An 82,849-nucleotide genomic window follows, 5' to 3' on the forward strand; every position below is an offset into this window, starting at 1 on the left:
CGATACAACAGCGTAAGGCGCCACAGCTACAACGGTTATCACTCACCGATAGCGGCGGAAAAGCTAGCAGCGTGAGAACCGAAAAGAATGTCCGAAATTACTGGACCAGTTCAAGCCAGCTCCCACACTGACCGTGTTCTGACAGTGAAGATTTGTCCTCAATAAACATAAGAAGAGGCACCCCCTCATGCATCCTGAATCCTTCACCGGCCAGGCTTCTTTAGTTACGCCTACCCGAAAGCGCTACTTCATCATGGTGTTGCTGTTTATCACCGTGGTCATCAACTACCTCGACCGCAGCAACCTGTCGATTGCCGCCCCGGCACTGACCAGTGAGCTGGGCATTGACCCGGTGCACGTCGGGCTGATTTTCTCCGCATTCGGCTGGACCTACGCCGCGATGCAGATCCCCGGTGGCTGGCTGGTGGACCGCGTGCCGCCGCGCATTCTCTATACCGCCGCCCTGCTGCTGTGGTCCATCGCCACCGTGATGCTCGGATTTGCCGCCAGCTTTATCGCGCTGTTTGTGTTGCGTATGGCCGTGGGCGCGCTGGAAGCCCCCGCGTATCCGATCAATAGCCGCGTGGTCACCACTTGGTTCCCTGAGCGTGAACGTGCCACGGCGATTGGTTTCTACACCTCCGGGCAATTTGTCGGGCTGGCGTTTCTGACGCCGGTACTGGCCTGGTTGCAGCATGCGTTCGGCTGGCACATGGTGTTTGTCGTCACCGGTGGCGTGGGCATTCTGTGGGCGGCGATCTGGTACGCGGTGTACCGCGAGCCGAAGGATTTCAAAGGCGCCAACGCAGCAGAAATCGAACTGATCCGCGAAGGCGGCGGCCTGGTGGACATGCAGGAAAAAGCCAAGAAGGCGCCGTTCAGCTGGGTGGACCTGGGCATTGTGTTGAGCAAGCGCAAGCTCTGGGGCATCTACCTGGGGCAGTTCTGCCTGAACTCCACGCTGTGGTTTTTCCTGACATGGTTCCCCACCTACCTGGTGAAATATCGCGGCATGGACTTCATCAAGTCCGGCCTGCTGGCGTCACTGCCGTTTCTCGCCGCGTTTGTCGGCGTGCTGTGTTCCGGGATCTTTTCCGACTGGCTGATTCGCCGGGGCGCCTCGGTGGGCTTTGCGCGCAAGTTGCCGATCATTGGCGGGTTGCTGATTTCCACGGCAATCATCGGCGCCAACTATGTGGACTCGACGGCGTGGGTAATCGCGTTCCTGGCGCTGGCGTTCTTTGGTAACGGGTTGGCGTCGATTACCTGGTCCTTGGTGTCGACCCTGGCACCGGCGCGCCTGTTGGGGCTGACCGGTGGGGTGTTCAACTTCATCGGTAACCTGTCGGCGATTGCCACGCCGATCGTGATTGGCTTCTTGGCCAGTGGTGATTCGTTTGCACCGGCGATTACCTATATCGCGGTGCTGGCGTTGCTTGGGGCGCTGTCCTACATACTGCTGGTGGGTAAGGTCGAGCGCATAGAGTTGAATGAAAAGCCTTAGTTGAGCACGCCGTCGAGAATCTCGTAGACGATGCCGGTTCCTACGGCAATCAACACCACATCCGGCCCCGAACGGCGCCACTCATAACCTTGGTACACCGGCAGGCGTGCCAGGGCGCGGCTGTCCAGGCGTTCGCCGTAGTAACCATGGGGCAGTGGCTGGCCTCGCACCAGGCGCACATTCGGCGGTGGCGGTGCGCCACGGGAGAACTGGCCGTGGTTGTCGCGGATCACCTGGCGTACCGGGCCGAAGTCCTGGGGTGGGCCGCCGCGACGGTTGTCCTGCGGGCCGCGATGGTCGTTGCCACGCTGCTGTTCGTGCTGGCCTTGCGGGCCGCCACGGTCAGGACCGCCCTGATCATTCGGCGCGGCCTGCACCAGGGCGCTGGCGCCGAGGACCAGCACGCCAAGACTGGCAATCACGGTTTTAGGCATTTTCATTGGGGGCTTCCTCAGCTGCACAAACAACAAAAAGGGATTTCGAACGAGGTTCGAAATCCCTTGGTCTTGTCAGTTTAGGTAGCGGATCGACAGGATGATTCCTCTGTATCAGGAACTTTACCTACCGCTTACGAGCCGCTTACTTACGGGCGCTGCGGACACCTTCCGACAGCGCTGCACACAGTCCCAGCACGCCATCGATGGCCTGCTGATCATTTTTCGCAGTGGCGATGTGATCGATCAATGCCGAACCGACCACTACGCCGTCGGCCAAACGGGCGATGGCCGCCGCTTGCTCCGGAGTGCGGATACCAAAACCGATGCTGATCGGCAGGTCGGTATGGCGACGCAGGCGGGTCACGGCTTCTTCGACGTGTTCCAGGGTGGCGGCACCGGCACCGGTCACACCGGCCACCGACACGTAGTACACAAAGCCGGAGCTGCCGTTGAGCACGGTAGGCAGGCGCACGTCGTCGGTGGTCGGCGTGGTCAGGCGGATAAAGTCGATACCTGCGGCCTGGGCCGGGTCGCACAGCTCGCCGTTATGCTCGGGTGGCATGTCGACCACGATCAGGCCGTCGACGCCGGCTTCCTTGGCGTCGGCGATGAACTTCGGCACGCCATATTTGTGGATCGGGTTGAAGTAACCCATCAGCACCAGCGGGGTTTCGCTGTTGTCCTTGCGGAACTCGCGGACCATTTGCAGGGTTTTCAGCAGGTTCTGCTTGGCTTCCAGCGCGCGGATGTTGGCCAGTTGGATCGCCGGGCCATCGGCCATTGGGTCGGTGAAGGGCATGCCCAACTCGATCACGTCGGCGCCAGCGGCGGGCAGGCCTTTAAGGATGGCCAGCGAGGTGTCATAACCCGGGTCGCCAGCGGTGACGAAGGTCACCAGGGCGGCGCGGTTTTGTTCTTTAAGCTGGGCGAAGCGGGTTTGCAGGCGGCTCATTTAGTGTTTCTCCTGCTGCGATTGTTCCATGTGGTGCATCACGGTCTGCATGTCTTTGTCGCCGCGGCCGGAAAGGTTAACCACCATCAGGTGATCCTTCGGCAACGTCGGTGCGCGTTTGAACACTTCGGCCAGGGCGTGGGCGCTTTCCAGTGCAGGAATAATCCCTTCCAGGCGGCAGCATTTGTGGAAGGCGTCGAGGGCTTCGTCGTCGGTCACCGAGGTGTACTGGACGCGGCCGATGTCATGCAACCACGCGTGTTCCGGGCCGATGCCCGGGTAATCGAGGCCGGCAGAGATCGAGTGGGCGTCGATGATCTGGCCGTCGTCGTCCTGCAACAGGAAGGTGCGGTTGCCGTGCAATACACCGGGTACGCCGCCGTTGAGGCTGGCGGCGTGCTTGCCGGTTTCGATGCCGTGGCCAGCGGCTTCAACGCCGATGATTTCCACGCTGGTGTCGTCGAGGAACGGGTGGAACAAGCCCATGGCGTTGGAGCCGCCGCCGATGCACGCCACCAGGCTGTCCGGCAGGCGGCCTTCCTGGGCTTGCAGTTGGGTGCGGGTTTCCTTGCCGATCACCGCCTGGAAGTCGCGGACCATTGCCGGGTAAGGGTGTGGGCCAGCCACGGTACCGATCAGATAGAAGGTGCTATCAACGTTGGTTACCCAGTCGCGCAGGGCTTCGTTCATCGCGTCCTTGAGCGTGCCAGTGCCGGCGACCACTGGGATCACTTCCGCGCCCAGCAGCTTCATGCGGAACACGTTGGCCTGCTGGCGCTCGATGTCGGTGGTGCCCATGTAGATCACACATTGCAGGCCGAAACGTGCAGCGACGGTGGCGGTGGCCACGCCGTGCATGCCGGCGCCGGTCTCGGCGATGATGCGTTTCTTGCCCATACGCCGTGCCAACAGGATCTGGCCGATGCAGTTGTTGATCTTGTGCGCGCCGGTGTGGTTCAGCTCTTCGCGCTTGAGGTAGATCTTGGCGCCGCCGCAGAATTCGGTGAGGCGTTCGGCGAAATACAGTGGGCTTGGGCGGCCGACGTAGTCCCGTTGGAAGTAGGCCAATTCCTCGTTGAACGCCGGATCGATCTTGGCCGCTTCGTATTCGCGGGCCAGGTCGAGGATCAACGGCATCAGGGTTTCAGCGACGTAGCGGCCGCCGAACGCGCCAAACAGGCCGTTGGCGTCTGGGCCGTTGCGTAGGTCGGTCTGGGACTGAGTCATGGGACGCTCCAGGAAAGAAGGGGTGTAGGAAACAATGACGGCCACTCTACCCCTCACGCTGTGGCCTGAAAACCGATAAGATCGCCGCAACCTGTCAGGAAAACTCACAGATGAGCCGAGACCTTCCGCCCCTCAATGCCCTGCGGGCATTTGAAGCTACAGCGCGACTGAACAGCGTCAGTCAGGCAGCCGAGCAATTGCACGTGACCCACGGTGCGGTCAGCCGGCAGTTAAAGGTGCTGGAAGAACATTTGGGCGTGGGCCTGTTCGTCAAGGACGGGCGCGGCCTTAAACTCACAGATGCGGGTATCCGTCTGCGGGACGCCAGCGCGGAGGCGTTCGAGCGGTTAAGGGATGTGTGCGCCGAACTGACCCAGGCCAGTGCCGAGGCGCCCTTCGTTCTGGGTTGCTCGGGGAGTTTGCTGGCGCGCTGGCTGATCCCGCGCCTGGGCCGCTTGAACGCTGACCTGCCGGACCTGCGCTTGCACCTGTCGGCGGGTGATGGTGACCTTGACCCCCGTCGCCCAGGCCTGGACGCCCTGCTGGTATTCGCCGAGCCGCCTTGGCCTGCGGATATGCAGGTGTACGCGTTGGCCAGCGAACGCATCGGGCCAGTGATGAGCCCGCGTTTCGCCGGTTATGAGCGTTTGCGCCACGCGCCGGCTTCGGCCCTGTGCGCTGAGGCGCTGCTGCACACCACATCCCGCCCGCAAGCCTGGCCCAGTTGGGCGCAGCAGCACGGCATCACGCCCGGCGCGTTGAAACACGGCCAGGGCTTTGAGCATTTGTATTATTTGCTGGAAGCCGCGGTAGCCGGGCTTGGCGTGGCTATTGCGCCCGAACCGCTGGTGGCCGAGGACTTGCGTGCGGGCCGGTTGGTGGCACCGTGGGGTTTCAGCGAAACCCCGGCGCACCTGGCGTTGTGGCTGCCCAAGCGCGCCGCAGACGGGCGCGCCGGGCAACTGGCGCAGTGGCTCAAGGCTGAGCTGTTGCGCCAGCCGGATTAGTCACTGCGTTTGCACAGCAAGTACGCGGCCAGCAGGCCCAGCGCACCTACAGCAACGCCGGCTGTAGTCCATGGGTGTTCCTGTGCGTAGTCCCGGGTAGCAACACCGGTTTCGCGGATTTTCACTTTGCTTTCTTCGTAGGCATCGCTGATCAGGTGGCGGGAGTGCTTGAGGGCATTCTCGGCATTGCTTTTCAGGGCCTTCAAGGTCTTGCGCGACTCGTCAGACGCATCGTCCTTGAGGCTTTCCAGAGACTTGAGCAGGCTCGAAATCTCGGCTTCCATGCTTTCCAGCGACGCTTTGCGTAAAGAAGTGTTGGCCATGTGGACTCTCCTGAAGTGATTGAGTGGCGTGTGTAGATACCGACTCCCGTGGTTTCAGAAAGTGCAGTAAATCTGAACTTTCGCGTAGGAACGGTCGCCAGAAGCAGTATGAACATTGACTGCTAGGCTTTATTGACGACCCTCAGGAGAAACCTCATGTCTGATCATCACACCTACAAGAAAGTCGAATTGGTGGGCTCGTCCACCTCCAGCATCGAAGATGCCATCAACAACGCCCTGGCCGAGGCCAACAAAAGCATCAAGCACCTGGAATGGTTTGAGGTGGTTGATACCCGTGGTCACATCAAGGATGGCAAGGCCGCGCACTTCCAGGTCACGCTCAAGGTGGGATTCCGAATTGCCAGTAGTTGAACTTTGCTAACTGGCTGATTGCCATAACCTGCGCTACAACCAATGGGTGCCGATGCCACGAGCGTCGGCACGCTCTTTTCGAATAGCGCAAGGAAAGTAACGGATGAAGAAGTTTCTGTTGGCAGTAGGTTTGTTGAGCATTGCGGGCACAGCCCTGGCGGCCGGCAAGCCTTGTGACGAGCTGAAAAGCGAGATTGCAGCGAAAATCGACGCCAAGGGCGCTTCGGGTTATTCGCTGGAGGTGGTGGAGAAAGGTGCTTCTACCGACGCTAAAGTGGTCGGTAGCTGTGAAGGCGGCACCAAGGAAATCGTCTACAAGCGCGGTTGATCCCGTGTCGCAGACATAAAAAACCGACGCGAGTGCGTCGGTTTTTTTTCGCCTGAAGGGATTAACCCTTCATCAACTGCGCCAGCAATTCGTAGGAACGAATCCGGTCGGCGTGTTCGTACAGGTCGCAGGTAAAGATCAGCTCGTCGGCGCCAGTTTGTTCCACCAGCACTTCCAGTTTGGCGCGGATTTTTGCCGGGCTGCCGACCATCGCCAAGCCAAGGAAACTGCCCACCGCATCTTTTTCATGGGGCAGCCACAGGCCTTCCATGCTCTTCACCGGTGGGCGTTGCACCAGGCTTTGCCCGCGCATCAGCGCGAGGATGCGTTGGTACACCGACGTGGCCAGGTAGTCAGCCTGCTCATCGGTGTCGGCGGCGACCAGGGGAATGCCGAGCATCACGTAGGGCTTATCCAGAACCGCTGAAGGCTTGAAGTGATTGCGGTAGACGCGAATCGCCTCGTGCATCAAGCGCGGTGCGAAGTGGGAGGCGAAGGCGTAGGGCAAACCGCGCTCACCGGCCAATTGCGCGCTGAACAGGCTGGAACCCAGCAGCCACACCGGGACGTTGGTGCCGGTGCCGGGTACGGCGATGATGCGTTGGTCTGGGGTGCGCGGGCCGAGGTAGGCCATCAGCTCGGCGACGTCTTCGGGGAAGTCGTCGGCGCTGCCGGAGCGCTCACGGCGCAGGGCGCGGGCGGTCATCTGGTCGGAGCCGGGCGCGCGGCCCAGGCCCAGGTCGATACGCCCGGGATAGAGGCTTTCCAGGGTGCCGAACTGCTCGGCGATTACCAATGGCGCATGGTTGGGCAGCATCACGCCGCCGGAACCGACGCGAATCGTCGAGGTGCCACCGGCCAGGTAGCCGAGCAACACCGAGGTGGCCGAACTGGCGATGCCGTCCATGTTGTGGTGTTCAGCCACCCAGAAACGGTTGTAGCCGAACTTTTCCACATGCTGGGCCAGGTCCAGGGAATTGCGCAACGACTGCGCCGGGCTGCCGTTGGCGCGCACGGGCACGAGGTCGAGGGTCGAGAACTTCACGTCGGACAGCGATTTCATAAGCCTGCTTCTCCAAGGGGGCGCGCAGGCTGTCTAGACGAATCAAAACCTGCCGCTTCATGTGCATGGTCTATGCAATGAGGGCATATACCCGAGATTCAATAGCGGATACCGAAATTTCCTACTTGATTGCTAGGTTTCTCCGACAGGATGAACTTTGCCGGTCCGACTATCCTCAGAACCCTTACTTACGCAAAACCACCGTTCGAGGAGACCGCTATGAGTATCGTGAAAAAAGCATCCGCGCATTGGGAAGGTGATTTGAAGACGGGCCTGGGTTCCATCTCCACGGAAACCGGGGTGTTGCGCGAAGCGCCCTACGGCTTTAAGGCACGTTTCGAAGGGGGCAAGGGCACCAACCCTGAGGAATTGATCGGGGCGGCGCATGCCGGTTGTTTCTCCATGGCCTTTTCCATGATTCTCGGCGATGCCGGGCTCAAGGCTGACAGCATCGATACCCAGGCTGAAGTGACGCTGGACCAGGTCGATGGCGGCTTTGCGATCACGGCGGTGCACCTGATCCTCAAGGCCAAGATTCCCGGCGCGAGCCAGGCACAGTTCGAAGAACTGAGCACAAAGGCCAAGGAAGGGTGCCCGGTATCCAAGGTGTTGAATGCGAAAATAACCCTGGATGCCACGCTGGTTAGCTAACACCGCAGATCTAAAAATGTGGGAGCGGGCTTGCTCGCGAAAGCGGAGTGTCAGGCACTGAATGTGTTTCTGATACACCGCATTCGCGAGCAAGCCCGCTCCCACATTTGGTTTTGCGTTAAATCAGAACCTGCGTGTGCAAACTATGGTCGAATAGCCATTGCAGCCTAGGCGCACACCCGTGCGCATGCATTCAGGGAGCTACACACATGAAACGTTTTGCCTTGGCGATCATCTGCGGCGTATTGGCCACCTCGGCCGTGGCCGCGCCCAAAGATTGTGAAGAGCTGCGTAAGGAGATCGAGGTCAAGATCCAGGCGAACGCGGTTCCGTCCTACACCCTGGAAATCGTCAGCAAGGAAGAAGCCGACAAGCACGACGTGGCCATGGTCGTCGGCAGCTGTGAGAACGGCACCAAGGCCATCATCTACCAGAGGAACAACGACTGATCAGATGCAGTTGACGCTGCGCTCCTCTGCCAGCAACTGACGCGCCGCGTTGTAGAGCCGGATATTCGGCGTGAAGGCCAGCGAACGGCCTTCCAGTACATAACGTTGGCCCGCCTGGAAGTGGTCGTACTGCAGGGTCATGAAGCAGGTGCGTTCGGTAGTCTGCCCCAGCCCGCCGAAGCCGCTGCCCGTTGGCACTTCGAAATCAAAGCGCACCATCAACTCGTGGCTGCCGGGCGGCATCTGGAAGAAACGACCGTCATCGAGGTTCTTGCCGTCCAGGCGCTGGGCCATCACCAGTTTGGCGTTGGGTGTCGGGGTGGCGAAATCGACCCAGGCTTGCTGCGGATCGACCGCTGGCAACGGCGTCAAAGCGCATGCGCTGAGAAACAGGACGGTGATGGCAAGCAACAGCTGGCGCATGGCGTGTACTCAATGGAAGAAAAGAAATGGGCCTGATGCAGCAGGCGCCCCTTGAGTATAAACACCCCATGGCGTGGAAAAGTCCCAGGAGCATTCGGTACATGGTCAGGCGTTTTTTCCCAGGGTTGATGGTTGTGCTGCTCAGCGGCTGCTCAAGCATCAGTTATTACGGGCAGTTGGCCAGCGGCCAGTGGCAATTGTTGCGGGCCCGCGAGCCGGTTGCCCAAGTCATCGCCGACCCCGCGCGGCCGCCGCTGCTGCGTGAGCATCTGGCGCAATCACAGAAGGCGCGCACGTTTGCCAGTGAGCACCTGCACTTGCCTGACAACCAGAGTTACCGGCTGTACGCCGACATCGGCCGGCCCTATGTCGTCTGGAATGTGTTTGCCACCACAGAATTTTCGCTCTCGCCTGAAACCCACTGCTTCCCGATCGCCGGTTGCGTGGCCTATCGCGGCTACTACAACCAGGGCGCGGCGCGGGGTGAGGCGGCATTGTTGCGCCTGCGGGGCATGGACGTGTCGATTGGCGGCGTCGAGGCCTATTCCACCCTGGGTTGGTTCAACGATCCGATCCTCAACTCGATGATGAACTGGGGTGATGAGCGCTTGGCCACGCTGATTTTTCATGAGCTGGCGCACCAGCGGTTTTATGTGAAGGACGACACCGAGTTCAACGAGTCATTTGCCAATTTCGTCGAGCAGGAAGGCACGCGGCAGTGGCGTGCGGCGCGTGGGCTGGCGCCGAGCAACAACGCGGCGTTGCAGCAACGCGACCAGTTTATCCAGCTGATCCTCGATACCCGTCAGCGGTTGGAAAAGGTCTACGCCCAACCTTTGGCGGCCGATGCGATGCGCGCGGCCAAAGCGGCGGAATTCGAGCGCCTGCGCAGCGATTATCGGCAGATGCGTGACAGCCAGTGGGCGGGCGACAAGCGTTATGACGCCTGGATCAACTTGCCGATGAACAATGCGCGGTTGTTGCCGTTTGGGTTGTATGACCAGTGGGTGCCGGCGTTTGCGGCGTTGTTTCGGCAGGAAGGTGGGGATTGGCTGAGGTTTTATGCGGCGGTGGAGAGGATGGGTGGGTTGCCGGTGGGGCAGCGTAAGGTGGCGTTGAAGCAGTTGGAGATGGGTGGGATTTAGGGCCTCATCGCAGGCAAGCCAGCTCCCACATTATTGATTTGTGAATACCCTCAAATGTGGGAGCTGGCTTGCCTGCGATAGCGGTCTCAAGGCTGCCGCAAAAACGCCTGGTGCATCTCGGCCAACGTCTCAAAGTGCCAAGTCGGCGCCTCGGCATTCAGCTCTTCAAAACTGCCAAACCCATACCCCACTGCCGCGGAATCCAGGCCATTGCTGCGGGCGCCGATCAGGTCGTGTTTGCGGTCACCAATCATCAAGGTGGTTGCCGGGTCCAGGCCTTCTTCGCGCATCAGATGGGCAATCAACTCCACCTTGTTGGTGCGCGTACCGTCCAGCTCGCTGCCGTAGATCACCTTGAAGTGCTTGGCAAAGTCGAAATGCCTGGCGATCTCGCGGGCAAATTCCCACGGCTTGGAGGTGGCGACATACAGTTGGCGGCCCTGGCTGTTCAGCTCTTCCAGCAGCGGCAGCACGCCGTCGAATACGCGGTTCTCATACAGCCCGGTGACCTTGAAGCGCTCGCGGTAGAAGTTCACCGCTTCCCACGCTTTGGCTTCGTCGAAGCCGTAGAACTGCATGAACGCTTGCAGCAACGGTGGGCCGATAAAGTGTTCGAGCTTGGTCAGGTCCGGCTCGTCGATGCCGAGTTTGGCGAGGGCGTACTGGATCGAGCGGGTGATGCCTTCACGCGGATCGGTCAGGGTGCCATCCAGGTCGAAGAGGACAGTGGGGTAATGCAGGGTCATTGATCGAATCCTTCAGCCAGGTGCAGGTCTTTGAGTTTCACGTAGTTCGCCGCGCTGTAGGTGAAAAACGCGCGTTCCTTGTCAGTCAGAGGGCGGATCTGTTTAACCGGGCTGCCCACGTACAAGTAGCCGCTGTCGAGCTTCTTACCCGGCGGCACCAGGCTGCCGGCGCCGATGATCACGTCATCTTCCACCACGGCGCCATCCATGACGATGCTGCCCATGCCGATCAGGATGCGGCTGCCCACCGTGCAACCATGCAGCATGACCTTGTGGGCGATGGTCACGTCGTCGCCGATCAGCAGCGGGAAACCGTCCGGGTTGAACGGCCCGGCATGGGTGATGTGCAGCACGCAGCCATCCTGCACGCTGGTGCGTGCGCCAATACGGATGCGGTGCATGTCGCCGCGAATCACGGTCAGCGGCCAGACGGAGCTGTCGGAGCCGATTTCGACATCGCCGATCACCACCGCCGAAATATCGACAAAAGCCCCGGCGCCCAGGGTTGGCGTGTGGTTCTGATAGGTGCGAAGGGTCACGATAGCCTCTCTCTCTTTTGCTGATAGCTGCGGTGGGCGTTGATTGTAATTAAGATGGCCCCATCTTTGTTCTTACATGTCTTCAGCCAAGGTACCCACCGTGAGCGCGAACAACCCGCTTTTGCAGTCCTACGACCTGCCGCCGTTCTCGGCGATCCGTGCCGAGCACGTACAGCCGGCCATCGAACAGATCCTCGCTGACAACCGCGTTGCCATCGAAGGCATCCTGCAAAGCCAGGGGAAAAATCCGACGTGGGCCGGCCTGGTGCTGGCCATGGACGAACTGAACGACCGCCTGGGCGCCGCCTGGAGCCCGGTCAGCCACCTCAACGCCGTGTGCAACAGCGCCGAACTGCGTGAGGCCTATGAAAGCTGCCTGCCGGCGTTGAGCGCCTACTCCACTGAGATGGGCCAGAACCGCGAGCTGTTCCAGGCCTTCGAAGCCCTGGCCAGCAGCCCGGAAGCCGCCGGTTTTGACGTGGCGCAAAAAACCATTCTGGAACACTCCCTGCGCGACTTCCGCCTGTCGGGTATCGACTTGCCGCCGGAGCAGCAAAAACGCTACGCCGAAGTGCAGAGCAAACTGTCCGAGCTGGGCAGCAAGTTCTCCAACCAGTTGCTGGACGCGACCCAGGCCTGGACCAAACACGTGACCGAGGAAGCCACCCTCGCCGGCCTGACCGACTCGGCCAAGGCCCAAATGGCCGCCGCTGCCCAATCCAAAGACCTGGATGGCTGGCTGATCACCCTGGAATTTCCGAGCTACTACGCGGTAATGACCTACGCCCACGACCGCGCCCTGCGCGAAGAAGTCTACGCGGCCTACTGCACCCGTGCGTCGGACCAAGGCCCGAATGCCGGTCAGAACGATAACGGCCCGGTGATGGAACAGATCCTCGACTTGCGTCAGGAACTGGCCAAGCTGTTGGGCTATGCGTCCTTCTCCGAACTGAGCCTGGCCACCAAGATGGCCGAGTCCAGCGACCAGGTGCTGAGCTTCCTGCGCGACCTGGCCAAGCGCAGCAAGCCGTTTGCCGCCCAGGACCTGCAACAGCTCAAGGCTTACGCGGCCGAACAAGGCTGCGCCGACCTGCAAAGCTGGGACAGCGGTTTCTACGGCGAAAAACTCCGTGAGCAGCGCTACAGCGTGTCCCAGGAAGCGCTGCGCGCCTACTTCCCCATCGACAAAGTGCTCGGCGGCCTGTTTGCCATCGTGCAACGCCTGTACGGCATCGAGATTGCCGAGCAGAAGGGCTTCGACACCTGGCACCCGGATGTACGCCTGTTTGAAATCAAGGAAAACGGCCAGCACGTCGGTCGCTTCTTCTTCGACCTGTACGCCCGCGCCAACAAACGTGGCGGCGCCTGGATGGACGGCGCGCGCGACCGTCGCCGCACCATTGACGGCGTACTGCAAAGCCCGGTGGCCAACCTGGTGTGCAACTTCACCCCGGCCGACAGCGGCAAGCCTGCCCTGCTGACCCACGACGAAGTGACGACGCTGTTCCACGAATTCGGCCACGGCCTGCACCACCTGCTGACTCGCGTTGAACATGCGGGTGTGTCCGGTATCAATGGCGTTGCGTGGGATGCGGTGGAGTTGCCGAGCCAGTTCATGGAGAACTGGTGCTGGGAGCCGGAAGGCCTGGCGCTGATCTCGGGCCACTATGAAAGCGCTGAGCCGCTGCCCCAGGACCTGCTGGAAAAAATGCTCGCGGCGAAAAACTTCCAGTCCGGCCTGATGATGGTGCGCCAGTTGGAATTCTCGCTGTTCGACTTTGAACTGCACGCCACCCACGGCGACGGTCGCAGCGTGGCCCAGGTGCTGGAAGGCGTGCGCGATGAGGTCTCGGTGATGCGTCCGCCGGCCTACAACCGTTTCCCCAATAGCTTTGCGCACATTTTCGCTGGCGGTTATGCGGCGGGGTACTACAGCTACAAGTGGGCCGAAGTGCTGTCGGCCGATGCCTTCTCCAAGTTTGAAGAAGAAGGTGTATTGAATGCCGAGACCGGCCGCGCCTTCCGCGAGGCGATCCTGGCCCGTGGCGGTTCCCAGGAACCGATGGTGTTGTTCGTCGATTTCCGCGGACGGGCGCCGTCGATTGACGCACTCTTGCGCCACAGCGGCCTGAGTGAGGACGCGGCAGCATGAGTGAAGGGCCTGTGATCACCAAAAAGCAATTTATCGCCGGGGCGGTCTGCCCGGCGTGCAGCGAGCCGGACAAGTTGAAGATGTGGACCGAAGACAGCGTGCCGCATCGTGAATGTGTGGCCTGCGGTTATACCGACACACTGAATGACCAGGGTTTGTCGGTGCCCAAGGAATTGGGCACGCGGGTCAACACCTCGGCGTTGAAAGCGCCGGCTGACCCGAAGGTTCAGGCGGTGCAGTTCTTCCCCAATCCCAAGCTGAAAAAAGACTGACGCCCGTTTAGGGTTTTACCGTCAGTCCTGCGTCGCTCTTTGGCTCGACACGGCCCGTTCCCGCCGTGTTGAGCCAACTGTTCATCGAGCACAGTGCAAATGCACTGGTGCTGCAATCGCCATTCGCCAGGGCTGTACGCAACTTGTCGGTATCGGCCTTCATCATGTAGCGAACGCCGTCCTTGAAGCCGTTACTGGTGCCAAAGCCGCCTAGGGTCATCTCGTTCAGCGCATCTTCCTTGCTCCATCCCTGCACCACCACTCGATACATCGCCGCCATCAGGCCGGTGCGGTCGGAGCCGTGTTTGCAGTGCATCAGCACCGGGCCGTTGGCTTCGGCTTCCTTGATCGCCCTGAGTGCCGCCAGCACGTCGGAATCATCTACATGGTTAGTGCGATAACTCAGCTGAACTTGACGGATGCCGGGGGCTTTCAGCCAGTTGGCGTCGGACTCCGGCAGGAAGTTGATCACGGTGCCGATCTTCAGTTGTTGCAGCAGCGGCACCGCGCTGCTGTCGGGTAAAGCGCTGCGATACAGGGTGGGCGTCATCTGGTGCAGGTTGTATTGGCTGCCCACGGGCTGGGCCCATTCGGGCGAGCGAATGGACGTGGACTCGTCGGCCTGGGCAGGCACGAGGGTAAACAAGGCCACGAGTGCGAGGCCAAGAGCCGACAGCCATTGATGCTTGAACATGGGTGACGTTAACCGGACAGAGGGTTGGGGAATGGTCCGCAGATTGGTTTACGGGGGGTCAACGGGGTGTGAGGCGGTCGTCAAAGATTCGTGAATCCTCAGTCTTTAGTCGCTGAAACGATTCCTCTCGATCCTTAGGCTGCTATCATTTGTAACCATTGATTGCCAAAAATACCCAAGCCGCTCCCCAGAAGCGGCTGCTAAACCCGTGACCACATGATGAGGTGCACCCATGTCTGATCAAGATCAAGACAACCCCCGGCGTGACTTTTTACGCAAATCCTTGACCTTGATCCCGGTGGTCACGGTTGCCAGCACTGGCCTTGGCGGCTCGATGCTGATGGCAACGTCCGAGCCGGCCCAGGCCGCTCCCGCCAAGCCTGCGGCTAGTGAAAAGGCCTACGAGCCAAGCTACTTCACGGCCGTAGAGTGGGCGTTTATCAACGCCGCCGTGGCGCAGTTGATCCCCGCTGATGCCCAAGGCCCAGGCGCGCTGGAAGCCGGTGCACCGGAATATATCGACCGCCAGATGAACACCCCGTACGCCAGCGGCGCCCTGTGGTTTATGCAAGGTCCGTTCAACGCCGATGCGCCGCCTGAAATGGGCTGGCAGAGCAAACTGGTGCCCAAGGACATCTATCGCCTGGGTATCGCCGCGACGGATGCGTGGTCGAAAGCGTTCAACGGTAAAGCTTTTGCTGCGCAAGACAGCGCTACCCGAGACGATATGTTGCGTCGCCTGGAGGCTGGCGGCAGTGAAGTGGCCGCGCATTTCCAGGCGGTGCCGCCGGAGATTTTCTTCAACTTGCTGCTGCAAAACACCAAGGAAGGGTTCTTCTGCGACCCGATCCATGGCGGCAACAAAGGCATGGTCGGCTGGACCATGATCGGCTTCCCCGGCGCCCGCGCCGATTTCATGGACTGGGTTGAACGCAACGAGCAATACCCCTTCCCGGCAGTTTCCATCCGCGGCGAGAGGGCATAAACGTGGCGACCATCATGAAGAAAGTGGATGCGGTGATCGTAGGCTTCGGCTGGACCGGCGCGATCATGGCCAAGGAGCTGACGGAAGCCGGCCTCAACGTGGTAGCGCTGGAGCGCGGCCCGATGCAGGACACTTACCCGGACGGCAACTATCCCCAGGTCATCGACGAACTGACCTACAGCGTGCGTAAAAAACTCTTCCAGGACATCTCCAAGGAAACGGTGACCATTCGCCATAGCGTGAATGACGTCGCCCTGCCCAACCGTCAGCTGGGCGCGTTCCTGCCGGGCAATGGCGTCGGTGGCGCGGGCCTGCATTGGTCGGGCGTGCACTTTCGTGTTGATCCGATCGAGCTGCGCATGCGCAGCCATTACGAAGAGCGCTACGGCAAAAACTTCATTCCCAAGGACATGACCATCCAGGACTTCGGCGTCAGCTATGAAGAGCTGGAACCATTTTTCGACTACGCGGAAAAAGTCTTCGGCACCTCCGGCCAGGCCTGGACCGTCAAAGGCCAGTTGGTCGGTGAAGGCCGTGGCGGCAACCCATATGCGCCGGATCGTTCCAACCCGTTCCCCTTGGAGTCGCAGAAAAACACCGTCTCCGCACAGCTGTTTCAGAAGGCGGCCGCGAGCGTTGGGTATAAACCCTACAACCTGCCATCAGCCAATACTTCGGGGCCCTACACCAACCCCTATGGCGCGCAGATGGGCCCGTGCAACTTCTGCGGTTTTTGCAGTGGTTACGTGTGCTACATGTATTCCAAGGCGTCGCCGAACGTGAACATCCTGCCGGCGCTGCGCCAGGTGCCGAATTTTGAACTGCGGCCTAATTCCCACGTGCTCAAGGTCAATCTCGACAGCACCAAGCGCAAGGCTACGGGCGTGACGTACATCGACGCCCAAGGCCGCGAATGCGAGCAGCCGGCGGACCTGGTGATCCTTGGCGCGTTCCAGTTTCACAACGTGCGCCTGATGCTGCTGTCGGGTATCGGCAAGCCTTACGACCCGATCACCAATGAAGGCGTGGTCGGTCGCAACTTCGCCTACCAGAACATGGCCACCATCAAGGCGTTCTTCGACAAGGACACCCACACCAACAACTTCATCGGAGCCGGCGGCAATGGCGTGGCCATCGATGACTTCAACGCGGACAACTTCGACCACGGGCCCCATGGCTTTGTGGGCGGTTCGCCGATGTGGGTCAACCAGGCCGGCAGCCGGCCGATTGCTGGCACGTCCAACCCACCGGGCACACCGGCCTGGGGCAGTGCGTGGAAGCGCGCGACCGCCGATTACTACACCCACCAGGTATCGATGGATGCCCACGGTGCGCATCAATCCTACCGGGGCAACTACCTGGATCTGGACCCGGTGTACCGCGATGCCTACGGCCAGCCGTTGTTGCGGATGACGTTCGACTGGCAGGAAAACGACATCAAGATGAACCGCTTCATGGTCGAGAAAATGGGCAAGGTCGCCGAGGCGATGAACCCCAAGGCGATTGCCGTGCTCGGCAAAAAAGTCGGGGAGCACTTCAACACCGCGTCGTACCAGACCACCCACCTCAACGGTGGCGCGATCATGGGCACCGATCCCAAGACCAGTGCGTTGAACCGTTACCTGCAATGCTGGGATGTACACAACGTGTTTGTCCCTGGCGCGTCCGCTTTCCCACAGGGCTTGGGCTACAACCCTACCGGCCTGGTGGCGGCGCTGACCTATTGGTCGGCCCGCGCGATCCGCGAGCAGTACCTGAAAAACCCCGGCCCACTGGTTCAGGCATAAGGAGCGATGACCATGAAAGCATTTGTTATCGCCTCTCTGGCGCTGTTCAGCAGTTGCTCGGTAAGCGCTGCCGAGACCGACCTGATCAAGCAGGGCGAATACCTGGCCCGCGCCGGTGACTGCGTGGCCTGCCATACCGCCAAGGGTGGCAAGCCGTTCGCTGGCGGCCTGCCGATGGAAACGCCGATTGGCGTGATCTATTCCACCAACATCACCCCGGACAAGAGCGGCCTGGGCGACTACAGCTTCGAGGACTTCGACAAGGCCGTGCGCCATGGCGTCGCCAAGAGCGGTAGTACGCTTTACCCGGCAATGCCCTATCCGTCTTACGCACGCGTCAGCGATAGCGATATGCAGGCGTTGTACGCGTACTTCATGAAGGGTGTGGAGCCGGTGGCCCAGGACAACCAGGCCAGTGATATTCCATGGCCGTTGAGCATGCGCTGGCCGTTGGCTGCGTGGCGCTGGATGTTTGCGCCTGAGGTTGCCGAAGCGCAGCCAGCCGCGCAGGCCGACCCGGTGATCAGCCGTGGCGCCTATCTGGTGGAAGGGTTCGGCCACTGCGGCGCCTGCCACACGCCGCGGGCCCTGACCATGCAGGAAAAAGCCCTGAGTGCCAGCGAGGGCAGCGCGTTCCTGTCCGGCAGTGCGCCGCTGGAGGGCTGGATCGCCAAAAGCCTGCGCGGCGACCACAAGGATGGCCTCGGCAGCTGGAGCGAGGCGCAACTCGTGCAATTCCTCAAGACCGGCCGCAGCGACCGTAGCGCGGTGTTTGGCGGGATGAGCGATGTGGTCGTCCACAGCATGCAGTACATGTCGGAAAATGACCTGACGGCTATCGCCCGTTACCTCAAGAGCCTGCCCGCGGTAGACCCCAAGGATCAGCCGCACCAGTACGACAAGCAGGTTGCCGAGGCCCTGTGGAAAGGCGACGACAGCCAGCGCGGCGCCTCTGTGTACATCGACAACTGCGCCGCTTGCCACCGCACCGATGGCCATGGCTATACGCGGGTGTTCCCGGCCCTGGCCGGCAACCCGGTGTTGCAGACGGTGGATGCCACCTCGTTGATCAACATCGTGTTGAACGGCGGCACCTTGCCGGCTACCCACGCGGCGCCGTCCACCTTTACCATGCCGGCGTTCGCCTGGCGCCTGTCGGACCAGGAGGTGGCGGATGTCGTCAGCTTTATCCGTGGCAGCTGGGGCAACCAAGGCGCGCCGGTGAAAGCCGGCGACGTGGCGGACTTGCGCGAGAAGCACTGATCGTTCCCTGACCGCCAAACGGCACTGGTCAGAAACCTCGCGCCTCGATACTGTATATAAAAACAGTATCGAGGCGTTTTTATGTCTACTGCGCTGCCGCCCCGTGGCCGGGGCACGGCCACCAACCTGCATAACCGCTTTGCGCCCACCGTCAGCGTGGCCGAGGACGACGGCTGGTATCAGGAAGTGCCGCCGACCCAAGGCACCGAAGTGCGTATCGAAACGGCCAAGACCATCATCACCCGTAACAACTCGCCGGACTTGCCGTTTGATCGCTCGATCAACCCTTATCGCGGCTGCGAGCACGGCTGCATCTACTGTTATGCGCGGCCTAGCCATGCCTATTGGGACATGTCGCCGGGGCTGGATTTCGAGACCAAGCTGATCGCCAAGAGCAACGCCGCCGATGTGCTGGAGCAGCAACTGTCGAAGCCGGGGTACGTGTGTGCGCCGATCAACCTGGGGTCCAACACCGACCCTTATCAGCCCATCGAGCGCGAGTACCGCATCACCCGGCAAACCCTGGAGGTGCTGCTGCGCTACCGGCACCCGGTGACTATCATCACCAAGGGCTCGCTGATCCTGCGCGATCTCGACCTGCTCACCGAGTTGGCCAAGCAACGGCTGGTGGCCGTGATGATCAGCCTCACCAGCCTGGATGACGAACTCAAGCGCATCCTGGAACCGCGCACGGCGGCGCCCAAGGCACGGTTGCGGGCGATTCGGGTGATGCGCGAGGCGGGCATCCCGGTGGGCGTGTTGTGTTCGCCGATGATCCCGATGATCAACGACAGCGAGCTGGAAAGCCTGCTCACCGAAGCACACGCTGCCGGCGCGCAAAGTGCGGCGTACATGATGCTGCGCCTGCCGCTGGAGGTGGCGCCGTTGTTCGAGGAGTGGCTGGCGGCGCATTACCCGCAGCGCGCGGCCCATGTGATGAGCCTGGTGCGCCAGGTACGCGGTGGTGAGGTGTATGACAGCCGCTTCGGCGTACGCATGCGCGGCGAGGGGCCTTTTGCCGATCTGCTGGCCCAGCGTTTCAGCAAGGCGATCAAACGCCTGGGGCTTAACCGTCGGGAAGGATTCAATCTGGATTGCACGGCGTTCTGTCCGCCAGGCAGGCAGATGGCGTTGTTGTAGACTGTTGAGGAAAGGTGCACTTTATTTGTAGGAATGGTCTCACTTTGACATCACTGAAACCCGCGTTCTAGAGCGGTTCATTCAGTTTGAGTTAAGTTTCGGCGGCTACCTTGTCCAGCGAGTGACTGATGAGTCGGCGGCCTGGTTTGTGGCGTTTGCAACGATTGCACTGGCCTGGCGTCGAACGCACTTGAATACTCCCCTGCATTAACCAAGAGGATGAATCATGAGTGATAAGGATAAACAGCCGTTGGCTGCGTCGGCTTCAGCCCCAGAGGTGGCGGAAACCGCCGATGCAGCGCTAAAGCATATCGTTGACGGCTTTTTGCATTTCCATCACGACGTCTTCCCCCAGCAGGAAGAACTCTTCAAGAAACTCGCCACGGCCCAGAGCCCACGGGCGATGTTCATTACCTGCGCCGACTCGCGCATCGTCCCCGAACTGATTACCCAGAGTTCGCCGGGCGACCTGTTCGTGACCCGTAACGTCGGCAACGTGGTGCCGCCCTACGGCCAGATGAATGGTGGTGTTTCCACGGCCATCGAGTACGCGGTACTCGCCCTGGGCGTGCAGCACATCATTGTCTGTGGGCACTCCGATTGCGGTGCGATGCGCGCGGTGCTCAACCCCGACAGCCTGGAAAAAATGCCAACGGTAAAGGCCTGGCTGCGGCATGCCGAGGTCGCCAAGACCATGGTCCATGACAACTGCGACTGCGCCAACGAAAGCGAAAGCATGAAGGTGCTGACCGAAGAAAACGTCATCGCCCAGTTGCAACACTTGCGCACCCACCCTTCCGTGGCTTCGCGCATGGCCAATGGTCATTTGTTTATCCATGGCTGGATCTACAACATCGAGACCAGCGAAATCCGCGCCTACGATGCCGATCAGTCCACGTTCAGACCCCTGAACGGCGAAGGGCCAATCCCTTGCGCGACGCCTAAAGCGCGCTTCTAAAACACTTCCCTGCCGGGTAATGCGGTGGCTGCCATGGATGCAGCCAGGTATTACCGCGCCCGGCGAATGCCTCGGGAGAGTCATCATGCGTGCTGCTCAATTGAAAGCTGTATTACCACGGGAGCTGCTCGCCTCGGTGGTTGTGTTCCTGGTCGCCCTGCCCTTGTGCATGGGTATTGCGATTGCGTCCGGCATGCCGCCGGCCAAGGGGTTGATCACCGGGATCATCGGTGGCCTGGTCGTCGGGTGGCTGGCGGGCTCGCCGCTGCAAGTCAGCGGCCCGGCGGCAGGCCTGGCGGTGTTGGTGTTTGAGCTGGTGCGCCAACACGGAATGATGATGCTGGGGCCGATCCTCCTGCTGGCGGGCTTCCTGCAACTGGTGGCTGGGCGTTTGCGCCTGGGCTGCTGGTTCCGCGTAACGGCGCCGGCGGTGGTGTATGGCATGTTGGCAGGCATTGGCGTGCTGATTGTGCTGTCGCAGATCCATGTGATGCTCGACGGTGTGCCCAAGCCTTCGGGGTTGGATAACCTGGCGGGCTTCCCGGCGGCAGTGGCGCAGGCCATTCCCGGCCTGGGTTGGCAGGCGGGTTTGCTCGGGTTATCGACGATGCTGGTGATGTACCTGTGGGACAAACTTCGTCCGAAAACCCTGCGCTTTGTGCCTGGTGCGTTGCTGGGAGTGGGCCTGACCACGCTGGTCAGCCTGATGCTGGCGTTGCAAGTCAAGCGTGTGGAAGTCCCGGAAAACCTCGCGGACGCCATCGACTGGCTGCGCCCCAGCGACCTCTTGAACCTGGCCGATCCTCAGCTGTTGATCGCGGCATTCGCCGTGGCCTTTATCGCCAGCGCCGAGACCTTGCTCTCCGCCGCCGCGGTGGACCGTATGCACAACGGCCAGCGTTCGGATTTCGACAAGGAATTGTCCGCTCAAGGTGTCGGCAACATGTTGTGCGGCCTGGTCGGCGCCCTGCCGATGACCGGCGTGATCGTGCGCAGCTCCGCCAATGTTCAGGCCGGTGCCACCACGCGTTTATCGGCGATGTTCCACGGGCTGTGGCTGTTGGCATTCGTGCTGTTGCTGTCGAGTGTGCTGCAAAGCATTCCGGTGGCGAGCCTGGCGGGTGTGCTGGTGTACACCGGGATCAAGCTGGTGGACATCAAGGCATTCAAAGCGTTGGGACGTTATGGGCGCATGCCGATGTTCACCTATGCGGCGACGGCGCTGGCGATCATCTTTACCGACCTGCTGACCGGTGTGCTGGTGGGCTTCGGACTCACGCTGGTGAAGCTGGCATTCAAGGCGTCGCGCTTGAAGGTGAGCCTGATCGACCTGCCCCAGGACGGTGAGATGGAACTGCGCTTGAGTGGTGCGGCGACGTTCCTGAAAGTACCGGCGTTGACCCAGGTGTTGTCGACGGTGCCGGCGGGGACGACCGTGCATGTGCCGCTGAACAACCTGAGTTACATCGACCATTCCTGCCTGGAGTTGCTGGAGGAATGGGGGCGGGCCAATGCGGCGAAGGGCTCGAAACTGGTGATCGAGGCGCGTGGGTTGAAGCGCCGGTTGGAAGGCCGGGTGCGGATGACGACGGGGATAGGCTCAGCAGCACCGACTGGCTGACGAAACCGGATCAAAAATGTGGGAGCTGGCTTTTGTGGGAGCCGGGCTTGCCCGCGATGCAGGCACCTCGGTGTTTCAGTTGCACTGAGGTGATGCTATCGCAGGCAAGCCAGCTCCCACAAAAGCCTGCTCCCACACACACATTGGTCCGTTATCGGCTGCGAGATTTAAGCTGGTTGATCCAGCGCCAACTCCACACCCAGTTGGCGCGACAGGCACGGCCAGCGCTTCCACGCCGCTTCCGTGTCCGGGCTCTTGAGCGTTTCGCGATAAGCCTCCACCGACTCCAGCGCAAAGCTGTCTTCGTTGAGCATCTCATCCACAGCCAGATGCACGGCCTCATCCAGGCTGTTGGCAAATGCTTCGCCGATCAGTTGGTGCGCAATCAGGTTGGCGACGGTGGTGTCCGCCGGGATCAACGGCTGGCCGAAATGCTTGATATACAAATCGTTTACTTCTTCCACCAGGCGATGGGCCAGGTAGGCCTCGTCCAGCAGGCCGTCGAGCCCTTCGTGCCCGGCGAGGATCGCGGGCGGCTGCAGGAAAAATTGCTCGGCGATTTTCAGCACCGGCTTGATCTGGCTTTCGATACCGGCCTCGCGGGCCACGTCGTTGGCGGCGTCGAGCAAATCCGGGACGAGGTCGATATAGGCGGTCACGAAGCGCGTCATGACAATGTTGCGATCACCGTCAGCCAAAGAAATGGCCGAATGCAGGTGCGGCAATTGGGTTTCCAGTTGCTGGGCCAGCTGGCCCGTGCTGGCTTCGTGTTGATGGGCACGGGAAATCTGCTCGCGCAATGCGGCGGTGTTCATGAGGGCTCCAGTGATGCAGGCGTAGGAAAAGGGAGAGGATAAGGTAGCTCGTTTATACGAGCGCCTCAGACGCATTTGTCATAATTATTTCATGGTTATGCGCCTGCGTTATATCGAAATGCCATCGTTCGTCGGATAAACGATTCCGCCCCCGGTTTTATTGGCTCCGCCCGTCTGTTTTCGCTGATTTGTCCCCACACATTGCGGGGTTGCAGGTGCTGTCTATACTCGGTTTTGTAAGCAATTAGCTGATGACGCCAGACTGCATAAGCAGGTGAGGCTAAGCGGTTGTAAGCAGTATGGAAGCCGCTCCCTTCGACGCAGGTGCAAACCGGCGGGATAACAAGAACGATAAGGGGAACCCGCAATGACGCGACATCCACACGTTTGGATGGGCCTTCTGTTGTGGTCGGTATTCGGCCAGGCGCACGCCGCCTGGACCACGAATATGGCGCCAGGGGCGACTGAAGTCAGCCACGCTGTGTTTGACCTGCACATGACCATTTTCTGGATCTGTGTGGTGATCGGCATCATCGTGTTTGGCGCGATGTTCTGGTCGATGATCCTGCACCGCCGGTCCACGGGCCAGGTGGCGGCCAAGTTCCACGAGAGCACCACCGTGGAGATCCTCTGGACCGTGGTGCCCTTGCTGATCCTCGTCGCAATGGCCATTCCGGCGACCAAGACCCTGATCAATATCTACGACAGCAGTGAGTCGGATATCGATATCCAGGTCACCGGCTACCAGTGGAAGTGGCACTACAAATACTTGGGCCAGGATGTGGAGTTCTTCAGCAACCTGGCCACCCCCGCCGAGCAGATCCATAACCAGGCGACCAAGGGCGAGCACTACCTGCTGGAGGTCGATCAGCCGCTGGTATTGCCGGTGGGCGCCAAGGTGCGCTTCCTGGTGACCGCCGCCGACGTGATCCACTCCTGGTGGGTGCCGGCCTTTGCGGTCAAGCGCGACGCCATCCCCGGCTTCGTCAACGAGGCCTGGACCCGCGTCGAGAAGCCCGGCATCTACCGCGGCCAATGCGCCGAGCTGTGTGGCAAGGATCACGGTTTCATGCCGATCGTGGTCGAGGTCAAGTCCAAGGCCGACTACGACACTTGGTTGGCCGAGCGCAAAGACGAAGCCGCCAAGCTCAAGGAACTGACCTCCAAAGAGTGGACGCTGGAAGAGCTGGTGGCGCGTGGCGACAAGGTCTACCACACCACCTGCGTGGCCTGTCACCAGGCGGAAGGCCAGGGCCTGCCGCCGATGTTCCCGGCGCTCAAGGGCTCGAAGATCGCCACCGGCCCTGCGGCTGACCACCTGAGCATCGTTTACCACGGCAAGCCCGGTACCGCGATGGCCGCCTTCGGCAAGCAGCTCTCGGAAGTGGATATCGCCGCCGTTGTCACCTACGAGCGCAACGCCTGGGGCAACAACAAAGGCGACATGGTCACGCCCAAAGACGTGCTGGCCATCAAGCAGGCGGAAAGCAAATGACTGACTTCAGAGCGTCCAACTCGACCGGCCCCGCCCACTTGCCCGCAGGAGAACGGCCATGAGCACTGTGATCGATGACCATGGTCACGCCGACCACGCCCACGGCCCCGCCAAAGGCCTGATGCGTTGGGTGCTGACCACCAACCACAAAGACATCGGCACGATGTACCTGTGGTTCGCCTTCGCCATGTTTCTGCTTGGTGGTTCGTTCGCCATGGTGATCCGTGCCGAACTGTTCCAGCCCGGCCTGCAGATCGTCGAACCGGCGTTCTTCAACCAGATGACCACCATGCACGGCCTGATCATGGTGTTTGGCGCGGTGATGCCGGCGTTTGTCGGCCTGGCCAACTGGATGATCCCGCTGATGATCGGCGCGCCGGACATGGCCCTGCCGCGCATGAACAACTTCAGCTTCTGGCTGCTGCCGGCGGCGTTCCTGCTGCTGGTCTCGACCCTGTTCACCCCCGGTGGCGGGCCCAATTTCGGCTGGACCTTCTACGCCCCGCTCTCCACCACCTATGCGCCGGAAAGCGTGACGTTCTTCATCTTCGCCATTCACCTGATGGGCATCAGTTCGATCATGGGCGCGATCAACGTGGTCGCCACCATTCTCAACCTGCGCGCGCCGGGCATGACCTTGATGAAAATGCCGCTGTTCGTGTGGACCTGGCTGATCACTGCGTTCCTGTTGATTGCGGTGATGCCGGTGCTGGCGGGTTGCGTGACCATGATGTTGATGGACATCCACTTCGGCACCAGCTTCTTCAGCGCGGCCGGTGGCGGTGACCCGGTGTTGTTCCAGCATGTGTTCTGGTTCTTCGGCCACCCCGAGGTGTACATCATGATCCTGCCGGCCTTTGGTGCCGTCAGCTCGATCATCCCGACCTTCTCGCGCAAGCCGTTGTTCGGCTACACCTCGATGGTGTACGCCACGGCGAGCATCGCGTTCCTGTCGTTCATCGTGTGGGCGCACCACATGTTCGTGGTGGGCATTCCGCTGGTGGGCGAGTTGTTCTTCATGTACGCGACCTTGCTGATCGCCGTGCCGACGGGGGTCAAGGTGTTCAACTGGGTCAGCACCATGTGGCAAGGCTCGCTGACCTTCGAGACGCCGATGCTGTTTGCCGTGGCCTTTGTGATCCTGTTCACCATCGGCGGCTTCTCCGGGTTGATGCTGGCGATTGCCCCGGCAGACTTCCAGTACCACGACACCTACTTTGTGGTGGCGCACTTCCATTACGTACTGGTGCCCGGCGCGATCTTCGGCATCTTCGCCTCGGCCTACTACTGGCTGCCGAAATGGACCGGCCACATGTACGACGAAACCCTGGGCAAGCTGCACTTCTGGCTGTCTTTCGTGGGCATGAACATGGCGTTCTTCCCGATGCACTTTGTAGGGTTGGCAGGTATGCCGCGGCGGGTGCCGGACTACAACCTGCAGTTCGCCGACTTCAACATGGTGTCGTCGATTGGCGCGTTCATGTTCGGCGCCACGCAGATCTTCTTCCTGTTTATCGTGATCAAGTGCATCCGTGGCGGCCCGCCGGCACCGGCCAAGCCGTGGGATGGGGCTGAAGGGCTGGAGTGGAGCGTGCCTTCGCCGGCGCCGTACCACACCTTTACTACGCCGCCGGAGGTCAAATGAACAGGCCGCCACAGATCCCCTGTGGGAGCGGGCTTGCCCGCGATGGCGGTGTGTCAGGCGCTGCAAATGTCGGCTGTGAGGCCCTCATCGCGGGCAAGCCCGCTCCCACAGAAAATCAAAAGCTGGGGGTGTGTGATGGCTGAGTCTGTGCCAATCAGGCGCTTGGTCACCCGCCTGCTGATCCTGGTGGTCGCCATGTTCGCCTTCGGCTTCGCCCTGGTGCCGATCTACGACGTGATGTGCAAGGCATTCGGCATCAACGGCAAGACCGCCGGGCAGTACGAAGGCTCGCAGGTGGTGGATCCCTCACGGCAGGTGCGCGTGCAGTTCCTCTCCACCAACGCCATCGACATGGTCTGGGAGTTCCATGCCAAGGCCGATGAGGTGGTGGTCAATCCCGGTGCGGTCACCGAGATGCTGTTCGTGGCCTACAACCCCACGGACAAGGCCATGACCGCCCAGGCGGTGCCGAGCATCTCCCCGGCGGAAGCGGCGATGTACTTCCACAAGACCGAATGTTTTTGCTTTACCCAGCAAGTGTTGCAGCCGGGCCAGCGCATCGAGATGCCGGTGCGTTTTATCGTCGATCGCGACATGCCCAAGGATGTGAAGCATTTGACCCTGGCGTACACGCTGTTTGATATCACTGCGCGCCAACCGCCGGTGGCCGTCCACAGCGGCGGCTAGCTACTGTTTGCCCCCTCAATCAGGAGAGCGAATACATGTCGTCTCATGATACGTACTACGTACCAGCGCAAAGCAAATGGCCAATAATTGCCACGGTTGGCATGCTGGTCACGGTGTACGGCCTGGCCGTGTGGTTCAACGATCTCAAGGCCGCGCGCCCGGAATCCCACGGCCCGTGGATCTTTTTCGTCGGCGGGCTGTTGCTGGCCTACATGTTGTTTGGCTGGTTCGGCGCGGTGATCAAGGAAAGCCGCGCCGGTTTGTACAGTCCGCAGATGGACCGCTCGTTCCGATGGGGCATGACCTGGTTCATCTTTTCCGAGGTGATGTTCTTTATCGCATTCTTCGGTGCACTGTTTTATGTACGGCACATGTCGGCGCCGTGGCTGGCGGGCGAGGGCTCAAAAGGCATCGCGCACATGCTGTGGCCGAACTTCGAGTTTGCCTGGCCGTTGCTCAACAACCCTGACCCAAAACTGTACCCCGCGCCCGAAGGCACGATCAGCCCGTGGGGCCTGCCGCTGGTCAACACCATCTTGCTGGTGAGTTCCAGCGTGACCATCACCATTGCTCACCACGCGTTGCGCAAAGGTCATCGCGGGGCGCTGAAGATCTGGCTGGCGATCACCGTGCTGCTGGGGTTGGCGTTTCTCGGGTTCCAGGCCGAGGAATACATCCACGCCTATAAAGAGCTGGGCCTGACCTTGGGCTCGGGCGTGTACGGCGCGACGTTCTTCATGCTCACCGGTTTCCACGGCGCCCACGTGACCATCGGCACGATCATTCTGTTTGTGATGCTGATGCGCATCCTCAAGGGGCACTTCAATGCCGAGCATCAGTTCGGCTTCGAAGCGGCGAGCTGGTATTGGCACTTTGTGGATGTGGTGTGGATCGGCCTGTTTTTCTTCGTCTATGTGCTGTGAGGCGATTTACCACGGCGCGTGAGAAACCAGCTGGCCGCTGAAAAAGCCCCAGGTAATCAATGCCAGGGTGATCACGGCGAACACGACACGCACGGTCAAGGCAGTGACGAGGCGATTGGAGTTGCCCTCGTCCTTGACCAGGAAGAACAAGCCACTGAACAGGCTCACAACGGTCGCGATCAGCATCAGGGCAATAGCGGCTTTGAGCATGGTCGGGCTCCAATGGGATGGGCGGGCAATGAAAACAAGTATAGCCAGCGCCATAAAATGCTTTAGTCCCGGGATCGCGCCGACACTGGTGGTGTTGGTGCTGCTGCCCTTGATGGTAGGCCTGGGGTTTTGGCAACTGTCTCGCGGCCATGAAAAGCAGCTGCTGGTGGACAGTTACGCCGAGCGGCGCGCGGCGGAGCCGATCAGCAGCGCGCAACTCAACGACATGCCTGACCCGGCCTTTCGCCGCGTGCGCTTGCGCGGCCAATTTGACGCCGAACACAGCGTGTTGCTCGACAACCGCATGCGCGACGGCAAGGCCGGCGTAGAGCTGCTGCAACCCTTCCACGACCAGGCCAGCGGCCTCTGGCTGTTGCTCAATCGCGGCTGGCTGCCCTGGCCAGACCGACGCACCCCGCCCGCCTTCACCACACCGGCTACGCCGGTGAATCTCGACGCCTGGGTGTATGTCGCCCCCGGCGAAACCTTCCAGCTGCATGCCGACCCGACGACCGCGCAATGGCCGCGCCTGTTGACCGCCTTGCACCCTGGCGAGCTGTGGGCGGAACTGGGTCGCAGCGGCTTTGCCTACGAGCTGCGCGCCGAAGCCGGCCCCGGTACGTACGACACCACTTGGGCCGTGGTCGCCATGGGCCCGGAAAAACACCTCGCCTACGCCGTGCAATGGTTCGCCATGGCCCTGGCGTTGCTCGCGCTGTACCTCTACCTCGGCTGGCACAACACAAAGGAGAAGTCCCATGGGAGCGGCCATGAATCCACTCAACATGTCTGAGACGCCGGACCGGCGCAAAGGCCGCTGGCAGTTGATCCTGATCCTGATGATGGTGATCGGCCCGATGGTGCTTGCCACGTTCATGTACAAATTGCAGTTCTGGGTGCCGGACAGCCGCAGCTACCACGGCGAGATGATCGGCAACGGCCAGACCCGCGCCGACATCGGCGTGCAGGCCGATGAAGAGCGCTGGCAGCTATTGGTCACCGCACCCGCCGCCTGCGCTTCCGACTGCCAGCAACTGGTGTACCTGGCGCGCCAACTGCAAATCGGCCTGGGGCGTGATGCATCGCGCGCCAGCCATGCCTTGGCCAGTGCGCAGCCGGTGGGCGCCGAGTACGAGGCCAAGCTGAAGGCCGAATATCCGCAACTGCAACGTTACCCGCTGGACCTGCCGACGTTCCGCAAGGACGCCGCCGCGCCAGGCGATGCGCAGCTATGGATCGTCGATCCCCACGGCAACCTGGTGTTGCGCTACGACGCCACGGTCAAGGGCAAGGACTTGCTCAACGACCTGCGCCACCTGCTGAAACTGTCGAATATCGGATAAGGGCATCGTCATGGCCAAACCTGGATTTCGCCTCGCGTTGTTTGCCACCTTGCTGGCGTTGATCGTCGTATTGCTCGGCGCCTATACCCGCCTGACCCACGCCGGCCTCGGTTGCCCGGACTGGCCGGGTTGCTACGGCTTTATCAGCGTGCCGCAAAGCGAAACCCAGCTGGCCCATGCCGAATTGCACTTCCCCGATACACCGGTGGAGGCGGACAAGGGCTGGAGCGAGATGATTCATCGCTACTTCGCCGGCTCCTTGGGGTTGTTGATCGCGTTGCTGGCCGCGCGCTCGTGGAGCCATCGCCGTGACCCAGGCCAACCGGTGAAACTGCCGCTGTTCCTGTTGGCGGTGGTGATTGCCCAGGCCGCATTTGGCATGTGGACGGTGACGTTGAAGCTGTGGCCGCAGGTGGTGACCGGGCATCTGCTGGGCGGCTTTGCCACCTTGAGCCTGCTGTTTCTGCTGACGCTGCGCCTGTCAGGCGTGCTGCCCGCGCTGATCGTGCCCAAGCGTCTGCAGTACTGGGCGACGGCCGGGCTGGTGCTGGTAATCGGGCAGATTGCGCTGGGCGGCTGGGTCAGCTCCAACTATGCGGCGGTGGCCTGTATCGACCTGCCGACGTGTCATGGCGAGTGGTGGCCGGCGGCGGACTTTGCCAATGGCTTTCACCTGACCCAGCACATCGGGCCCAACTATTTGGGTGGGCAACTGGACAGCGAGGCGCGTACGGCGATTCACCTGACCCATCGCCTGGGCGCGGTGGTGCTTTCGCTGGTGTTGCTGGGCCTGGCCTGGCAACTGCGCGCCGTGGGCATGACCCGTTTGGCCGGCCTGCTGCTGATCGCCCTGGGCGCGCAAATCTGCCTGGGCTTGAGCAATGTGTATTTCCACCTGCCGCTGCCGGTGGCAGTCGGGCATAACGCCGGCGGCGCGGCGTTGCTGCTGACGCTGGTGCTGGTCAACTACCACGCCCGTACCAGCCTGGTGCGGGTGCGCAATCAGTTGCCGTTCGGCTGGCGTTTTATCCCGCGCAAACACGTCTCGGGCCTCATCACCCTTAAAGGAGAGATGCCATGGCGACCTTGACTGGTGCGCGGCAAAACCAGGCGATATGGCGTGACTATTTGGAGCTGACCAAGCCGAAAGTGGTGGTGCTGATGCTCGTCACCTCGCTGGTGGGCATGTTCCTCGCCACCCGCGCCGGCGTGCCGTGGGCGGTGTTGGTGTTTGGCAACCTGGGGATTGCCCTGTGTGCCGGCGGTGCGGCGGCGGTCAATCATGTGGTGGATCGGCGGATCGATGCGGTGATGGCGCGCACCCACAAGCGGCCGTTGGCCGAAGGACGTGTGTCGCCCGTGGCGGCGCTGGTCTTTGCATTGTTACTGGCGGTTGCAGGGCTGGCCCTGTTGCTGGCGTTCACCAACCCGTTGGCGGCGTGGCTGACGTTGGCTTCGCTGTTGGGTTATGCGGTGATCTACACCGGCTTTCTCAAGCGGGCGACGCCACAGAATATCGTGATCGGCGGCTTGGCCGGTGCGGCGCCTCCGCTGCTGGGTTGGGTCGCCGTCACCGGCCATATCAGCGCCGAACCTTTGCTGCTGGTGCTGATCATCTTCGCCTGGACCCCGCCGCACTTCTGGGCCCTGGCCATCCATCGCAAGGAGGAATACGCCAAGGCCGACATCCCGATGCTGCCGGTCACCCACGGCGAGCACTACACCAAGGTGCATATCCTGCTCTACACCTTCGCCCTGCTGGCGGTGAGCCTGATGCCCTTTGTCATTCATATGAGCGGCGTGCTCTATCTGGGGTGTGCCCTCTTATTGGGCGCGCGCTTTCTGCAATGGGCCTTGGTGTTGTACCGTGGCGCTCAGCCGCACGCGGCGATCAACACCTTCAAGTACTCTATCTGGTACTTGCTGCTGCTGTTTATCGCCCTGCTCGTCGACCACTACCTACTGTTGAGCCTATGACTCGTACTCAAAAAACCGTCTTTATCCTGGTGGCCATTGTCGCGTTGATCATGGGCCTGACCGTCAACAAAGTGCTCAGTGGCAAAGGTCAGGGCGACCCCACCGCGCTGATCGATGCCGGCATCATCTTGCTACCGCAAAGCCGCCAACTGCCGCCAGTGACCATGACAGACCAGGAAGGCCAGCCGGTGCTGGTCAATGAGTTGAAGGGCAAGTGGAGCCTGCTGTTCTTCGGCTACACCTTCTGCCCGGACATCTGCCCGACCACCCTCGCCCAGCTGCGCCAGATCAAGAGCGAGCTGCCCAAGGAGGCGGTGGACAAGTTGCAGGTGATCCTGGTCAGCGTTGACCCCAACCGCGACACGCCGACCCAGCTCAAGCAATACCTGGGCTACTTCGACCCGCAGTTTGTTGGCCTGACCGGCGCGAATGTGGAGGAGGTGCAGAAGGTCTCGAATGCGGTGAGCATCCCGTTCATTCCGGCGGATACCAGCAAGCCGAACTACACGGTGGACCACAGCGGCAACCTGGCGCTGATCGGGCCGGACGGGACGCAGCGTGGGTTTATTCGGGCGCCGTTGAATAACCAGAAGTTGGTGGTGCAGTTGCCGGTGTTGCTGCAGCGCCAATAACAAACAACACAAAACAAAAGTGGGAGCCGGGCTTGTGTGGGAGCTGGCTTGCCTGCGATTGCATCACCTTGGTGTGACTGACACACCTCGGTGCCTGCATCGCAGGCAAGCCAGCTCCCACACAAGCCAGCTCCCACATTTTTTTGATCTCCGGTGTAGGGGAGATCGAGTCAGATCAGAACGCCGGCTTGATCGCGCCTTTGTACTTCTCTTCGATGAATTTCTTCACTTCCGGTGTGTGCAGGGCTGCAACCAGCTTCTTCACCGCGTCCGAATCCTTGTTGTCTTCGCGGGTCACCAGGATGTTCACGTAAGGCGAGTCGCTGCCTTCGATGACCAGTGCGTCCTTGGAAGGGTCCAGCTTGGCTTCCAGGGCGTAGTTGGTGTTGATCAGCGCCAGATCAACCTGGGTCAGTACGCGCGGCAGGGTGGCGGCTTCCAGCTCGCGGAACTTCAGTTTCTTGCTGTTACCGGTGATGTCCTTGATGGTCGACAGGATGTTGGTCGGGTCCTTCAGGGTGATCAGGTTGTGCTTGGCCAGCAGCAGCAGCGCGCGGCCGCCGTTGGTGGCGTCGTTCGGGATCACCACGTTGGCGCCGTCCGGCAGCTCGGCGAGGGTCTTGTACTTGCTGGAGTAAGCGCCCAGGGGCTCCAGGTGCACGGCGCCAACGCTCACCAGGTGCGTGCCCTTGGCCTTGTTGAACTCATCCAGGTACGGCTGGTGCTGGAAGAAGTTGGCGTCCAGGCGCTTTTCCGCGACCTGTACGTTGGGCTGCACGTAGTCGGTGAAGACCTTGACCTGCAAGTCCACGCCTTCTTTGGCCAGGGCCGGTTTCACGAATTCGAGGATTTCCGCGTGCGGCACCGGCGAGGCCGCGACCGTGATGGTCTCGGCGTGGGCGGAAAACGCGGCAACGGCGGCGAAAGCAACCAGTAGTATTTTCATCCAGCAAGCTCCTTGTTCGGGCATTTGCCGACAAATCGTCGGCAATGGCCGTTATTTTCGAGAAAAGTGCACCACCAGCTTGTCGCCGACGGTTTGCAGAATTTGCACCAGGATCAACAGCATCACCACGGTGACCACCATCACATCGGTCTGGAAACGCTGGTAACCGAAACGGATCGCCAGGTCGCCCAGGCCACCGGCGCCGACCACACCGGCCATCGCCGTGTAGGAAACCAGTGTAATTGCCGTCACCGTAATCGCCGCAAAAATGCCGGGGCGTGCTTCGGGCAGCAAGGCGTTGGTAATAATCTGACGCGTAGTGGCGCCCATCGACTGGGTGGCTTCGATGATGCCGCGGTCCACTTCACGCAGGGCGGTTTCCACCAGGCGCGCGAAGAACGGCGTGGCACCGACCACCAGTGGCGGAATCGCACCGGCCACGCCCAGCGACGTGCCGGTGATCAGCACGGTGAACGGGATCATCACGATCAGCAGGATGATGAACGGCAGCGAACGCAGGATGTTCACGATCAGCGACAGCAGTGCGTACAGGCCTTTCTGTTCGAACAGTTGGCGCGGGCTGCACAGGAACAGCAGCACGCCCAGGGGCAGGCCGAGCAGCACGGTAAAGAACAGCGAACCGAACAGCATGATCATGGTGTCGCCGGTGGCGAGCCAGATTTCCGACCAGTCGATATTGGCGAAGAAGCTCAACAGGATTTCCATTAGCGCAGGACCTCCATGTGGACGTCTGCGGCGGTGAAGCGCGCAAACGCGGCGTCCATGTCGCCGCCGGTGACGGCGAGGGTCAATTGCCCGTAGGGGATGTCTTTGATGCGGTCGATACGACCGGCGAGGATGCTGTAGTCCACACCCGTTTCACGGGCGACGGTGCCCAGCAGCGGCGCGTAGGTCGCGTCGCCCTGGAACGTCAGGCGCACGATGCGGCCGGGGACGTGGGCGAAGTCGTCGCGCTGCTCGTTTTCATCGACCTGTTCGGACTCTTGCACGAAACGCTTGGTGGTCGGGTGTTTTGGGTGCAGGAACACGTCGGCCACCGAGCCTTGCTCGACGATGACGCCGGCGTCCATCACGGCCACCTGGTCGCAGACGCGGCGGATCACGTCCATTTCATGGGTGATCAGCACGATGGTCAGTTTCAGCTCGCGGTTGATCTCGGCCAACAGTTGCAGGACCGACGCGGTGGTTTGCGGGTCGAGGGCGCTGGTGGCTTCGTCGCACAGCAGAATCTTCGGCTTGGTCGCCAGGGCGCGGGCGATGCCGACGCGCTGTTTCTGGCCGCCGGACAATTGCGCCGGGTACTTCTTGGCGTGATCCGACAGACCAACGCGGGCCAGCAGCTCGGCGACGCGCAGGTCGATTTGCTTGCGCGACAATTCGCCGGCCAGGGTCAGTGGCAGCGCCACGTTGTCGGCGACGGTCTTGGACGCGAGCAGGTTGAAGTGCTGGAAGATCATCCCGACCTGCTGGCGGAAACGGCGCAGGCCGTTGGCGTCCAGAGCGGTGACTTCTTCACCATCGACAGTGATCTGACCGCCGCTGGGTTGTTCCAGGCGGTTGATCAGACGCAAAAGGGTACTTTTTCCCGCACCGGAGTGGCCGATCAAGCCAAACACCTGGCCGTTCTCGACGCGCAGGCTGGTGGGGTGCAGCGCGGGGATTTCCTTACCGGCGACGCGGTAGGTTTTATGGACGTTATGAAACTCGATCACGTAGCGAACCTTGTGGGGCGCATGGAAAAGGGATCAGCGGTTAGCCGGGCGCGCATTTTAGCCTGTCCGTATAGTCTTTCTTAGCATTTCTTTTGCATTCATCCAGCGATTTGGCAATAACGCGATCAAAGGTCATAAAAAAGGAACGGCCCAAAACCCCATCAGTCACTACTTAAGCAACGTGCTTCCCGGGTGCCGTGCCTGGGTCTGAATAAGGAGTTTTGACTGATGAGTACGAAAAAGCCAAAGAGCGAACTCGCCGGAACCGACACCCTGGACCGTAAGAACACCAATGCCAAGCTAGAGGCCTTGGAAGCATTCCGCTCTGACGCTACCGGCCAGGCCCTGCGTACTAACCAGGGCGTAAAGATTTCCGACAACCAGAACAGCTTGAAGGTCGGTGCCCGCGGGCCTTCGCTGCTCGAAGATTTCATCATGCGTGAAAAGATCACGCATTTTGACCATGAGCGCATCCCGGAGCGCATCGTGCATGCGCGGGGCACCGGTGCCCATGGGTACTTCCAGGCCTATGAGAACCACGCGGCGCTGACCAAGGCCGGGTTTCTGCGTGATCCGGGGCATAAAACCCCGGTATTCCTGCGTTTTTCCACGGTGCAGGGCCCCCGTGGCTCCGGTGATACGGTGCGCGACGTACGGGGTTTTGCCGTGAAGTTCTTCACAGACGAAGGTAACTTCGACCTGGTCGGCAACAACATGCCGGTGTTTTTCATTCAGGACGCGATCAAGTTCCCTGATTTTGTCCACGCGGTAAAGCCTGAACCCCACAACGAGATTCCTACAGGCGGTTCGGCCCACGACACCTTCTGGGACTTCGTGTCGCTGCAGCCCGAATCGGCGCACATGGTGATTTGGGCAATGTCCGATCGGGCGATTCCTAAAAGCCTACGGGCCATGCAGGGTTTTGGGGTGCACACCTTTCGCTTCATTAACGCCGAAGGGACGTCCAACTTCGTTAAATTCCACTGGCGTCCTACGGCCGGCACCTGCTCGCTGGTGTGGGACGAAGCGCAAAAGCTCGCGGGTAAAGATACCGACTACCATCGCCGCGATCTCTGGGAAGCGATTGAGATGGGCGACTACCCCGAGTGGGAATTGGGCGTGCAGGTCATTCCCGAGGACAAGGAACATGCGTTCGACTTCGATATTCTCGACCCGACCAAGCTGATCCCAGAAGAACTGGTGCCGATCACGCCGCTGGGCAAGATGGTGCTGAATCGCAACCCGGACAACTTTTTCGCTGAAGTCGAGCAGGTCGCCTTCTGCCCAGGCCATATCGTGCCGGGTATCGACTTCTCCAATGACCCGTTGTTGCAGGGCCGTCTGTTTTCCTACACCGATACGCAGATCAGCCGACTCGGTGGCCCGAACTTTCATGAGTTGCCGATCAACCGTCCGGTGGCGCCGTTCCACAACGGCCAGCGCGATGCCATGCATCGCACCACTATCGACAAAGGGCGCGCGGCGTACGAACCCAACTCCATCGATGGCGGCTGGCCGAAGGAAACCCCGTCCGCTGCGCAGGACGGTGGCTTTGAGTCCTACCATGAGCGCATCGATGCCCATAAGGTGCGCGAGCGCAGTGAGTCATTTGGCGATCACTTCTCCCAGGCGCGCCTGTTTTTCCGCAGCATGAGCAAGCATGAGCAGGAGCACATCATTGCCGCCTACAGCTTTGAGCTGGGCAAGGTGGAGCGTGAGCACATCCGTGTGCGCCAGGTGAATGAGATCCTCGCCAACATCGACCTGGAGTTGGCCAAGCGTGTGGCGCAGAACCTGGGCTTGCCAGTGCCGAAAAAAGGCACGGTGCCGGAGCGCAAAGTATCGTTGTCGCGCTCACCGGCCCTGAGCCAGGCGAACTTGCTGTCGGGTGATATCAAGACGCGCAAGGTGGCGATCCTGGCCGCGAATGGCGTGGACGGTGCTGCAATCGACGCCTTGAAGAAAGTGCTGAAGGCCGAAGGCGCCCACGCCAAAGTGCTCGGGCCGACCTCGGCACCGGTCACTACGGCGGATGGCAAGAGTTTACCGGTGGATGCGTCCATGGAAGGCTTGCCGTCCGTGGCATTCGACGCGGTGTTTGTGCCCGGCGGCGCCAAGTCGGTGATGGCGTTGAGCGAAGATGGCGTGGCGCTGCATTACCTGCTGGAGGCTTACAAGCATTTGAAAGCGATTGCGGTGGTAGGCGAGGCCAAGCAGTTGCTGGAGCTGTTGAAGCTGGAGGCTGATGCGGGGTTGATCGTCGGCGGGGACGCTAAGGCATTGAAGGCGTTTGTGGCGGCGATTGCCCAGCATCGGGTCTGGGATCGGGAGCCGAAGGCTAAGGCGATTCCGGCTTAAGTCATTGGTTGTTTTTTAAATCGCTATCGCAGGCAAGCCAGCTCCCACAGTTTGATTTGTGAACACAGTCAAAATGTGGGAGCTGGCTTGCCTGCGATGGCTTTATTGCGCCTTGCGCGGAATCAACACAACCTGCGCCGGGATCTTCTTCAGGATCTGCCGGTGCAGCTTCAGGTCATACGCCGAATCAATGCGCTTGACCCGCTTGGTCAGCAGCGTGGCCAACCATGGATAGTCTTCGGTGCGCGGCACCTGGATGCTCACATCACACTGGTAATTCACCACATCGGTGGCGATCGCATCCAGTTGATGGCGAAGTTCTTCAATATCGCGCAGGTTCAACGCCACGGTGGTGCTTTCGGCCGTCGGGTCGATGACCTTGGCCACCGGCTTGGCTTCAGCGGCTTTCAGGGCGGCTTCGGCCTGGTCCAGTTCGGCCTTGCGGGCGTGGCTGATGGCGCTGTTCACGCCGCCGGTCAGCGCCGGGGCCTTGGGCATCAGGGCGCGGGCGCGGCTGAGGGCGGTGGCGGCGGCGTTGACGTCGCCTTTTTGCAGGACGATCTGGCTGCGCTGCAGGTAGGCTTCGGCCAATTGGCGCTGGTAAGGCTCCAGCGCCGGATCGTTGGGCGACTGGGCTTGCAGCGCGGCCAACTGGTCTTCGGCGGTGGCCAGCTCACTGCTGGCGAGGTTTTGCTCCAGCTGTGCGATGGCCGTAGCGCGTGCGTCCGGGGCCTGGACGGCGGCGGGCGGTGTGCTTTGACAGGCGCCCAGCAGCAGGGAAAATGCGGCAAGGAGCAGATAACGGGAGGTGAACGGCTTCATTCCTGCGACTCTCTATTTGCGCAAAAAGCGAGCAAGTCTACACCCCTCGACGGGGCAGGACAAAACTCAGCAGAAACAGCGCGGCGGCCGTGACCACAATCGACGGCCCGGCCGGCGTGTCCTTGAACCAGGACAGCGCCAGGCCCCCGCACACGGCGAGCATCCCCAGCAGGCTGGCGCCAATCGCCATCTGCTCCGGTGAGCGGGCATGGCGCTGGGCGGCGGCTGCGGGAATGATCAGCAGCGACGTGATCAACAATACGCCGACAATCTTCATCGCGACAGCAATCACCACGGCGATCAACAACATCAGGGCCATGCGCAGGGTCGGCACGGGCAGGCCTTCGACGGTGGCGAGTTCTTCATGCACGGTGATGGCCAGCAGTGGGCGCCACAGGGCTATCAGCAGCACCAGCACCACAGCGCTGCCGCCGAGGATCCAGCCGAGGTCGGTGCTGCTGATCGCCAGCAGGTCGCCAAACAGGTAGGCCATCAGGTCGATGCGCACTTCATGCATGAAACTCAGCACCACCAGGCCCAGGGACAAGGTGCTCGGCGCGAGGATGCCGAGCAGGGTGTCGGAGGCCAGCGGCTGGCGCTGTTGCAGGGTCACCAGCAGCACCGCCAGCAACAGGCAGCCGACGGTGACGGCGATGGTCGGGCTGACATCCAGCAAGAAGCCCATGGCCACGCCCAGGAGCGCAGCGTGGGACAAGGTGTCGCCAAAATAGGCCATGCGCCGCCAGACGACGAACGAGCCCAGAGGGCCCGCCACCAACGCCAAAGCCAAGCCTGCCAGCAGGGCGTAGAGCAGAAAATCAGCCATGCTTGCAGCTATCTCCGTGAACGTGGGTATGGGGTGCGGCGGGATCGTCGACCACTTCGCCGTGCAAATCATGGGCGTGGTCGTGGTGGTGATGGTAGATCGCCAGGCTCTGTGCGTTCTTGCCGAACAGCTCGACGAACGCCGGGTCGCCGCTGACCTGCTCCGGGTGGCCGGAGCAGCACACGTGACGGTTGAGGCACACCACCTGGTCGGTGGTGCTCATCACCAGGTGCAGGTCGTGGGACACCATCAGCACGCCGCAGCCATGGCGGTCACGCAGGCGGGTGATCAGGCTGTACAGCTCGGCCTGGCCGGCAACGTCGACGCCTTGCACGGGTTCATCCAGCACCAGCAGTTCCGGCTCGCGCAGCAAGGCGCGGGCCAGCAGCACGCGCTGCATTTCGCCGCCGGAGATGCTTTGCACCGGGCTGTCGATCACCTGTTCGGCGCCGACTTCCTTGAGTGCGGCCTGGGCGCGGGCGCGGTCTACACCGGGCACCAGGCGCAGGAAGCGCAGCACGGACAGCGGCAGGGTCGGGTCGACGTGCAGTTTTTGCGGCATGTAGCCCACACGGAGCTTGGGCTTGCGCCACACGCTGCCGGTGTCGGGCTTGAGCAGGCCAAGCACGGCGCGTACCAGGGTGGTCTTGCCGGCGCCGTTGGGGCCAATCAGGGTGACGATCTGCCCAGGTTCGACGCTCAGCGCGATGTTATCCAGCACGGCTTGCCCGGCGAACGTGACCCCGACCTGTTCCAGGCGGATTAACGCGTTGCTCATCAAGCCCCCTGGCAGCCCGAGCACAGGCCGACCACTTCGACCGTTTGCCCTTCGACCCGGAAACCGACGTCGGCGGAACTCTTGATGATGGCGTCGCTGATGCTTTTTTGTTCAAGCTCGATGGCGGCATGGCACTCGCGGCAGATCAGGAACTGGCCCTGGTGCGCGTGTTCCGGGTGGTTGCAGCCGACAAACGCGTTGAGCGAAGCGATGCGGTGCACCAGGCCGTTCTCCAGCAGGAAATCCAGCGCCCGGTACACGGTAGGCGGCGCGGCGCGGCGGCCGTCCTGCTCGCTGAGCACGCCGAGGATGTCGTAGGCACCCAGCGGCTTGTGGCTCTGCCACACCAGTTCCAGCACGCGGCGACGCAAGGCGGTCAGGCGCAGGCCCTTCTGTGCGCACAGGGTGTCGGCTTCCGACAGCGCGGTATGCACGCAGTGAGAGTGGTCGTGGGGACGGCTGGCAAGCGGTGTTTTAGGCATGAGCGGCGACAGATATTTGATAGAGACGTTATTATGTTACCCGTTCCTACGCCATTGAGTGGTCATCGTGTCCCGACTTTTTCCCGTTTTTGTCGTATTTGTCGCCAGTTTGTTCGTAACCGGCGCCGCTCAGGCCGAGGTCAAGGTGCTGACCAGCATCAAGCCGCTGCAGTTGATCGCCGCCGCTGTGCAGGACGGTGTGGCCGTTCCCGAGGTGTTGTTGCCACCGGGCGCGTCGCCGCATAACTACGCGTTGCGGCCATCCGACGTACGGCGTGTGCAGTCGGTCGACCTGCTGTATTGGATCGGCCCGGACATGGAGAGCTTCCTGCCGCGCGTGTTGAAAGGTCGTACAGCGGCGACGGTGGCCGTGCAGGACCTTCCAGGGATGAAACTGCGTCGTTTCGCCGAAGATAGCCACTCCCACGCCGACGAAGCCGACGAGCATGATCACGATCATCGCCCAGGCAGCCTGGATGCGCACTTGTGGTTGTCCACGGTGAATGCGCGGGTGATTGCGGCGCGCATGGCGGCTGACCTGGCCACTGCCGACCCGGCGAATGCCGCGCGTTACCAGAGCAACGTCAAGGCGTTCAATGAGCGTCTGGATGCGTTGGATGCGCGCTTGAAGGCGCGTCTGGCGACGATTGGCGACAAGCCCTACTTCGTCTTCCATGAAGCCTTCGATTACTTCGAAGATGCCTACGGGCTCAAGCACACCGGCGTGTTCAGCGTTGCCGCTGAAGTGCAGCCAGGTGCCCAGCATGTGGCCGCGATGCGTACGCGTTTGCAGGAAGTGGGCAAGACCTGCGTGTTCAGTGAGCCGCCGTTGCGTCCGCGCTTGGCTGAGACACTGGTGGCTGGCTTGCCGGTGAAGTTGGCGGAGTTGGATGCGTTGGGTGGCTATACGCCGGCCACGGCTCAGGGGTATGAGCAGGTGCTGGAGAAGTTGGGGAATGATCTGGCCGGGTGCCTGGAGTCGCTCTGACAGCCAACACAAAACCCATGTGGGAGCGGGCTTGCCCGCGATTGCGGTCTGTCAGTTCACATATCGGGTGACTGATGTATCGCTATCGCAGGCAAGCCAGCTCCCACATTGACCGAGTTGATGCTTTAGAGCGCGAACGGCAGTTGGATTGTCACTTGCTGGCGTTGCGCTAAGCGGTGTTCGAACTCTGCCGGGTCATGAATCAATACATCCTGCCCCGCAAACGACTCTGCCGCGATCAGGCGTGACAGCCAGAACCGCACACACGCCACCCGCAGCATCGTCGGCCACAATTCGGCCTCCTTGGCGGTGAACGGGCGCAGCCCTGCATAGGCGCCCAGTAGTGCGCGGGCACGTTGGCCGTCGATCACGCCGTTTTCGTCCGAGCACCAGTCATTCAGGGCGATCGCCACGTCGTACAGCATCGGGCCGGAGCAGGCGTTGTAGAAGTCGATCAGGCCTGTCAGATGGGTGCCTTCGAACATCGCGTTATCGCGGAACAGGTCTGCGTGAATGTTCGCGCGCGGCAGGGCGAGGATCTGCGTCTTGTGGGCTTCGATCTCGTCCAGCGCGTCTTGCAACAAGCGCTGCGGAGCTGCCTCCAGATGCGAAATCAGCTGCGCACCTTCACTGAGCATCCAATCCAGGCCGCGATCGGTCTTGCGTTCCAGTACCTTGTCGCCTTGTGTCGCCAGGTGCAGATGGCCGAGCAGTTCGCCGACCTGGGCGCAGTGCTGGGCGTTGGCGTGCTTGATGTGCTTGCCGGCCAGGCGCGGTTGCAGCAGGGCCGGTTTGCCTTTCAGCTCGCGCAGGGCCTCGCCGTCGGTGGTGCGCAAGGCGTAGGGCACGGGCAGGTCGGCGTCGTGGAGCACGTCGAGCAGTTCGATGAAGAACGGCATTTCGGCGACGGGGCCGCGCTCAACCAGGGTCAGGACGAATTCGCCCTGTTCCAGGCTGATAAAGAAATTGGTGTTTTCGCTACCGGCGGCAATTCCCTGGAAATCAAGCAGGCGGCCGAGCCCGTAAGGGGCGAGAAAGGTTTCCAGCTCGGGCCGAGCCAGGGGGGTGAACACAGACATGGTTAAAACTGCCAGTACGGGCGCCGCAGGGCGCGGCGCCAAGTTAAGTTAGGAGATCACTACCATTCGAAGATCTTCCATGATGGGATCAACATATCCGGCTGGTCAGAGCGGATAAAATTCGCATCGGTTCCGTCCGCGCGAACTAGAAAATACGGTTTAGCGCCTTTGACGGTGATCTTGATTGCATAGAGGAAGCCGTTCTGGCGGTACTCCTGAATCGTTCTGTCGCCTTCCGTGCGAATGGTAACGTCCGGATCCCCCCCGGGCGCGCTGTCTGCCGCCATGGCAGCCATCGGAGTGAGTGCAATCAAGCCAGTCAACAGCAGGCGATTGAATGTACGCATGATAACCTTGTCCCTTTGTCGTCATTGGTCCGGCTATTCTAGCGCCTGACCCGCCGAAAAGGTTGATCCTGCTCATGAGCCAAGCCCCCCTCGTCCTGGTGGACGGTTCTTCTTATCTGTACCGCGCCTTCCACGCGCTACCACCGCTGACCACCTCCAAAGGCCTGCCGACCGGTGCGGTAAAGGGCGTGTTGAACATGCTCAAAAGCCTGCGCAAGCAGTATCCGGGCAGCCCGTTCGCGGTGGTGTTCGACGCCAAGGGTGGGACCTTTCGCGACGACATGTACGCCGAATACAAGGCCAACCGCCCCAGCATGCCCGATGACATGCGTGTGCAAATCGAGCCGCTGCACCAGAGCGTGATCGCCCTGGGCTTCCCGTTGCTGTGCGTCGAAGGCGTCGAGGCCGATGACGTGATCGGCACCCTGGCCCGCAGCAGTGCGGCGGCCAACCGCCCGGTGGTGATCTCCACCGGTGACAAGGACATGGCGCAGTTGGTCGATGGGCACATTACCTTGGTCAACACCATGACCGGTAGTTCGATGGATATCGACGGCGTAAAAGAGAAATTCGGCGTCGCTCCCGAGCAGATCATCGATTACCTGGCGTTGATGGGCGATTCGTCCGACAACATCCCGGGCGTTCCGGGCATTGGGCCGAAGACCGCTTCCGGCTTGCTGGTTGGCGTGAATGGCGGGATCAAAGAGCTGTATGAGCAGTTGGACGTTGTGCCGACCTTGCCTATCCGTGGCGCCAAGACGTTGCCGGCCAAGCTGGAAGAACATAAGGAAATGGCGTTCCTGTCCTACCAGTTGGCGACGATCAAATGCGATGTGCCGCTGGATGTGGGCCTGGATGACCTGCACCTGATCGAGCCGGATCGTGAAAAACTGCTGGAGCTCTACACGCTTCTGGAGTTCAAAAGCTGGATTGATGAGATTCAACGCGATGCCAAGCGTGTCGAGCTCAAAGCCGCGCCTGTTGCTGAAGAAACCGTTGAAGTCGCAGCACCCGTGGAAGCGGCCTACACCACTATCCTCGACCAGGCCACGTTTGATGTATGGCTGAAAAAACTCAACGACGCGAAGTTGTTCGCCTTTGATACCGAAACCACCGGCATCGACGCACAACAGGCGCAGTTGGTTGGACTTTCTTTTGCCATTCAGCCCTATGAAGCGGCCTACATCCCGCTGACCCACTCCTACATCGGCGTGCCGGAGCAGTTGGACCGCGACACTGTTCTGCTGGCCCTGAAACCGCTGCTGGAAGACCCGACCAAGCTCAAGGTCGGCCAGCACGCCAAGTTCGACATGAATATCCTGGCCAACTGCGCCATCGGCGGCGACCCGGCCCACGGCATTACCGTGCGCGGCATTGCCTTCGACACCATGCTCGAATCCTACGTGCTCAACTCCACCGCGACCCGGCACGACATGGACAGCCTGGCCAAGAAGTACCTGGACTACGACACCGTCAGCTTCCAGGACATCGCCGGCAAAGGCGCCAAGCAGCTGACGTTCGACCAGATCGCGCTGGAGCAGGCGGGCCCGTATGCGGCTGAAGACGCAGATATCACCCTGCGCCTGCATCAGGAACTGCATGCGCAACTGGCCGCCATCCCGAGCCTGGCCAGCGTGCTGACAGACATCGAGATGCCGTTGGTGCCCGTGCTGGCGCGTATCGAGCGCCAGGGCGCGTTGGTGGACAAGGATTTGTTGGGCGTCCAGAGCGTCGAACTGGGCAAGAAAATGGTGGAACTTGAGCGCCAGGCCTTCGAGATTGCCGGCGAGGAGTTCAACCTCGGTTCGCCCAAGCAGCTCGGCGCGATCCTCTACGAGAAACTCGGCCTACCGGTGCTGAAGAAAACCGGCAAGGGCCAGGCGTCAACCGCTGAGGAAGTGTTGGCCAAGCTGGCCGAAGATGACTATCCGCTGCCCAAAGTGCTGATGCAGTACCGCAGCATGAGCAAGCTGAAAAGCACCTACACCGACCGCCTGCCGGAGCAGATCAACCCGCGCACCGGGCGCATCCACACGTCCTATCATCAGGCGGTGGCGGCGACCGGGCGTTTGTCGTCCAGTGATCCGAACCTGCAGAACATTCCGGTGCGTACCGCCGAAGGGCGTCGGATTCGTCAGGCGTTTGTCGCGCCAAAAGGCTACAAGCTGCTGGCGGCGGACTATTCGCAGATCGAACTGCGGATCATGGCGCACCTGTCCAAGGACGAAGGCTTGATGAACGCCTTCCGCGACAACCTCGACGTACACACGGCCACGGCGGCCGAGGTGTTCAAGGTTGAGCTGGATGAGGTCACCACGGATCAGCGTCGTAGCGCCAAGGCGATCAACTTCGGCCTGATCTACGGCATGGGCGCGCAGAAGCTGGGCAAGGATATTGGCGTCGATACCAAGACGGCCAAGGCCTATATCGATGTGTACTTCGCCCGCTACCCCGGGGTTCGCGAGTACATGGAGCGCACCCGTGCCCAGGCGGCGGATCAAGGTTATGTCGAGACCTTCTTCGGCCGTCGCCTGTACTTGCCGGATATCAACTCCAACAAGCCGCAGGAGCGCGCGGCGGCAGAACGTACCGCGATCAACGCGCCGATGCAGGGAACTGCCGCAGACATCATCAAGAAAGCCATGGTGCGGGTGGACAACTGGCTGGCCGATTCGGACCTGGATGCCAAGGTGATCCTGCAGGTGCACGATGAACTGGTGCTAGAGGTGCGTGAGGACCTGGTTGCTGAAGTCAGCGAGAAGATTCGCGAGCACATGAGTGCTGCGGCGCAGCTGGATGTACCGCTGCTAGTGGAAGTGGGCGTGGGTAACAACTGGGACGAAGCGCACTGATTCTAGGGCTTTGCCGCCACCGGAGGGTGGTGGCAGAGTGCTTTAGATCAGATAACGCCGTGAGTTATTTCCAATAGTTTTTTACGCCTGCCGGAACTTAACCCGTGAAGTGCTACTCAGAGTTACTGAATGGGTGGTGAAGCCCTTTAATGCTCCTATGTTGTGTTAAGTGTTGGCAGATATCTGGACCCCGCCCTAGCGGTCCAGAACTTGAACCCCGAACTTCCCCTCCCCATACGAAGTCCGGGGTTTTTTTTGCCCGCAGAAAAGTTACTCGGCGATTTCCGCGCCTTTGTCGGCCAGTTCCATCCAGTCGGCCAGCACGGTGTAGGCTTCTTCCAGGCCCAGGCGCTTGGGCGCCGAGAACAGCTGGATGGTGATCGCGTCACCCCAACCTTTACGGATTTCCGCCTGCACTTTGAGCAGGGTGTTCTTGGCTGCGCCGTAGGTCAGCTTGTCGGCCTTGGTCAGCAGGATGTGCATCGGCATGCCGCTGGCGACCGCCCAGTCGAGCATCAACAGGTCGAAGTCGGTCATTGGATGACGGATGTCCATCATCAGGATCAACCCCTTCAGGCTCTCGCGGCCACCCAGGTAAGCCTCCAGGTGACGCTGCCAGTGCAGCTTCAGCGGGATAGGTACTTTCGCGTAACCGTAGCCCGGCAGGTCGACCAGACGCCGATCTTCGTCTAGCTTGAAGAAATTGAGCAGCTGCGTGCGGCCCGGGGTTTTCGAGGTGCGCGCCAGGCTGGCGTGGGTCAGGGTGTTCAGTGCGCTGGATTTACCGGCGTTGGAACGGCCGGCAAAGGCGACTTCAAAGCCTTCGTCATCAGGGCATTGGTCAACTTTGGCGGCGCTGAGCATGAACGTGGACTGTTGGCACAGGCCGAGGATGGGGTTCTTGAGTTGCATGAGATTTCCGATGTGGGCGGTGCCGAGAAAGGGTGCGGCAAGCGGTGTCGTTTCCGTTTCAGTAGCGCCAGTATATAATGCCGCAGATTTTGTGTGTGCTTTGTCCCAGCGAAGGATGAGGTTCACGGGAGCGATAGACCTTTATTGCGCATTAGAACGCAAAACGCTCTCAAACCCTGAAAAGGTCGATGTATGACCCGATGGTTGCTCGCTTTTGGTGTCCTGATCCCGCTTTACGGCGCTCAGGCTACACAGGATCCGGAAGCGGTGTACAACCGAGTTTGCGTGGCTTGCCATGCTGGCCAGTTGCCCAATGCCCCCAGACGGGGAGATCAGGCAGCCTGGGCGCCAAGACTGGCGCAGGGCATGGACACGCTGGTGCAACACGTGACCCAGGGTTTCAAGGCAATGCCGCCGCGTGGTTTGTGCATGGACTGCAGTACTGAGGATTACCAGGCCGTCATTCAGTTGATGGTGAGTAAACCCGGTAGATAACTCTTAAACCCCTTAGCCGTAGTTGGATTAGCTGATGAACAAACTGATCGTGAGTCTGCTGTTGACCCTGGGCATCACCGGTGTTGCCCATGCTGCAGGCGACGCTACAGCGGGCCAGGCGAAAGCCGCCGTGTGTGGTGCTTGCCATGGACCGGATGGCAACAGCCCGGCGCCGAACTTCCCCAAACTGGCCGGCCAGGGTGAACGCTACCTGACCAAGCAGATGCACGACATCAAGGATGGCAAGCGCACGGTGCTGGAAATGACCGGCTTGCTGACCAACCTCAGCGATCAGGACCTGGCGGACATCTCGGCGTATTTTGCCAGCCAGAAGGGCAGCGTGGGAGCTGCCGATCCGAAACTGGTCGCCCGTGGCGAGAAGCTGTTCCGTGGCGGTGACCTGGAAAAAGGCCTGCCTTCCTGCATCGGCTGCCATTCGCCTAATGGCGCCGGTATCGCCGCGGCGGGCTTCCCGCACTTGAGCGGCCAACACGCCACCTATATCGCCAAGCAGTTGACCGATTTCCGCAAGGAAGAGGCCGGGCGAGCCAACGATGGCGACGCCGCAATCATGCGCACCATCGCCCGCAAACTCAGCGATGAAGACATTGCGGCGGTCTCCAGCTACATCCAGGGCCTGCACTAAGCTGCACGCAACGTTAACGCTCGATTAATCCGTCGATGCAAGCATAAAAAGGGTGGCCTAGGCCGCCCTTTTTTGTGGCCGGTGCCGTTACACTAACGAACTCATGCCCGCGTAGACCTGTCACAACAAAGGTCGCGTGAGGCGACTTTATTTGTCCAGGAGTAAAGCATGCGTAATCTGATCCTCAGCGCCGCTCTCGTCACTGCCAGCCTCTTCGGCATGACCGCACAAGCTGCCGACGTGCCGCTTGAAGCCGGTAAAACCTATGTTGAATTGACCAATCCGGTACCGGTTTCGGTGCCTGGCAAGATCGAAGTGGTGGAGCTGTTCTGGTACGGCTGCCCGCATTGCTACGCCTTTGAGCCGACCATCAATCCGTGGGCTGAAAAACTCCCGTCCGACGTTAACTTCAAGCGTATCCCGGCCATGTTCGGCGGCCCTTGGGATGCCCACGGCCAATTGTTCCTGACCCTGGAAGCCATGGGTGTGGAGCACAAGGTCCACAACGCGGTCTTCGACGCGATCCAGAAACAAGGCAAGCGCCTGACCAAGCCTGACGAAATGGCTGACTTCGTTGCCACCCAAGGCGTGGACAAGGACAAGTTCCTGGCCACCTTCAACTCCTTCGCCATCCAGGGCCAGATCAAACAGGCCAAGGAACTGGCGCAGAAGTATGGCGTGCAAGGCGTACCGACCCTGATCGTCAACGGCAAATACCGTTTTGACCTGGGTACTGCCGGTGGTCCGGAGGCTGTCCTTAACGTCGCCGACCAGCTGATCGCCAAAGAGCGCGCAGCCAAGTAAGGGGCCCGCCATGCGCCGTTGGGGGACTGAACGCGTCGTCGGCCTGCACGATCCGCAGGTCAACGAGCACCACCTGGAATCCACGGGCCTGCCGGCCGACAGCCGGTTGCGCCTGCTCAGTTTCAATATCCAGGTGGGCATCAGTACCGAGAAGTACCGGCACTACCTCACCCGTGGCTGGCAGCACCTGCTGCCCCACAATGGGCGCGCCGGTAACCTGCAGAAAATCGGCAACCTGCTGAGCGACTTCGACCTGGTCGCCTTGCAGGAAGCCGATGGCGGCAGCATCCGCTCCGGTTACGTCAATCAAGTCGAACACCTGGCCCAGCTTGGGGCGTTCCCCTACTGGTACCAGCAGCTCAACCGCAACCTCGGGCGCCTGGGCCAGCACAGCAATGGTGTGCTCAGTCGCTTGAAACCATGGGCGATCGAAGATCACCCGCTGCCCGGCCCCAAGGGGCGCGGTGCGATCCTCGTGCGATTTGGCGAGGGCCCTGAAGCCCTGGTGGTGGTGATGATGCATCTGGCGTTGGGTGCCCGCACCCGCACGATGCAGCTGGCCTACATCCGCGAGCTGATCGGCAACTACAAACACCAGGTGCTGATGGGTGACATGAACACCCACGCCAGCGACCTGCTGAACAATTCCCCGCTGCGGGACCTCGGGTTACTGGCGCCGCAAGTCGAAGCCACGTTTCCCAGCTGGCGTCCGCAGCGCTGCCTGGACCATATCCTGCTGAGCCCGACCCTCACGCTCGAAAGCGTGCAGGTATTGGCGCAGCCCATCTCCGACCACCTGCCGGTCGCGGTAGAGATTCGCCTGCCGGGTTCGCTCACGGCCGATGCATTGCCCGCGTTGAGCCCTGGCCCCCGCGGACCCCTTGCATGAGCGACGACGCCCAGCGCTGGAAAGAAAAATACCTGTTAAGCATCGAGCAACAAGAAAAGCTCGAACGCCGTTGGGCTGCCCGCCTCGACCTGCTGCGTCGAGGGCTGGTGCGTAGCACGCTGGCGGCGGAAGGCACCGACCGCGCGGTCGACCAATGTATGAAGGAAATGCGCGACGTAGTGCGCACCGACGACATGGACGCCGCCCTCGCCGCCCTGCTGCCACGCCTGGAAAAGGCTGTGCTGGATTCCGAGCAGCGCCGCGAAACCCGGGTCGAGCAGATCAGCACCGCGCTGACGGCGCTGGTCGCGCAGCTGCAAAAACTGCCGTTGCCCCGTGACGTCGCGCGCCCGCTGAAAACCTTCGCCAAGCAATTGGACAGCCGAGTGGGCCAGGCGCGCGAGATCCCGCTGCTGCTCAGTGAGTTGAGCAGCCTGCAAGGGCAGGCACTGGAGAACCTGGAGCCGGATGGCGAAAACCCGCGCCCAGGGCCCGGGCTGTTGCAACGCTTGTTTGGTGGCAAGGACGTCGCCAATGAGGCGCCGGTGAGCGAGCAGGCGGCGGTTGCCGCCGTGCCACCCGCCGCTCCGAAGCCTGCGTCCGAGCCTCTGCCCCAGGAGCCTGCGCAGTCTGAAGAGTTGTCCGAGGCGCTGCGCGCGTTTGCACCGCTGCCCCAAGTTGCACCCGTACCTGTGCCTTGCGCCCCGGTGGTCGAGGCCGTCAAGCCAGCGGTTGTAGCTGATGCGCCGGTCCACGCTGCGGCGCCTGTCGCTACACCCGAGCCCGAGCTGCCCGCGCCGCAGGCCGAAGCTCCCGCCGTCGAAAGCGCCCTCGCCACCTTTGTCGAAGCGCCGCAGGTGCCGGTCGAAGCACCGGAGCAAACCGTCATCGGCAGCCTGTCACTGCCGCCGGTGCTCGAGCGCGCTGATCCCGACGAGCTGCAATCAGAGGGCATCTACGCCCTGCCCGATTCGCCCGAGCCGTCCTACAGCTCCGTGGCCAAGCATATCGAAGACACTTTGCTCGGCCTGCTCGAAGACCTGTCGCTGCCCGAACGCCATCGGCCACAGGCCGAGGCGATGCGCGAGCGCCTGGCCCATGGCTTGAACTGGTACGAGCTGCTACCGATCCTCGACGATCTGGCGGTGTTGATGCTGGCGATCACCGACAGCGGCCAGCACGAGTTCGAGGCGTATCTCAAGCAGCTCAACGAGCGCCTCGAAGCGTTCCAGGGCCATCTGCAAGTGGCCAGTGATGGGCATGCCGACAGCCGTGACGCTGCCCGCGAGCTGGATACGCAGATCCGTGAGCAAGTCGACGGCCTGCAAAGCAGTGTGCAGGAAGCGGCTGACCTGGACAGCCTCAAGCACGTGCTGGAAAGCCATCTGGAAGGCCTGCTCGGCACCATGGACCAGCACCAGCAGCAACGCGACCAGCGTGAGCAGGAAGTCGCGGCGCGCTTGAAAGGCTTGGCCGAGCGGGTGGCCAACATGGAGCAGGAAGCCCAGGGCTATCGCGAGCACCTGGAAGTGCAGCGCCAGAAAGCCCTGCTCGACCCGCTCACCGGGCTGCCCAACCGCGCGGCCTGGAGCGAACGCCTGGACCACGAGGTCAATGCCTGGCACCAGCGCGGCAACAGCCTGTCGCTGGCGATGCTCGACCTGGACCACTTCAAGCGGATCAACGACGGTTACGGCCATCTGGCGGGCGACAAGGTGCTGAAAATCATCGCCAACGTCCTGCGCAAGCGCCTGCGCCCGACTGATTTCATCGCACGTTTTGGTGGCGAAGAGTTTGTCTTGCTGATGCCCGACTCATCCCTGGCGGATGCGCTGGCGGTGGGCGAGGTGCTGCGCGCGGCCATCGAGGCGTGCCCGTTCCACTTCAAAGGCGAGCCGGTGACGGTCACGGTGTCCATGGGCGTGGCGCAGTTCCTGCCGGGCGAGCGCAGTGACCTGGCGCTCAAGCGCGCCGATGCGGCGTTGTACCGGGCCAAGGCGGCGGGACGTAACCAAGTGCAGGCAGCGTAAAAGTTGTTCCATTTTGTGATTTGAGCGCCGCGTCACAAACGGTACGTTACACTGTTGCATTATCGTCTTCAGCGTACTGCCTTCTGCCATGAAATCCTTATCCATTGCCTTTGTGTTTCTTCTGCTTGCGGGTTGCGCCAGCGGCCCGCGCCTGGACACCAGCCATCCCTCGGCGAACCACGACAACCGCGTGCAGTTCGTGATCGTCCACTACACCTCCACCGACCTTGAGCGCTCGCTGGCGCTGCTGACCCACGGCCAGGTCAGCAGCCACTACCTGATCGGCGACGACGCCTCAGGCAAGATCTACAAATTGGTGGATGAGAGCCAGCGCGCCTGGCATGCCGGGGAAAGCGAGTGGATGGGCCGCACCTGGCTCAACTCCAGCTCCATCGGTATCGAAATCGTCAACCCAGGCTATCGCGACACGCCGACGGGACGCGTGTGGTATCCGTATTCCGAAGCGCAGGTGAAGTCGTTGGTGGTGTTGCTCAAGGACATCAGCAAGCGCAATGGCATCGACCCGAAGAACATCATTGGTCATAGCGATATTGCGCCGCTGCGCAAGTTGGACCCGGGCCCGTTGTTTCCGTGGAAGCGTTTGGCCGATGAAGGCCTGGGAGTGTGGCCGGACGCCCAGGCGGTGGCGCGGTTCCAGGTGCAATACGCCGCCGACCTGCCGAGCATTACCTGGTTCCAGGAAGAATTGGCCCGTCTGGGCTACCAGACACCGCAGACTGGCGAACTGGATGTGGCTACGCGCCATGTGATTGCAGCGTTCCAGATGCACTTCCGGCCGGCATTGTTTGATGGCACGCCTGATGCCGAGAGTGCTGCGATCCTGCGGGCGTTGAACCGCCGTTAAAGCGGTAGCGCCATATAGAACTGCGTCCCCTGCCCCGGCCGCGAATACACGCCCATGCGGCCGCCGTGCAGTTGCACGATCTCCTTGCACAGCGCCAGCCCCAGGCCGGCGCCGCCTTTCTTGCGGCCCACCTGGACGAACGGTTCGAAAATGCGCCCTTGCTGGCCATAGGCGATACCTTCGCCGTTGTCCTCGACGCTGACAATCACCCGTTCCCCATGACGCCGTGCCTGCAGGCGAATCTGCCCACCCTCGGCGGTATGGCGCAGGGCGTTGGCCAAGAGGTTGTCGAGCACGCGTTCCAGTTGCGCCTGGTCGGCGTACAGGCGTGGCAGGTCGGCTTGCGCTTCTACCAGCAGTTCGATGTTCTGCGCCTTGGCCGGCTCGGCGAAGCGCGCACGGGCGTGCTCAAGCAGATCGTTCACATCACACGGCCCCAGGGTGAGTTTTTGCAGGCCGTTCTGGTAGCGCGAGAAGTTGAGCAAGTCGTTGATCAACTGCATCAGGCGCTGCATTTCTTCATTGACCGTATCCAGCAGGTCCGCTTCGCGCGACTCCGCAGGAAACTTCGCACGCTCGCGGAACAGGCCGAACGCCATGTGCATGCCGGTCACCGGTGTGCGCAGCTCATGGGACGCACGCAGGACGAACTCGCTGCGTACCCGTTCAAAGGCGCGCTGTTCGGTGACGTCATGCAGCACCATCACCGCGCCAAGGATGTGCCCCTCGGTATGGCTCACGGGCGTGAGGCTGTAGGTCAGCAGGCGCAGTTCACCTTCGACTTCCACTTCCAGGTCTTCCGGTGCGCGCTCCAGGTTGCCGCCGCGCAGCACCAGTTGCAGTTGCTCATCCAGTTCGGGGCGCATCAAGGCTTCGCCCAAGCCCTGGCCGAGGCGTTCCTCATCCCAGCCCAATTGGCGCTGTGCTACCGGATTGAGGTGCTCCAGGCGGCCTTGGCGGTCGATCATCAGCAGGCCATCGTCGATGCTGTCGAGCACCGCTTGCAGGCGTTGCTGGCTAGCGAGCAGTTCGTCGATATTGGTTGCCTGATGCTGTCGCAGGGCTTCGGCCATGATGCCGAAGCGCCGTGTCAGTTGGTTCATCTCCGCCGCTGACGAGATCGGCAGCGTCACTTCGAAATCACCCTGACCGATCTTGTCCGCCGCTTTGGCCAAGGCTTCGATCGGTCCGCCAAAACGTCGGGCGATGCCATGGGCGGTGACAAAGCCGATGATCAGCACTGCCAGGCCCACAAGGCCGAGCAAACCGGCGATGAGCAAGGCGCGTTCGCGGGATTTGTGTTCGCTGGTGCTGATGTTTTCCAGGGCTTGCTTGTGTTCGGCGATCAGGCCGTTGCGCAGCACATTGAAGGCTTCGGTGAGTTTTTCCTTGCTGCCCGGCGCTGTTGCGGCTTGCTGGGATTGGTCAAATGCGTCCAGCAGGTTCTGGTAGTCGCCCCGGGCCTGGCTGAAACCGGTGCCGTGGCCGTCGCGCTGTTCATGGGCGATGCCTTGGTCCAGCAGGTCGAAGTAGTGCTGCTTCGACGCTTGCAGCGCTGCGGGGTCTGGGCGTTGCTCCAGCATCATGATCAATTGGTCGCCCAGGCTCTGGCGCAGCTTGAGGCCCAGGTCCAGGGTGATGAAGTTGCTGCGAATCAGCGACTCCTGGGTCTTGGCCATTTGCATGACGCTGACCAGGCCCAGGATCAGGCCCAGCAGGGCGACGGTGATCAGCGCTGAGATACTCAGGAACAAGCGAGTCCGCAGCTTCATCGCTAACTTCATAAGGTGCAGCTCACAGGTTGTACTGTTTGCGTTTGCGGTACAGGGTCGAGGCGTCGATACCGAGGGTGCGGGCCGCCTGGTCCAGGGTGTCGGCGGTGGCCAGCACGGCGCCGATGTGCGCTTTCTCCAGCTCGTCCAGGCTCAACGCCGCGCCGATTCGTGGGGCGTTATGGGTCGGTTGCTCGGCCATGCCGAGGCGGCTGATTTCCACCTTCTCCTGCGGGCAGATAATGCTCGCGCGCTCCACCACGTTGCGCAGCTCGCGGATATTGCCCGGCCAGCGATAGTTGAGCAGCGCCTCGCGGGCTTCATCGCTGAAGCCGCGTGCCGGCCGCGCGTATTCCTTGACGAAGCGTGCGAGGAAACGATCGGCCAGGGTCAGGATGTCTTCGCTACGTTCGCGCAGTGGCGGCAGGTGCAAGGTGATGACGTTGAGGCGGTACAGCAAGTCTTCACGGAAGCGGCCGTCACGCACCATGTCTTCCAGGTTCAGGTTGGTGGCGGCGAGGATGCGCACATCGGCGCGGCGGGTGACCGGGTCGCCCACGCGCTCGTATTCCTTGTCCTGGATAAATCGCAGTAACTTGGGCTGCAACGTGAGGGGAAAGTCGCCGATCTCGTCGAGAAATAGCGTGCCGCCGTCGGCCTGGTTGACCCGGCCCAAGGTGCTTTCGCTGGCGCCGGTAAACGCGCCGCGGCTGTGACCGAATAATTCGCTCTCCATCAGTTCTGCGGTCAGCGACGGGCAGTTGATGGTCACGCAGGATTTCTTCGCGCGTTTGCTCCAACCGTGGATGGCCCGGGCCAGTTCGCCTTTACCGGTGCCCGACTCGCCGAGGATCAAGATGTTGGCGTCGGTCCCGGCCACCTGGCGCGCGGTTTCCAGCACCACCATCATGGCCGGGCTGTGGGAGTCGAGGCCGTCTTTGGGCTGGCGCACTTCGCCTTCCAGCGCTTCCAGGCGGGCAGACAGTTGGCGTACTTCCAACTGCTTGGCGGTGGCCAGGCGCAATTGGTCCGGGCTGCACGGTTTGACCAGGTAGTCGGCGGCGCCGGCCTGGATCGCATCCACCGCGGTGTCCACGGCGGAATGCGCGGTGACGATCACCACGCGCATCCACGGCGCCTGGATGCGCATTTGCGCCAGTACATCGAGGCCGTTGTCTTCGCCCAGGCGCAGGTCCAGGAAGCACAGGTCGAACACCTGGCGTTGCATCAGTGCATCGGCCTGGGCGGCGCTGTTGGCGGTGGCCACGGTGTAGCCTTCGTCTTCCAGGCAATAACGGAAGGTGCGCAGGATAGCGGATTCGTCGTCCACTAAAAGAATGCGGCCTTGAAGTTCCTTGGCTGATTCCATCGGTGCCGCGCTCCTTAACTATGAATGATGGTGATTAGTCCCGGAATAATCGGGCAAGTTGCATGGTTTATTCTGATCGATAAAAGGAGACGTCGTGCAGGTATCTGCATGGACTCCTACAAAGCCCCGTCTGATGGCGTTTTCATGCCGTCTTGCCACTTCGGCAACCCGTCACCTGTTTTCTATCCCTTGATCCGACCGCTGGTGATCGTGCATTTCGCACGGCCCCCAGGGCGGCATCGTGCAGGATGCTGGGCTCTTCAGTTCTGTAGTTCTCTCAACTACCTGATTTTATTGAGTTTTATTATGTAAAAAAGCTGGCATGCACCCTGCAATATCCCTCTCAACGAATAATCAGAATGCGGGAGCACCACAGCATGACTCGCCAAATCCTCAGCCAATTGCACGTATCGCCACTGCGCTTGCAGCAAGGCCTGTTTGCCAGCCTGGCCCTGATGGTCACGTTGATTGGCGGCCAGCAGATGCAGCATTGGCAGCAGAGTCAGCAACAAGCCCCGCAATTCGAACATTCCGTGAAGACCCAGACCCATTTCCGTTCCGTCGGCAGCGTTGCCGCCGAGGTAACCGCCCCGCAATTGAGAGTCGCCGACCAGGATTCCACCCTGGGCGAGCTGCCCGTCCAAGAGCGTTGGGTGTTCTAGGCAAGAAAAGCGCTCGCTCACTTGAGCGGCCGTACGGCACCACCGTTGTTACCCCTTTAGAAAGCGTAAGGAGAATCACCATGTTGAGTTGGGCAATCACATTTCTGATCATCGCCATTGTGGCTGCAGTCCTGGGCTTCGGTGGTATCGCGGGCACCGCTACGGGGATCGCCAAGATTCTGTTTGTGGTCTTCCTGGTGATGTTTATCGCTTCGTTCTTCTTTGGTCGTCGTGGCCGAGGCTGAATATGACCTCCTTGTCCCTTAAAGCCCTGGTTGCCGCCGCCCTGCTGGGCGGCAGCGGCTTGGTGATGGCCGCCAACGACGGCCAATCGCGCGCCAACGAGTTGCTCAGTGCGGACCCGCAATACCGCCAGACCTGGCAAGGCGTGGTGAAGAAAGAAGAGCGCCTGCCGGAATGGGTGATGAACCTGTCGGGTACGGCTGAACAAATGAATGCCGTGGAAGAAGATGGCGACAAGTACTTGGTCGGGCCGCTCTGCGAAACCGCGGACACCTGCCTGAACAAGCGCCTGATCGTGGCCTTCAGCCTCGACAAGGACGATGCCTACGCGCTGTTGGTAGAAGTCCCGGCCGGCTTGCCGGCGGACAAGTCGCCCACGCGGCACGCTGATTACCGGTTTATCGGTAAACCGGATGCGGGCATGCAGAAGCTGCTGATGGAGCAGTTGAAGAAAGATCCGAATTGGTACTAAGGCCCTTCGGCGGGCCTGGTCACTCGTCGCACGTTCACAAACCCACGGTTTGCTGAACTTGTGGCGGGCTTGTGACTCTCATTCCCCGCTTCTCATACCGCGCATAGCCGCAAATTTCCTTTTTGCCCGATTCCAACCATTACTTGGTGTGTCGGGGCGACCACCTATCGATAAAATTTCGCCGGCACCATAGGACATTTCCGACACTGCGCCGCAGTATTCCCAGGCATTTCTGCCAACCCTTCGAAGACGTGCTGAATCTCTGAGCGAGCCGGCTTTGGCAGGTTCACGGCATATTCGCCGGACGATTTGTCGCATTTGAACTGACCGTTCGGACAGTTATTATGAAAAAAAGCCATGCCGATTCGGCATAGGGTAGGCGTTTACGGCATTAGACGTCGCTCCCTTGCATCGGAATAGTTGCGCCTTTTTTCGCCTGCCAGTAAGCCATTTCGGCCACGCTGCGGTGACCTTCCATGGAGGCAGATGCTCACACTTTTTCGCTTTCGAGCGTTGCGGCTGGCGCATTTGCCTTGAGTTCACTTGAAGTAAGGGTAATGACATGAAGAAGGCAAAGCTAAGCCTCGCCTGGCAGATCCTCATCGGTTTGGTGTTGGGGATCGCAATCGGCGCAGTGCTTAACCATTTCAGTGCTGAAAAAGCCTGGTGGATCAGCAATGTGTTGCAGCCAGCGGGCGATATCTTTATCCGCCTGATCAAGATGATCGTGATCCCGATTGTGATTTCCTCGCTGATCGTCGGCATTGCCGGTGTCGGTGACGCGAAGAAACTCGGGCGTATCGGCGTCAAGACCATCCTTTACTTCGAGATCGTCACCACCATCGCGATTGTGGTCGGCCTGCTGCTGGCCAACCTGTTCCATCCGGGTGCCGGCATCGACATGAGTACCCTGGGTACGGTCGATATCTCCAAATACCAGGCCACGGCTGCGGAAGTGCAGCACGAGCATGCGTTTATCCAGACCATTCTCAACCTGATCCCATCGAACATCTTCGCCGCCGTTGCCCGTGGTGAAATGCTGCCGATCATCTTCTTCTCGGTGCTGTTCGGCCTGGGCCTGTCGAGCCTCAAGCCGGACCTGCGCGAGCCGCTGGTGACCATGTTCCAGGGCGTGTCCGAGAGCATGTTCAAAGTCACCCACATGATCATGAAGTACGCCCCGATCGGCGTCTTCGCACTGATCGCGGTGACCGTGGCCAACTTCGGCTTCGCCTCCCTGCTGCCGCTGGCCAAGCTGGTGATCCTGGTTTACGTCGCCATCCTGTTCTTCGCCTTTGTGATCCTCGGCCTGATCGCCCGCCTGTTCGGCTTCTCGGTGATCAAGCTGATGCGCATCTTCAAGGATGAGCTGGTATTGGCCTACTCCACCGCCAGCTCCGAGACCGTGCTGCCGCGTGTGATCGAGAAGATGGAAGCCTACGGCGCGCCAAAAGCGATCTGCAGCTTCGTGGTACCGACCGGTTACTCGTTCAACCTCGACGGCTCGACCCTGTACCAGAGCATCGCGGCGATCTTTATCGCCCAGCTGTATGGCATCGACCTGTCGGTTGGCCAGCAACTGATGCTGGTCCTGACCCTGATGGTCACCTCCAAAGGCATCGCCGGTGTGCCGGGCGTTTCCTTCGTGGTGCTGCTGGCCACCCTGGGCAGCGTGGGTATCCCGCTGGAAGGCCTGGCGTTCATCGCCGGTGTCGACCGCATCATGGACATGGCGCGTACCGCCCTGAACGTGATCGGCAACGCCCTGGCCGTGTTGGTCATCGCACGTTGGGAAGGCATGTACGACGACGCCAAGGGCGAGCGCTACTGGAATTCCCTGCCGCACTGGCGCAGCAAGGACGCGGCTCCGGCCGCCCAGGCGACTCGCAGCTGATAGCGCGAGCGCTGTGAGACAAACCCCGGGAAATCCGGGGTTTGTCGTTTCTGCCAGCCCCGCTATCATTCGCCCCATCATTCGGGGGATTTAACTGATGCTCAATGGCCTGTGGCTTGGCTTCTTTGTCGTGGCAATGGTGTCAGCGCTGGTGCAGTGGCTGGTGGGCGGTAACGCCGGGATTTTTTCGGCGATGGTCGAAAGCATTTTCGCCATGGCCAAACTGTCGGTGGAAGTCATGGTGCTGCTGTTCGGCACCCTGACCTTGTGGCTGGGTTTTCTGCGCATCGCCGAAAAAGCCGGGATCGTCGATTGGCTGGCCAAGGCCCTCGGCCCGCTGTTCCGCCGCCTGATGCCGGAAGTGCCGGCTGGCCACCCCGCCATCGGCTTGATCACCCTCAACTTCGCCGCCAACGGCCTGGGCCTGGACAACGCCGCCACGCCTATCGGCTTGAAGGCGATGAAGGCCTTGCAGGAACTCAACCCGATCCCCAACACCGCCAGTAACGCGCAGATCCTGTTCCTGGTGCTCAACGCGTCCTCGCTGACGCTGTTGCCGGTGACCATCTTCATGTACCGCGCCCAACAAGGCGCCGCCGACCCGACGCTGGTGTTCCTGCCGATCCTGCTGGCCACCAGTGCCTCGACCCTGGTGGGCCTGCTGTCGGTGGCGATCATGCAGCGCCTGCGGCTGTGGGACCCGGTGGTGCTCGCGTACCTGATCCCGGGCGCGCTGGTGCTGGGTGGCTTCATGGCGCTGCTGGCGACCCTCTCCGCCACCGCGCTGGCCAGCCTCTCGTCGATTCTCGGCAATCTCACCCTGTTTGGCCTGATCATGCTGTTCCTGATCATCGGCGCGTTGCGCAAGGTCAAGGTCTACGAGGCGTTTGTCGAAGGCGCCAAGGAAGGCTTCGACGTGGCCAAGAACCTGCTGCCGTACCTGGTGGCGATGCTGTGTGCGGTCGGCGTGTTGCGTGCCTCGGGGGCGTTGGAATTCGGCTTGGAAGGGATTCGCCATCTGGTGGCCTGGACCGGCATGGACACACGCTTTGTCGATGCCTTGCCGACGGCGATGGTCAAGCCGTTCTCCGGCAGCGCCGCGCGGGCGATGCTGATCGAAACCATGCAGACCCAGGGCGTGGACAGCTTCCCGGCGCTGGTGGCGGCGACGATCCAGGGCAGTACCGAGACCACCTTCTATGTGTTGGCGGTGTACTTTGGTTCGGTGGGGATTCAGCGGGCCAGGCATGCCGTGGGCTGTGCGTTGCTGGCGGAGCTGGCGGGTGTCGTTGCGGCTATTGCGGTGTGCTACTGGTTCTTTGGCTGAGGCTGGAATCGCTATCGCAGGCAAGCCAGCTCCCACAGTTGACTGCGTTTCGTCAGGATAAACGCGATCCACTGTGGGAGCGGGCTTGCCCGCGAAGAGGCCCTCAGCGTTTCGGCGCTGTATTGCCCTGCTGCACCACCCACTCCACCACCTGCTTGTCCAACTGATCCCCCGCCAACCCAAACCCGGCCACCACCGCCGGCACCTTGGTATCACTCACCGGCTGCCTCACTTCAAACCGCCGACTGGCAATAATCCGCTGATCACTCCCACGCACCAGCCGTGCGTCGAGGCGAATCACCACCTCCACCGCGGTGCCGCGGTACTCACTCTGGAACGCCTGCAACTGCCCGCCCAGCTCATAGTCGGCTTGCAGGTTGGTGTCGTCGGTACTCAACAACGTCACCCGCCCATCGCGCTGGAACCCGTCCAGCAGGCGGTTGCGCAACAGCACCGGCGACGGATCGCTCCAGCGCGAGTTGGCATAGCTGCTGATCAGGTCACCGTTGGGGACCACGGCAATGCGCGGGCTGTCGAGAAATTCGCTGGTCTGGGGCTTGGTCACCCGCAGCGACCAGGCCACCGGCGTGCCTTGTACGGTCGCCGGTGCTGCCGCCAGGCGGTACACGTCCGAAGGGTCAGGCTTGGGCAGGATCGAGCACGCGCTCACCAGGGCCAGGGCTACAGGGACGATCAGTTGATAAGCACGCTTCATGGCGTGAACTCCTTGTTCTTGTCACTGCCCAGCAGGTAACCGCTGGGGTTGGCTTCCAGGCGGCGGGAGATGGCGCGCAGCGAGCCGAGGGTTTCGCGCAGTTCACGCACGGCCGGCGCCAGTTCGTTGAGGCCCTGCATGCCGCTGTTCACCGAGTCTTTGTTGTCGGTCAGCAAGGTGTTGATGGTGGCGGTGCTTTTTTCCAGGGACTTCATCGCCTGCTCGGCACTGCTGAACGCCTGCTTGCCTTGATCGTTGAGCAGGCCGTTGGCGTTGCGCATCAGCACGGTGGTTTGCTCCAGGGCGCCGCTGGCCTGTTTGCTCACCTGCATCAATTGCTGCATCACCACTTTGATGTCGCCGCGCTGGTCGGCGATGGCGCCGGTGGTTTGCTGCAAGTTGTCCAGGGTGTTGGTCAGGCGCTCGACGTTCTCCCGGGAGAACAGCGCGTTGGCGTTATGCAGCAGCAGGTTGATGCTGCTCATCAGGTCGTTGCTGTTGTTCAGCAGGCGCGCGATGGGTGACGGCGAGGCGATGATTTCCGGTAGGTTGCCGTCTTTGCCCTTGAGCACCGGGCTTTGTGGTGTGCCGCCGCTGAGTTGGATGATCGAGGTGCCGGTGATGCCGGTCAGCGCCAGCTTGGCCTGGGTGTCTTCCTTGATCGGCGTCTGCCCGGCCAGGCGGATGCGCGCGAGGACGCGGCGCGGGTCTTTGGGGTCCAGGCGCAGGCTGATCACGTCGCCCACCTTGATCCCGCTGTACTGCACCGAGCTGCCCTGGGACAGGCCGCTGACCGCCTCGTTGAACACCACTTCGTAATCCTGGAAGGCACTGTCGATGCTGGATTTGGCCAGCCACAGGCCAAACAGCATCGCGCCGACCACGACGATCACGCTGAACAGACCAATCATCACATGATGGGCGCGGGTTTCCATGTCATACCTCGTTGAGCGGTTGAGCGGCATCCAATGCCGCACGGCCCCGGGGGCCGTGGAAATATTCGTGAATCCAGGCGTCGTCGGTTTCCGAGACGACATCGATGGCATCCGCCACCAGTACTTTTTTCTGCGCCAGCACCGCCACGCGGTCGGTGATGGTGTACAGCGTGTCCAGGTCATGGGTGACCAGGAATACGCTCAGGCCCAGCGCGTCGCGTAGGGTCAGGATCAGTTGGTCGAATTGCGCCGCGCCAATCGGGTCGAGGCCGGCGGTGGGTTCGTCGAGGAACAGGATGTCCGGGTCCAGGGCCAAGGCGCGGGCCAGGGCGGCGCGCTTGATCATGCCGCCGGACAGCGATGCCGGGTATTTGTCCGCCGCCGACAACGGCAACCCAGCCAAGGCCAGCTTGACCGCTGCCAAGTGCTCGGCATCGCGGCGGCTGAGGCCGGCGTGTTCGATCAACGGCAGCGCAACGTTCTCGGTCACCGTCAGCGAGGAAAACAGCGCGCCCTTCTGGAACAGCACGCCAAAGCGTCGTTCTACGAGGGAACGCTCATGCTCCGAGAGGCTTGGCAGGTTCTTGCCAAACACCCGCACCTCGCCTTCGCTGGGCCGGCGCAGGCCGACAATGCTGCGCAGCAGCACCGACTTGCCGCTGCCGGAGCCGCCGACCACGGCGAGAATCTCGCCCTTGTACAAATCCAGGTCGAGGTTCTCGTGCACGCTCTGGCTGCCAAAGCGATTGCACAGCCCGCGCACTTCAATCACCGCCTCAGTGGGCGCACGGTGTAGACGACTCACCAGCCCATCTCCATGAAGAACAGCGCGGCGACCGCATCCAGCACGATCACCACAAAGATCGATTGCACCACGCTGGAGGTGGTGTGGGCGCCGACCGACTCGGCACTGCCGCTGACCTTGAAGCCTTCCAGGCAGCCGATGGCGGCGATCAGGAACGCGAAGATCGGCGCTTTCACCATCCCCACGAGGAAATGCTGCACGCCGATGTCGGATTTGAGCAGCGAGAGAAACATCGCCGGCGAAATATCCAGTGCCACGGCACACACCACGCCACCGCCGACAATGCCCGAGAGCATTGCCAAAAACGTCAGCATCGGCAGCGACACCAGCAGGGCCAATACGCGCGGCAGCACCAGCAGCTCCATCGGGTCGAGGCCGAGGGTGCGGATCGCGTCGATTTCTTCGTTGGCCTTCATCGAACCGATTTGTGCGGTAAAGGCACTGGCGGTGCGGCCGGCGATCAGGATCGCGGTGAGCAATACACCGAATTCCCGTAGGAAAGAGAACGCCACCAGGTCCACGGTGAAAATCGTCGCGCCAAAGCTCTTGAGCACCGTGGCGCCGAGAAACGCCACCACGGCGCCGACCAGGAAGGTCAGCAAGGCGACGATGGGCGCGGCGTCGAGGCCGGTCTGTTCGATATGCGCGACCATCGGCGTGATGCGCCAGCGCTTGGGGCGGAAAATTCCCCGGGCAAAGGTCTCGAGTATCAGGCCGATAAAGCCCAGCAGTTGCTTGCTGTCTTGCCAGACTTTATCCACCGCCCGGCCAATGCGCGCCAACACCTGGATGCCGGTGGCTTCTTCCGGGGCTTTATCGGGCACACAAAAATCATTGAGGGAGCGGTAGACGGTCTTGAGCAGCGCGCGGTCGGCGGCCGACAGGCTGCAATCGCTCTGCTCGGCGGATTGCTCGATGCGGGTGGGGCCCAGCAACTCCACCAGCAATGACGCGCCGGCGGTATCCAGGGCGCCGAGGCCGTTGAGGTCGATCCGGGCGCCGGCGTCGTATTGGCCGTCGAGCGTGTCCGACAGCTTTTTCAGGTCTGCGTAGTGGGCGAGCGTCCAGTCCCCCGTAATCCGCAGCAACGGAGGCGTGGAGGACGTATCGAGATGGGCTGCGCCGGCCGAGGTACTACTGGTCATAAGCTCCGAGCTTGTTTGGCTATCCACAATTCCTACGTAATAGCACGAACCTACCTACTTTGGGTTGTCCGTTTGTGCTGCGTCGATGACTTTGAAGCGCAGCACGCCGATTACTTGGCCGTCTTCGGTGAGCACCTGCACTTGCCAGCGGCCCACGGCATCACCGGGGAAATTCTGTTTATGGGTCCAGGCGCGATAGCCTTCCTTGCGCCCGCCATGGATGTCCAGGGCGATGCGGTCGACCTCTTTGCCATTGAATTTCCACACGTGGTAGATCCGCTCATCCAGGCCGCGTGGCGCGTTGATCGCGGTGTAGGCGTACAGCCCGTCAGTGCGCAGTTGGGCGACGGTGACTTCCTTGAGGTCATCCCCCGGTGTGCGGTCTTGCAACTGGGTGCTGATGGCCACTTCCGTCATCCACAGGGTGGCCGGTGGTACCCAACTGCGTAGGAACCAACCCGCGCAGCCGATGGCGGCCGTCACGCCCAGCAGCATCGCCCAGCCCTTGAGGCTGCGCAGCGGCAGGCTCACTGCCAGGCTGGGGATCGACAGCGCCATGGCCACGCCCAGGGCCAGCTTGTAACTCTCGGCGGTGGTCAGGTGCAGGATGATCGGCAGCGCGGTGAGCAGCGCGGCGAACAGGGTCAGGGTGTGCAGCGCGAGGAACAACGAGCGCTTGGGCGCGAGCCACTTGTAGTACAGCGGGTCGACGATCGACACCAGTGCAGCCGCGCCGAGCAGGCCGGTGAACAGCGATTGGCCGCTGTTCCAGGCGGTGGTGACGAAAAAGAATGGCAACACAAAAAACAGACTTTCCTGGTGGATCATCTGGGTGGCGTAGCGCAGCAGCGGCTCGGGAATTTCGCGCTTGAAGACTTTGGCAAACAGCTGGGTAAAGCTGTTTTCCAGCATCAACCACAGCCAGCTCACCAGCATGATCACCGCGATCCAACTGGCCATGCCCTGCTGGCGGTCCACCAGGATGAAGCTGCACACCCCCGAGATAAAGCCGCCGAGTGCAATCACCCCTGGGTAGCGCTTCATCAGTTCGAGGACGCGGGTGATTATGCGGGTCAGGTTTTGCATTCGGCGGTTCGCAGTCTTCGTAGGAAAAATCCCAGACAGAATAACGTCTTAGCCCTGTGCTCGGTGGCTGATTACGCGATCCGTTTGCGATAAACCCGCACGCCGATCAACACAATCGCAATCAACCCGAGTACACCGGCGCCGATCCAGCTCAGGCTGTCGTAGCTCAGCAGCGGTTTCTCGATGCGCCAGTAGCCCGGCTGCTTGAACACTTGGCGCATGGCCTGGTTGGTCTGGTCCAGGCTGACCGCCTTGATGCGTTTGGCCGGGTCGCTGAAGTGGCCGTTGTTGTAGTCGCCCGAGGCGGCCCAGTAGTAATCGGCCAGGGCGCTGTTGCCTTGCACGGCCCAGGCCTGGCGGGCGATGGCGGCTTGTTGCAGACGTGCGAAAACGACCGGGTCGAGGCCGTCCTTGAGCAGTTGCGCCTGTAGGTTTTTCAGCACTTGCTCGGCTTCGGGGAGATTTTCCCGCTCCAGGTCGGCATTGACGCTGAGGAAACCGACGCCGCCGAGTACTTCCCGTTCACTCCATGGGCCGTAGGACAGGCCGTGCTTGAGGCGCATTTCGCGGTAGAGCGCCCAGTCGAGGTAGTCCTTGAGCAGGTCGTAGGTTTCATCGTGCTGGTCGTCCAGCAGCGGTTCGGGGAACAGCCAGTGCAGCTTGGCGCTGTCACCAACCCAGCCGTGGATCAGTTCGCGCTGGCTGGCGGCGGCGTGCTGGATTTGCGGCAGTTCACGGTGTTCGCTGGGATCGACCGGGTCGAGCTGGCCGTAGGTGCGTTCCAGGTAGGCCGGCAGGAGTTTGTCGAGATCGCCGACGATGATCAGGGTCATGTTGTTGGGGGCGTACCAGTGTTTGCGCAGGTCCTCCAACTGGTCACGGGTCAACTGGCCGACTTCAGCACGTTCGGCGCATTTGAGCCCCAGTTCGACGGCGAGTTGATTGCTGGCGGTGTGGCCAAGGTCCTGGCGGTCGAGCAGGCGTTGCAGGTGGGAGTAATGGCCGCCGTCCTCACGCTCCACCACTTGCTTGGCCGCGTTGATATTGGCTTCGGTCAGTTCGGTGCGGGTGATGATCGCCAGCAGCAGGTCGAGCACCTTGCGCTGGTTTTGCGCCGGCGCCTCGATCACGAAGGTGGTGTCGGCATTGCTGGTGTAGGCGTTCCACTCGCCGCCCAGGGCTTGCATGCGGTCTTCCAGGTCGCCTTCGCCGCCGCCGTCGATGCCGCTGAACAGCAAGTGTTCGAGCAGGTGCGGCAGTTCCTTGTCTGCGCAGGCGAAGTCATCCAGGCCGACGCCGACCACCAGGCGGATCGCCACATGCCCGCGCTCGGTGCCCGGCTTGAGCAGCAATTGCAGGCCGTTGGGCAAGGTGTAGCCCTCGACTTGCAGGCGGTCAAAGGCAAAGGCGTGGGCAGAACCCATGAGCAGGCAGATGAATAACAGGCGACGCATAACTGGCTTCCTGGCGAGTGAGGTCAGTGTTAACTGACTTCACGGGCCATCGTACGTTCAGGGCGAATGTGTGATGTCGGCAATATCTTCGGCGGAGAGTGCGCCGGTGTCGGACGTTTCCAACACTACATAGGCACTGCTGCAAAACAACGAGTTGAGACGTTTCATGTCGGCAATCAGTTCTAGATGCAGGGAACTGGTCTCCAGGCTCTGTACGATCTTGCGCTGTAAACGGCTGACGTGGGCGTGGGCCAGGCGCCGTTCCTGGGCGCGAAAACGGCGCTTCTCGCGCAGCAGTTGGCGGGCGCTTTCCGGGTCGGCGCTGAGAAACACCGACAGGCCCAGGCGCAGGTTGGCAATCAACTGGCTGTGGAGGTCGGACAGTTCTTCCAGGCCGACCTCGGAGAACTGGCGGCGCTGGGAGGTTTTCTGTTGTTGGACTTTACGCAGCATGCGTTCGATCAGGTCACCGGCCAGCTTGAGGTTGATCGACAGCTCGATGATCTCGGCCCAGCGTCGGCTGTCTTGCTCGCTGAGGTCTTCGCGGGGCATTTGCGCCAGGTAGAGTTTGATCGCGCTGTACAGCGCTTCGACGTCATCGCTGAGGCTGCGCATGGCCTGGGTGATGGCGGTTTGCTTGCCGCGCAGCACTTCCTGCATCGAGGTCAGCATGTTGTCGATCAGGTCACCCAGGCGCAGGGTCTCGCGGGCGGCGTTGGCCAGTGCCAGGCTTGGCGTGGTCAGCGCTGTCAGGTCCAGGTGACGGGGTTTGGCCTTGCCGTTGAGTTCTTCGCGCTCGGGCAGCAACCAGGCACACAGGCGCGCCATCGGGCCGATGGTTGGCAACAGGATCAGGCAACGGCTGACGTTGTAGAGCAGGTGGAAGGTGATGACCATGCCCTGCATGCCGTAGTCCAAACCATCCATCCAGCGTACGAGCGGGTCGAGCACCGGGATGATCAGCAGCAGGCCGATCAACTTGTACAGCAGGCTGCCCAGCGCCACCTGGCGGCCGGCGGCGTTTTGCATGCTGGTGCTGAGGAAGGCCAGCACGCCGCTGCCAATGTTGGCGCCGATCACCAGGCCGATGGCCACATGCAAGCCGATCACACCGGCGCCGGCCAGGGTGGCGGTGAGTAGGACGGCAGCCAGGCTGGAGTAGGAAATCATCGCGAACAAGGCGCCGACCAAGGCATCCAGCAGGATGTCGCCGGTCAGCGAGGCGAAGATGACTTTGACGCCTTGGGCGTGGGTAATCGGCCCGGCGGCCTCTACGATCAATTGCAGGGCCAGCACGATCAGGCCCAGGCCGATGCCGACGCGGCCCATCTGCCCGGCCCGCGTCTGTTTGCGCGAGAGGAAGAAAATCACCCCGAGGAAGATCAGCAGCGGCGACAGCCAGGACAAGTCAAAGGTCAGCACCCGCGCCATCAGCGCGGTACCGACGTCGGCGCCGAGCATGGTCGCCAGGGCGGGCATCAGCCCCATCAGGCCTTGACCGACAAACGACGTCACCAGCATGGCCGTGGCGTTGCTGCTCTGCACCATGGCGGTCACCAGGATGCCGGCGACAAAGGCCAGCCAGCGCTTGGACATGTTCTGCCCGATGACGTGGCGCAGGTTGGAGCCGTAGACCCGCAAGATGCCGGTACGGACGATATGCGTGCCCCAGATCAGCAGGGTCACGGCGGAAAGCAGATTGAGCAAGGTCAGCATGCTCGGCCCCCCGTGTGGGTTCGCTTCAAGAGAAGCGTAGGAAAGTTGCCGCGTGCCGCTCTACGTCTTGTACTTAAGCTGTAGTTGGCGAATGGCGTGCGCGCCAGCATTGCATAGCTGAAAGGGTGATTGAAACAAAACTGTCATGAAATCAGCTTTCTGCAGACGTGAAAAAGGGGCTTGAAAAGCCCCTTTTTGACTGGCTCGGGTTTATTGACCCGGAATATCTTTGCGCAGTTTCACCGGATCCTGCTGTTTCTTCTTTTTCGCGATGGCGGTGCGCATCTTGATGTTCACCGCTTCTACCGCCAGCGAGAACGCCATGGCGAAGTAGACGTAGCCTTTTGGCACGTGCACATCGAACGACTCGGCGATCAGCACGGTACCCACGACCAGCAGGAACGACAGCGCGAGCATCTTCAGCGACGGGTGCTTGTCGATGAATTCGCTGATGGTGCCGGCGGCCAACATCATCACCAGTACCGCCACGACAATCGCAGCGACCATGACCGGTACATGGGAAACCATGCCGACGGCGGTGATCACGGAGTCCAGGGAGAACACGATGTCGATGATCGCGATCTGGATGATGGTGTAGATGAACTTGCCACCCTTGCCGCCCGGTTCTTCGTGGGTTTCGTCTTCGCCTTCCAGTGCGTGGTACATCTCCTGGGAGCTTTTCCACAGCAGGAACAGGCCACCGAAGAACAGGATCAGGTCACGCCCGGAAATGCCTTGGCCGAAGACCACGAACAGGTCGGCGGTCAGTTGCATGACCCAGGTGATCGACAGCAGCAACAGGATTCGCGTGACCATGGCCAGGGCCAGGCCGAAGATCCGGGTGCGTGCCTGCATATGCTTGGGCATGCGGCTGACCAGGATCGAAATCATGATGATGTTATCGATGCCCAGGACGATCTCGAGGGCCGTCAGGGTGAAGAAGGCAATCCAGATCTCTGGATTGGTCAGCCATTCCATGTGTATTCCTTTGAGCAAGTGTTAAACCGCGCAAGCTGCAGCGCCGCGCGGTTGAGTTGGTACGATTATAGAGTGCTGAACAGCGGAATAATCCCCATCAGCAAAGCGGCGACCATTATGCACAGGCATACCAGCACTGCCCACTTGAGGGTGAAGCGCTGGTGATCGCCAAATTCGATACCCGCCAACGCGACCAGCAGGTAAGTGGAAGGTACCAGCGGGCTCAACAGGTGCACAGGTTGCCCGACGATCGACGCACGGCCCATTTCTGCGGCAGTGATGCCGTAGTGGCTGGCGGCTTCGGCGAGGACGGGCAGTACGCCGTAGTAGAACGCGTCGTTGGACATGAAGAACGTGAACGGCATGCTCACCAGCGCGGTGATTACGGCCAGGTATGGGCCCAGCGCGTCAGGGATGACGGCCAGCAGGCTCTTGGACATCGCATCGACCATGCCGGTGCCCGACAGGATGCCGGTGAAGATACCCGCGGCGAAGATCAGCCCGACTACCGCCAATACGCTGCCGGAGTGGGCGGCGACGCGGTCTTTCTGCATTTGCAGGCACGGGTAGTTGACGATCATCGCGATACTGAACGCCACCATGAACAGCACTGGAAGTGGCAGCAGGCCGGCGATCAGCGTGCACATCAGGGCCAAGGTCAGGGCGCCGTTGAACCAGATCAGCTTCGGACGACGGGCGTCCGGGAATTGCGACACGCTGATTTCGCTGTGGTCGATTTCGTCGCCTTGCAGGTGCAATTCACCCAGGCGTGCACGTTCGCGCAGGCCGTACATGTAGGCAATCACCAGGATCGCGACGACGCCGGCGGCCATCGCCGGGATCATCGGCACGAAAATGTCCGAGGGGTCCACATGCAGCGCACTGGCGGCACGGGCGGTCGGGCCACCCCAAGGCGTCATGTTCATCACGCCACCGGCGAGGATGATCAGGCCGGCCATGATCCGCGGGCTCATGCCGATGCGCTGGTACAGCGGCAGCATGGCGGCCACGCAGATCATGTAGGTGGTGGCGCCGTCACCGTCGAGGGACACGACCAGAGCCAGCACGGCGGTGCCGACCGAAACCTTGAGCGGGTCGCCCTTGACCATCTTGAGGATCTTGCGCACGGCCGGGTCGAACAGGCCGGAGTCGATCATCAGGGCAAAGTAGAGAATGGCGAACATCAGCATCACGCCGGTTGGCGCCAGCTTGGTGATGCCCGCAAGCATCATCGGGCCGATGTCCGGCGCGAAACCGCCGAACAGCGCGAACAGGATCGGCACGATGATCAAGGCGATCAGCGCAGACAGGCGCTTGGTCATGATGAGGAACATGAACGTGATGACCATGGCAAAGCCAAGGAAAGTCAGCATAGGAATACTCCAGGCGTAGCGCGGCTAGGGAATGGCGAACCGGGTGGGGCTCAGCGCAGAACGAAAGGCACGAGGCGTACGGGGGGAGTTGGAGCGAACAGGCGGGTACGGACGGACATCGGGAATCACCATTGTTGTTGTGTACAGCCGGTCTGGTGCCGGCAGTTGGAGGCGATCCTAGACGGGAAAGCTTTCAGCTAGCTTTCGCTGGGAAAACAGGTGTAGGTGGGAAGACACCCGGTCGTCAGATTTGTGGAGATCCAATGTGGGAGCTGGCTTGCCTGCGATGGCGGTGTGTCAGCCAGCACATGTGGCATTGATCCACCGCTATCGCAGGCAAGCCAGCTCCCACACAAGCCAGCTTCCACATTCGAGGTGTGTTTGCAGAGAGTTCTTAGGGGAGTTCGAGGCCGCCGGCGGCTTTGTGCAAGGCCCTTAGATGCTCACCCACCTGCTTGAGGTTGGCCTCACACGCCGCAATCTCATCAGCCCGGGCCGGATCCAGCAGCGCCCTCACCTCTTTATCCAGGTCGCCGGTCAGCGATTGCAGCTGTTTCTGGCGTTCGGCGCTTTCCGATTCCAGGCGTTTGGCTTCCGACGGTTGCGGCAGGCCGTAGCCGCCGCTGCCGAGCAGTTCTGCCGGGCGGCTGAGGAAGCCGCTGTTGGCGAGGATTTGTTGCAAGGTGTTGTTGGCCTTCTCCATGCCGCCGTTTTTCAGCTCGCGGGCGCCCAGGTAGCGTTGTTTGACTTCGTCCTGGGCGAGCATCAGTTGTTTGCGGTAGCTCGCCTGTTCCAGCAGCAACAGCGCGGCGCTGGTGCGCAGGTCGGCCTTGTCGAACCAGGGGCGGCGCTCGGCGGCGCTGAGGGACAGCCAGTCTTCGACCTGGGTCTGCTTGATCGGCAGGTGTTTGCGCAAGACGTCGAACATCGCCTGGTAGCGCTCGCGGAACGAGTCGAAGTGGTAACCCAGGCGCAGGGCGTTGCGTTTGTCGTCAAGCACGCTGGTGTCGGCCAGGCCACGGGCGCTCAATACTTCGAGCAAGCCGTTGGGGGTGATGTTGTCCAGGCCGGTCAGTTGCGGGTTGGCGCTGCCGCTGCGCAACAGTTTCAGGCTTTCGACTGCGCAATTATTGGAGATGAAGAAGTAGTTGCCGTCGTAGCTCCAGTGCATCTCGGCGGCGTGCTCGACGGTGTCGTTGATTTCCTGGCGTGACAGTTTCAGCGGCACCGAGGCCAGGCCGCGCAGTTCGGTCTTGGTGTATTCGTCGATCACCTGGGCCAGCGGCAGCACGAACAGCCGTGACGGGTATTTGCCGACCAGGCCATCCCAGCTCGACAGTTGTACGTCACCGACAAAAGCGCGGTAGGACAACACCAGGTGCTGGTCCAGGTCCAGCCGGCAATCCGGCCCGCGTGGGCGGCCGGGCGCGCAGATCACCAGGCGCAACATGCTGTGGCCCCAGCGGCTGACCAGGTTCTGGTTGGCTTCGGCCAGCAAGTAGTCGATCTCGTAGACCCGTTCCGGGTCGATCTGGCCGAGGGGCGTCTTGGCGAAGTCGTTGCCGGCGTTCAGGAAGGCGTAGGTCTTGGCGCAGGCGTCTTGTTGCGGTGGTGCCCAGCCGAAGTGTTCCTGGTAATAGCGGAACAGCGCCGGGCGGCGGCAGGCGTAGCTGGGGTCGAGGAGGAAGTACTCCATGTTGACCGCGACGAATTCCAGCGGGCTGGTGGTTTCGTAGATGTCCGGGCTGCGGGCGACCTGGCGGTTGTGTTGTTCGCGCTCACCGCGACGGCCGACGTATTGCGGCCAGCCGGCGAGGTCCAGCAGGCGCGGGTCGTCGCTAAGGGTGAAGCGCCGGCCATTCTGGCCACGGCATTGGTCGGGCAGGCCGATCAGGCCGGTGAGGTTGTTCTGGCGGCTGCACCGGTTGATCAGCGCACGGTCGTTTTTGGACCACAGGCGTGCACGGTCATAGATGTGGGTCAGTTCATGCAGCACGGTGGCGAGCATTTCCCGGCGCACGGTGCCGTGGGGTCGGTTGGTTTTCTGGGTGGCGGCGCTGCCGTCGGTGAGGCTGGCGAGCAGGTTGCTGTTGAGGTCCAGCTCGGACACCAGGGAGGCTTGGCCGTAGGCATTCTCCGGCATCTTGTCGGTCCAGCCGACATCGATACGCCGGTCAAGCTGCTCGATAAAGCGTGGCGGCAGTGCTCGCATCGCCTCGTCGAGCAAGGCCTGGCTGGCTTGCTGCTGCGCCGGGCTCAAGCCGTCGGTCTTGAGCCGCAGTTGCAGGCTGGCCTGGGCTGCGCCTGCACTGAGCAGGACAGTCCACGCCAGGAGCCAGGCGGTGAGGCGCCTCACAGAGCGAGGATAGCTTCGGCGAGGGTCTGATCGCTGGCGTCGCGGGCTTCGGGCACGCGGGTACGCAGGGTGTCAAAGGCGGCTTCGAGTTGTGCGCCACGGATCTCGCCGTTGCTGGCGACGAAGCTGGCGGCGTCGTCGTGGGCTTCGCGGACGATTTTCGAGTCGCGGATGGAGGTGGTAGTGTCCGAGGTGAAATCAATGGTGCGGCCGGAGGCGCGAACAATGATGTTACTGGTGGCCACCAAGGTATGCGCCTGGGCAACGTCGGCCAACAACAGCAGGCCTAGGGTGGCGGCGATCAGCGGGCTACGCATGGAATAACTCCGATTACAAAGATGGAAATACAAAGATGATTATTGGACGAGAATTGCTTGCGCCAGTTCACGGTCGCTGGCGTTAAGTTTCGGGTGGCTGCGGCGCAAGTCATCCAGTGCGGATTCCAGGCGTGCTCCGCGCCATTGGCCGTCAGTGGCGATGAACGCAGCGGCGTCATCCCTGGCGGCCACGATTTTTCTATCGAATGGCGCGGAGGTCACCTTGCTGGTGGCGTACGCGCTAGCGACGGTACCCTGGGTGGTCACGTCAAAGGCCGAAGCCAGTGGCGACCAACAGGCGGAAAATACTAAAGGGGCGATGAACAGGCGGTATGAAAAAGCCATGGGACTCGACAACTGAAAACGAGCGCCAAGGCTAGCGCAATGCCCCGGCGAGAGCCAGCGCCGAGGCATGCGGCCGGTAGTTAGATGGCCAGGATGGCTTGGGCCAGTTGGGCGTCAGTCGCGGTGTTCAGTTGCGGCGCTTGTTGGCGAATCTGGGCCAGGGCGCTTTCCAGTTTCACACCACGGATCGCGCCTTCGCTGGCGACGAAGCTGGCGGCGTCGTCACGGGCGGCGCGCACGACCTTGTTGTCGCGCAGGGACGAAGTGGCATCGGAGGTGGCGTCGGAGGTGGCTTTGAGCGCGCCGACGATCGAGTCAGTGGTCACGATCAGGCTGGTTGCGTTGGCGTTGGCAGCGATTGCCAGCAGGGCGGCAGCACTCAGCAGACGAAGACGGGACATGGGGTAACTCCTGTAGATGAACGGATAAGGTGGCGCAAGGCAGCCAATGTGGATCAGACGCCCGTACGACAAGGTTCGCCACGTAGTGGCTGGATATTAAGCCGCCGCTTATCCGTTCGGAAAGCCTCTTGACCGTCTAGTCACGCCAGAACGGCTTGGCCAGCTCGGTCATCCGATCAGCGGGGCTGATACCGAGGTCAGACAGTTCACGATGATCAAGCTGCGCCAACTGGCGCCGTTCGTGGGCTTGGCGTGCCCATTTGGCAAGGGTGGAGAGCAAGCGTTTATAGACAGAAGTGTAGGTATCCATGGTTGGCGCCTTTCTTTCATGAGGTCCTGGAACACCATGTTGGGCGAGTCGCTGTGACCGATACAGATACACCAATGCTAAATTGTACTGCTTAACTGTTTGATTTTTTAAACTGTACCGCTCTGTGCGCAGGGCTACTGTTTTTACCGCCGAGCAGCCAAATCCCGGAAACAACAAAGCCCGCCTCCGGTCTCCCGGGGCGGGCTTTGTTTTGACAAATCAGGTTGCTGGCGGTGGACCCGGCAGGTCAGGGCCAGCGAGCGCTAAATTAGCGCCAGAACGGCTTGCTCAGCTCTTCGTAGCGTTGAGCTTCGCTGATACCAGCGTCAGCCAGCAGACGCGAATCCAGGCGAGCCAGTTGGTGGCGGCTGGAGATGCGGCGCTGCCACAACATCAGGTTGGCGATAACGCGCAGAGGCAGGGAAGCCTGGGTGTTTACAGCTTTTTCTTCGAAGAACAGTTCGGAACTGAGTGTACGTTCCATGATGACATCCTTCCGCTTGTGGCGGGATTAGGTAGTGGTTTAACTGATGCCAATGATCCTCCTCCTGCGCAAGACTCTCTAGATACAGTTCACCTGTATTGTGAGGGGCCAGTTAACTGTTTAAGGGGGCTGTACTGTACTGAAATGGGGCAACTGTACCTGTCCGCACTGAAATGGTGCTAAATAGGCATTTTCGGCAGGGTGTGTGGGATATTTCGGTAGGAAATGACCGGTACAGCAGTACAGTTTTTGACAGAAGTGACGGTGACAACGCCGGGCTGATGAAACTGTATTTGCATCAGCCCGGATCTGTATCAATTACGCCTTGAGCATATGCCCGGTTTCTTCCAGGTTGATGTGCCAGCTCAGGGCTTCCCGCAGGATGTGCGGGGTGTGCCCGCCGATGGCGCAGGCCCTGTCGAAATAGGTGTTCAACGCATCGCGGTATGCCGGGTGTACACAGTTATCGATGATCACCCGCGCGCGTTCGCGTGGCGCCAGGCCGCGCAAATCTGCCAGGCCGACTTCGGTCACGAGGATATCGACGTCATGCTCGGTGTGGTCCACATGGCTGACCATCGGCACCACGCTCGAAATCGCGCCGCCCTTGGCGATCGACTTGGTCACGAAGATCGCCAGGTGCGCATTGCGCGCGAAGTCGCCGGAGCCGCCGATGCCGTTCATCATCCGCGTGCCACACACGTGGGTGGAGTTGACGTTGCCGTAGATATCGAACTCCAGCGCCGTGTTGATCCCGATAATGCCCAGGCGCCGTACTACTTCCGGGTGGTTGGAGATCTCTTGCGGGCGCAGTACCAGCTTGTCCTTGTAGTGTTCCAGGTTGCCGAACACGTCAGCATTGCGGCGCTCCGACAAGGTGATCGAACTGCCCGAGGCGAAGCTCAGCTTGCCGGCGTCGATCAGGTCGAACGTCGAATCCTGTAGCACTTCCGAGTACATGGTCAGGTCTTCGAACGGTGAGTCGATCAAGCCGCACATCACCGCGTTGGCGATGTTGCCGATCCCGGCCTGCAGCGGGCCAAGCTTGTTGGTCATGCGCCCGGCGTCCACTTCCTGCTTGAGGAAGTTGATCAGGTGATTGGCGATGCCTTGGGTGTCGCTGTCAGGCGGCGTCACGGTAGAGGCAGAGTCGGCTTGGTTGGTGATGACGATGCCGACGATTTTCTCCGGCGGGATCGGGATCGCGGTGCTGCCGATGCGGTCATCCACCTTCACCAGCGGAATCGGCGTGCGGGTTGGCCGATAGGTCGGGATATAGATGTCGTGCAGCCCTTCCAGGTTCGGGTTGTGCGCCATGTTGATCTCGACGATCACTTGTTTGGCGAAAATCGCGAAGCTGGCCGAGTTGCCCACGGAGGTGGTCGGCACGATGTGGCCTTGCTCGGTGATCGCGACGGCTTCGATGACCGCAATGTCCGGCAGCTTGAGCTGGTTGTTGCGCAGTTGCTCGACGGTTTCCGACAAGTGCTGGTCGATAAACATCACTTCGCCCGCGTTGATCGCCTTGCGCAGGGTGCTGTCGACCTGGAACGGCATGCGACGGGACAGCACGCCGGCTTCGGTCAGTTGCTTGTCCAGGTCGTTGCCCAGGCTGGCGCCGGTCATCAGGGTGATTTTCAGCGGCGACGTCTTGGCGCGCTCGGCCAGGGCGTGGGGCACGGCCTTGGCTTCACCGGCGCGGGTGAAGCCGCTCATGCCGACGGTCATGCCGTCTTCGATCAGTGCGGCGGCGTCTGCCGCGCTCATGACCTTGTCTAACAACGAAGGCAAGCGGATGCGATCACGGTACATGGATTCTTATCTCAGGCTACGGAAGCAAGGTGCGCAGTTTAGTGATTTCAAAAAAATTCGGCCCGCTACCATGGTCGAATGCCGGGCAGCGATTTAGAGCCTTTGGTCGGGTTTCATGCAGTAATAAAAAACCCCAGCCTACAAGAGGCCGGGGTTTCGAGTATTGCGTTGTGGCAGTGTTACTCGACGGCTTTGACCATATCTTCGATGACCTTCTTGGCATCACCAAAGACCATCATGGTTTTGTCCAGGTAGAACAGCTCGTTATCCAGGCCGGCATAACCGCTGGCCATCGAGCGCTTGTTGACGATGATGGTCTTGGCTTTGAACGCTTCGAGGATCGGCATGCCGGCGATCGGCGAGTTGGGATCGTTCTTGGCGGCCGGGTTGACCACGTCGTTGGCGCCCAACACCAGCACCACGTCGGCCTGGCCGAACTCGGAGTTGATGTCTTCCATCTCGAACACCTGGTCGTAAGGCACTTCGGCCTCGGCCAGCAGGACGTTCATGTGGCCGGGCATGCGGCCAGCTACTGGGTGAATTGCGTATTTCACGGTGACGCCGCGGTGGGTCAGTTTCTCGGTCAGTTCCTTGAGCGCGTGTTGCGCTCGCGCCACCGCCAGGCCGTAGCCCGGCACGATGATTACGGTGTCGGCGTTGGTCAGCAGGAAGGTCGCGTCGTCGGCCGAGCCGGACTTCACCGGGCGTGCTTCTTTGGAACCGGCTGCGGCACCCGCATCCGGCGCATTGCCGAAACCGCCGAGCAGTACATTAAAGAAGGAGCGGTTCATCGCCTTGCACATGATGTACGACAGGATCGCGCCGCTGGAGCCCACCAGGGAGCCGGCGATGATCAGCATCGAGTTGTTCAGCGAGAAGCCGATACCCGCCGCTGCCCAGCCGGAGTAGCTGTTGAGCATCGACACCACCACCGGCATATCGGCGCCGCCGATCGGGATGATGATCAGCACACCGAGCACGAAGGCCAGGGCCAGCATCAGCGCGAAGGCGGTGAGGTTGCCGGTGAACATGAACGCCAGGCCCAGGCCCAGGGTCAGCAGGCCGAGCACCAGGTTGATCTTGTGCTGGCCGCCAAACTGTACCGGTGCGCCCTGGAACAGGCGGAACTTGTACTTGCCCGACAGCTTGCCGAACGCGATCACCGAACCGGAGAAGGTGATGGCACCAATGGCCGCGCCGAGGAACAGTTCCAGGCGGTTACCGGCTGGGATCGAGTCGCCGAGGTGTTTGACGATACCCAGGGATTGCGGCTCAACCACGGCGGCAATGGCGATAAACACCGCGGCCAGGCCGATCATGCTGTGCATGAACGCCACCAGCTCCGGCATCTTGGTCATTTCCACGCGCTTGGCCATGATCGAACCGGCGGTGCCGCCGACCAGCAGGCCGACGATCACGTAGCCGATACCGGCGGTTGCGAGTTCAGCACCGAGCTTATAGATGAGGCCCACGGTGGTGAGCACCGCCAGCGCCATGCCGAGCATGCCGAACAGGTTGCCGCGACGCGACGTGGTCGGGTGCGACAGGCCTTTAAGGGCCTGGATGAAGCAGATCGACGCGATCAGATACAGCGTCGTTACCAGATTCATGCTCATTACTTCTGCACCTCTTCTTTAGCTTTGGGCGCTTTCTTCTTGAACATCTCAAGCATCCTACGAGTAACCAGGAAGCCGCCGAACACGTTCACTGCCGCGAGCGCCACGGCCAGGGTGCCCATGGTCTTGCCCAGCGGGGTCACGGTGAGGGCGGCGGCCAGCATGGCGCCGACGATCACGATCGCGGAAATCGCGTTGGTCACCGCCATCAGCGGTGTGTGCAGCGCGGGCGTCACGTTCCAGACCACGTGGTAACCGACATAAATCGCCAGCACAAAGATGATCAGGTTGTAGATACCGGGGGAGATAAGCTCTTCCATCGTCTGAATCCCTGCTTAGGCGTTTTTGCGGATGACTTGGCCGTCGCGGCACATCAGGCACGCGGCGACGATGTCGTCTTCGAGGTTGATTTCAAACTGCCCTTCCTTGGTGAAGACCAGCTTCAGGAAGTCCAGCAGGTTGCGCGCGTACAAGGCCGAGGCATCGGCGGCGACAGCACCGGCGAGGTTGGTCGGGCCGCAGATGATCACGCCGTTTTCCACCACGACCTGGTCGGCGACGGTCAGCGGGCAGTTGCCACCTTGGGCGGCAGCGAGGTCGATGACCACCGAGCCGGGTTTCATCTGCGCGACGGTCTCGACGCTGAGCAGGGTCGGTGCCTTGCGGCCCGGGATCAGTGCCGTGGTGATGACGATATCGGCTTGCTTGGCGCGTTCATGCACGGCCAGAGCCTGGCGCTGCATCCAGCTGGTGGGCATGGGGCGCGCATAACCACCGACGCCGACGGCGCATTCGCGTTCTTCATCGGTCTCGTAGGGCACGTCGACGAACTTGGCGCCGAGGGACTCGATCTGCTCTTTCACCGCCGGACGCACGTCAGACGCTTCGATCACCGCACCCAGACGTTTCGCCGTCGCGATGGCCTGCAAGCCAGCAACACCCGCGCCGAGAATCAGCACGCGCGCGGCCTTAACGGTACCGGCGGCGGTCATCAGCATCGGCATGAAGCGCGGATAATGATGAGCGGCGAGCAACACGGCTTTATAGCCGGCGATGTTGGCCTGGGAGGACAGCACGTCGAGGCTTTGGGCCCGCGAGGTACGCGGCGCAGCTTCGAGGGCAAAGGCGGTGATACCGCGCTCGGCGAGCTTGGCGATGGTTTCGTTGCTGAACGGGTTGAGCATGCCCACCAACACGGTGCCGCTTTTGATCAGCGCAAGTTCGCTGTCGCTGGGGGCTACCACCTTGAGAATCAGCTCGGCGCCAAACGCATCGTTGGCACTGCCAATGGTTGCGCCTGCCGCTTCATAGGCACTGTCCGTGATGCTGGCTTTAATGCCGGCGCCGCTTTGAACAGTGACCTTATGGCCCTGGCCGATCAGCTTCTTGATGGTTTCCGGGGTGGCAGCCACCCGCGTTTCACCGGTCTGGGTTTCGAGAGGAACACCAATGTGCACGTCAAATCTCCTGCATGATCTTTTTGCTTTTGATCTTTTTGTAAAAAGGCCAGTGCGCCGTGAGTGGCGCATCTGGGGCGGCCGATCAGCACGATCCCGCTGAAATGACAGCGGGGCGCGGCATTTTGCAGGCGAACTTTACGGCCTTCAAGGGATTATGACGGGTGACGAAAAATTAACTACAAGTCACCCTGTGACTGATTGTCGCAACACTCTGAAATAACCTCTTCAAATACATGGGTTTAAAGGGCTGTAGGCATTTCTCGGGTGTTTTTCCATTGCTGGTGTGAATAGTCGCGCATTGACCTGTAAGCGTCGCTGAAGGCCGTGAGAATCATGGCTTTGCGCCGTATTTTGAGCCGATAAGTACAGTCTGCTTAAATGCGACATATACGTATATCTGTAGGATCGCAATTTGTCTGACTACAAAGTCAACAATGTCATTTCAGCCTTTAAATACTGGGGCTATAGCGCTGTGATTGATCGATCAGCCAGTCCCTGAACGCGTGCAGCGAGGCGGATTCGACTTTTCTGTCAGGAATCATCAGGTAATAGGCCTTCGCGCTGGTCAGTACCTCAGGGCTTGCGATCACCAGTCGCCGCTCATCCAGTTCGCGTTGAATAAGGAACGGTGGGATCAGCGCGATGCCCATGTCATGCATGGCGGCTTGGGACAGCATCGAGAATAGCTCGTAACGCGGGCCTGTCATGTCGCGGGGCACGTTCAATTGCTGGGCGTCGAACCATTGGCGCCATGCGTAGGGTCGGGTGGTCTGCTGCAGCAATGGCAGCTGCGCGATCTCCTGAGGGGAGAATTGCGTGCGGTTGCCCAAGAAGTGTGGGCTGCACACTGGGACAGGGTTTTCTCCCATCAGTCGGTGGGATTCTGTACCGGACCAATCGGCATCACCGAAGTAGATCGCGGCGTCGAAGTCGGTGTCGGCAAACAGGAACGGGCGTGTGCGGTTCGTGAGGTTGACCGTGACTTCCGGGTGCTGGTGTTGAAAGTCCTTGAGGCGGGGGATTAGCCATTGGGTGCCGAATGTCGGGACCACGGCCAACTCGATGACGTTGGCGCCCTGCTGCCCCATCACGGACAACGTGTCGCGTTCCACGGCATCGAGTTGGGTGGCTACGCGACGGCTGTAGGACAACCCTGCCTCTGTCAGCTTTACCCCGCGCCGTGAGCGCCGAAACAGCTCGACACTTAAAAACTCCTCAAGGCTGGCGATTTGTCGGCAGATGGCACCTTGGGTGATCGAAAGCTCGTGCGCCGCCTTGGTAAAGCTCTCGTGGCGGGCCGCCGCTTCAAAACTGACAAGGGCGGTGGTGCTGGGGATTTTTCTACGCATGTACCTTGTCCTCACATGTAAATCGTATGGGCGCAGCTCTTGAGCGTTTCGGAGTGAGAAATTAGCACAACCCTATGCGGAAACCTCGTTTGCCCTCCTCGTTCGCTCGGCCTAGGCTCCATGCACGACTTCTGATTTATCTTTGCGAGGACTTATTCATGGCTGGCAAGGCAAGCTTCAACTGGATCGATCCACTGTTGCTGGATCAACAGCTCACCGAAGAAGAGCGCATGGTGCGCGACAGTGCTGAGCAATTCGCCCAGGACAAGCTGGCGCCACGGGTGCTTGAAGCCTTCCGCCATGAAAAGACCGACCCGGCGATCTTTCGCGAGATGGGCGAGACCGGCTTGCTGGGGGCGATGATTCCCGAGCAGTACGGTGGCAGCGGCTTGAACTACGTCTGCTACGGGTTGATCGCACGTGAGGTGGAGCGTGTCGATTCTGGGTACCGCTCGATGATGAGTGTGCAGTCTTCGTTGGTTATGGTGCCGATCAATGAATTTGGCACTGAGGCTCAGAAGCAAAAATATCTGCCGAAGTTGGCCTCGGGTGAGTGGATCGGTTGTTTCGGTCTGACGGAGCCAGATCACGGTTCCGACCCGGGTGCGATGATTACTCGTGCGCGTAAGGTCGACGGCGGCTACAGCCTGACGGGCGCCAAGATGTGGATCACCAACAGTCCGATTGCCGATGTATTTGTCGTCTGGGGCAAGGACGATGCGGGGGATATCCGTGGGTTTGTTTTGGAGAAAGGCTGGAAAGGCCTGAGTGCACCGGCGATTCACGGCAAGGTAGGCCTGCGTGCGTCGATCACCGGCGAAATCGTCATGGATAACGTGTTTGTGCCAGACGAGAACATCTTCCCGGATGTCCGCGGCCTGAAGGGGCCTTTCACCTGCCTTAACTCTGCGCGCTATGGCATCTCCTGGGGGGCGTTGGGCGCAGCCGAGTTTTGCTGGCACACCGCTCGCCAATACACCCTTGATCGCCAGCAGTTTGGTCGGCCATTGGCGGCGACCCAATTGATTCAGAAGAAGCTGGCCGATATGCAGACCGAGATCACCTTGGCCTTGCAAGGCTGCCTGCGGTTGGGGCGGATGAAGGATGAAGGGACGGCGGCGGTTGAAATCACGTCGATCATGAAGCGCAACTCCTGTGGCAAGTCCTTGGATATCGCACGGATGGCGCGGGATATGTTGGGCGGCAACGGTATCTCCGACGAGTTTGGCGTGGCCCGTCACCTGGTCAACCTGGAAGTGGTCAACACCTATGAAGGCACTCACGACGTGCACGCGTTGATTCTGGGGCGTGCGCAAACCGGTCTTCAGGCGTTCTATTAATAGGAGCACGGCATGGGCGCGCTTTCGCATCTGCGGGTACTGGATTTATCGCGAGTGCTGGCGGGGCCTTGGTCCGGGCAGATTCTTGCGGACCTTGGGGCTGAGGTCATCAAGGTCGAACGACCGGGTAGTGGTGATGACACCCGGGCGTGGGGGCCACCCTTCCTCAAGGATGCCTATGGCGAGAACACCAGCGAGGCGGCGTACTACTTGTCGGCCAACCGCAATAAAGAGTCGGTGACCATCGACTTCACGCGACCCGAGGGGCAGAAGCTGGTGCGCGACCTGGCGGCCAAGTCCGACATTCTGATCGAGAACTTCAAGGTTGGTGGTCTGGCGGCGTATGGGCTGGACTATGAGTCGCTCAAGGAGATCAATCCAGAATTGATCTACTGCTCGATCACCGGCTTTGGCCAGACAGGGCCTTATGCCGGGCGTGCGGGCTACGATTTCATGATCCAGGGCTTGGGTGGGCTCATGAGCCTGACTGGACGCCCCGAGGGTGATGAAGGCGCTGGGCCGGTAAAGGTTGGCGTGGCGTTGACTGACATCCTCACGGGGCTCTATTCGACTGTGGCAATTCTGGCCGCGCTGGCGCATCGGGATCATGATGGTGGGGGGCAGCATATCGATATGGCGCTATTGGATGTGCAGGTGGCCTGTCTGGCTAACCAGGCGATGAATTACCTGACGACGGGCGTAGCGCCGAAGCGCTTGGGTAATGCGCATCCGAATATCGTGCCGTATCAAGACTTTCCTACGGCAGACGGCGATTTCATCCTGACCGTAGGTAATGACGGGCAATTCCGTAAGTTTGCCGAAGTGGCTGGGCAGCCACAGTGGGCGGATGATCCGCGCTTCTCTACTAATAGAGTGCGGGTGGCCAATCGTGCGGAGCTGATTCCATTGATTCGCCAGGCGACGGTCTTCAAGACGACGGCTGAATGGGTGGAGCAGCTGGAGCAGGTTGGTGTGCCTTGTGGGCCGATCAATGATCTGGCGCAGGTGTTTGCCGATCCCCAGGTCAAGGCGCGTGGCTTGGCGATGGCGTTGCCCCATGCGTTGGCGGGGATGGTGCCTCAAGTGGCCAGCCCTATACGGCTGTCCAAGACGCCGGTGGAGTATCGGAGTGCGCCTCCGCTGCTGGGTGAGCATACGGCTCTGGTGTTGCGTGAGGTGCTTGGTTTGGGGGAGGCGAATGTGGCTGCTTTGAGAGAGGCTGGGGTTATCTGATACCTCTCTTCTATATAGAAGGAACTGAATTGGTGGTTTTTTAATCAATTTTATCTAATTGATAGAAAAACCAAATTAACGGTTGACGGCAGATTTCAGATGTCTATAATTCGCCCCACTTCCGGCGCAGTCGAAGCGGAAAACTCCTTGGTAAACAATGAGTTATGTAGGTTTCGGCAGCAGGTGCTTCAGTTCATCGAAGCCAGAAAGAAGTTGAAAAAGAGGTGTTGACAGCAGCGTGTAACGCTGTAGAATTCGCCTCC

Annotated in this window: 83 protein-coding genes; 40 read left to right on the forward strand and 43 right to left on the reverse strand. The window is 61.1% G+C overall.

The genetic code is table 11. From position 1 onward, the window contains the following. Positions 1-187: 187 nt before the first annotated feature. A complete protein-coding gene (locus J1G37_RS23375; RefSeq protein ID WP_207045616.1) occupies positions 188-1,504 on the forward strand; it encodes an MFS transporter in 1,317 nt (438 codons plus the stop codon). Here J1G37_RS23375 and J1G37_RS23380 read toward each other — a convergent pair. From J1G37_RS23380 to trpB, 3 genes are all read right to left on the reverse strand, one after another. Next, complete coding sequence (locus tag J1G37_RS23380) at positions 1,501-1,944, reverse strand: anti-virulence regulator CigR family protein (RefSeq protein ID WP_124527051.1); 444 nt, start codon at positions 1,942-1,944, stop codon at positions 1,501-1,503. The two genes, J1G37_RS23375 and J1G37_RS23380, sit on opposite strands and share 4 nt — an antisense overlap. 139 nt (positions 1,945-2,083) lie before the next feature. After that, the gene (trpA, locus tag J1G37_RS23385; RefSeq protein WP_124527052.1) at positions 2,084-2,893 is read right to left on the reverse strand and encodes a tryptophan synthase subunit alpha; all 810 of its coding nucleotides are present in this window, start codon (positions 2,891-2,893) and stop codon (positions 2,084-2,086) included. Next, on the reverse strand, positions 2,894-4,120 hold the full coding sequence (gene trpB / locus J1G37_RS23390) for a tryptophan synthase subunit beta (RefSeq protein ID WP_017734731.1): 1,227 nt from the start codon (positions 4,118-4,120) through the stop codon (positions 2,894-2,896). A 110-nt stretch (positions 4,121-4,230) separates the two neighbouring features. Between trpB and J1G37_RS23395 the strand changes: the two genes are divergently transcribed. After that, the gene (locus tag J1G37_RS23395) at positions 4,231-5,127 is read left to right on the forward strand and encodes a LysR family transcriptional regulator (protein ID WP_207045617.1); all 897 of its coding nucleotides are present in this window, start codon (positions 4,231-4,233) and stop codon (positions 5,125-5,127) included. Here the strand turns inward: J1G37_RS23395 and J1G37_RS23400 are convergent. Then, positions 5,124-5,450 carry a DUF883 family protein gene (locus J1G37_RS23400; RefSeq protein WP_207045618.1) on the reverse strand — a complete coding sequence of 109 codons (327 nt, stop codon included), beginning with the start codon at positions 5,448-5,450 and terminating at the stop codon, positions 5,124-5,126. The two genes, J1G37_RS23395 and J1G37_RS23400, sit on opposite strands and share 4 nt — an antisense overlap. Before the next feature lie 156 nt (positions 5,451-5,606). Between J1G37_RS23400 and J1G37_RS23405 the strand changes: the two genes are divergently transcribed. Further along, positions 5,607-5,822, forward strand: a complete 216-nt coding sequence (locus J1G37_RS23405) for a dodecin (RefSeq protein WP_003220389.1) — start codon at positions 5,607-5,609, stop codon at positions 5,820-5,822. 103 nt (positions 5,823-5,925) lie between these two features. Next, on the forward strand, positions 5,926-6,150 hold the full coding sequence (locus J1G37_RS23410; protein WP_017734728.1) for a DUF1161 domain-containing protein: 225 nt from the start codon (positions 5,926-5,928) through the stop codon (positions 6,148-6,150). Between the two features lie 61 nt (positions 6,151-6,211). Here the strand turns inward: J1G37_RS23410 and J1G37_RS23415 are convergent, their stop codons facing one another. Beyond that, positions 6,212-7,213: an LLM class flavin-dependent oxidoreductase gene (locus tag J1G37_RS23415; protein WP_207045619.1), complete on the reverse strand. Its 1,002-nt coding sequence runs from the start codon at positions 7,211-7,213 to the stop codon at positions 6,212-6,214. Positions 7,214-7,432: 219 nt separating this feature from the next. Here J1G37_RS23415 and J1G37_RS23420 point away from each other — a divergent pair, with 219 nt between their 5' ends. After that, positions 7,433-7,864 carry an OsmC family protein gene (locus J1G37_RS23420; protein ID WP_207045620.1) on the forward strand — a complete coding sequence of 144 codons (432 nt, stop codon included), beginning with the start codon at positions 7,433-7,435 and terminating at the stop codon, positions 7,862-7,864. A 209-nt stretch (positions 7,865-8,073) separates the two neighbouring features. After that, entirely contained in the window at positions 8,074-8,313 is a 240-nt protein-coding gene (locus tag J1G37_RS23425) for a DUF1161 domain-containing protein (RefSeq protein WP_159932240.1), read from the forward strand. On the opposite strand, the gene J1G37_RS23430 is transcribed toward J1G37_RS23425, so the two are convergent. After that, positions 8,314-8,736 (reverse strand): hypothetical protein, encoded by a 423-nt coding sequence (locus J1G37_RS23430; RefSeq protein ID WP_207045621.1) that lies wholly within the window; start codon positions 8,734-8,736, stop codon positions 8,314-8,316. Positions 8,737-8,837: 101 nt separating this feature from the next. Here J1G37_RS23430 and J1G37_RS23435 point away from each other — a divergent pair, with 101 nt between their 5' ends. Further along, entirely contained in the window at positions 8,838-9,881 is a 1,044-nt protein-coding gene (locus J1G37_RS23435) for an aminopeptidase (RefSeq protein ID WP_207045622.1), read from the forward strand. An 86-nt stretch (positions 9,882-9,967) separates the two neighbouring features. On the opposite strand, the gene J1G37_RS23440 is transcribed toward J1G37_RS23435, so the two are convergent. Together J1G37_RS23440 and J1G37_RS23445 are read right to left on the reverse strand one after the other, a co-directional pair. Then, on the reverse strand, positions 9,968-10,627 hold the full coding sequence (locus J1G37_RS23440; protein ID WP_207045623.1) for an HAD family hydrolase: 660 nt from the start codon (positions 10,625-10,627) through the stop codon (positions 9,968-9,970). Further along, positions 10,624-11,166, reverse strand: a complete 543-nt coding sequence (locus tag J1G37_RS23445; protein WP_207045624.1) for a gamma carbonic anhydrase family protein — start codon at positions 11,164-11,166, stop codon at positions 10,624-10,626. Before J1G37_RS23445 ends, J1G37_RS23440 begins: the two co-directional genes overlap by 4 nt. Before the next feature lie 76 nt (positions 11,167-11,242). Here J1G37_RS23445 and prlC point away from each other — a divergent pair, with 76 nt between their 5' ends. Both prlC and J1G37_RS23455 read left to right on the forward strand, forming a co-directional pair. Beyond that, positions 11,243-13,318, forward strand: coding sequence for an oligopeptidase A (gene prlC, locus J1G37_RS23450; protein WP_207045625.1), 2,076 nt, complete (start codon positions 11,243-11,245; stop codon positions 13,316-13,318). Beyond that, complete coding sequence (locus J1G37_RS23455) at positions 13,315-13,590, forward strand: YheV family putative zinc ribbon protein (protein ID WP_017528719.1); 276 nt, start codon at positions 13,315-13,317, stop codon at positions 13,588-13,590. The genes prlC and J1G37_RS23455 overlap by 4 nt, the downstream gene beginning before the upstream one ends. A 7-nt stretch (positions 13,591-13,597) precedes the next feature. On the opposite strand, the gene J1G37_RS23460 is transcribed toward J1G37_RS23455, so the two are convergent. After that, positions 13,598-14,284, reverse strand: a complete 687-nt coding sequence (locus tag J1G37_RS23460; protein ID WP_207045628.1) for a tyrosine-protein phosphatase — start codon at positions 14,282-14,284, stop codon at positions 13,598-13,600. A 232-nt stretch (positions 14,285-14,516) separates the two neighbouring features. Between J1G37_RS23460 and J1G37_RS23465 the strand changes: the two genes are divergently transcribed. From J1G37_RS23465 to J1G37_RS23490, 6 genes are all read left to right on the forward strand, one after another. Further along, the gene (locus J1G37_RS23465) at positions 14,517-15,269 is read left to right on the forward strand and encodes a gluconate 2-dehydrogenase subunit 3 family protein (protein WP_207045630.1); all 753 of its coding nucleotides are present in this window, start codon (positions 14,517-14,519) and stop codon (positions 15,267-15,269) included. A 2-nt stretch (positions 15,270-15,271) separates the two neighbouring features. After that, positions 15,272-17,056, forward strand: a complete 1,785-nt coding sequence (locus tag J1G37_RS23470; protein WP_207045632.1) for a GMC family oxidoreductase — start codon at positions 15,272-15,274, stop codon at positions 17,054-17,056. 12 nt (positions 17,057-17,068) lie between these two features. After that, positions 17,069-18,319: a cytochrome c gene (locus tag J1G37_RS23475; RefSeq protein WP_207045634.1), complete on the forward strand. Its 1,251-nt coding sequence runs from the start codon at positions 17,069-17,071 to the stop codon at positions 18,317-18,319. 81 nt (positions 18,320-18,400) lie between these two features. Further along, entirely contained in the window at positions 18,401-19,459 is a 1,059-nt protein-coding gene (locus J1G37_RS23480) for a PA0069 family radical SAM protein (RefSeq protein WP_207045635.1), read from the forward strand. 226 nt (positions 19,460-19,685) lie between these two features. Continuing rightward, positions 19,686-20,417 (forward strand): carbonic anhydrase, encoded by a 732-nt coding sequence (locus J1G37_RS23485; RefSeq protein ID WP_124527067.1) that lies wholly within the window; start codon positions 19,686-19,688, stop codon positions 20,415-20,417. Positions 20,418-20,502: 85 nt separating this feature from the next. Next, entirely contained in the window at positions 20,503-22,038 is a 1,536-nt protein-coding gene (locus J1G37_RS23490) for a SulP family inorganic anion transporter (protein WP_207045638.1), read from the forward strand. 167 nt (positions 22,039-22,205) lie between these two features. On the opposite strand, the gene J1G37_RS23495 is transcribed toward J1G37_RS23490, so the two are convergent. Continuing rightward, on the reverse strand, positions 22,206-22,853 hold the full coding sequence (locus tag J1G37_RS23495) for a hypothetical protein (protein WP_017734712.1): 648 nt from the start codon (positions 22,851-22,853) through the stop codon (positions 22,206-22,208). 367 nt (positions 22,854-23,220) lie between these two features. Between J1G37_RS23495 and coxB the strand changes: the two genes are divergently transcribed. The 4 genes from coxB to J1G37_RS23515 all read left to right on the forward strand — a co-directional run bounded on the left by coxB (position 23,221) and on the right by J1G37_RS23515 (position 27,603). Further along, the gene (coxB, locus tag J1G37_RS23500) at positions 23,221-24,348 is read left to right on the forward strand and encodes a cytochrome c oxidase subunit II (RefSeq protein WP_207045640.1); all 1,128 of its coding nucleotides are present in this window, start codon (positions 23,221-23,223) and stop codon (positions 24,346-24,348) included. 58 nt (positions 24,349-24,406) lie between these two features. Further along, a complete protein-coding gene (gene ctaD, locus J1G37_RS23505; protein WP_124527070.1) occupies positions 24,407-25,993 on the forward strand; it encodes a cytochrome c oxidase subunit I in 1,587 nt (528 codons plus the stop codon). A gap of 135 nt (positions 25,994-26,128) precedes the next feature. Next, positions 26,129-26,680: a cytochrome c oxidase assembly protein gene (locus J1G37_RS23510; RefSeq protein ID WP_207045642.1), complete on the forward strand. Its 552-nt coding sequence runs from the start codon at positions 26,129-26,131 to the stop codon at positions 26,678-26,680. A 35-nt stretch (positions 26,681-26,715) separates the two neighbouring features. Beyond that, the gene (locus J1G37_RS23515) at positions 26,716-27,603 is read left to right on the forward strand and encodes a cytochrome c oxidase subunit 3 (protein WP_124527072.1); all 888 of its coding nucleotides are present in this window, start codon (positions 26,716-26,718) and stop codon (positions 27,601-27,603) included. A gap of 6 nt (positions 27,604-27,609) precedes the next feature. Here the strand turns inward: J1G37_RS23515 and J1G37_RS23520 are convergent, their stop codons facing one another. Beyond that, the gene (locus J1G37_RS23520; protein WP_017734707.1) at positions 27,610-27,813 is read right to left on the reverse strand and encodes a twin transmembrane helix small protein; all 204 of its coding nucleotides are present in this window, start codon (positions 27,811-27,813) and stop codon (positions 27,610-27,612) included. 28 nt (positions 27,814-27,841) lie between these two features. Here J1G37_RS23520 and J1G37_RS23525 point away from each other — a divergent pair, with 28 nt between their 5' ends. From J1G37_RS23525 to J1G37_RS23545, 5 genes are read left to right on the forward strand one after another with little or no spacing between them, the layout of a single operon-like run. Next, positions 27,842-28,606, forward strand: a complete 765-nt coding sequence (locus J1G37_RS23525; RefSeq protein WP_207045644.1) for an SURF1 family protein — start codon at positions 27,842-27,844, stop codon at positions 28,604-28,606. Then, entirely contained in the window at positions 28,572-29,156 is a 585-nt protein-coding gene (locus tag J1G37_RS23530; RefSeq protein ID WP_207045646.1) for a hypothetical protein, read from the forward strand. Before J1G37_RS23525 ends, J1G37_RS23530 begins: the two co-directional genes overlap by 35 nt. 10 nt (positions 29,157-29,166) lie before the next feature. Then, positions 29,167-30,246 carry a COX15/CtaA family protein gene (locus tag J1G37_RS23535; RefSeq protein ID WP_207045648.1) on the forward strand — a complete coding sequence of 360 codons (1,080 nt, stop codon included), beginning with the start codon at positions 29,167-29,169 and terminating at the stop codon, positions 30,244-30,246. After that, the gene (cyoE, locus tag J1G37_RS23540) at positions 30,234-31,133 is read left to right on the forward strand and encodes a heme o synthase (protein WP_207045650.1); all 900 of its coding nucleotides are present in this window, start codon (positions 30,234-30,236) and stop codon (positions 31,131-31,133) included. Before J1G37_RS23535 ends, cyoE begins: the two co-directional genes overlap by 13 nt. After that, on the forward strand, positions 31,130-31,765 hold the full coding sequence (locus J1G37_RS23545; RefSeq protein ID WP_207045652.1) for an SCO family protein: 636 nt from the start codon (positions 31,130-31,132) through the stop codon (positions 31,763-31,765). The genes cyoE and J1G37_RS23545 overlap by 4 nt, the downstream gene beginning before the upstream one ends. 175 nt (positions 31,766-31,940) lie before the next feature. On the opposite strand, the gene J1G37_RS23550 is transcribed toward J1G37_RS23545, so the two are convergent. From J1G37_RS23550 to J1G37_RS23560, 3 genes are read right to left on the reverse strand one after another with little or no spacing between them, the layout of a single operon-like run. Continuing rightward, positions 31,941-32,711, reverse strand: coding sequence for a MetQ/NlpA family ABC transporter substrate-binding protein (locus J1G37_RS23550; RefSeq protein ID WP_207045653.1), 771 nt, complete (start codon positions 32,709-32,711; stop codon positions 31,941-31,943). Between the two features lie 51 nt (positions 32,712-32,762). Further along, positions 32,763-33,437 carry a methionine ABC transporter permease gene (locus tag J1G37_RS23555; RefSeq protein WP_207045656.1) on the reverse strand — a complete coding sequence of 225 codons (675 nt, stop codon included), beginning with the start codon at positions 33,435-33,437 and terminating at the stop codon, positions 32,763-32,765. After that, positions 33,437-34,444, reverse strand: a complete 1,008-nt coding sequence (locus J1G37_RS23560; RefSeq protein WP_017734699.1) for a methionine ABC transporter ATP-binding protein — start codon at positions 34,442-34,444, stop codon at positions 33,437-33,439. The genes J1G37_RS23555 and J1G37_RS23560 overlap by 1 nt, the downstream gene beginning before the upstream one ends. Positions 34,445-34,672: 228 nt before the next feature. On the opposite strand from J1G37_RS23560, the gene katE reads away from it, so the two are divergent. Next, on the forward strand, positions 34,673-36,802 hold the full coding sequence (gene katE, locus J1G37_RS23565) for a catalase HPII (protein ID WP_207045659.1): 2,130 nt from the start codon (positions 34,673-34,675) through the stop codon (positions 36,800-36,802). Between the two features lie 102 nt (positions 36,803-36,904). On the opposite strand, the gene J1G37_RS23570 is transcribed toward katE, so the two are convergent. Genes J1G37_RS23570 through J1G37_RS23585 form a run of 4 tightly spaced genes read right to left on the reverse strand, consistent with a single transcriptional unit; the run spans position 36,905 to position 39,722 of the window. Then, positions 36,905-37,624, reverse strand: coding sequence for a PA5502 family lipoprotein (locus J1G37_RS23570; protein WP_207045660.1), 720 nt, complete (start codon positions 37,622-37,624; stop codon positions 36,905-36,907). 37 nt (positions 37,625-37,661) lie between these two features. Continuing rightward, complete coding sequence (gene znuB, locus J1G37_RS23575; protein WP_017734696.1) at positions 37,662-38,450, reverse strand: zinc ABC transporter permease subunit ZnuB; 789 nt, start codon at positions 38,448-38,450, stop codon at positions 37,662-37,664. Further along, positions 38,443-39,228: a zinc ABC transporter ATP-binding protein ZnuC gene (gene znuC, locus J1G37_RS23580; RefSeq protein WP_017734695.1), complete on the reverse strand. Its 786-nt coding sequence runs from the start codon at positions 39,226-39,228 to the stop codon at positions 38,443-38,445. The genes znuB and znuC overlap by 8 nt, the downstream gene beginning before the upstream one ends. Further along, positions 39,228-39,722, reverse strand: a complete 495-nt coding sequence (locus J1G37_RS23585; protein ID WP_169898891.1) for a Fur family transcriptional regulator — start codon at positions 39,720-39,722, stop codon at positions 39,228-39,230. Before J1G37_RS23585 ends, znuC begins: the two co-directional genes overlap by 1 nt. Before the next feature lie 46 nt (positions 39,723-39,768). Here J1G37_RS23585 and J1G37_RS23590 point away from each other — a divergent pair, with 46 nt between their 5' ends. Next, positions 39,769-40,698, forward strand: coding sequence for a zinc ABC transporter substrate-binding protein (locus tag J1G37_RS23590; RefSeq protein ID WP_207045662.1), 930 nt, complete (start codon positions 39,769-39,771; stop codon positions 40,696-40,698). A 125-nt stretch (positions 40,699-40,823) separates the two neighbouring features. On the opposite strand, the gene J1G37_RS23595 is transcribed toward J1G37_RS23590, so the two are convergent. Together J1G37_RS23595 and J1G37_RS23600 are read right to left on the reverse strand one after the other, a co-directional pair. Continuing rightward, the gene (locus J1G37_RS23595; protein ID WP_207045664.1) at positions 40,824-41,777 is read right to left on the reverse strand and encodes a homoserine kinase; all 954 of its coding nucleotides are present in this window, start codon (positions 41,775-41,777) and stop codon (positions 40,824-40,826) included. Positions 41,778-41,836: 59 nt separating this feature from the next. Then, complete coding sequence (locus J1G37_RS23600) at positions 41,837-42,124, reverse strand: DUF2782 domain-containing protein (protein ID WP_207045666.1); 288 nt, start codon at positions 42,122-42,124, stop codon at positions 41,837-41,839. A 74-nt stretch (positions 42,125-42,198) separates the two neighbouring features. Here J1G37_RS23600 and polA point away from each other — a divergent pair, with 74 nt between their 5' ends. Next, the gene (gene polA / locus J1G37_RS23605; RefSeq protein ID WP_207045667.1) at positions 42,199-44,976 is read left to right on the forward strand and encodes a DNA polymerase I; all 2,778 of its coding nucleotides are present in this window, start codon (positions 42,199-42,201) and stop codon (positions 44,974-44,976) included. Between the two features lie 270 nt (positions 44,977-45,246). Here the strand turns inward: polA and yihA are convergent, their stop codons facing one another. Then, entirely contained in the window at positions 45,247-45,888 is a 642-nt protein-coding gene (gene yihA, locus J1G37_RS23610; protein ID WP_124527086.1) for a ribosome biogenesis GTP-binding protein YihA/YsxC, read from the reverse strand. 192 nt (positions 45,889-46,080) lie between these two features. Here yihA and J1G37_RS23615 point away from each other — a divergent pair, with 192 nt between their 5' ends. The 6 genes from J1G37_RS23615 to J1G37_RS23640 all read left to right on the forward strand — a co-directional run bounded on the left by J1G37_RS23615 (position 46,081) and on the right by J1G37_RS23640 (position 51,617). Then, positions 46,081-46,383 carry a c-type cytochrome gene (locus tag J1G37_RS23615; protein ID WP_124527087.1) on the forward strand — a complete coding sequence of 101 codons (303 nt, stop codon included), beginning with the start codon at positions 46,081-46,083 and terminating at the stop codon, positions 46,381-46,383. Between the two features lie 34 nt (positions 46,384-46,417). Beyond that, positions 46,418-47,029 (forward strand): cytochrome c4, encoded by a 612-nt coding sequence (locus J1G37_RS23620; protein WP_124527088.1) that lies wholly within the window; start codon positions 46,418-46,420, stop codon positions 47,027-47,029. 168 nt (positions 47,030-47,197) lie between these two features. Further along, positions 47,198-47,833 (forward strand): thiol:disulfide interchange protein DsbA, encoded by a 636-nt coding sequence (dsbA, locus tag J1G37_RS23625; RefSeq protein ID WP_017734686.1) that lies wholly within the window; start codon positions 47,198-47,200, stop codon positions 47,831-47,833. A gap of 10 nt (positions 47,834-47,843) precedes the next feature. Further along, positions 47,844-48,722 carry an endonuclease/exonuclease/phosphatase family protein gene (locus J1G37_RS23630; protein WP_017734685.1) on the forward strand — a complete coding sequence of 293 codons (879 nt, stop codon included), beginning with the start codon at positions 47,844-47,846 and terminating at the stop codon, positions 48,720-48,722. Then, positions 48,719-50,752 carry a GGDEF domain-containing protein gene (locus J1G37_RS23635; protein ID WP_207045669.1) on the forward strand — a complete coding sequence of 678 codons (2,034 nt, stop codon included), beginning with the start codon at positions 48,719-48,721 and terminating at the stop codon, positions 50,750-50,752. Before J1G37_RS23630 ends, J1G37_RS23635 begins: the two co-directional genes overlap by 4 nt. Positions 50,753-50,840: 88 nt before the next feature. Continuing rightward, a complete protein-coding gene (locus J1G37_RS23640) occupies positions 50,841-51,617 on the forward strand; it encodes an N-acetylmuramoyl-L-alanine amidase (RefSeq protein WP_207045671.1) in 777 nt (258 codons plus the stop codon). Here J1G37_RS23640 and J1G37_RS23645 read toward each other — a convergent pair. Further along, positions 51,614-53,401, reverse strand: a complete 1,788-nt coding sequence (locus tag J1G37_RS23645) for a KinB sensor domain-containing domain (RefSeq protein ID WP_207045673.1) — start codon at positions 53,399-53,401, stop codon at positions 51,614-51,616. The two genes, J1G37_RS23640 and J1G37_RS23645, sit on opposite strands and share 4 nt — an antisense overlap. A gap of 10 nt (positions 53,402-53,411) precedes the next feature. Further along, positions 53,412-54,758: a sigma-54-dependent response regulator transcription factor AlgB gene (gene algB, locus J1G37_RS23650; RefSeq protein ID WP_207045675.1), complete on the reverse strand. Its 1,347-nt coding sequence runs from the start codon at positions 54,756-54,758 to the stop codon at positions 53,412-53,414. A 377-nt stretch (positions 54,759-55,135) separates the two neighbouring features. Between algB and J1G37_RS23655 the strand changes: the two genes are divergently transcribed. From J1G37_RS23655 to J1G37_RS23675, 5 genes are all read left to right on the forward strand, one after another. After that, positions 55,136-55,420 carry a hypothetical protein gene (locus tag J1G37_RS23655; RefSeq protein WP_207045677.1) on the forward strand — a complete coding sequence of 95 codons (285 nt, stop codon included), beginning with the start codon at positions 55,136-55,138 and terminating at the stop codon, positions 55,418-55,420. Between the two features lie 80 nt (positions 55,421-55,500). Further along, positions 55,501-55,665 (forward strand): DUF1328 domain-containing protein, encoded by a 165-nt coding sequence (locus J1G37_RS23660; RefSeq protein ID WP_003170804.1) that lies wholly within the window; start codon positions 55,501-55,503, stop codon positions 55,663-55,665. A gap of 2 nt (positions 55,666-55,667) precedes the next feature. Beyond that, positions 55,668-56,135 (forward strand): inhibitor of vertebrate lysozyme family protein, encoded by a 468-nt coding sequence (locus J1G37_RS23665; RefSeq protein ID WP_017734679.1) that lies wholly within the window; start codon positions 55,668-55,670, stop codon positions 56,133-56,135. Positions 56,136-56,697: 562 nt separating this feature from the next. Next, positions 56,698-58,029: a glutamate/aspartate:proton symporter GltP gene (gene gltP, locus J1G37_RS23670; RefSeq protein ID WP_017734678.1), complete on the forward strand. Its 1,332-nt coding sequence runs from the start codon at positions 56,698-56,700 to the stop codon at positions 58,027-58,029. Between the two features lie 97 nt (positions 58,030-58,126). Continuing rightward, positions 58,127-59,356: a spore maturation protein gene (locus J1G37_RS23675; RefSeq protein WP_017734677.1), complete on the forward strand. Its 1,230-nt coding sequence runs from the start codon at positions 58,127-58,129 to the stop codon at positions 59,354-59,356. Positions 59,357-59,459: 103 nt separating this feature from the next. Here J1G37_RS23675 and J1G37_RS23680 read toward each other — a convergent pair whose 3' ends face one another. The 20 genes from J1G37_RS23680 to J1G37_RS23775 all read right to left on the reverse strand — a co-directional run bounded on the left by J1G37_RS23680 (position 59,460) and on the right by J1G37_RS23775 (position 80,013). Then, a complete protein-coding gene (locus J1G37_RS23680; RefSeq protein ID WP_207045678.1) occupies positions 59,460-60,071 on the reverse strand; it encodes an ABC-type transport auxiliary lipoprotein family protein in 612 nt (203 codons plus the stop codon). Beyond that, on the reverse strand, positions 60,068-61,006 hold the full coding sequence (locus J1G37_RS23685) for an MlaD family protein (RefSeq protein WP_207045680.1): 939 nt from the start codon (positions 61,004-61,006) through the stop codon (positions 60,068-60,070). Before J1G37_RS23685 ends, J1G37_RS23680 begins: the two co-directional genes overlap by 4 nt. A gap of 1 nt (position 61,007) precedes the next feature. After that, positions 61,008-61,811, reverse strand: a complete 804-nt coding sequence (locus J1G37_RS23690) for an ABC transporter ATP-binding protein (protein WP_124527098.1) — start codon at positions 61,809-61,811, stop codon at positions 61,008-61,010. Next, positions 61,808-62,956 carry an ABC transporter permease gene (locus J1G37_RS23695; RefSeq protein ID WP_124527099.1) on the reverse strand — a complete coding sequence of 383 codons (1,149 nt, stop codon included), beginning with the start codon at positions 62,954-62,956 and terminating at the stop codon, positions 61,808-61,810. The genes J1G37_RS23690 and J1G37_RS23695 overlap by 4 nt, the downstream gene beginning before the upstream one ends. A gap of 54 nt (positions 62,957-63,010) precedes the next feature. After that, positions 63,011-64,042: a DUF5924 family protein gene (locus J1G37_RS23700; protein ID WP_207045682.1), complete on the reverse strand. Its 1,032-nt coding sequence runs from the start codon at positions 64,040-64,042 to the stop codon at positions 63,011-63,013. Between the two features lie 71 nt (positions 64,043-64,113). Then, positions 64,114-65,496 (reverse strand): pitrilysin family protein, encoded by a 1,383-nt coding sequence (locus J1G37_RS23705; RefSeq protein ID WP_207045684.1) that lies wholly within the window; start codon positions 65,494-65,496, stop codon positions 64,114-64,116. 57 nt (positions 65,497-65,553) lie between these two features. Further along, positions 65,554-67,212 carry a Na/Pi cotransporter family protein gene (locus J1G37_RS23710; RefSeq protein WP_207045686.1) on the reverse strand — a complete coding sequence of 553 codons (1,659 nt, stop codon included), beginning with the start codon at positions 67,210-67,212 and terminating at the stop codon, positions 65,554-65,556. Between the two features lie 210 nt (positions 67,213-67,422). Next, positions 67,423-68,190: a TerC family protein gene (locus J1G37_RS23715; RefSeq protein ID WP_017734669.1), complete on the reverse strand. Its 768-nt coding sequence runs from the start codon at positions 68,188-68,190 to the stop codon at positions 67,423-67,425. Between the two features lie 65 nt (positions 68,191-68,255). Beyond that, positions 68,256-69,563, reverse strand: coding sequence for a CitMHS family transporter (locus tag J1G37_RS23720; protein WP_207045688.1), 1,308 nt, complete (start codon positions 69,561-69,563; stop codon positions 68,256-68,258). A 394-nt stretch (positions 69,564-69,957) separates the two neighbouring features. Next, on the reverse strand, positions 69,958-71,919 hold the full coding sequence (locus tag J1G37_RS23725; protein ID WP_207045690.1) for a DUF4105 domain-containing protein: 1,962 nt from the start codon (positions 71,917-71,919) through the stop codon (positions 69,958-69,960). Next, a complete protein-coding gene (locus tag J1G37_RS23730; protein ID WP_192298225.1) occupies positions 71,916-72,236 on the reverse strand; it encodes a DUF2388 domain-containing protein in 321 nt (106 codons plus the stop codon). The genes J1G37_RS23725 and J1G37_RS23730 overlap by 4 nt, the downstream gene beginning before the upstream one ends. A 39-nt stretch (positions 72,237-72,275) precedes the next feature. Then, positions 72,276-72,581: a DUF2388 domain-containing protein gene (locus tag J1G37_RS23735; protein WP_017736005.1), complete on the reverse strand. Its 306-nt coding sequence runs from the start codon at positions 72,579-72,581 to the stop codon at positions 72,276-72,278. A gap of 80 nt (positions 72,582-72,661) precedes the next feature. Beyond that, a complete protein-coding gene (locus J1G37_RS23740) occupies positions 72,662-72,982 on the reverse strand; it encodes a DUF2388 domain-containing protein (RefSeq protein WP_124527107.1) in 321 nt (106 codons plus the stop codon). A gap of 136 nt (positions 72,983-73,118) precedes the next feature. Further along, positions 73,119-73,292, reverse strand: a complete 174-nt coding sequence (locus J1G37_RS23745; RefSeq protein WP_207045692.1) for a DUF1127 domain-containing protein — start codon at positions 73,290-73,292, stop codon at positions 73,119-73,121. Positions 73,293-73,560: 268 nt separating this feature from the next. Next, on the reverse strand, positions 73,561-73,776 hold the full coding sequence (locus tag J1G37_RS23750) for a DUF1127 domain-containing protein (protein ID WP_012721550.1): 216 nt from the start codon (positions 73,774-73,776) through the stop codon (positions 73,561-73,563). A gap of 318 nt (positions 73,777-74,094) precedes the next feature. Further along, positions 74,095-75,588 carry an acetyl-CoA hydrolase/transferase family protein gene (locus tag J1G37_RS23755; RefSeq protein ID WP_207045693.1) on the reverse strand — a complete coding sequence of 498 codons (1,494 nt, stop codon included), beginning with the start codon at positions 75,586-75,588 and terminating at the stop codon, positions 74,095-74,097. Between the two features lie 179 nt (positions 75,589-75,767). Then, positions 75,768-77,204, reverse strand: coding sequence for an NAD(P)(+) transhydrogenase (Re/Si-specific) subunit beta (locus J1G37_RS23760; RefSeq protein WP_207045694.1), 1,437 nt, complete (start codon positions 77,202-77,204; stop codon positions 75,768-75,770). Then, positions 77,204-77,524 carry an NAD(P) transhydrogenase subunit alpha gene (locus tag J1G37_RS23765; RefSeq protein WP_003233786.1) on the reverse strand — a complete coding sequence of 107 codons (321 nt, stop codon included), beginning with the start codon at positions 77,522-77,524 and terminating at the stop codon, positions 77,204-77,206. The genes J1G37_RS23760 and J1G37_RS23765 overlap by 1 nt, the downstream gene beginning before the upstream one ends. Before the next feature lie 15 nt (positions 77,525-77,539). Next, on the reverse strand, positions 77,540-78,661 hold the full coding sequence (locus J1G37_RS23770) for a Re/Si-specific NAD(P)(+) transhydrogenase subunit alpha (protein WP_207045695.1): 1,122 nt from the start codon (positions 78,659-78,661) through the stop codon (positions 77,540-77,542). A gap of 452 nt (positions 78,662-79,113) precedes the next feature. Beyond that, positions 79,114-80,013, reverse strand: coding sequence for a LysR family transcriptional regulator (locus J1G37_RS23775; RefSeq protein ID WP_207045696.1), 900 nt, complete (start codon positions 80,011-80,013; stop codon positions 79,114-79,116). 158 nt (positions 80,014-80,171) lie between these two features. On the opposite strand from J1G37_RS23775, the gene J1G37_RS23780 reads away from it, so the two are divergent. Beyond that, a complete protein-coding gene (locus J1G37_RS23780) occupies positions 80,172-81,353 on the forward strand; it encodes an acyl-CoA dehydrogenase (protein WP_207045697.1) in 1,182 nt (393 codons plus the stop codon). A gap of 12 nt (positions 81,354-81,365) precedes the next feature. Then, positions 81,366-82,586: a CaiB/BaiF CoA-transferase family protein gene (locus J1G37_RS23785; RefSeq protein WP_207045700.1), complete on the forward strand. Its 1,221-nt coding sequence runs from the start codon at positions 81,366-81,368 to the stop codon at positions 82,584-82,586. The last annotated feature ends 263 nt before the right edge of the window (positions 82,587-82,849 follow it).

This window comes from Pseudomonas sp. Marseille-Q1929 (assembly GCF_017316265.1).
Classification (GTDB): Bacteria; Pseudomonadota; Gammaproteobacteria; order Pseudomonadales; family Pseudomonadaceae; genus Aquipseudomonas.

Coding starts and splice junctions, on each gene's coding strand:
- J1G37_RS23730 (WP_192298225.1), bottom strand. CDS start 72,236: ATGCGTAGCCCGCTGATCGCCGCCACCCTAGGCCTGCTGTTGTTGGCC.
- dsbA (WP_017734686.1), top strand. CDS start 47,198: ATGCGTAATCTGATCCTCAGCGCCGCTCTCGTCACTGCCAGCCTCTTC.
- algB (WP_207045675.1), bottom strand. CDS start 54,758: ATGGAATCAGCCAAGGAACTTCAAGGCCGCATTCTTTTAGTGGACGAC.
- J1G37_RS23775 (WP_207045696.1), bottom strand. CDS start 80,013: ATGCGTAGAAAAATCCCCAGCACCACCGCCCTTGTCAGTTTTGAAGCG.
- J1G37_RS23420 (WP_207045620.1), top strand. CDS start 7,433: ATGAGTATCGTGAAAAAAGCATCCGCGCATTGGGAAGGTGATTTGAAG.
- J1G37_RS23490 (WP_207045638.1), top strand. CDS start 20,503: ATGCGTGCTGCTCAATTGAAAGCTGTATTACCACGGGAGCTGCTCGCC.
- J1G37_RS23475 (WP_207045634.1), top strand. CDS start 17,069: ATGAAAGCATTTGTTATCGCCTCTCTGGCGCTGTTCAGCAGTTGCTCG.
- J1G37_RS23760 (WP_207045694.1), bottom strand. CDS start 77,204: ATGAGCATGAATCTGGTAACGACGCTGTATCTGATCGCGTCGATCTGC.
- J1G37_RS23495 (WP_017734712.1), bottom strand. CDS start 22,853: ATGAACACCGCCGCATTGCGCGAGCAGATTTCCCGTGCCCATCAACAC.
- J1G37_RS23375 (WP_207045616.1), top strand. CDS start 188: ATGCATCCTGAATCCTTCACCGGCCAGGCTTCTTTAGTTACGCCTACC.
- J1G37_RS23695 (WP_124527099.1), bottom strand. CDS start 62,956: ATGACCAGTAGTACCTCGGCCGGCGCAGCCCATCTCGATACGTCCTCC.
- J1G37_RS23715 (WP_017734669.1), bottom strand. CDS start 68,190: ATGGAATGGCTGACCAATCCAGAGATCTGGATTGCCTTCTTCACCCTG.
- trpB (WP_017734731.1), bottom strand. CDS start 4,120: ATGACTCAGTCCCAGACCGACCTACGCAACGGCCCAGACGCCAACGGC.
- J1G37_RS23570 (WP_207045660.1), bottom strand. CDS start 37,624: ATGAAGCCGTTCACCTCCCGTTATCTGCTCCTTGCCGCATTTTCCCTG.
- J1G37_RS23705 (WP_207045684.1), bottom strand. CDS start 65,496: ATGCGTCGCCTGTTATTCATCTGCCTGCTCATGGGTTCTGCCCACGCC.
- J1G37_RS23440 (WP_207045623.1), bottom strand. CDS start 10,627: ATGACCCTGCATTACCCCACTGTCCTCTTCGACCTGGATGGCACCCTG.
- polA (WP_207045667.1), top strand. CDS start 42,199: ATGAGCCAAGCCCCCCTCGTCCTGGTGGACGGTTCTTCTTATCTGTAC.
- J1G37_RS23630 (WP_017734685.1), top strand. CDS start 47,844: ATGCGCCGTTGGGGGACTGAACGCGTCGTCGGCCTGCACGATCCGCAG.
- J1G37_RS23675 (WP_017734677.1), top strand. CDS start 58,127: ATGCTCAATGGCCTGTGGCTTGGCTTCTTTGTCGTGGCAATGGTGTCA.
- J1G37_RS23615 (WP_124527087.1), top strand. CDS start 46,081: ATGACCCGATGGTTGCTCGCTTTTGGTGTCCTGATCCCGCTTTACGGC.
- J1G37_RS23700 (WP_207045682.1), bottom strand. CDS start 64,042: ATGCAAAACCTGACCCGCATAATCACCCGCGTCCTCGAACTGATGAAG.
- katE (WP_207045659.1), top strand. CDS start 34,673: ATGAGTACGAAAAAGCCAAAGAGCGAACTCGCCGGAACCGACACCCTG.
- J1G37_RS23430 (WP_207045621.1), bottom strand. CDS start 8,736: ATGCGCCAGCTGTTGCTTGCCATCACCGTCCTGTTTCTCAGCGCATGC.
- J1G37_RS23555 (WP_207045656.1), bottom strand. CDS start 33,437: ATGGAAATCCTGTTGAGCTTCTTCGCCAATATCGACTGGTCGGAAATC.
- J1G37_RS23460 (WP_207045628.1), bottom strand. CDS start 14,284: ATGTTCAAGCATCAATGGCTGTCGGCTCTTGGCCTCGCACTCGTGGCC.
- J1G37_RS23465 (WP_207045630.1), top strand. CDS start 14,517: ATGTCTGATCAAGATCAAGACAACCCCCGGCGTGACTTTTTACGCAAA.
- J1G37_RS23655 (WP_207045677.1), top strand. CDS start 55,136: ATGACTCGCCAAATCCTCAGCCAATTGCACGTATCGCCACTGCGCTTG.
- J1G37_RS23545 (WP_207045652.1), top strand. CDS start 31,130: ATGACTCGTACTCAAAAAACCGTCTTTATCCTGGTGGCCATTGTCGCG.
- J1G37_RS23735 (WP_017736005.1), bottom strand. CDS start 72,581: ATGGCTTTTTCATACCGCCTGTTCATCGCCCCTTTAGTATTTTCCGCC.
- J1G37_RS23520 (WP_017734707.1), bottom strand. CDS start 27,813: ATGCTCAAAGCCGCTATTGCCCTGATGCTGATCGCGACCGTTGTGAGC.
- J1G37_RS23600 (WP_207045666.1), bottom strand. CDS start 42,124: ATGCGTACATTCAATCGCCTGCTGTTGACTGGCTTGATTGCACTCACT.
- J1G37_RS23720 (WP_207045688.1), bottom strand. CDS start 69,563: ATGCTGACTTTCCTTGGCTTTGCCATGGTCATCACGTTCATGTTCCTC.
- J1G37_RS23415 (WP_207045619.1), bottom strand. CDS start 7,213: ATGAAATCGCTGTCCGACGTGAAGTTCTCGACCCTCGACCTCGTGCCC.
- cyoE (WP_207045650.1), top strand. CDS start 30,234: ATGGCGACCTTGACTGGTGCGCGGCAAAACCAGGCGATATGGCGTGAC.
- J1G37_RS23635 (WP_207045669.1), top strand. CDS start 48,719: ATGAGCGACGACGCCCAGCGCTGGAAAGAAAAATACCTGTTAAGCATC.
- prlC (WP_207045625.1), top strand. CDS start 11,243: ATGTCTTCAGCCAAGGTACCCACCGTGAGCGCGAACAACCCGCTTTTG.
- J1G37_RS23685 (WP_207045680.1), bottom strand. CDS start 61,006: ATGGAAACCCGCGCCCATCATGTGATGATTGGTCTGTTCAGCGTGATC.
- J1G37_RS23480 (WP_207045635.1), top strand. CDS start 18,401: ATGTCTACTGCGCTGCCGCCCCGTGGCCGGGGCACGGCCACCAACCTG.
- J1G37_RS23640 (WP_207045671.1), top strand. CDS start 50,841: ATGAAATCCTTATCCATTGCCTTTGTGTTTCTTCTGCTTGCGGGTTGC.
- J1G37_RS23755 (WP_207045693.1), bottom strand. CDS start 75,588: ATGTACCGTGATCGCATCCGCTTGCCTTCGTTGTTAGACAAGGTCATG.
- J1G37_RS23485 (WP_124527067.1), top strand. CDS start 19,686: ATGAGTGATAAGGATAAACAGCCGTTGGCTGCGTCGGCTTCAGCCCCA.
- gltP (WP_017734678.1), top strand. CDS start 56,698: ATGAAGAAGGCAAAGCTAAGCCTCGCCTGGCAGATCCTCATCGGTTTG.
- yihA (WP_124527086.1), bottom strand. CDS start 45,888: ATGCAACTCAAGAACCCCATCCTCGGCCTGTGCCAACAGTCCACGTTC.
- J1G37_RS23380 (WP_124527051.1), bottom strand. CDS start 1,944: ATGAAAATGCCTAAAACCGTGATTGCCAGTCTTGGCGTGCTGGTCCTC.
- J1G37_RS23740 (WP_124527107.1), bottom strand. CDS start 72,982: ATGTCCCGTCTTCGTCTGCTGAGTGCTGCCGCCCTGCTGGCAATCGCT.
- J1G37_RS23680 (WP_207045678.1), bottom strand. CDS start 60,071: ATGAAGCGTGCTTATCAACTGATCGTCCCTGTAGCCCTGGCCCTGGTG.
- J1G37_RS23765 (WP_003233786.1), bottom strand. CDS start 77,524: ATGGAAGAGCTTATCTCCCCCGGTATCTACAACCTGATCATCTTTGTG.
- J1G37_RS23620 (WP_124527088.1), top strand. CDS start 46,418: ATGAACAAACTGATCGTGAGTCTGCTGTTGACCCTGGGCATCACCGGT.
- J1G37_RS23435 (WP_207045622.1), top strand. CDS start 8,838: ATGGTCAGGCGTTTTTTCCCAGGGTTGATGGTTGTGCTGCTCAGCGGC.
- J1G37_RS23535 (WP_207045648.1), top strand. CDS start 29,167: ATGGCCAAACCTGGATTTCGCCTCGCGTTGTTTGCCACCTTGCTGGCG.
- J1G37_RS23595 (WP_207045664.1), bottom strand. CDS start 41,777: ATGTCTGTGTTCACCCCCCTGGCTCGGCCCGAGCTGGAAACCTTTCTC.
- J1G37_RS23665 (WP_017734679.1), top strand. CDS start 55,668: ATGACCTCCTTGTCCCTTAAAGCCCTGGTTGCCGCCGCCCTGCTGGGC.
- J1G37_RS23395 (WP_207045617.1), top strand. CDS start 4,231: ATGAGCCGAGACCTTCCGCCCCTCAATGCCCTGCGGGCATTTGAAGCT.
- coxB (WP_207045640.1), top strand. CDS start 23,221: ATGACGCGACATCCACACGTTTGGATGGGCCTTCTGTTGTGGTCGGTA.
- J1G37_RS23525 (WP_207045644.1), top strand. CDS start 27,842: ATGAAAACAAGTATAGCCAGCGCCATAAAATGCTTTAGTCCCGGGATC.
- J1G37_RS23645 (WP_207045673.1), bottom strand. CDS start 53,401: ATGAAGTTAGCGATGAAGCTGCGGACTCGCTTGTTCCTGAGTATCTCA.
- J1G37_RS23400 (WP_207045618.1), bottom strand. CDS start 5,450: ATGGCCAACACTTCTTTACGCAAAGCGTCGCTGGAAAGCATGGAAGCC.
- J1G37_RS23785 (WP_207045700.1), top strand. CDS start 81,366: ATGGGCGCGCTTTCGCATCTGCGGGTACTGGATTTATCGCGAGTGCTG.
- znuC (WP_017734695.1), bottom strand. CDS start 39,228: ATGAGCAACGCGTTAATCCGCCTGGAACAGGTCGGGGTCACGTTCGCC.
- znuB (WP_017734696.1), bottom strand. CDS start 38,450: ATGGCTGATTTTCTGCTCTACGCCCTGCTGGCAGGCTTGGCTTTGGCG.
- J1G37_RS23710 (WP_207045686.1), bottom strand. CDS start 67,212: ATGCTGACCTTGCTCAATCTGCTTTCCGCCGTGACCCTGCTGATCTGG.
- J1G37_RS23745 (WP_207045692.1), bottom strand. CDS start 73,292: ATGGATACCTACACTTCTGTCTATAAACGCTTGCTCTCCACCCTTGCC.
- J1G37_RS23425 (WP_159932240.1), top strand. CDS start 8,074: ATGAAACGTTTTGCCTTGGCGATCATCTGCGGCGTATTGGCCACCTCG.
- J1G37_RS23550 (WP_207045653.1), bottom strand. CDS start 32,711: ATGAAAATACTACTGGTTGCTTTCGCCGCCGTTGCCGCGTTTTCCGCC.
- J1G37_RS23780 (WP_207045697.1), top strand. CDS start 80,172: ATGGCTGGCAAGGCAAGCTTCAACTGGATCGATCCACTGTTGCTGGAT.
- J1G37_RS23455 (WP_017528719.1), top strand. CDS start 13,315: ATGAGTGAAGGGCCTGTGATCACCAAAAAGCAATTTATCGCCGGGGCG.
- ctaD (WP_124527070.1), top strand. CDS start 24,407: ATGAGCACTGTGATCGATGACCATGGTCACGCCGACCACGCCCACGGC.
- J1G37_RS23660 (WP_003170804.1), top strand. CDS start 55,501: ATGTTGAGTTGGGCAATCACATTTCTGATCATCGCCATTGTGGCTGCA.
- J1G37_RS23405 (WP_003220389.1), top strand. CDS start 5,607: ATGTCTGATCATCACACCTACAAGAAAGTCGAATTGGTGGGCTCGTCC.
- trpA (WP_124527052.1), bottom strand. CDS start 2,893: ATGAGCCGCCTGCAAACCCGCTTCGCCCAGCTTAAAGAACAAAACCGC.
- J1G37_RS23410 (WP_017734728.1), top strand. CDS start 5,926: ATGAAGAAGTTTCTGTTGGCAGTAGGTTTGTTGAGCATTGCGGGCACA.
- J1G37_RS23530 (WP_207045646.1), top strand. CDS start 28,572: ATGGGAGCGGCCATGAATCCACTCAACATGTCTGAGACGCCGGACCGG.
- J1G37_RS23515 (WP_124527072.1), top strand. CDS start 26,716: ATGTCGTCTCATGATACGTACTACGTACCAGCGCAAAGCAAATGGCCA.
- J1G37_RS23750 (WP_012721550.1), bottom strand. CDS start 73,776: ATGGAACGTACACTCAGTTCCGAACTGTTCTTCGAAGAAAAAGCTGTA.
- J1G37_RS23510 (WP_207045642.1), top strand. CDS start 26,129: ATGGCTGAGTCTGTGCCAATCAGGCGCTTGGTCACCCGCCTGCTGATC.